This window comes from Halogeometricum sp. S3BR5-2, from assembly GCF_031624635.1.
GTDB lineage: Archaea > Halobacteriota > Halobacteria > Halobacteriales > Haloferacaceae > Halogeometricum > Halogeometricum luteum.
Window position 1 is genome coordinate 1,104,684 of record NZ_JAMQOQ010000001.1, and the last position, 113,796, is coordinate 1,218,479.

At 67.7% G+C, this 113,796-nt stretch carries 101 protein-coding genes, 1 tRNA gene and 3 pseudogenes (2 of these 105 running past the window's edge); 47 read left to right on the plus strand and 58 right to left on the minus strand.

All coding sequences use genetic code 11. From position 1 onward, the window contains the following. The 5 genes from NDI79_RS05765 to NDI79_RS05785 all read right to left on the minus strand — a co-directional run. Positions 1-224, minus strand: the 5' portion of a protein-coding gene (locus NDI79_RS05765; RefSeq protein ID WP_310927484.1) for a DUF7266 family protein. 313 nt of this gene lie to the left of the window's left edge; 224 of the gene's 537 nt are visible here — the first part of the coding sequence; the start codon lies at positions 222-224; the stop codon falls past the left edge of the window. Next, a complete protein-coding gene (locus NDI79_RS05770; RefSeq protein WP_310927485.1) occupies positions 221-967 on the minus strand; it encodes a DUF7289 family protein in 747 nt (248 codons plus the stop codon). The genes NDI79_RS05765 and NDI79_RS05770 overlap by 4 nt, the downstream gene beginning before the upstream one ends. Next, positions 964-2,874, minus strand: a complete 1,911-nt coding sequence (locus tag NDI79_RS05775; protein ID WP_425499571.1) for a type II secretion system F family protein — start codon at positions 2,872-2,874, stop codon at positions 964-966. The genes NDI79_RS05770 and NDI79_RS05775 overlap by 4 nt, the downstream gene beginning before the upstream one ends. Continuing rightward, on the minus strand, positions 2,871-5,189 hold the full coding sequence (locus NDI79_RS05780) for a type II/IV secretion system ATPase subunit (protein WP_310927486.1): 2,319 nt from the start codon (positions 5,187-5,189) through the stop codon (positions 2,871-2,873). Before NDI79_RS05780 ends, NDI79_RS05775 begins: the two co-directional genes overlap by 4 nt. A gap of 336 nt (positions 5,190-5,525) precedes the next feature. Beyond that, a complete protein-coding gene (locus NDI79_RS05785) occupies positions 5,526-6,869 on the minus strand; it encodes an orc1/cdc6 family replication initiation protein (protein ID WP_310927487.1) in 1,344 nt (447 codons plus the stop codon). A gap of 727 nt (positions 6,870-7,596) precedes the next feature. Between NDI79_RS05785 and NDI79_RS05790 the strand changes: the two genes are divergently transcribed. Next, entirely contained in the window at positions 7,597-9,195 is a 1,599-nt protein-coding gene (locus NDI79_RS05790) for an FAD-binding domain-containing protein (RefSeq protein ID WP_310927488.1), read from the plus strand. 43 nt (positions 9,196-9,238) lie between these two features. On the opposite strand, the gene NDI79_RS05795 is transcribed toward NDI79_RS05790, so the two are convergent. The 5 genes and pseudogenes from NDI79_RS05795 to NDI79_RS05815 all read right to left on the minus strand — a co-directional run bounded on the left by NDI79_RS05795 (position 9,239) and on the right by NDI79_RS05815 (position 13,505). Next, positions 9,239-9,559: a hypothetical protein gene (locus NDI79_RS05795; protein WP_310927489.1), complete on the minus strand. Its 321-nt coding sequence runs from the start codon at positions 9,557-9,559 to the stop codon at positions 9,239-9,241. Positions 9,560-9,604: 45 nt separating this feature from the next. After that, a complete protein-coding gene (locus NDI79_RS05800; protein ID WP_310927490.1) occupies positions 9,605-10,444 on the minus strand; it encodes an ion transporter in 840 nt (279 codons plus the stop codon). Between the two features lie 170 nt (positions 10,445-10,614). After that, the gene (locus NDI79_RS05805; RefSeq protein WP_310927491.1) at positions 10,615-11,949 is read right to left on the minus strand and encodes a metallophosphoesterase; all 1,335 of its coding nucleotides are present in this window, start codon (positions 11,947-11,949) and stop codon (positions 10,615-10,617) included. Between the two features lie 26 nt (positions 11,950-11,975). Beyond that, positions 11,976-12,473, minus strand: a pseudogene (locus NDI79_RS05810) (DUF389 domain-containing protein); the annotation flags it as partial. 258 nt (positions 12,474-12,731) lie between these two features. Next, positions 12,732-13,505, minus strand: coding sequence for an IclR family transcriptional regulator (locus NDI79_RS05815; protein WP_310927492.1), 774 nt, complete (start codon positions 13,503-13,505; stop codon positions 12,732-12,734). Between the two features lie 321 nt (positions 13,506-13,826). On the opposite strand from NDI79_RS05815, the gene NDI79_RS05820 reads away from it, so the two are divergent. The 3 genes from NDI79_RS05820 (at position 13,827) to NDI79_RS05830 (ending at position 16,816) form a co-directional block, all read left to right on the plus strand. Continuing rightward, a complete protein-coding gene (locus tag NDI79_RS05820) occupies positions 13,827-14,885 on the plus strand; it encodes an amidohydrolase family protein (protein ID WP_310927493.1) in 1,059 nt (352 codons plus the stop codon). Then, positions 14,885-15,667, plus strand: a complete 783-nt coding sequence (locus tag NDI79_RS05825) for an iron-sulfur cluster assembly protein (protein WP_310927494.1) — start codon at positions 14,885-14,887, stop codon at positions 15,665-15,667. The genes NDI79_RS05820 and NDI79_RS05825 overlap by 1 nt, the downstream gene beginning before the upstream one ends. Before the next feature lie 108 nt (positions 15,668-15,775). Further along, complete coding sequence (locus NDI79_RS05830) at positions 15,776-16,816, plus strand: NAD(P)-dependent alcohol dehydrogenase (protein WP_310927495.1); 1,041 nt, start codon at positions 15,776-15,778, stop codon at positions 16,814-16,816. A 165-nt stretch (positions 16,817-16,981) separates the two neighbouring features. Here NDI79_RS05830 and NDI79_RS05835 read toward each other — a convergent pair whose 3' ends face one another. Continuing rightward, the gene (locus NDI79_RS05835; protein WP_310927496.1) at positions 16,982-18,079 is read right to left on the minus strand and encodes a glycolaldehyde reductase; all 1,098 of its coding nucleotides are present in this window, start codon (positions 18,077-18,079) and stop codon (positions 16,982-16,984) included. Between the two features lie 346 nt (positions 18,080-18,425). Here NDI79_RS05835 and NDI79_RS05840 point away from each other — a divergent pair, with 346 nt between their 5' ends. After that, a complete protein-coding gene (locus tag NDI79_RS05840) occupies positions 18,426-18,953 on the plus strand; it encodes an amino acid-binding protein (RefSeq protein ID WP_425499572.1) in 528 nt (175 codons plus the stop codon). A gap of 136 nt (positions 18,954-19,089) precedes the next feature. Here NDI79_RS05840 and NDI79_RS05845 read toward each other — a convergent pair whose 3' ends face one another. From NDI79_RS05845 to NDI79_RS05855, 3 genes are all read right to left on the minus strand, one after another. Next, a complete protein-coding gene (locus NDI79_RS05845) occupies positions 19,090-19,764 on the minus strand; it encodes a type I 3-dehydroquinate dehydratase (protein ID WP_310927640.1) in 675 nt (224 codons plus the stop codon). Between the two features lie 284 nt (positions 19,765-20,048). Further along, entirely contained in the window at positions 20,049-20,750 is a 702-nt protein-coding gene (locus NDI79_RS05850; RefSeq protein ID WP_310927497.1) for a type I 3-dehydroquinate dehydratase, read from the minus strand. A 398-nt stretch (positions 20,751-21,148) separates the two neighbouring features. Beyond that, positions 21,149-21,838 carry a 4-carboxy-4-hydroxy-2-oxoadipate aldolase/oxaloacetate decarboxylase gene (locus NDI79_RS05855; RefSeq protein WP_310927498.1) on the minus strand — a complete coding sequence of 230 codons (690 nt, stop codon included), beginning with the start codon at positions 21,836-21,838 and terminating at the stop codon, positions 21,149-21,151. 152 nt (positions 21,839-21,990) lie between these two features. Here NDI79_RS05855 and NDI79_RS05860 point away from each other — a divergent pair, with 152 nt between their 5' ends. After that, complete coding sequence (locus tag NDI79_RS05860; protein ID WP_310927499.1) at positions 21,991-23,028, plus strand: zinc-dependent alcohol dehydrogenase; 1,038 nt, start codon at positions 21,991-21,993, stop codon at positions 23,026-23,028. 176 nt (positions 23,029-23,204) lie between these two features. On the opposite strand, the gene NDI79_RS05865 is transcribed toward NDI79_RS05860, so the two are convergent. Together NDI79_RS05865 and NDI79_RS05870 are read right to left on the minus strand one after the other, a co-directional pair. After that, a complete protein-coding gene (locus NDI79_RS05865; RefSeq protein ID WP_310927500.1) occupies positions 23,205-24,113 on the minus strand; it encodes an NAD-dependent epimerase/dehydratase family protein in 909 nt (302 codons plus the stop codon). A gap of 226 nt (positions 24,114-24,339) precedes the next feature. Continuing rightward, positions 24,340-25,113: an IclR family transcriptional regulator gene (locus tag NDI79_RS05870; protein ID WP_310927501.1), complete on the minus strand. Its 774-nt coding sequence runs from the start codon at positions 25,111-25,113 to the stop codon at positions 24,340-24,342. 167 nt (positions 25,114-25,280) lie between these two features. Between NDI79_RS05870 and NDI79_RS05875 the strand changes: the two genes are divergently transcribed. Continuing rightward, a complete protein-coding gene (locus NDI79_RS05875) occupies positions 25,281-25,925 on the plus strand; it encodes an MBL fold metallo-hydrolase (protein WP_310927502.1) in 645 nt (214 codons plus the stop codon). Positions 25,926-25,964: 39 nt separating this feature from the next. On the opposite strand, the gene NDI79_RS05880 is transcribed toward NDI79_RS05875, so the two are convergent. Next, on the minus strand, positions 25,965-26,399 hold the full coding sequence (locus tag NDI79_RS05880) for a universal stress protein (protein ID WP_310927503.1): 435 nt from the start codon (positions 26,397-26,399) through the stop codon (positions 25,965-25,967). A 122-nt stretch (positions 26,400-26,521) separates the two neighbouring features. On the opposite strand from NDI79_RS05880, the gene NDI79_RS05885 reads away from it, so the two are divergent. From NDI79_RS05885 to NDI79_RS05900, 4 genes are all read left to right on the plus strand, one after another. After that, positions 26,522-27,556 carry a Bug family tripartite tricarboxylate transporter substrate binding protein gene (locus tag NDI79_RS05885; protein WP_310927504.1) on the plus strand — a complete coding sequence of 345 codons (1,035 nt, stop codon included), beginning with the start codon at positions 26,522-26,524 and terminating at the stop codon, positions 27,554-27,556. A 288-nt stretch (positions 27,557-27,844) separates the two neighbouring features. After that, positions 27,845-28,330: a tripartite tricarboxylate transporter TctB family protein gene (locus NDI79_RS05890; protein WP_310927505.1), complete on the plus strand. Its 486-nt coding sequence runs from the start codon at positions 27,845-27,847 to the stop codon at positions 28,328-28,330. Continuing rightward, entirely contained in the window at positions 28,327-29,817 is a 1,491-nt protein-coding gene (locus NDI79_RS05895; protein WP_310927506.1) for a tripartite tricarboxylate transporter permease, read from the plus strand. The genes NDI79_RS05890 and NDI79_RS05895 overlap by 4 nt, the downstream gene beginning before the upstream one ends. A gap of 447 nt (positions 29,818-30,264) precedes the next feature. Further along, positions 30,265-32,568: a methyl-accepting chemotaxis protein gene (locus tag NDI79_RS05900; protein WP_310927507.1), complete on the plus strand. Its 2,304-nt coding sequence runs from the start codon at positions 30,265-30,267 to the stop codon at positions 32,566-32,568. Between the two features lie 65 nt (positions 32,569-32,633). Here NDI79_RS05900 and NDI79_RS05905 read toward each other — a convergent pair whose 3' ends face one another. After that, positions 32,634-33,029 carry a response regulator transcription factor gene (locus tag NDI79_RS05905; RefSeq protein ID WP_310927509.1) on the minus strand — a complete coding sequence of 132 codons (396 nt, stop codon included), beginning with the start codon at positions 33,027-33,029 and terminating at the stop codon, positions 32,634-32,636. Positions 33,030-33,263: 234 nt separating this feature from the next. Between NDI79_RS05905 and NDI79_RS05910 the strand changes: the two genes are divergently transcribed. Continuing rightward, positions 33,264-34,328: a phosphotransferase family protein gene (locus NDI79_RS05910; protein ID WP_310927510.1), complete on the plus strand. Its 1,065-nt coding sequence runs from the start codon at positions 33,264-33,266 to the stop codon at positions 34,326-34,328. 40 nt (positions 34,329-34,368) lie between these two features. Here the strand turns inward: NDI79_RS05910 and NDI79_RS05915 are convergent, their stop codons facing one another. The 3 genes from NDI79_RS05915 to NDI79_RS05925 form a co-directional block, all read right to left on the minus strand. Continuing rightward, complete coding sequence (locus tag NDI79_RS05915; protein WP_310927511.1) at positions 34,369-35,031, minus strand: helix-turn-helix domain-containing protein; 663 nt, start codon at positions 35,029-35,031, stop codon at positions 34,369-34,371. Positions 35,032-35,298: 267 nt separating this feature from the next. Continuing rightward, the gene (locus NDI79_RS05920) at positions 35,299-36,987 is read right to left on the minus strand and encodes a histidine kinase N-terminal 7TM domain-containing protein (RefSeq protein WP_310927512.1); all 1,689 of its coding nucleotides are present in this window, start codon (positions 36,985-36,987) and stop codon (positions 35,299-35,301) included. Positions 36,988-37,172: 185 nt separating this feature from the next. Further along, positions 37,173-38,942, minus strand: a complete 1,770-nt coding sequence (locus NDI79_RS05925) for a nitrite/sulfite reductase (RefSeq protein ID WP_310927513.1) — start codon at positions 38,940-38,942, stop codon at positions 37,173-37,175. Between the two features lie 490 nt (positions 38,943-39,432). On the opposite strand from NDI79_RS05925, the gene nasA reads away from it, so the two are divergent. Together nasA and NDI79_RS05935 are read left to right on the plus strand one after the other, a co-directional pair. Next, the gene (gene nasA, locus NDI79_RS05930; RefSeq protein ID WP_310927514.1) at positions 39,433-41,526 is read left to right on the plus strand and encodes an assimilatory nitrate reductase NasA; all 2,094 of its coding nucleotides are present in this window, start codon (positions 39,433-39,435) and stop codon (positions 41,524-41,526) included. A 506-nt stretch (positions 41,527-42,032) separates the two neighbouring features. Beyond that, the gene (locus NDI79_RS05935; RefSeq protein ID WP_310927641.1) at positions 42,033-43,331 is read left to right on the plus strand and encodes an MFS transporter; all 1,299 of its coding nucleotides are present in this window, start codon (positions 42,033-42,035) and stop codon (positions 43,329-43,331) included. A gap of 120 nt (positions 43,332-43,451) precedes the next feature. Here NDI79_RS05935 and NDI79_RS05940 read toward each other — a convergent pair whose 3' ends face one another. From NDI79_RS05940 to NDI79_RS05950, 3 genes are all read right to left on the minus strand, one after another. Further along, on the minus strand, positions 43,452-43,841 hold the full coding sequence (locus NDI79_RS05940) for a DUF8048 family protein (RefSeq protein WP_310927515.1): 390 nt from the start codon (positions 43,839-43,841) through the stop codon (positions 43,452-43,454). 74 nt (positions 43,842-43,915) lie between these two features. Further along, complete coding sequence (locus NDI79_RS05945; protein WP_310927516.1) at positions 43,916-44,902, minus strand: hypothetical protein; 987 nt, start codon at positions 44,900-44,902, stop codon at positions 43,916-43,918. A 171-nt stretch (positions 44,903-45,073) separates the two neighbouring features. Further along, positions 45,074-45,547 carry a redoxin domain-containing protein gene (locus NDI79_RS05950; protein ID WP_310927518.1) on the minus strand — a complete coding sequence of 158 codons (474 nt, stop codon included), beginning with the start codon at positions 45,545-45,547 and terminating at the stop codon, positions 45,074-45,076. 206 nt (positions 45,548-45,753) lie between these two features. Between NDI79_RS05950 and NDI79_RS05955 the strand changes: the two genes are divergently transcribed. Further along, the gene (locus NDI79_RS05955) at positions 45,754-46,500 is read left to right on the plus strand and encodes a CPBP family intramembrane glutamic endopeptidase (protein WP_310927519.1); all 747 of its coding nucleotides are present in this window, start codon (positions 45,754-45,756) and stop codon (positions 46,498-46,500) included. A 268-nt stretch (positions 46,501-46,768) separates the two neighbouring features. Continuing rightward, complete coding sequence (locus tag NDI79_RS05960) at positions 46,769-46,948, plus strand: hypothetical protein (protein WP_310927520.1); 180 nt, start codon at positions 46,769-46,771, stop codon at positions 46,946-46,948. Positions 46,949-46,958: 10 nt separating this feature from the next. Here the strand turns inward: NDI79_RS05960 and NDI79_RS05965 are convergent, their stop codons facing one another. Then, complete coding sequence (locus NDI79_RS05965) at positions 46,959-47,168, minus strand: helix-turn-helix domain-containing protein (protein ID WP_310927522.1); 210 nt, start codon at positions 47,166-47,168, stop codon at positions 46,959-46,961. Positions 47,169-47,340: 172 nt separating this feature from the next. Continuing rightward, positions 47,341-49,152, minus strand: coding sequence for a Na+/H+ antiporter (locus NDI79_RS05970; protein ID WP_310927524.1), 1,812 nt, complete (start codon positions 49,150-49,152; stop codon positions 47,341-47,343). 222 nt (positions 49,153-49,374) lie between these two features. Here NDI79_RS05970 and NDI79_RS05975 point away from each other — a divergent pair, with 222 nt between their 5' ends. From NDI79_RS05975 to NDI79_RS05990, 4 genes are read left to right on the plus strand one after another with little or no spacing between them, the layout of a single operon-like run. Beyond that, positions 49,375-50,319 carry a DUF4129 domain-containing protein gene (locus NDI79_RS05975; protein ID WP_310927525.1) on the plus strand — a complete coding sequence of 315 codons (945 nt, stop codon included), beginning with the start codon at positions 49,375-49,377 and terminating at the stop codon, positions 50,317-50,319. Beyond that, positions 50,316-50,927, plus strand: a complete 612-nt coding sequence (locus NDI79_RS05980) for a DUF7269 family protein (protein ID WP_310927526.1) — start codon at positions 50,316-50,318, stop codon at positions 50,925-50,927. Before NDI79_RS05975 ends, NDI79_RS05980 begins: the two co-directional genes overlap by 4 nt. Next, positions 50,924-52,192 carry a DUF58 domain-containing protein gene (locus NDI79_RS05985; RefSeq protein WP_310927527.1) on the plus strand — a complete coding sequence of 423 codons (1,269 nt, stop codon included), beginning with the start codon at positions 50,924-50,926 and terminating at the stop codon, positions 52,190-52,192. Before NDI79_RS05980 ends, NDI79_RS05985 begins: the two co-directional genes overlap by 4 nt. Beyond that, positions 52,189-52,728 carry a DUF7519 family protein gene (locus NDI79_RS05990; RefSeq protein ID WP_425499573.1) on the plus strand — a complete coding sequence of 180 codons (540 nt, stop codon included), beginning with the start codon at positions 52,189-52,191 and terminating at the stop codon, positions 52,726-52,728. Before NDI79_RS05985 ends, NDI79_RS05990 begins: the two co-directional genes overlap by 4 nt. Positions 52,729-52,771: 43 nt before the next feature. Here NDI79_RS05990 and NDI79_RS05995 read toward each other — a convergent pair whose 3' ends face one another. From NDI79_RS05995 to NDI79_RS06005, 3 genes are all read right to left on the minus strand, one after another. Further along, positions 52,772-53,659: a halocarboxylic acid dehydrogenase DehI family protein gene (locus tag NDI79_RS05995; RefSeq protein ID WP_310927530.1), complete on the minus strand. Its 888-nt coding sequence runs from the start codon at positions 53,657-53,659 to the stop codon at positions 52,772-52,774. Between the two features lie 85 nt (positions 53,660-53,744). Next, the gene (locus NDI79_RS06000; protein WP_310927531.1) at positions 53,745-54,797 is read right to left on the minus strand and encodes a S66 family peptidase; all 1,053 of its coding nucleotides are present in this window, start codon (positions 54,795-54,797) and stop codon (positions 53,745-53,747) included. A gap of 40 nt (positions 54,798-54,837) precedes the next feature. Continuing rightward, a complete protein-coding gene (locus NDI79_RS06005) occupies positions 54,838-55,803 on the minus strand; it encodes an AAA family ATPase (RefSeq protein ID WP_310927532.1) in 966 nt (321 codons plus the stop codon). A 103-nt stretch (positions 55,804-55,906) separates the two neighbouring features. Here NDI79_RS06005 and NDI79_RS06010 point away from each other — a divergent pair. Both NDI79_RS06010 and NDI79_RS06015 read left to right on the plus strand, forming a co-directional pair. Continuing rightward, a tRNA-Ser gene (locus NDI79_RS06010) sits at positions 55,907-55,991 on the plus strand. A 384-nt stretch (positions 55,992-56,375) separates the two neighbouring features. Next, complete coding sequence (locus NDI79_RS06015) at positions 56,376-57,275, plus strand: bile acid:sodium symporter family protein (protein ID WP_310927533.1); 900 nt, start codon at positions 56,376-56,378, stop codon at positions 57,273-57,275. A gap of 35 nt (positions 57,276-57,310) precedes the next feature. On the opposite strand, the gene NDI79_RS06020 is transcribed toward NDI79_RS06015, so the two are convergent. Then, entirely contained in the window at positions 57,311-57,991 is a 681-nt protein-coding gene (locus NDI79_RS06020) for an excalibur calcium-binding domain-containing protein (RefSeq protein WP_310927534.1), read from the minus strand. A 146-nt stretch (positions 57,992-58,137) separates the two neighbouring features. On the opposite strand from NDI79_RS06020, the gene NDI79_RS06025 reads away from it, so the two are divergent. Further along, positions 58,138-59,790, plus strand: coding sequence for a molybdopterin-dependent oxidoreductase (locus NDI79_RS06025; RefSeq protein WP_310927535.1), 1,653 nt, complete (start codon positions 58,138-58,140; stop codon positions 59,788-59,790). A gap of 141 nt (positions 59,791-59,931) precedes the next feature. Then, the gene (locus NDI79_RS06030) at positions 59,932-60,114 is read left to right on the plus strand and encodes a hypothetical protein (RefSeq protein WP_310927536.1); all 183 of its coding nucleotides are present in this window, start codon (positions 59,932-59,934) and stop codon (positions 60,112-60,114) included. A 25-nt stretch (positions 60,115-60,139) separates the two neighbouring features. Here the strand turns inward: NDI79_RS06030 and NDI79_RS06035 are convergent, their stop codons facing one another. The 4 genes from NDI79_RS06035 to NDI79_RS06050 form a co-directional block, all read right to left on the minus strand. Continuing rightward, entirely contained in the window at positions 60,140-61,711 is a 1,572-nt protein-coding gene (locus NDI79_RS06035) for a (R)-citramalate synthase (protein WP_310927537.1), read from the minus strand. 95 nt (positions 61,712-61,806) lie between these two features. Beyond that, positions 61,807-62,181 carry a DUF192 domain-containing protein gene (locus tag NDI79_RS06040; RefSeq protein ID WP_425499574.1) on the minus strand — a complete coding sequence of 125 codons (375 nt, stop codon included), beginning with the start codon at positions 62,179-62,181 and terminating at the stop codon, positions 61,807-61,809. Between the two features lie 95 nt (positions 62,182-62,276). Further along, positions 62,277-62,639 carry a HalOD1 output domain-containing protein gene (locus NDI79_RS06045; RefSeq protein ID WP_310927539.1) on the minus strand — a complete coding sequence of 121 codons (363 nt, stop codon included), beginning with the start codon at positions 62,637-62,639 and terminating at the stop codon, positions 62,277-62,279. Positions 62,640-62,759: 120 nt separating this feature from the next. Further along, positions 62,760-63,458, minus strand: coding sequence for a helix-turn-helix domain-containing protein (locus tag NDI79_RS06050; protein WP_310927540.1), 699 nt, complete (start codon positions 63,456-63,458; stop codon positions 62,760-62,762). An 82-nt stretch (positions 63,459-63,540) separates the two neighbouring features. Between NDI79_RS06050 and NDI79_RS06055 the strand changes: the two genes are divergently transcribed. Further along, positions 63,541-64,089, plus strand: coding sequence for a DUF7097 family protein (locus tag NDI79_RS06055; protein ID WP_310927541.1), 549 nt, complete (start codon positions 63,541-63,543; stop codon positions 64,087-64,089). A 14-nt stretch (positions 64,090-64,103) separates the two neighbouring features. Here NDI79_RS06055 and NDI79_RS06060 read toward each other — a convergent pair whose 3' ends face one another. Continuing rightward, the gene (locus NDI79_RS06060; RefSeq protein ID WP_310927542.1) at positions 64,104-65,144 is read right to left on the minus strand and encodes a lysylphosphatidylglycerol synthase transmembrane domain-containing protein; all 1,041 of its coding nucleotides are present in this window, start codon (positions 65,142-65,144) and stop codon (positions 64,104-64,106) included. A 155-nt stretch (positions 65,145-65,299) separates the two neighbouring features. Here NDI79_RS06060 and NDI79_RS06065 point away from each other — a divergent pair, with 155 nt between their 5' ends. Together NDI79_RS06065 and NDI79_RS06070 are read left to right on the plus strand one after the other, a co-directional pair. Beyond that, entirely contained in the window at positions 65,300-65,851 is a 552-nt protein-coding gene (locus tag NDI79_RS06065; protein ID WP_310927543.1) for a GMP synthase subunit A, read from the plus strand. Between the two features lie 36 nt (positions 65,852-65,887). Continuing rightward, positions 65,888-67,825 carry a DUF2070 family protein gene (locus tag NDI79_RS06070; protein ID WP_310927544.1) on the plus strand — a complete coding sequence of 646 codons (1,938 nt, stop codon included), beginning with the start codon at positions 65,888-65,890 and terminating at the stop codon, positions 67,823-67,825. 65 nt (positions 67,826-67,890) lie between these two features. On the opposite strand, the gene NDI79_RS06075 is transcribed toward NDI79_RS06070, so the two are convergent. Beyond that, positions 67,891-68,091, minus strand: coding sequence for a hypothetical protein (locus tag NDI79_RS06075; protein WP_310927545.1), 201 nt, complete (start codon positions 68,089-68,091; stop codon positions 67,891-67,893). 242 nt (positions 68,092-68,333) lie between these two features. Between NDI79_RS06075 and NDI79_RS06080 the strand changes: the two genes are divergently transcribed. Together NDI79_RS06080 and NDI79_RS06085 are read left to right on the plus strand one after the other, a co-directional pair. Then, the gene (locus tag NDI79_RS06080; RefSeq protein WP_310927546.1) at positions 68,334-68,951 is read left to right on the plus strand and encodes a methyltransferase domain-containing protein; all 618 of its coding nucleotides are present in this window, start codon (positions 68,334-68,336) and stop codon (positions 68,949-68,951) included. 264 nt (positions 68,952-69,215) lie between these two features. Beyond that, positions 69,216-69,653, plus strand: coding sequence for a DUF1810 domain-containing protein (locus NDI79_RS06085; RefSeq protein WP_310927547.1), 438 nt, complete (start codon positions 69,216-69,218; stop codon positions 69,651-69,653). 81 nt (positions 69,654-69,734) lie between these two features. Here NDI79_RS06085 and NDI79_RS06090 read toward each other — a convergent pair whose 3' ends face one another. Further along, a complete protein-coding gene (locus tag NDI79_RS06090; RefSeq protein WP_310927548.1) occupies positions 69,735-70,739 on the minus strand; it encodes a HEAT repeat domain-containing protein in 1,005 nt (334 codons plus the stop codon). A 136-nt stretch (positions 70,740-70,875) separates the two neighbouring features. Between NDI79_RS06090 and NDI79_RS06095 the strand changes: the two genes are divergently transcribed. The 11 genes and pseudogenes from NDI79_RS06095 (at position 70,876) to NDI79_RS06150 (ending at position 83,721) form a co-directional block, all read left to right on the plus strand. Further along, complete coding sequence (locus NDI79_RS06095; protein WP_310927549.1) at positions 70,876-71,073, plus strand: hypothetical protein; 198 nt, start codon at positions 70,876-70,878, stop codon at positions 71,071-71,073. A gap of 1 nt (position 71,074) precedes the next feature. Then, a complete protein-coding gene (locus tag NDI79_RS06100; RefSeq protein ID WP_310927550.1) occupies positions 71,075-72,010 on the plus strand; it encodes an NAD(P)/FAD-dependent oxidoreductase in 936 nt (311 codons plus the stop codon). Positions 72,011-72,183: 173 nt separating this feature from the next. After that, a complete protein-coding gene (locus NDI79_RS06105; RefSeq protein ID WP_310927551.1) occupies positions 72,184-73,437 on the plus strand; it encodes an ABC transporter substrate-binding protein in 1,254 nt (417 codons plus the stop codon). A gap of 139 nt (positions 73,438-73,576) precedes the next feature. After that, a pseudogene (locus NDI79_RS06115) lies at positions 73,577-74,267 on the plus strand (ABC transporter substrate-binding protein); the annotation flags it as partial. 487 nt (positions 74,268-74,754) lie between these two features. Beyond that, on the plus strand, positions 74,755-75,930 hold the full coding sequence (locus NDI79_RS06120; protein ID WP_310927554.1) for a COG1361 S-layer family protein: 1,176 nt from the start codon (positions 74,755-74,757) through the stop codon (positions 75,928-75,930). Positions 75,931-75,936: 6 nt separating this feature from the next. Next, complete coding sequence (locus NDI79_RS06125; protein ID WP_310927555.1) at positions 75,937-76,743, plus strand: ABC transporter ATP-binding protein; 807 nt, start codon at positions 75,937-75,939, stop codon at positions 76,741-76,743. Between the two features lie 85 nt (positions 76,744-76,828). After that, complete coding sequence (locus NDI79_RS06130) at positions 76,829-78,010, plus strand: ABC transporter permease (protein ID WP_310927556.1); 1,182 nt, start codon at positions 76,829-76,831, stop codon at positions 78,008-78,010. Positions 78,011-78,053: 43 nt separating this feature from the next. Continuing rightward, a complete protein-coding gene (locus NDI79_RS06135; protein ID WP_310927557.1) occupies positions 78,054-79,232 on the plus strand; it encodes an ABC transporter permease in 1,179 nt (392 codons plus the stop codon). 627 nt (positions 79,233-79,859) lie between these two features. Next, on the plus strand, positions 79,860-81,188 hold the full coding sequence (locus tag NDI79_RS06140) for a hypothetical protein (protein ID WP_310927558.1): 1,329 nt from the start codon (positions 79,860-79,862) through the stop codon (positions 81,186-81,188). Between the two features lie 72 nt (positions 81,189-81,260). Next, positions 81,261-81,866, plus strand: coding sequence for an anthrone oxygenase family protein (locus tag NDI79_RS06145; protein ID WP_310927559.1), 606 nt, complete (start codon positions 81,261-81,263; stop codon positions 81,864-81,866). Positions 81,867-81,978: 112 nt separating this feature from the next. Further along, positions 81,979-83,721 carry a glycoside hydrolase family 13 protein gene (locus NDI79_RS06150; RefSeq protein ID WP_310927560.1) on the plus strand — a complete coding sequence of 581 codons (1,743 nt, stop codon included), beginning with the start codon at positions 81,979-81,981 and terminating at the stop codon, positions 83,719-83,721. A gap of 14 nt (positions 83,722-83,735) precedes the next feature. Here the strand turns inward: NDI79_RS06150 and NDI79_RS06155 are convergent, their stop codons facing one another. The 4 genes and pseudogenes from NDI79_RS06155 to fdhF form a co-directional block, all read right to left on the minus strand. Beyond that, a complete protein-coding gene (locus NDI79_RS06155) occupies positions 83,736-83,912 on the minus strand; it encodes a hypothetical protein (RefSeq protein WP_310927561.1) in 177 nt (58 codons plus the stop codon). Between the two features lie 110 nt (positions 83,913-84,022). After that, a pseudogene (locus NDI79_RS06160) lies at positions 84,023-85,093 on the minus strand (RNA-guided endonuclease InsQ/TnpB family protein); the annotation flags it as partial. Positions 85,094-85,096: 3 nt separating this feature from the next. Beyond that, positions 85,097-85,528, minus strand: coding sequence for an NAD-dependent epimerase/dehydratase family protein (locus tag NDI79_RS06165; protein WP_310927562.1), 432 nt, complete (start codon positions 85,526-85,528; stop codon positions 85,097-85,099). Positions 85,529-85,656: 128 nt separating this feature from the next. Further along, positions 85,657-88,041, minus strand: coding sequence for a formate dehydrogenase subunit alpha (gene fdhF, locus NDI79_RS06170; protein WP_310927563.1), 2,385 nt, complete (start codon positions 88,039-88,041; stop codon positions 85,657-85,659). 459 nt (positions 88,042-88,500) lie between these two features. Here fdhF and NDI79_RS06175 point away from each other — a divergent pair, with 459 nt between their 5' ends. Continuing rightward, on the plus strand, positions 88,501-89,775 hold the full coding sequence (locus NDI79_RS06175; protein WP_310927564.1) for an RNA-guided endonuclease InsQ/TnpB family protein: 1,275 nt from the start codon (positions 88,501-88,503) through the stop codon (positions 89,773-89,775). Positions 89,776-89,918: 143 nt separating this feature from the next. Here NDI79_RS06175 and NDI79_RS06180 read toward each other — a convergent pair whose 3' ends face one another. After that, positions 89,919-90,242 carry a DUF7344 domain-containing protein gene (locus NDI79_RS06180; RefSeq protein ID WP_310927565.1) on the minus strand — a complete coding sequence of 108 codons (324 nt, stop codon included), beginning with the start codon at positions 90,240-90,242 and terminating at the stop codon, positions 89,919-89,921. A 335-nt stretch (positions 90,243-90,577) separates the two neighbouring features. On the opposite strand from NDI79_RS06180, the gene NDI79_RS06185 reads away from it, so the two are divergent. After that, positions 90,578-91,894, plus strand: coding sequence for an RNA-guided endonuclease InsQ/TnpB family protein (locus tag NDI79_RS06185; protein ID WP_310927566.1), 1,317 nt, complete (start codon positions 90,578-90,580; stop codon positions 91,892-91,894). A 347-nt stretch (positions 91,895-92,241) separates the two neighbouring features. Then, positions 92,242-93,204, plus strand: coding sequence for a diacylglycerol/lipid kinase family protein (locus NDI79_RS06190; RefSeq protein ID WP_310927567.1), 963 nt, complete (start codon positions 92,242-92,244; stop codon positions 93,202-93,204). A gap of 35 nt (positions 93,205-93,239) precedes the next feature. Here NDI79_RS06190 and NDI79_RS06195 read toward each other — a convergent pair whose 3' ends face one another. From NDI79_RS06195 to NDI79_RS06205, 3 genes are read right to left on the minus strand one after another with little or no spacing between them, the layout of a single operon-like run. Further along, positions 93,240-93,980 carry a DUF8116 family protein gene (locus NDI79_RS06195; RefSeq protein WP_310927568.1) on the minus strand — a complete coding sequence of 247 codons (741 nt, stop codon included), beginning with the start codon at positions 93,978-93,980 and terminating at the stop codon, positions 93,240-93,242. A 45-nt stretch (positions 93,981-94,025) separates the two neighbouring features. Beyond that, a complete protein-coding gene (locus tag NDI79_RS06200) occupies positions 94,026-94,595 on the minus strand; it encodes a DUF8054 family protein (RefSeq protein ID WP_310927569.1) in 570 nt (189 codons plus the stop codon). Further along, positions 94,592-95,365, minus strand: a complete 774-nt coding sequence (locus tag NDI79_RS06205; RefSeq protein WP_310927570.1) for a nucleotide-binding protein — start codon at positions 95,363-95,365, stop codon at positions 94,592-94,594. The genes NDI79_RS06200 and NDI79_RS06205 overlap by 4 nt, the downstream gene beginning before the upstream one ends. Before the next feature lie 159 nt (positions 95,366-95,524). Here NDI79_RS06205 and NDI79_RS06210 point away from each other — a divergent pair, with 159 nt between their 5' ends. Next, positions 95,525-95,752 (plus strand): hypothetical protein, encoded by a 228-nt coding sequence (locus NDI79_RS06210; protein ID WP_310927571.1) that lies wholly within the window; start codon positions 95,525-95,527, stop codon positions 95,750-95,752. Between the two features lie 227 nt (positions 95,753-95,979). After that, a complete protein-coding gene (locus NDI79_RS06215; protein ID WP_310927572.1) occupies positions 95,980-97,530 on the plus strand; it encodes an NADH-ubiquinone oxidoreductase-F iron-sulfur binding region domain-containing protein in 1,551 nt (516 codons plus the stop codon). Between the two features lie 34 nt (positions 97,531-97,564). Here NDI79_RS06215 and NDI79_RS06220 read toward each other — a convergent pair whose 3' ends face one another. From NDI79_RS06220 to NDI79_RS06255, 8 genes are all read right to left on the minus strand, one after another. Continuing rightward, a complete protein-coding gene (locus NDI79_RS06220; protein ID WP_310927573.1) occupies positions 97,565-97,765 on the minus strand; it encodes a hypothetical protein in 201 nt (66 codons plus the stop codon). Between the two features lie 59 nt (positions 97,766-97,824). Beyond that, a complete protein-coding gene (locus NDI79_RS06225) occupies positions 97,825-99,408 on the minus strand; it encodes a cobyric acid synthase (protein WP_310927574.1) in 1,584 nt (527 codons plus the stop codon). 141 nt (positions 99,409-99,549) lie between these two features. After that, complete coding sequence (locus NDI79_RS06230) at positions 99,550-100,188, minus strand: helix-turn-helix domain-containing protein (protein WP_310927575.1); 639 nt, start codon at positions 100,186-100,188, stop codon at positions 99,550-99,552. Between the two features lie 190 nt (positions 100,189-100,378). Continuing rightward, a complete protein-coding gene (locus tag NDI79_RS06235; RefSeq protein WP_310927576.1) occupies positions 100,379-101,041 on the minus strand; it encodes a helix-turn-helix domain-containing protein in 663 nt (220 codons plus the stop codon). Between the two features lie 55 nt (positions 101,042-101,096). After that, positions 101,097-101,849 (minus strand): cob(I)yrinic acid a,c-diamide adenosyltransferase, encoded by a 753-nt coding sequence (locus NDI79_RS06240; protein WP_310927577.1) that lies wholly within the window; start codon positions 101,847-101,849, stop codon positions 101,097-101,099. Then, the gene (locus tag NDI79_RS06245; RefSeq protein ID WP_310927578.1) at positions 101,846-103,123 is read right to left on the minus strand and encodes an MGH1-like glycoside hydrolase domain-containing protein; all 1,278 of its coding nucleotides are present in this window, start codon (positions 103,121-103,123) and stop codon (positions 101,846-101,848) included. Before NDI79_RS06245 ends, NDI79_RS06240 begins: the two co-directional genes overlap by 4 nt. 101 nt (positions 103,124-103,224) lie before the next feature. Next, positions 103,225-104,376, minus strand: coding sequence for a sugar-transfer associated ATP-grasp domain-containing protein (locus tag NDI79_RS06250; RefSeq protein WP_310927579.1), 1,152 nt, complete (start codon positions 104,374-104,376; stop codon positions 103,225-103,227). A 68-nt stretch (positions 104,377-104,444) separates the two neighbouring features. Next, complete coding sequence (locus NDI79_RS06255; protein ID WP_310927580.1) at positions 104,445-105,632, minus strand: sugar-transfer associated ATP-grasp domain-containing protein; 1,188 nt, start codon at positions 105,630-105,632, stop codon at positions 104,445-104,447. Between the two features lie 320 nt (positions 105,633-105,952). Between NDI79_RS06255 and NDI79_RS06260 the strand changes: the two genes are divergently transcribed. Beyond that, on the plus strand, positions 105,953-107,404 hold the full coding sequence (locus NDI79_RS06260; protein ID WP_310927581.1) for a lipopolysaccharide biosynthesis protein: 1,452 nt from the start codon (positions 105,953-105,955) through the stop codon (positions 107,402-107,404). Between the two features lie 78 nt (positions 107,405-107,482). Then, a complete protein-coding gene (locus NDI79_RS06265; RefSeq protein WP_310927582.1) occupies positions 107,483-109,429 on the plus strand; it encodes an asparagine synthase-related protein in 1,947 nt (648 codons plus the stop codon). Between the two features lie 94 nt (positions 109,430-109,523). Here the strand turns inward: NDI79_RS06265 and NDI79_RS06270 are convergent, their stop codons facing one another. From NDI79_RS06270 to NDI79_RS06290, 5 genes are all read right to left on the minus strand, one after another. After that, the gene (locus NDI79_RS06270) at positions 109,524-110,843 is read right to left on the minus strand and encodes a cobyrinic acid a,c-diamide synthase CobB (protein ID WP_310927642.1); all 1,320 of its coding nucleotides are present in this window, start codon (positions 110,841-110,843) and stop codon (positions 109,524-109,526) included. A gap of 62 nt (positions 110,844-110,905) precedes the next feature. Beyond that, entirely contained in the window at positions 110,906-111,655 is a 750-nt protein-coding gene (locus NDI79_RS06275; protein ID WP_310927583.1) for an adenosylcobinamide amidohydrolase, read from the minus strand. Next, on the minus strand, positions 111,652-112,662 hold the full coding sequence (locus tag NDI79_RS06280) for an aminotransferase class I/II-fold pyridoxal phosphate-dependent enzyme (RefSeq protein WP_310927584.1): 1,011 nt from the start codon (positions 112,660-112,662) through the stop codon (positions 111,652-111,654). The genes NDI79_RS06275 and NDI79_RS06280 overlap by 4 nt, the downstream gene beginning before the upstream one ends. Next, positions 112,652-113,662: a nicotinate-nucleotide--dimethylbenzimidazole phosphoribosyltransferase gene (locus tag NDI79_RS06285; protein WP_310927585.1), complete on the minus strand. Its 1,011-nt coding sequence runs from the start codon at positions 113,660-113,662 to the stop codon at positions 112,652-112,654. Before NDI79_RS06285 ends, NDI79_RS06280 begins: the two co-directional genes overlap by 11 nt. Continuing rightward, on the minus strand, positions 113,653-113,796 hold the end of the coding sequence (locus tag NDI79_RS06290; protein ID WP_310927643.1) for an NTP transferase domain-containing protein. Its footprint extends 417 nt past the window's final position; 144 of the gene's 561 nt are visible here — the last part of the coding sequence; its start codon lies off the right edge, out of view; it ends in the stop codon at positions 113,653-113,655. The genes NDI79_RS06285 and NDI79_RS06290 overlap by 10 nt, the downstream gene beginning before the upstream one ends.

Sequence of the window (113,796 nt, forward strand, 5' to 3'; positions counted from 1 at the left end):
CGCTCGATTCGCTCCGCGGCCCCGACGAGGGCGCGGTCACCGACTTCGGCGGCCGCCGCCGTCCGGTAACCGGGGACGACGCCGCCGTAGAACGACGCGCTCAGGAGCGCGACGAACAGCACGACGATACCGAGTTCGAGCGACTTCCCGACGACCGGCGAGAGGCCGCGGTCGGTCCGGACGCCTCGGTCGAGTCGGCGGAGAGCCCCGCCGCGGCGTCTCACGCTCCCACCTCCATCCTGAGACGCAGGTCGTGGACGACGAGGTGGACGGTTCGCTCGCCGGGGAAGGCGGCGACGACGCTCGGAACGCCGTCACCGTCGAAATCGCGGCGCGACGTCGTCGCGCCCCGCTGTCGGAACCCACGCTCCCACGCGTCGGGTGCGGTCGTCTCGACGGCCACGCGGTACCGGTCCGCCGGCAGGACTCGCCGCTCGTGCGTCGGCGCGGTCCGGAGCGTCACCGGGAGCGCCGCGCCCCGCGCCGATACGGCGTCCGTTCCGGAGGCGTTCAGCGCGGGGACGCCGACGTACAGCGTCCCGTTCGCGGCCGCGACGCTCGGCGGCGCCGACATCGAACTCCCGCCGCTTCGACCGATGGGATCGGTCGTCACAGCCCCAGCGACGGCGCTGACGCGCCTGCCGCCGGACTCGTACACCACCGCGCCGGCGCTCACCGACCGGACGACGCCGGACCCGTTCAGGACGCGGACGGTTCTGTCGGCCGTCCGGAGCGTGCCGTCGGAGAGTCTCACCGTGGTCTCAGTCTCCCCGACGGTGCCGGCGTCGAGGGCGTCGTCGACGCCGTCGGCGACCCGGGCGGTCGCGGCCGCCGCCGCCCCCTCTTCGACGACCGCACCCGCCGCGGCGGTGAGGGCGCCGATACCGACGACGGTGATGGCGAGGAGGACGGCGACGCCGACGACGGCCGACTGCGCCCGGTCCGTGCTCTCCCGATCCGGCGTCATATCGACCCCACTCCCGCGAAGACGAGATAGCAGACGGCGACCAGCAGTCCGGAGTGCAGCAGCGCCTCGTACCGGCCCCTGCTGGCCGTGCCGGCGAACCACCCCGAGGCGAGCATCGTCGCCTGCGTCGTCACGTACAGTCGGTGGCGGTCCCGCGCGAGGTCGATGGCGTTCGGGTCGATAGCGACGCTGTCGAGGTTCGCCATCGACGACAACTGCGCGAACCCGTCGAACACGTGCGACCCCGTCGCCACCGTGATGCCGACGACCAGCAGGGCGGTCGTCCACCCGACGGCGACGTAGACGACCATTCCCGAGCGAAGGGCCTTCCGTGCGTGGTAGAGTCTCCCAATCTCGGACTGTAGCATCTCGAACACCGTTCCCGTGTCGCTGCCGGCGTCGAGGGCGCCGATGACGAGTCCGATTGTCTGTTCGGCCATCGGCGTCCCGACGCGTTCGACGAAGCGGTCGAGGGCGGCCGTGCGGAGGTCCTCGTCGGTCCCCGCGTTCGGGGAGGTGAGACTGAGGTTGAGCGCGAGGTCGGCCACGTCGGCCGAGAGCGGTCCCAGGTCGACGTTTCCGGCGACGTGTTCGACCGCCTCCGGGAACGGGCGTCCGAGGCTGACGTGCCCGGAGATGGCGTGGACGAAGTCCTTTAATTCTCTATCTTTCGCGTCGTCGACGCGCGCCCGGCGGACGGCGACGGCGCCGACCGAGACGGCGTAGACGACGTACCCCGCGAGGACGACGCCGACGGCGTCCGCGCCGACGACGGCCGCGAGGAGGCCGGCGGCGACGCCGAACGGGACGAAGGCGAGCGTCGCACTCGCCGGGTTGGTCGTCGCCGTCGAGAGCATCCCGAGCGTCGTCGCCGGGCGGGCGTAGCCGACTCGCTGGTCGGGCGGCCGAATCGTGGCGACGAGCACGGATGCCCCCAGACCGACGACAAGGATGAACGCGCCGTTGCCGTAGACGACGAGGCCGCGGAGCGTCGTCGTCCCCGCCGGCGTCGTCACCGTCGCGGACAGGCCGGGCGTGATGACGCTCATGACGGTCAGCGTGATGACGAACAGGGCGGGGAGGACGAGGAGGACGATGAATATCTCCGCGAGGAGTTCGAGAAAGCCCTCCGCCTGCCGCCGCGCGCGGTCCTCCCGGTGGCCGAGCATCCGACTCTCCATGCGGAGGTAGTTCCGGAGGGCGTCCGAACCCTGGTCGGCGTGCTCGCCGAACTTCAGCAGGAAGGGGGCGAGCGTGTTCTGCGCCGGGGTGTCGCGGGCGACGCGCCGGAGGCCGGCGTTGACGTTGCCGGTCATCGCGGCGGTGTTCAGCGCCTTTCGACAGGAGACGGCCGTCTCGCCGTACGCCCGCGTGTCGGCGACGCGGCGGAGCATCGCTCGCCGGCCGTCGCTCCCGGAGGCGAGGACGTGCAGGTAGCGGACGGCGCCGGGGAGCGTCCGGTCGATGTTCGACCGGCGCGCCGCGGCGGCCCACCGGAGGTACCGGCCGCCGAGAGCGACGACGGCGCGCTTAGCGACGAGACCGACCGCACAGGCGGCGATAACGCCGATTACGACCGGCGGCAGTCGGGGGACCGGGGTCCGTCCGACCAGCGGAACGACCGCTTCCGCGAACGCGACCCACCCGTCGAGCGTCCGCCGCGGGAGGGCGAGGACGACGAGGGGGAACGGGACGGCGACGGCGAGCATCGCCAGCCACGACGCGCCGTACACCCGCGCGAGGAACAGGTCGAACCCGACGCGCAGGTCGGTCCCGCGGTAGTCGCGGCGGTGACGCTCGTGCCGAGGAGCGTCGGCGTGGCGGGCGAACAGGGCGTACAGAGTGCGGTCGAGAACCGACAGCGAGTCGTCGCGCGCGGCGGTCGACGGGGCGGCCGTCTCGGTCACCGGTGCGCTCCCGACGCTCCGGCCTCAGCCGCCTCGTTGGCCTCGCTCGACCCGGTCCCCTCGTCCTTTCTCTCCTCTCCGCCCTCGGCCATCCTTCGGCGGACGCGTTCGACCGTCGCCGCCTCGTCGGTCCGGAGGTCGGAGAGGAAGCCGAACACCCGGTCGAAGTCGGAGACGTTCTCGCGGACGAGGTACTCGACGTACCCCCGCTTCCGCAGGAACTCGGCCTCGACCGCTTCGACCTCCCGGTCGGTCGCGGCGGCGACGCGGTGGAACACGCGGTGCGAGAGGCGGCGGTGCTCGTCGCCGAGTCGCGGGTGGTCGTGCGCGACGGCGAACGACCCGTCGGTCTCCCGCCACAGGACGGCGTTCCAGTAGAGCGTCTGGCCGCCCTTCTCGATGGACCCCTTTCGCGCCGTCGGCGGGAGCGCGTCGTACCCCGCCTCGTCGACGAGTTCGACGACTTCGGCGACGTAGCGCTTCCCGTCGACGCGGTGCGGGAACACCACGAGGTCCAATTCGCGCAGGAGGTAGACCGGGAGGCCCTGTTCGACGACGCGGTTGACAAGCGTCTCCACGTCCTCGGCGTGGGTCGTCCCGACGACGCCGTGACCGGTGTTCAGTACCTCGGCGAACGTCTCGAACGACGCGGGCGTGTTCACCTCGGCGATGACCTCCACGTCGGGGTTGAGGTAGTTGGCCTCGGTCATCAGGTCGGCCATCGAGACGCGCTTGAACTCCGACTCGTGTTCGCGCGTCGTCAGCGAGATGCCCGTCTCGTGCGGGAGGCGGACCTCCCGCGCCCCCTCGTCGATGCTCACCGGGCGATGGTCGTAGGGGATAAAGGGCATGTGCGCGTTCATGAGCGTCGTCTTCCCGACGCCCGTCGGCCCGGAGAACAGGACGACGCGGCGGTGTTCGTACAGCATCCACAGCAGGGCGACCAACTCGACGGGCAGGGCGTCGAGGCGGACCAGGTCCACCGGCGTCATCGGGTCGGCGGCCTGCTTGCGGATGGAGACGTGCGGGCCGTCCGCGGAGATGACCGGCAGGGCGACGGCGCAGCGAATCGTCTCTTCGACCCCCTCGGGTCGGAGGTTCACCTTCGCCGAGGGGCGAGACGCGTTCAACTCCACGCCGTCGGCGGCCGCCAATTGGGTGACGACGTTGACGAAACTCGTCTCGTCCTCGAAGGCGAGGTTCGTCGGGACGCGACCGCCGCCGATAGGGGTGCCGTCGACGACGCCGGCGCGCGGGATGACCTTCACGCGTTCGCCGACGCGGTTCGCCTCGACGTCTTCGAGGTCAGGGTCGCGGATGGGAATCGACAGGACGCCCTCTCCGACGTAGTCGCGGAGGACGTAGTAGACGAGGTCCTCCAACCGGTCCTCGGCGAACCGCCGGTCGACGGGCGGGAGGGCGAGTCCGTACTCCGAGAGCGCCGACCGGACCCGGTACTCGGTCGCCTCGACCCACGCGCGGGTGTTTCGCGCCGTCAGGCGCCGCGAGAGAAACTGACGGGCGCGTTCGCGGACGAACCCGCGTCGGTCCTCGACCACCTCGCCGGCGTTGGCCTCCCAGATCCGCTCCTTGCACTCGGCGATGAGTTCCTCGTCGCCGGGGAGGAGGTCGGGTTCGAGGACGGCGTACTTCGTCGTGAAGCGGTCGTCGCCGAGAAGGTGGTCGCGGTGCAGCACCACGTCGACGTCGAACCCGCAGAACGGGACGGTGTAGTGACGGAGTCGCTCGCCCGCTACCCGGTCCGCGAATTCGGCGTCCGTCCGGTAACTGGTCGTCGCGGGGGCGTAGTTCTCGGTGTGGACGACGAGCGTTCCGTCCGCGCCGTCCTGACTCACGTCGACAACCTCGATGCGGTCGTCCAGCGCCAACGGGGTCATCTCACCCAGGAGGCGCAACTCGCAGAGCGCGTAGTACTCGATGCGGCGCCGGGCGGCGGGCGACACGTCGAGCAGGCGGTCGAACACGCGCCGATACTTCGGAGGCACGCCGGCCTCGGCGCGTTCGGCGGTGCCCTCGCGGGTCAGCGGTCGGCGGCGGTTGACGACCGAGAAGTGGTCGTCGACGGTCCGCAAGGCGGACTCCTCGCGCGGACCCAAACCGGGTTCGGACACCTCGTATCGAAAGCCGACGCCGTCGCCGTCGCGCACGGTGACGACGACTTCCGGGACTACCTCGTACTGCGTTCGGACGTCCGGGGCGTACCACGCGTCCCCGTCGTTCGGGGGAAGGGGCGGCGGCACGTCTCCAGCCGCCACCTCGTTCGGACTCGCGTCGTTCTCCGCTGAACCGTTCATCGAACCTCCCCGACTCGGGCGGTACGCGTCATCGAAGTATCGTTGTCAGATTTCAGTATATATAATTTGATAATCGACTCCGAGAGATGGATCACCTCAGAAGTGCTCTTTAGAGGCCCTCTAAATGCCCGAAGAAGCAGAGAGGTGTGTTTTCTCACCCAGCAGAAAGCAGAGCGGCCCTCCGAACTGTAGATATCAATATCAATACTGATATCTACTGCGCCGTCGAAATCTCTCCGATGGACCCCATGTGCGAAGTGAATTTCGGGTCGCGATGCTCGGTGGGGACACCCCGTGTGCGAGATGATTTTCCGCGGGAGGACGCCCCGCTCTCGGCTACTCCTCTTCGAAGAAATCCGCGACCTGCGCGTCGACGACGGACCTGATGAGGTCCTCCTCGTGTTCGGCCGCTTCGAGCCGGATGTCGTCTTCGAGCGTCTCGGCGACGACGCTGGGGTCGTCGACGAACGTGTACTCCTTGTGGACGCCGCTGCCGTAGCCGCGGCCGCGCTTCTCCGAGACGACGAAGTTGTAGGTCTCCGCCTCGTTCATGTATCGGAGGTAGGAGTCGCGCGACTTCTCGTCGGTGTCCAGGAGGTCGGTGAGATACTGGTAGACGCGGTAGGCGACCGTGCTGGGGACGGCGTCCAGCGTGCGCTGTGCGTGAACGGGAACGACAGCGGTCGCGTACAGCGAGAGCTTCTTCTGGGCCGACAGTCCCTGCATCTGCGTCAGCGTCCGGTCGCGCTCGGCCTCCTTCTGCGCGTCGCGCACGTCCGCCTCGCAGATGGTCCCCGTCCCCTGCCGATCCGCGATTTCGCCGGCCTTCCGGAACAGGTCGATAGCCTTGCGGGCGTCGCCGTGGTCCTGCGCGGCGAACGCCGCGCTGAGCGGGATGATGCCGTCTTCGAGCACGCCCTCCTGATAGGCGTCGCGGCGCCGTTCGAGGATGGCCTGTAGCTGGTTCGCGTCGTAATCGGAGAAGACGACGTCCTGCGGGTTGAACGAACTCTCCGCCCGTCCGTCGAGGTCCTCCATGAACCGGGGGTCGTTCGTCAGCGCGGCGACCGAGACGTGCCCCTCGATGCGGCCCAACTGCGAGGCGCGCGATAGTTGGTACAGCAGTTTCGAGTGGGCCGGCTCGTCGTTCGGGTCGCGCTGGCGGCCCACCAGCAGGTCCACCTCGTCGAGGATGATGATGACCGAGTCGAAGTTGTTCGTGAGAATCTCGTAGAAGCGGGTGAGCTTCTGGTCCGTCGAGATGCCGCTCTCGGGGACCCCCACCTCGACGCCGGCCTCGGCGGCCGCGCTCTCGACGAGTCGGTACACCGCCCGGTCGTGCGACTTTATCGTCTGGCAGTTGACCTCGATGAACCCGAGACGGTCGCCCTGCGCGGTGGCGAGTTCGAGCACCTGCTGGCACACCGCGTTGATGATGAGCGACTTTCCGGTTCCCGAGGGTCCGTAGAGCAGCATGTTGGGCGGTCGGTTCCCCTGCAGGGCGGGTCGCAGATAGGTGATGATGTCGTCCAACTGTTCGTCGCGCCCGACGATTCGGTCCTCGTCGATGACGGTGTCGGGGTCGAGAAGGGCCTTCTCCCGGAAGACGGAGTTCTGAACGCCCTCTTGGAGGCGCCCCTTGATAGACTGGGAGAGAGACTGGTCGTCGCCGTCGGCCATGTTCCGAACTGCCGCGCCGCGCGTAAATATCCACGGAAACCGTGTGCGAGATTAAATACCGATGTATCGAGTTGCAGAGAACCTGTGTGGCCGAACTAGGAAAGGACCGATGCACCGCGGACGAAATCAATCGCCGCCTCCCTCCCCCCGTTTGCGAGATGATTTTCGGTACTCGACCGGGCCCGTCCGGTCCGAACGGTGAGACGATAGCACACACCGTGTGCGAGATGAAATCGCTCCCGATACTCGCTCGGCCGCAGCAACTCGGCGCCGGTCGTCACCCCCTCACCCCGTGTGCGAAGTGAATTGCCGAGAGTCAAGCGGGGGGCCGGTCCGCTTCGTCGTGCTTCGAGCGGCAAAGCGCGTAGTATCAGAAGAGATAGTACCAAACCGCTCGATTACAGCTACATTACGGGTTCTGTTATCAAAGCATATAGATAAAAGTGCCTATCTTCAACAACTCCCGTCGCGCGGTTTTGGCCCGTCCGACGTCGTCCTGTCGACTCGATTCTGACGATCAGGGCCGCCTGTACCCGCGGCTGTCTCCCCCGGCCCCTCCGTCCCCGATTTCATCTCGCACACGGGGTGGGGGAGGTGGGGGTTCAGTTCTCGACTGGGGTGGGCTCCAGACGTCGGACTCGAACTCGACCCGAGGACCGTACTCCGGTACGCCTCCCGAAACGCCCCCACCGAGCGCCTTATTCCAATCCGTCCCTTGACACTGGTGATGGCTCCATCCCCCCGCGAAGAGCCGACGCTGTCGCCCCCCGTTCCGCCGGAGTCCGACGACGCGTGCGTCCTCTGGCACCGGCGCAACCTCCGCCTCACGGACGACCGAGCGGTCGAGTACGCGACGGCGAACTACGACACCGTCTGTCCGTTATTCATTTTCGACCCGCGGTTCTACGGGGCGGACGGCCTCGCCTGCGACGCCCGGTTACGATTCCTCCACGAGTGTCTGGCCGACCTCGAAGACCAGTACACGAAGGAAGGAACGACCCTCGTCTACGCGCACGGGTCGCCGGTCGACGTCCTCGATTCGTTCCTCGACGCGGGGTGGGACGCCGTCGTCAATCGGGAGGCGACGGGGCGGTACGGGAAGGAGCGAGACGACGCGCTGGCCGCCCGCGACGGCGTGCGGTTCGTCGCCGACGACGGTATCCGGTACGGGCAGTCCGACCGGGAGGGGTGGGCCGAGCACGCGGAGTCGTACTTCGAGAGCGACCCCAATCGCCCACACGAGTCGGGGTTCGGGAGGCACGACCTCCCGTCGACAGTCGATATCGACGCCATCGAAGGCGAGTACGACGTTTCGCCGTCGAAGACGGACGTGCCGACGGGCGGCCGCACGGCGGCGCTCGCCCGTCTCGACAGATTCCTCGACGTCGTCCACGAGTACCAAGCGAACGTCAGCAGTCCGCTGGGAGCGGCGACGCGCGCCAGTCGGCTGTCGGCGCACCTCCGCTTCGGTGCCCTCTCGGTGCGCGAGGTGTACCAGGCGCTCGACGACGCCATCGACTCCAACGGCAAGGAGGCGTTCGTCTCCAGACTGTTCTGGAACCGCCACTACACGCAGAAGCTGGCCGACTGGTCGGGATGGATGGACACGGCGGTCAACCCGGTGCTCGAAGGCATCTACGCCGACAATGGTGACGAGGAGCTGATCCGCGCGTGGAAACGCGGGCGGACCGGCTTCCCGATGGTCGACGCGTCGATGCGCTGTCTCCGGGAAACCGGCTGGCTCAACTTCCGGATGCGGGCGATGTGCGCGTCGGTGTTCAGCTTCGTCCTCAAACAACCCTGGCAAGTCGGCGCCGATTACATGTACTATCACCTCATCGACGCCGACCCCGCCATCAACTACACGCAGTGGCAGAGCCAGAGCGGACTGAAGGGAATCGGTGCGATTCGCGTGTACAACCCCCGAAAGCAGGTCCGGGACAACGACCCCGAGGGCGACTTCGTCAAGCGCTGGGTGCCCGAACTCGACCCCGTCCCCGCGAAGTACCTGGACCGCCCGGAGCGGATGCCGCTGTCGCTGCAGGACGAACTCGGCGTCGACGTCGGCGAGGACTATCCGTATCCGGTGGTCGACTACGACCGCGAGCGACGGGCGGCGCTGGACACCTTCGCCGGCCTCCGTGCGGAGTCCGAGGCGGCGATGCGAGAACCCGACGTATTCCGTCGGGCGTCGTTGTCGCCGAAGAGTCGGAACATCGTCGAGCAGGCGACGACCCGATCGGACGGGGCGGGGACACAGTCCGCCGAGTCAGCGGGCTCCGACTCCGAGTCCGCGAACGAACAGGCGGGACTCGACCAGTTCTAACCGCGCGGCGGCCCTCCCGGACGCGCGATATACGGGAACGCACTCACGAATCCGCGTCGCTCCCGTCGTTCGGAAGGAGCGTCGAGACCAACAGCACGACGAGCACGAAGAGCGTAAGGAGCAACAGCGTCTCTCGCTGCGCCTGCACGACGGCGACGTCGAACACGCTCGTCAACAGCTCTCGCTGCGCGGGGGAGAGGGCGGCGAGGAACTCCCGCTGCGCCCCTCTCGTCGCCGTCTCCGCGGCTTCTTCGAGAGCCAGCGCGAGCGCTGCTCGGTCACCGGCCGGCACCGCCGCGTCCGTGGCGGTCAGTACGCCGTCGACGACGCCGCCGTAGAATCGCCGCAGCAAGTACGTGCCCACGATAGCGGTCCCGAACGGCGAGCATCAAGCCCCTACTCGGCGGGTTCAGCGACGCGGAGAACCGGTGTCCTCGCCGCCGAACGATTCGCCGCAGTGGGGGCACCGCCCGACCCTCGGTGCCTCTTCGGCCCGGGTCTCCTTCCGCGCCTGCTCCGCGAAGAATCCCGCCGCCAAGATACTCGACGGGAGCGCGAAGAAAGCGACACCGCCCAGCATCGTCGCGGCGCCGAGAAGCCGTCCGAGCGGCGTGACGGGGACGACGTCACCGTAGCCCACGGTGGTGAGCGTCACGATTCCCCACCACAGCGTCTTCGGAATCGACGAGAACGCCTCCGGCTGGACGCTCCCTTCGACGGAGTACATGAGCGTCGAGGAGACGAGGACCAGCATCCCGGCCCCGCTGAACGCGACGGCGAGGTCCGAACGCTGCGCGTCGAGTACCCGCTTGAACCGGCGTCGGGAGCGTCTGAACCACGAGAGGTTGAGCACGCGGACCAACCAGAGGACGCGAAACAGCCCCGACTCGAGCAGCGGTATCCCGAAGAGAAGGCCGGTCCAGAACGTCGCGAGAACGAAGAAGTCGACGACGGCGATCGGGTTGCGGACGAACGCGAACCGACCGCGCCGGTCGAGGCCGCCGGAAGCGGCGCCCGCGGCCCAGAGCCGAACGACGTACAGAGCGGTGAACAGCACCATCGACGCGACGAGCAAGGCCGTGAAGTAGACCGAATACCGTTCGTAGAGCGGCTCGACCGTCGAGAGAACGACGGCGACCACGTTCATCGACGCGACGGCGAACACGACCCAGCCGAATCGCTCCCCCCGCCGGTCCTCCGGATTCGGTTCCACCACCGCCCACACCTGCTCTCGGGACGTCTGCGCCATGTCGCAGTATCTCGGTCGAACTATATCTCGTTGCCTCTCGGCGGGACGGACTCTTCTCCGGTCCACCTCGATTCCGATTCGCTGGAAAACATACAATAATTTATATCCGTTCGTGGGTGCCGTCCACCTTCCGAATCGGTCGACCTCCGAATCGCATCGAGGCCGGTCCGTCACTCGTTCGTCGAGTCGGTGTCCATCGAGACGTCCGCTTCCGGTTCGCGTGCGGGCCGAACGACAGTGCGCGGCGGGATACCGTCTTCTCGCCTCGGCGTCCGGGTGAGGAGGCGCTGGAACCACGTCTCGTCGTTCGGCGGCGCCTTCTCGACGAGTTCGTAGTCGACGACGACACCCCCGTTCTCCGCCGCCGACAGGCGGAAATAGTTGAGTTGGTACCAGGAGTAAAACACGGGCGGGAGGACGCCGAACGCCGGGTCGATACGCCGTAGTCGCTTCAGCCATGTCCCGGTGTTGATGACGACTCTGTCCTCCACTTCCGTGACCGAGGGCCGGTGCGTGTGACCGTAGACGAACACGGCGACCGACGGGTCGGCCGCGAACACCTCTCTCGCTCCCGCGAGGTAGACGTCCACCGGCGGGTCTCGCTCGTCCGGTCGGTCGATACCGAACCGTCTGAGCGTCTTTCGAGCGTCCCTGACGAAGGCGTACAGCGGAATCGCGACGAGCAGCAACAACAGCGTGATAACGAGGTTCGCGGTCAACAGCAGGTCGACCAGCGCGCCGACCGGACCGAACAGTCCGAGCACCCGCTCGACGAACGCCATCGGGAGCGACCAGAGACCGGCCGCGTCGAGCGCGAACGCGAGGACGTAGAGGAAGCCGACGTTGAACAGCAGGAGAAACGGCGCGGAGACGTACCTGAGCCAGGGGCTCATTTCCCTGTAGAAGTAGTTGGACAGAATCCACGCGGGAATCTGCGTCATCGGCGTCACCGCTTGGATGTCTTTGAGCCAGTTGAACTTCCCGCGCGCGGAGAGGCGACCGGCGCGGCTCGTAATCTGTCTGTTGACGTAGTAGCCGGGTGGGTTCGCGTACGGGTTTCCGAAGTCCGGAATCCGGTTGTTCGGGTCCCGTTGCATCCCGTGTTCGATGTAGACGACGTGGTCCCCGACGGGTCGCGTGATCGATATCTCCTGTCGCAGCGTGACGTTGAACTCGGCCAAGCGGTCGACGTACTCGGGGTAGGCGGCGAGTTCGTAGTCGTGGTTTCCGGGAATGAGCGTGATGGGAATCCGACTGCCCGTGGCTCTGAACTGCTCGAACAGCTCCGGATACCGGTCGACGAGGGCGTCGAACTTGTCCAGTCCGTCGACCGCGGTGAACTCCCACAGGCCGAACGCGTCGCCGTTGATTATCAGTTCGGCGTCCTCGTCTGTCGTCTCGAGCGTCCGGAGGAACGACAGCAGTTCGTCCAAGAAATCGACGTGCTCCAGTTGCTCGTCGCCGCCGACGTGGAGGTCGCTGATCAGGTAGTACGCGTCGGTCATGCGCTCACTCCCCGCCCGGCGGGCGCAGCGACGCCGACGAGGGTCGACCCCGACCCTCGCATGATGCTGATCGCACCCGCGAGTCCCGAACCCAACGCGAGAAAGAGCGACAGGACGTTCGGACTGGTTCGCTCCGCGACCTGCGGAATCTCCTGGATGTCGAGCCCCGGCGGGATGAGAGTCGTCTGCTGAAGCACCGCTCCGAGCATCGCGGCCGTCGCGAGGGCGTGGTGTTCGCGGGAGATTCCGAGCCCGAGGGACCGCTCTTTCAGCGCGGAGAGATGCTGTGAGGCGACCGTTTCCGTCGGAAGAACGACGGTGTACGTGTCGTCTCGAATCCCCGCGTCGGTCAACGCTTCCATCACCGTCTCGACGCCGCTGGACGGGACCGGGAACTGCACCATCGCCTCGAAATCTCCGCGACCGACCTCCTCGAAGACGGCGTAGTCGACGCCCTGTCCGTCGAGCGAGTCGAGAACCTCCGCTCGCCTCCCCACGGGTATCAGCACCTCAACGAGTCGCATACGCGCTACGACGCGTCGAGAGAACAAAAGCTATGAGTGCTCTGAAAGGCGCACCTCGGCCGACGAGACCCGGATTCGGAGTGCGCGCGTTCGCGCCGCGCCGACCCTTGCGTCCCGGAGAAAGACGGGGGTATGCGCTCGTATCTTTATCAGAGAACCGAATCCACCACCCAACTGCCGTTCTCATCCTTGTGTTCACAACAGAAGAGCGACAGTACCGTACCGGTCCAAAACGCGTTCGCGTTCGTCGAACGGCGCTCAGTAGTCCTGTATCTCCAGTTCGATGATGTTCGCGGCGTCCGACACCGCCCGCGGGAGTTCCTCCTCGAAGTACTCGTCCTGTGCCCGACTCGCGGGGACGGCGACGCTGATGGCCCCCCGGACCGACACGTCGTCCGACTGGGCCTCCCGGATGGGGGCGGCGACGCAGCAGAGGCCGTTCAGTTGCTCCTCGTAGTCGAAGGCGACGCCCTCGGTGCGCGCCGTCTCCAGTTCGGCATCCAGTCGCTCCCGGTCGGTGACGGTCTGTCCCGTCGTGGCCGGCAGTCCGTGTCGCGCGACGATTTCGTCGACGCGTTCGGCGGACACCTGCGAGAGGAACGCCTTCCCCAGGGCGTTGTCGTGCAGTCGTTTCCGGTTCCCCGCGGTGTCGAAGTTGACGGCGTCCTCGCCTCGGTTGTCGTAGATGTAGTAGCCGTAGCCGTGCTCTTCGACCATCAGGATGCAGAGTTCGCCCGTCTCGCGGGCGAGTTCGTCCACCTTCGCTTTCCCGGCCTGATACGTGCTCATCTGTGCGACGACGTCGTGACCCATGGTCAACAAGTTCAGACTCACCCTGTAACCGTCGCGTTCGCGGACGACGAACTCGGCGTCTTCCAGCGTCTTCAGATGGTAGTGCGTGGTACTCTTGGCGATGCCCAGTCGCTCGGCCACCGCCGTCGCCGTCGTTCGCTCCCGCCCGGCGAGAAAGTCGAGAATCTCCAGCGTCCGTTCGGAGGCTTCGATGCGCTTCGTCCCCGTTTCGCTTGTCATGGTCGGGGTTTCGGACCGAACGATAATCAATTTTCACCACAGTCGAATCGCGTTCCGCGTGCCCATCCGGCCGTCTCTCCGAGGAACCCTCATGCGTTACATACCTACGCGTGTAATTCATACTCGGCTTCGCGTTCAACCTTGTCGAACTCGCTCGCCGGTGTACGACCGGTGGCAGGTGCAGAGGTACTCCGAGCGGCGGCCGAGGAGGTTCGCGCACAGGCGTTCGACACGATTGAACCGCCCGTAGACTCGCGTTTCGCCCTCTGAGAGAATCTCACCAAAACAATTATGATAGTGTGTTCGTGAGTCCCATACGGGATGTACCAGCAAGACGGAGAGGAGATATTCGTCATCGACGGGCACGTCCACCTCTGGGACGCCCGCGAGGAGAACATCGTACACCAAGGCGGCGAGGAGTTCATCCAGTGCTTCTACGACTACCACACCGGGTTCACCCCCGACGAACGGGAGTGGGACCTCGACGAGTACCGCTATTACGGACCGGAGCGGATGACCGAGGACCTGTTCGGAAACGCGGCGGCCGACATGGCTGTCTTCCAACCCACGTACCTCACCGACTTCTACGACGAGGGGTTCAACACGATAGAGCAGAACGCCGAACTGGCCGAGGAGTACCCCGAACGGTTCGTCCTCAACGGGACGTTCGACCCCCGCGATGGCGAGGAGGGGTTGGAGTACCTCGAACAGCAGAAAGAGCAGTACGACATCGAGGGGGTCAAAGTGTATACCGCCGAGTGGCGCGGCGACTCGAAGGGATGGCGGCTCGACAGCGACGAGGCCTTCGAGTTCTTAGAGAAGTGCGCGGACCTCGGTATCGACAAGATTCACGCGCACAAGGGGCCGACCATCCGGCCGCTGAACCGCGACGCGTTCGACGTCGCGGACATCGACGACGCGGCGAGTTCGTTCCCCGACCTGGAGTTCGTCGTCGAACACGTCGGACTCCCCCGGTTGGACGACTTCTGTTGGATCGCCGCGCAGGAACCGAACGTCTACGGCGGCCTCGCCGTCGCGGCGCCGATGGCGCAGAACCGGCCCCGCAAGTTCGGCGAGATAATGGGCGAACTGCTGTACTGGTTGGGCGAGGACCGCATCATCTTCGGCTCGGACTACGCCCTCTGGAACCCGGATTGGTTGGTCGAGACGGTGATGAACGCCGAACTCACCGACGAGCAGAAAGACGAGTACGGCATCGAACTCTCGACCGACGTGATGAAGAAGATCATGGGCGAGAACGTCGCCGACCTGTACGACATCGACATCGAGGCGAAGAAAGAACAGTTCCGCGCCGACGACGTGACCGAGGAGTTCGGCCTCGGAGACCACTACGGCGCCCCCGACGCCACCGCAGACTGATGTCGAGCAGCACCCACAGCGACGACGGCCCGTCCGTCTCGGACGTGCGCGACCGACTGGACCGCGTCACCGACCCGGAACTCGACGAGTCCATCGTCGAACTCGGCTACCTCGACGACATCACCCTCCGGGGGTCGACCGTCGACGTGACGTTCTCGCTCCCGACGGCGTGGTGTTCGCCCGCGTTCGCGTGGATGATGGCGTCGGACGCCCGCGACGAGGTGGAGTCGCTCCCGTCGGTGGAGACGGCGACGGTGACGCTCCGAGACCACATGCACGAATCGGAGATAACCGAGGGCGTCAACGCGCGCGCCTCGTTCGGGTCGACGTTCCCGGACGCCGACGGCGACGTCGCCGGCATCCGCGCCTCTCTCGACGACAAGGCGCGCGTCGGCCGGCAGTTCGAGGCGATGAACGCCCTCCTCGACGCCGGCCTCGACGAGCGACAGATCGTCGCGCTCCGACGCGAGGACCTCTCGCTCGACGACGGCGCGGTGTTCGTCCGCGACGGCTCGGTCGGCGTCTCCGTCGAACGGGAACCGCTCGCGGAGTACGTCGAGAAGGTCGAAGCCACGGGACTGGTCGAGACGGGCGAAGACGTGCTGTTCCGGACGCCCGACGGGGACCCCATCTCCCCCGACCGATTCGACCTCGTCCACAAGCGGAGCCGACTCGCGAACGTCAACATGACCGGACAGGGAAACATCTGCGACGCGCTCAACGAAGCGCGGTTCGACCCCGACCGGCCCGAGACGTACGGCCCGCACGCCGAGGAGTCGTGAGCGGCGAGCACGCTCCGTCTCACTCGCTGTTCCTTCCGTCGGCGTCGACGTCGAGCGGTGTCCGACCCGCGGATTTATCACGAACGATGTAGAATTACCCTTTGCACCATGTTAGCAGCACGTTTGCACGAGTACACCGAGGACATGAGCGAACCACTCTCCATCGACGAGGTGGACCGGCCGTCCGTCGACGTCTCCGACGGCGTCGTCGTCGAAGTGGAGGGGGCGGGGTGGTGTCAGACGGACAACCACATCATCGAGGGGATGTGGACCGACTACGTCGAGCAGACGCTCCCGATGACGCTCGGCCACGAGAACGCCGGCACCGTCGTCGACGTCGGCGAGGAGGTACACACGGTCGAGGAGGGCGACCGGGTCATCTGCCACCCCGTCGCGACGTGCGGGACCTGCCGGGCGTGCCGCCTCGGCAACGACATGTACTGCGAGAACCTCTCGTTCCCCGGTCTCACGACGGACGGCGGCTTCGCGGAGTACCTCCGCACGAACGAACGCGCCGTCATCCCCCTGCCGGGCGACGTCGACCCGGCGGACATCGCGCCGCACGCCGACGCCGGCATCACGGCCTACCACGCGGTGAAGAAGGCGGTCGACGAACTGAACCCGGGCGACACGGCCGTCGTCATCGGCGTCGGCGGCCTCGGACACATCGGGCTGCAGTGTCTGAACGCGATGAGCGCGGCCGACATCGTCGCCCTCGACGTGAAGGAGGCGGCGCGCGACCTCGCCTCGGAACTGGGGGCGAGACACACCGTCGACCCGACGTCGGAGGACGTCCCCGAGGCCGTCGGCGAGTTCACCGACGGCAGCGGCGCCCAGCAGATCATCGACTTCGTCGGCGCCGACGAGACCACGTCGCTCGGCCCCGACATCGCCGCGGCGGGCGCGGACCACCACATCGTCGGCTACGGCGGCCACGTCCACGAACCCTCGCAGACGCTCGTCGACGGCGAACTCGCCTACCGGGGGACGCTCGTCGGGCGCTACACCGAACTGCAGGAACTCGTCGCCCTCGTCGACCGCGGAGACGTCGAACTCCGGACGAGCCGGTACGACCTCTCGGAGATAAACAGCGTCGCGGAGCGCCTCGAACACGGCGAGATAGAGGGCCGCGCGGTCATCGTCCCGTAGTCCGCCGACCGTCGCGCCCCACTTTCGACCGATTTCGATTTCTTTCGGTTCCGACGCGCCGACTTGAGAGGACGGCGCGGTCCGGGGGAACGGGTCCGTTTCGGAACGTGCGGTCGGTCCGTCGAGCGGCGACGAGATGTGGAGTGTGGAGTGAGAGCGGGAGTACTACCGCTCGCCCACCCGCCGACCGATGCCGTCGGCGGTCCGAAGCGCGTCCCGGACCATCGCCGGCGTCACCTCGAACGGCTCGTTGTGGATGGTCTCCTCGGGGTCGCACGCCGCCTCGGCGACCGTCTCCAACTGCGCCGTCGTCGGGTCGTCGAGGCCGATATCCGCGAGCGTCACCGGGAGGCCGAGCGCCAGCGAGAACCCGACGTAGTCCTCGACGAAGTCGTCCGGGCGACCTTCGAGCACGAGTTGCGTGACGGTTCCGACGTTCACCTTCTCGCCGTGGGTCGCGTCGTGCGTCGCCTCGAGTTGCGTCAGTCCGTTGTGCACCGAGTGCGCCGCGGCCAAGCCGCCGCTCTCGAAGCCGAGGCCGCTGAGCAGCGTGTTCGCCTCCGCGACGGCCGCGACGCTCTCCGTGACGGCGCCCGCTTCGACGGCGTCCACGGCGGAGCGACCGTGGTCGCGGAGCGTCTCGTAGCAGAGTTTCGCGAGTCGGTGCCCGGCCCGCGTCGGCGTCCCGCCCACGACGTTCTGCCCGCCCGACCGGTACGTCGCGTCGGCCTCGAACCACGTGGCGAGTCCGTCCGCGATGCCGGAGCGGAAGAACCGGGTCGGGGCCTCGGCGACGACGGCGGTGTCCAAGAGGACGAGGTCGGGGTGGCGGTCGAAGAACCGGTACTCCTCGAACTCCCCGTGCTCGCTGTAGATGACCGACAGCGCGCTGGTCGGCGAGTCGGTCGAGGCGACGGTCGGCATGGAGACCATCGCCCCGCCCGCCTCCTCACGGACCGCCTTCGCCGTGTCGAGCACCTTGCCACCGCCGGCGCCGACGACGACGTCGGTCCCGCGTTCCTCGACGACGTCCGCGACGCGCCGTATCTCCGCGTCGGAGCTCTCCCCGTTGAACTCGAGCGTGTCGGCCTCGACGCCCGCGGCTTCGAGACTCTCGACGACCCGCTCTCCGACGAGGTCGAGTACGACCTCGTCGGCCAAGAGGAGACACGCCGTCCCGAGCGACTTCACGTGCGCTCCGATGTCGTCGGCTACGCCTCGTCCCTGTACGTACGCTTCCGGTGACTCGAACACCTGGGGCATGCGAGAGACAACCACGCCGATTCTGTTAAGAGTTACCATACATCTACCGTGTTCTGTCAGTATGTCGTCCGAGAAGTTCTCCGGCTCGGAATGTAGAAACGTACAGTGTAGATATGGAACTAAAAGTTCAAAAGTTAAATCTATATTTCGATAACCGACCAACAAACCACACACTTCGACGGAAACGCGAGTCGGTAACCGCGGACCGCTTTCTTCAGCGCGGTACGCCGCTGGCGGCGGTTCGAGGTGCTTCGACGGGCGGTGAACCCTGCGGAGAGCGACACCTCTATTACGGCCCACGCGCGAAATCCGCCGATGAACGACGGTAGCACGCGGTGGTGTACGGATGAGTGAGGCGGAGAGTGCCGTCAAGTCGTACACGCTCCGCCTCGAACTCGTCGACGAACCCGGGGAACTGCTCCGCTCGCTCCGGCCCATCGCGGAGAAGGGCGGGAATCTCCTCTCTATCTTCCACGAGCGCGGGAACGTCACCCCTCGGGGTTACATCCCCGTCGTCGTCGACATCGAGGCCACCCCGGACCGATTCGAGAAGATAGTCGAGGCGCTCAGTCAGACGAAGGTCAACGTCATCCAGGCCGGCACCGAGCGGTACAGCAAGGAACTGACCATTCTCCTCTCGGGGCACCTCATCGACACCGACTTCTCGAACACGCTGTCTCGCATTCAGGAGACCCGGAGCGCGACGGTGACCGACATCTCCATCTCCGCGCCCCAAGGCTCCACCGAGACGTCCAGCGCCCGCGTCCGGATGGCGACGCAGGCGGGGTCGAAAGAGGAGGTCCTAGCGGCCGTCAGAGCGGTCGCCGACGAGAAGGACCTCCACCTCATCGAACCGCTCGCCGTCGGCGGCTGACCGGCGCTCGGAGGCGTTTCAGTGCTGAGAGGGAACGACGAGAGAGGAGATGACAGGCGAGTGAACGTGAGCTGTCGTCGCGGACGACGACCGAGCGGAGAGAAGATCTAATATCGGAATCGGCCCTTCGAGAGCGCTAATCTGACAGCGGAATCTCTTTCGGCACGGACACTTCGCTCCGGAGCGCGTCCATCACCTCGTCGTCGACGCTGTTGTTCTTCGTGAGTTCGATGAGCGACGCGAGCTTTTCGAGCGGAATCTGGCCCGGCGCGTAGTCGACGTCGTCCGCCAAGAGCGGCGCGTACCCGAGTTTGGAGCCGTAGAGGTGACCGATGACACGGGTGTGGCTCCCGATTTCGCCCATCGAGATGCCCGCGACGTCGATTCCCTTCTGGGTGGCGGCGTGGACGGCTTCGAGGAGCGTGAGCGTGTCCGACTGGTCCTGCGGGAACGTCGCTACCTTGGCGATGTCGCCGTACGCCGCACACTCTTCGATGATGGCGTCGAGCACCGCCCGTTCGGGCGTCTCGTCGAAGTCGTGGTGGGAGACGATGAGACTGACGTCGTTCTCGCGGAACTCGGAGGCCAGCCACTTCTTCGAGCGAATCGTCTCGAACTCGATGTCGACGAACACGACCGAGTCGAACCGCGACGCGGAGAAGAGGTCGTCGAGTCGTCCCGTGTCGTTCGCCTTTCCGCCGAACCACCGCGCCCGGTTCGTCGCGATGATCGGCAGTTCGCCGTCGTACGCCTCCAGTTGTTCGATCGGGTCCTCCGCTTTGTCCATCCGAAACTCGATGAGGTCGGCGATACCCCGCGCCTCCGCCTCTCGTGTCAGATCGTTTGTTGTTGCAGCGAGAGCCGATTCCTCGATTTTCATGTGAGGTCTTATCATTCTGCCGCGTATAAACGTTGGCTCTTTCCGCAATATCGCACCGGGAGTCCTCGGACCTCCCCCGCGCGCCTCCGACCGCCGTCAGCGACGCTCTCGTGGATGCTTCGTAAACGCGCCGAGAGCTATGGGTCCAATAAATTGTCTTCAGAAGCAGAGGTGCAGATTCCGTGCCACAATTAGTAGAGTGAGCGGTGCAGTGGCTATAAACTATCCGCTAGTTCGCTCTCGCATTCGATTCCATTCGTATTCGTAATCGTATCCAGCACGTTTCCGAGCTGTTTCAAACTGATCTCTCCGGAGCATTCGTCGGGTCGAATCGGGGCGTAAACTAGCCTTGACCCGTAGAACGCGCTGATGACGCGAGTGTGTCTCCCGGCCGCTCCGCTCCCGTAACCCGCGACGCTCACTCCGTCCTTCGAGGCGTCGTTCAGACACTCCAGAAGCGTCAGCGCGTCGCCCTCGTCCTCGACGCGAACGACGATTTTGACGAGGTCACCGTACTTCCGGCACTCGGCGATGGTCCGTTTGAGTTCGCCCCGCGGCGGGGTCTTCTCCTCGTCGTAGCTCGATATTAGTAGTTGGACCCCGAGTTCGCGGAGTCGTTCGAGCACGTCGGGTCGGTCGGCCGCGTGGGCGGCCTCGATTTCCACCGTCTCGACGGTACCGGGCGGCGCCGCGGCGGCGATGCTTGCCACCTCGTCGGGGTCGAGCGCGTCCCCCTCTCTGGTGGCCGCGCGCGGGGAGAGCACGAGCGGAACGGCTTCGGTGTAGTTCGACAGTTGGGCGCGGGGGTTCTCCGCGCTCCCCAGTCGGAACTCGACGTAGTCGGCCAGCGCATCGGCGTCCGCCGCCGCGCCCAAGTCGTCGGTCACGCCCACGAGTCGACACTCATCAACGTCCATGCTATTCGTAGCTCTCTCGGAGTTCAAAAGTGTTTCTCGGGACTCGATTTCCCCCTCGTCCTCCGGACCGCCGCAGGCGACGGACCCCGTTCCGCGGCGGCACCCCTCGGCCCGTTTGAGGATGTTGAAACGCCGCTATCCGGTTCCGCTTCGAACTCTCGCCGGCGTATCGCGCTCTTAATTACAATCCTATTTTTGTAACACGCTCGCCGCCTCGCTCGGTTCACTGCTTCAACGATATCGAACCGGCTGCCCACGCGGTAGCCGCACCCGTGACCTCTAGTCGACGTCCTCGCGAGAACGTCGGCCGGGAGAGGTCCTGTCGGCGTCTCCGCGCGAAGTCATCGGCCGCTCGTTACCGAACCGTCACTCGTCGCTTGCGGGTCGTCTTCGCGGCGTCACTGAACCGAGTCTTCCGGTCCGACGATGGTGAGGTCGTCGAACAGTTCGTCGTAGCCGTTGCGCTCGTAGAGATACTCCCCGCTCAGCACCTCTTCGCGGACGGAGTCCTCCGAATCGAGCTTCTCGCGGGAGCGCTCCAGCACGTCCTCGGCCCCCTCGCTCGGAATCACGGCCACGCCGTCGTCGTCGCCGACGACGATGTCGCCGGGGTCGACGCTCACCCCGCCGCAGGAGACGGTGACGTTTATCGACCCGGGGTCCTGTTTGAGCGGTCCCTGCGGGTTGACCCCCCGGCCGTACATCGGGAACTCCATCTCCGCTATCTCCCGGCTGTCCCGGTACGCGCCGTCGATGATGATGCCAGCGAGGTCGTTCGCCTGACACGACGTGCACATCAGTTCGCCGATGTGGCCCGTCTCGGTGTAGCCGTTGCAGTCGATGACAAGGACGTCGCCGGGTTCGGCCATCGTGATGGCCTTGTGGATGATCAGGTTGTCTCCGGGCGACGCGTTGACGGTGACCGCTGTCCCGGCCATCTCGACGCCGTCGTACGCCGGTCGGAGCCCCGAGTCCATCGTCAGCCCGACGTTTCCGGTGACGTCCGAAACGATAGTGCTCGGCACATCCTTGAACGCCGCGACGACGTCGCTGTCCGGTCGGTCTACGTCATGCTCTACCGTGTGCATGCGGCGAACGAAGAGCACGACTCACGTTAAACTATCGGTGTCCCGGAAGCGCGGTCGCCTCCCCCCTCTTTCCGTCGTCGCCGGCGGTCCGGCCCGCGAGCGCCGTCGTCCCAATCCATAGAATTATACCCGCAGCGCTGCCACCGTGCTGTATGCGTGGACTAGCGAAGACAGAGCGTACTGAAGGGTACGTCGAACTCATCGAGCGAGGGCGCCCGACACCGGCGGCGGACGAGGTTCTCGTCGAGGTGGAGTACGCGGGCCTGTGCGGCAGCGACGCGGGTATCTACAAGTTCAAAGCGCCGTTCGAGCGGATGAACCTCCCGACGGTCATCGGCCACGAGTACACCGGCCGCGTCGTCGACGTCGGCGACGCCGTCACGAAGTTCGCGCACGGCGACCGCGTGGTCGAGCGACCGATCCGGCCGTGCGGCGACTGCTATCAGTGCGAAATCGGTGAGGAGAACGTCTGTCAGCACACCGAGCTTACCGGTATCGACCACGACGGCGCCTACGAGGAACTCATCGCCGTCCCGGAGGACGTCCTCCACTCCGTCCCCGACGGCGTGCCGGCGCGGCACGCCGCGATAGTCGAACCGACGGCCATCGCGACGCGCGCCGTCATCGAGAACTCGCGTGTCAGTCCCGGCGACCGCGTGCTGGTCGAGGGGCCGGGACCGATCGGACTGCTGTGCGCGCAGGTCGCCGAGGCGCAGGGCGGCGACGTGGTCGTCTCCGGCGTCGGACGGGACGCGAAGTATCGGCTTCCGCTCGCCCGCGAACTCGGGTTCGAGGCGCTCGACGTCGCCGAGACAGACATCGCCGCCCACCGCGAGCGACTCACGGACGGCGTCGGGTACGACGTGGTGTTCGACACGACGGGCCACCCATCCGGTCTGACCACCGCCGCGGACGAGGTGCGCAAGGGCGGACAGATCGTGCTCGTGGGTCAGACCGGCGAGACGACGATGCCGTACTCGCCGCTCGTCCGCTCGGAGATCGATCTCCAGTGCAGCTACGGGGCGACTTACGAGGACTTCGAGCGCGGACTGCGGCTCATTCGGGCCGGAGACGTCGACTGCGAGACGTTCATCGACGACCGGTTCTCGCTGCTCGACGCCGACGGGGCGTTCGAGGCGTTCCTGGCCGGCGAAACCTGCAAACCCGTCTTCGACGTCTCGGAGCTGTAGTTCCGGTTCTTCTGCCGTCGTTGCGTGAGCCGTTCCGGTTCTCGCGGGTTCCCGCGAGTTCTCCTAATACCCGAACTCCGACGTGTCGAATCCTCGGTAAAACGAACATTCGTCCCGTCACTCTCGCATCGGTCGCCGCTCTCCGGAGACGCACGGACCGTCCGATACCGCTCCGTTTACGACTCCGAGGAGGCGCCCTCGACCTCGGGCGGACCGTCCCACCGACAGCCGTCATCCTTCGGTTCGTATCCGAGCACCTCCTTCGCGTGTTCGGTGTCGAACCACCGGGACGCGTTGTCGCTGACCGCGTAGAACGTATCGTACGTCACCGTCTCATTTTGCAGACAGCAGTCGACGAGGTGGGCGAAGTCGCGCTGGGACGTCCACGTCGCCTTCAGTCGCTTCACCATGCGCTCGTACTGCTCGCTCCCGCGCTCCCAGGACCCGGTCTGCGACTGGTCCCACACCTCGTCGTCGTCGCCAAGTTCGTGTTCGTCGCCCCTGTCGACGCCGCGTTCGGCGTCGCCGTACGGGTGGTCGTACCGTTCCGTGCGGACGCTGGAGATGCGGAGCGAGAACATCTGCTCGGGGGAGGCGTCGCGCCGCGCGTGCGACCGAAGGATGTTCTCGCCGAAGAGTTTCGAGGCGCCGTAGTAGCCGTCGGGCTTCGGGAGCGACTCGTGGTCGAGCAAGAGCGGATACTCCTCCTCGTACAGTTCCGGCGCGTGGTCCTCCTCGTACAGACCCATGACGCGCTGTGAGGACGCGAACACGAGTTTCTCGACTCCGGCGTCCTGCGCCGCCTTGAGGACGTTATACGTTCCGACGATGTTCGGTTCGACGACGTCTCCGAAGTCCGCCCCGGCGTCTGACTGGGCGGCGAGGTGAACGACCGCGTCCTGCCCGTCGAAGGCGGGTCGGATCGCTTCGTAGTCGCTGACGTCGGCCACGTGCGTCTCGTACTCGGGATGCTCGTTCCGGTCGAGGAAGGTGAACTCGTACCGATCCTCGCCCACCAGGTGGTTACGCAGGGCTTCTCCCGCCTCGCCGAACGGACCCGTAATGAGGACTCTTTGCGTACTCATCGATAATGGAGGTTGAGACCGGAGATATTTATAGCTTCTGCGAGCCCCCGAATCGGACGCTCGCGCCACGTCTCGGGCGTTGGCCGGTGTTTTCGGAGACCGGAACGGTGCACGCGATTCAACAATATCGAACCAACGGTGTGCAGTGGAATTACAAAGTTAGGGTCGTAATGGAAATCGAGACACCGGACCGGACGGCGCGGGTGGAGAACCGCGAGACGAACGCTTACCGCTGGGAGAGTTTGAGTTCGATGATGTTCTTCTTGTTCAGTATCGCCGGGGCGAGCGTTTCCTCGATGCGGTCGTCCCCCATTCGGCTGAGCGGCCCGCTGATGCTGATGGCACCGACGACGCTACCGGAGTTCGATAATATCGGAGCGGCGACGGCGCTGACGCCGACGAAGTGTTCCCCCCGGTTCACGGCGTATCCGCGCTCTCGCGTTTCCTCCAGTTCCTCGAACAGCGCCTCCCTGTCGACGATGCTCTCCTCGGTGAGCGCCGGAAGTCCCCGCAGGTTGAGGATGGTCTCCACTCGGTCGTCCGAGAACTGCGACAGCATCGCCTTCCCGAGCGCCGTGTTGTGCAAGTAGAGGTGCGCCCCCAGGGCCGCGTTGTCGTCGATCGATTCGGGACCCTCCGACTTGTACAGTTGGACCATGTACCCGTTCTGCTCGGTCCCGACGTTCGCAATCTCCCCCGACTGTGCCCGGAGGTCGTCTATCTCCGTCTTCGCGGCCTGATACAGCGGCAACTGGTCGCGCAGTTGACCGCCGGTGCGCAGGAAGAGGAAACTGCACTCGTACCGCTCGTCGCGCTTTATCACGTAGTCGTTCTCGACGAGCGTGACGAGGTGGATGTGGGCGGTGCTCATCGGCATGTCGAACTCCTCGGCAACCGCGGACAGCGTGGCCGGTCCCTCGGTCCGCAGGTACTCCACGATGTCGAACGCCCGCGAGACGCTCTTCAACTGCCGCGTGCCCGACCCGTCGTTCTCGCTCATACCTTCGCATTCGGTCGTCGTCTATTAAGTGCTAGGAATCGTTTCAACAGTATTGAAGCGACCGTTCGCCTCGACGGCGGCCTTCGACGCGGAGTCGGATGGGAGAGCGGCTGTACTGCCGCATATCGGTAGTTTTATTTTCGCGGCGGGGTGATTCGGGCACGAACATGAGCGCGGAGAGCGTCGTCGACGACATCTCGCTGATACAGTTCGAGCACGTGCGCGTCTACGTGCTCGAGGACGTACCGAGCGGAGAGACCACCCTCATCGACACGGCGTTCGAAGAGAACGGCGAGGAACTGGTGGAGGTGCTTCGAGAGGAGTTCGACGGCGTCGACCGGGTCATCCTGACACACGGCGACCACGGTCACCACGGGGGGCTCACCCACGTGATGGAGGCGTTCTCCCCGACGCTGGCGGCACCGGACAACGAGACGAAACTGTACGAGGCCATCGAGCACGAACCGGACGTCCGCTACGAGGACGGCGACGTCCTCGACGGCAACATCGAAGTGGTGCAGGTTCCCGGCCATACGGAGGGGACCTCCGCGCTGCTCCTCCGGGACCGGGACATCCTCATCTCCGGAGACGCGCTCGACGGCGCGGACCGCGCGGGGCTTCCGGCCGGCTACCTCCTTCCGCCGCCGGCACTGTTCAACGACGACCACGAGGCGGCCGAGATAAACCTCTACGACCTGCTTCAGTACGACTTCGATACCGTACTGGTGTTCCACGGCTCGAACGTCTTCGAGAACCCGAAAGAGAAGCTCGACGACTTCCTCGCCGAACGCGAGTGGGACCCGCGTCCCTGACCGACCGGACCGCCCTGAGGCGACAGGGTCTCGCTCGCGTCAGTCCTCGTCGTCGACGAACGAGGTGACGACGGGACAGGTCGCATCCAGCAGGATGGACTGGGCGACGCTCCCGAACAGCACCTTTCCGGTGGGAGAGCGCCGTCGCGGGCGGACCACGATGTAGCGGGCGTCCCGTTCCTCGGCGTAGCCGATAATCTCGTCGGCGGGGTCGCCCACCAGACCGACCGTCTCGTAGTCGACGGACACGTCGGTCACCGCCTCTTCTGCCATCTCGGCCGCCGCGTCACGGACCTGCTCCATGTCCAACGGGTCGTCCGCCTGCGCGCTGGTTCGCCCGAGATTTACGAACTCCGAGCGAGTCAGCGCGTGGACGAAGTGAACCGTGTCATCGAACGCCTCGGCCAGTCGCTCCGCCTCTCTAACCACCGTCGTCGTTCTGTTCGAACGATCTACCGCTCCGACGATTACCATGCCTCCTACTGATTCGTAGCCCTACATCATTGTTTCGCCGCCGAACGTCGAGTTTCCGTTCCGTTTCTTGTCATCGGATGATAGAAAAACCTAAATGATAGTCCCCATACGATAGGGTAGAGATGACAGACGACAGTATCTCTGCCAGCGCTGGGGACAGCCAGGCGGGTACGGGCGGCGGCGTCGTGAACCGGCGAAACGTCCTGAAGGCTCTCGGTGGGGCGGGTCTCGTGGCGACTGCGGGATGCGTCAGCCAACTGTCCGGCGGGTCGAACCAGGAGTGGCCCTCTCGGCAGGTCGAAGTGGTCTCGCCGTGGTCGGCCGGCGGCGGCGCCGACCGGACGAGCCGAGCGGTCGCCGACGCGGCGGAGAGCAACACCGACGTCTCGTGGAACGTCAGCAACCAGACGGGCGGGTCGGGGTCGGTCGGGATGAGCGCGGTGGCGAACGCGGAGCCGACGGGCCACACGCTCGGCTGCACCGCCCCCGAAATCTGTCTGTTCCAACACCTCGGCATCGCGGACCTCGGTCCGGACGACATCACGCCGATCATGCAGTACACCCAGATGCCCGCGGCCATCGTGGTGAGACAGAATTCCGATTACACGACGGTCGACGAGTTCCTTTCGTACGCGGAGAACAACAAGGTGCAGATGGCCAACTCGGGGATCGGATCCTCGTGGCACATGGCGGGCGCCGCCTGGGCCTCCGAGGCGGGAATCGACGTGCAGCACGTCGCGTACGAGGGTGCCGCGCCAGCCATCACCGCGACGGTGAACGGCGAGGCGGACTGTGCGACGGTCGGAGCCGTCGAGGTGGCCTCGCAGGTCCGCGACGGCCCCCTCACCGCACTCGGCGTCATGTACGACGAACAGCTCGAATCGCTCCCGAACACGCCGACGATGCAGTCACAGGGGGTCGACATCGTCATCGGATCGTGGCTCGCGCACTTCGCCCCGCCGGACCTCCCGGAGGAGGTCCAGCAGTCCATCGTCGAGACGTACAACACCGTCTACGAGTCCGAATCGTTCCGCACGTTCATGGAGAACAACAACTTCATGCGCGTCAAGCGGGGCCCGGAAGAACTCCAGCAGTTCCTCGACGACCGCTACGAGTTCTACGGCAACCTGGTCGAGGAACTGAACATACAGGCCTGATCGGTCTCGACGACCGAGAGGCGGCGAGCGTCTCTCCGGTCGACACCAGTACCTTTTTATAAATCATGCGTGAATGTTTCACACAATCCCTCAATACATGAGCACCAGTACTGTACGTTCAGGGACCCGGCTGGCCACGCCCCCAGAGAGACGCGTCCGGAGCGAACGGCGGAGGGACCCGGTGCCGACCGTCGCGCCGTCTCCTGCAGCGGGAGACACGCAAACGGGCGACGCACGGGCCGCGTCGACTCGCGAACACCACCGCGAATCGGAGCCAGAGCACCTCGTATGAAACTCAGCACCAACGCACTACGGTCGAGTCCGCTCGCAATCGCCTTCATCGTCGGCGCGGCGGTCGTGATATTCTTCGCCTCTCGCTTCCCGAGCGGCGGCGAGGTGGGGCCGGGCTTCTTCCCCATCGGCATCTCGGCCGGTATCATCCTCTTCGCGCTCGCCGAGTTGGTCACCGAGAGCGACGGCGGCCTCGACGTGAGTGACCACGATCTGCGGGCCGCGGGCACCGTGTTCGCCCTCGTCTTGGGCTATCTCGTCGTGATGCCGCTCGCGGGATTCCTCGTGGGGACGATGCTGTTCCTACCGGTCATTCTCTACTACTCGGGGGTCCGCTCGCCGACGACGATACTCCTGATGTCGATACTGCTTCCCATCGCGCTGTTCTACATCTTCAGCCAGTTCTTCTTGGTCCCGCTTCCGGAGGGCGTGATACCGTTCTCCAGACTGCTTCCGCGGCTTCCCGTGTGGGTGATGCTATGATAGAGTCCATCCTCGGCGGGTTGGCGAACGTCCTCAACCCGTTCACGCTGTTCCTGATGGTCGCCGGCGTGCTCGTCGGCATCCTGATGGGGTCGATTCCGGGGATGACGGCGACGATGACCGTCGCCGTCCTGCTCTCGTTTACGTTCACCATGGACCCCAGCAACGGGATGATGCTGCTGCTCGGCATCTACGGCGGTGCGGTGTACTCGGGGTCGATTCCGGCGATTCTCATCCGCACGCCGGGGACGCCGTCGGCGGCCGCGACCATCTTCGACGGCTACCCGCTCTCGCAGAAGGGGGAGGCGGGCAGAGCCATCCGCATCAGCACCGTCGCCTCGTTCGTCGGCGGCGTCATCAGCGTCATCGGGCTGATGTTCTTCTCCCCGCTCATCGCCGACGCGGCCCTGCAGTTCCGCTCGCCGGAGTTCTTCGCCCTCGCGCTGTTCGGGCTGACGATAATCGCCAGCGTCAGCGGCGACTCGCTCCCGAAGGGGATGATATCCGGCCTCCTCGGGATGCTCGTCGCCACCGTCGGCATCGACCCGCTCACCGGCTTCCAGCGGTTCACGTTCGGCGTCCCGGAACTGCTCACCGGAGTCCAGTTCATCGCGGTCATGATCGGACTGTTCGGCATCGCGGAGGGGATGAAGGCGTACTCCTCGGGCATCGACAACGAGGGACAGAAGGTCGACCAGGACATCGAGGGCATCGTCCCCTCGCTCTCGGATCTGAAGGACATCGCCCCCGTTTCGACGCTGTCCGGAATCGCCGGCGTCCTCATCGGCTCGATCCCCGGCGCGGGCGGCGACATCGCGGCGTTCATCACCTACAACGAGGCGACGCGGTGGATATCGGACGCCGTCCCCTCGTTCGGCGAGGGTAACATCCGCGGCATCGCGGCCGCCGAGTCCGGGAACAACGCCAGCACCGGCGGCGCGCTGATTCCGACGTTGACGCTCGGCATCCCGGGCGACTCGGTGTCGGCCATCCTCATCGGCGCGCTGATGGTCCACGACGTTCAGCCCGGTCCGGCGCTCTATCAGGAGGAGACGACGCTGCTGTACACCATCTTCGTCGGGTTCCTCCTCATCTACGTCCTCATCCTGCTGTTCGGACTGCTCGGGGCGCACTACTGGGTCCGACTCATCAACATCCGGGAGTCGCTCCTGTGGCCCGCCATCCTCGTCCTCTGCGTCATCGGCGCGGTGGCCCTGCGGGGCAACCTCTTCGACGCGTGGGTGATGCTCGGTGCGGGCGCACTCGGGTACGTGCTCCGACTCCGTGGGTATCCGTTGGCACCGATGGTGCTCGGACTCATCCTCGCGCCCATCGCCGAGACAAATCTGCGGCGCTCCCTCTCGCTGTCCGGAGGGTCGTTCGACATCTTCTACACGAGTCCGATCGCCCTCGTCATCATCCTCCTCAGCGTCGCGACCATCGCCGTTCCCGCCGTCCGCTCCCTCTCCTCGCGCTCCGCCACCTGAACGACGGTTCTCTTTTCTCCAGCTCTCTTCGTCACGCCACGCGTAACGCGGCTCGAAAAACACATTCACACACATCTCGTATGAGTTTAATTCTTTAGTAGCTCAATACACGAATGAACAAAAAGAGAACGGTGTGAGAAACCTAAAGTAAGAGATGAATCGACGAATAGATTTCCCGGTGAGATGATATGGAGGCAGAATCGCAAAAAGACCGTTCTACCACTTTCGAAGTGTGCCAGATTGGTACTCTCTTGCGCTCTTCATCGTCCTGTACGCCGCCCGGCGCGACGATAACGGACGTCCATCCATTCCCCGTACTCCGCGACCGTCCGGCCCGAAACGACCCGTCCTCACCTTGTGCACACAACGTACCGACCGCTCTGATATCTAATTTGATAATCTAACGGGCACTGTTATGAACGACCTCTGATTTCTCTCCTACACAGCATGCACGAGGTTTCACAACGGGTCGAATCGCTTCTTCCGACGCAGATTCGGCAGAACTACCTGTGGCGACTGGTGGCCATCTTTGCGGTTATCGTCGTCGTCGTTAGCGCCATCGGCGCCTACCAATATCAGCAGGCGGAATCGACCGTCGAGGCGGAGGCCGAAGAGCAACTCCTCCAGACCGCCAAGGAGAACGTGGAGGTGCTGTCGACGTGGCGCGCCGACCACTCGAAGACGGTCGGACTAGTGTCGAACGCCGAGGTGTTGGCGACAGACGACGAAACGGAGATGAGCGCCTATCTCGGCTCCCAGCACGAGCAACTCCCGGCCGACATCGTCGACCTCTCGGTCGTCGACCTGCGGTCCGGCGAGGTACTGGCGAGCACGACCGAGGGGCAGGTCGGGACCACGATGGACCGCGTCGCCGCGGCCGCGCCGGTCTCCTACGCCGACCCCAACGCGATCGGGTCGACCACGAAGCACCAGTGGCAGGGCGACGGCGTGAGCGTCATCTCCTTTTTCAGCCCCGTCCCGGACGCTACGAACCGCGTACTGGTCTACTCGGCCGAAACGGCGACCGTCGACGCACGTCTCAAGGGCGCCGACGGGTCGGTCACGCAACTGGTCAGCACGACCGGCAGCATCGACTTCGACAGCAGCGGCGAGAGCGCCGGCGAGCAGTACCCGGTCGAGGACTCCGAAGCGGTCGAACGCGCGTGGGCGGGCGAGTCGGGCGTCGTCGTTCAGGACGCCGCTGCCGGCGTGATGGAAGAGCGCCACCTCGTCGCGTACGTGCCGTACCACGCGGGTCTCATCCTCCTCGTGCACGAGCCGACCTCCTCGGCGTTCGCGCTGGGCGACCAAATCGGCAGCACCGTCGCGTTGCTCATCGGGGCGACGCTCGTCGGCTTCGTCGTGCTCGGTCTGCTCATCTCGCGCAGCACGGTCAAGCCCCTCCGAGACCTCTCGGAGAAGGTCCGGGCGCTCCGCGAGGGCGACCTCGACGTCGACCTTCGAACCTCCCGGGAGGACGAGTTCGGCGAAGTGTTCCGCGGCGTCGCGGACCTCCGCGACGACCTGCGCGACCAGCGCCACGACGCCGAACGGTACGGCGACGTGATGAGCGTCGCCGCGGACGGCGACCTCTCCGCCCGAATGGACGCGAACAGCGACAGCCGCGATATGCGGACCATCGCCACCTCGTACAACGGGATGATGGACGAAATCGAGGGAACGGTCCTCGCGGTCCGACAGTTCAGCGACGACGTGGCCTCGCTCAGCGAAGAAGTCGCCGCGAGCGCCGACGAGGTCAGTCGCGCGAGCAGCGAGGTCAGCACGTCCATCCAGCACATCGCGGACGGCGCGACGGACCAGAACGACAGCCTCCTCGCCGTCTCCGAGGAGATAGACACGATGACCGCCTCCGTCCAACAGATCGCCGCGTCGGCCGACCAACTCGCGGCCTACACGAAGAGCACGGCGGCGAAGGGCGACGAGGGCCGCCAAGCAGCCAACGAGGCGCTGACGGGTATCGAGACCATCCAGCAGGAGACCGAACACACCGTCTCCGAGATGGAGCAACTGGACGAGCAGATGGGCGAGATCGGCGAGATCGTCGAAGTCATCTCCGACATCGCCGAGCAGACGAACATTCTCGCGCTGAACGCGAACATCGAGGCCGCCCGCGCCGGCGAGGCCGGGTCCGGGTTCGCCGTCGTCTCCAACGAGGTGAAGTCACTGGCCGAGGAGACCCAACACTCCGCCCAGCGCATCGAAGCGCGCATCGAATCGCTACAGGACCAACAGCAGAGCGTCCTCGACGGGATGGCGCGGATGCGGACCCGCGTCGAAGAGGGCTCCGAGTCGGTCGGCACGGCCATCGGCTCCTTCGAGGAGATCGTCGAGGAACTGGACGAGACGAGCGCGAGCGTCGAGGAGATCAACGCCGCGACCAGTCGACAGGCCGAGTCCTCCCAAGACATCCTCAACATGACCGAAGAGGCGACGAGCATCAGCGAGGAGACGACCGCGGAGGCCCAGACCGTCTCCGCGGCGGCCGAAGAACAGACGGCGACACTCTCGGAAGTCTCGGCAGGCGTCCACCGCCTCGCGGAGAACGCGAGCGAACTCAGAAATCACCTCGAACAGTTCGAGGTGAGCGACGAGCGAGACGGACCCGAATCCGGACCCGGACGGTCGGGGGCCGACGCCGACGACGCCGCGGACCCGACCGCCGTCGGCACGACGGCCGCCGCGCCGGCCTCCCAACGGACGGCGACCGACGGCGGCGCCGACGCGCGGTAGGACGGCCGCTCGATTTTCCGTTCTCGGTTTTCGATTCTTTGCTTGTGCTGCCTTCGTCGAGGGGGTTAGCGACCCGATTCGAGCCGTTCGATGAATTCCTCGCGCCGGACCGGTTTGGTGACGTACGCGGCGATGCGGTCGCTGTCGTCGTTCAGGTGTTCGTCCGCCTGGTAGGCGCTGAGGACGAACACGTCGCCGTCGAACGCCGTCTCGTCGAGTCGGTCGATCACTTCCGGTCCCGAGAGGTTCGGCATCCGCCGGTCGAGGACGAGGACGTCCACCGACCCGTCGAGTTTCGACAGTACGTCCTCGCCGTCGGCCGCCTCCCGGACCGACCACCCCTCCTCTCCCGTCAGCCAGATGACGAGCGTCTCCCGGAACGCCTCGTCGTCGTCGGCCAACAGGACGGTCTGTTCTCTCGCCTCTCCCCCCCGTTCGGATGTGGGTTGACTCTGCTGCATGCTTCTCACCCTCGCCTCGATGTCACGATACGCGACACCTCTTCGTCTCCGTGGATGAATGCTGATTGGCGACTCTTCTGCTATGAACCTTCACCTTGTATGTACAACCTCGTTCTTATGTGCAGATCTGTTTGTCCGCCCTCGCTGGATGACTGCGGTCTCCGGCCTTCGACCCCGTGCCGGACGGTGGCACACCGGCGCAACCCTTCTCCCGCGCGGCGCGGTAGCCGGGGTATGGACGACGTACCCGAGGCGCGGGAGTTCTCGCGTGCGACCCTCGCGCGGATGCTCCGACGGGTCGAACCGAACGCGGAACTGCGGGGGTACGCCCGCGTCGACCGCGGCTTCGGTTCCATCTACCGCCTCGACGTCCGCGACGACGAGGGGGACGGAGAGCGGTATCTGAAGGCGTCTCCCGACGGCGAGACCCGGTCCGTCCCGACCGAGCCCCGGATTCAATCCGTCCTCCGCGCCCTGACGTCGATGCCCGTCCCGACGGTCCGCGGCGTCGTCGACGACCACGGGACGCTCCCGACGCCGTACTTCGTCATGGACGCCCTGCCCGGCGAACGCGTCGCCTACGAGCGCGTCTGCCGACTCGACGACGGCGCGCTCCGACGACTCGCCCGCGAGACGGGCGAGCAGTTGGGCGAACTCCACTCGGTGCCGGCCGTCGACGCGTTCGGCCTCGTCGGCCACGACGGCCCGCCCCTGACCGGCGGCCGGCCCGACGGCGACCCGGCGACGCTGACTGTCGAGGACGCCTGCGAGGACTGGCCGACCTTCCTCCGCGGGTACGTCGGCCGCGAACTCGACCGGCACGCGGACTCGCGGTTCTCCCGCCTAACGCCGACGCTGGAGCGGTGGTTCGACGCGGGTATCGGCCGCCTCGACGGCCCGTTCGACCCCGTACTGGGGCGGAACGACCACGGACTCCACAACCTCCTCGTCGACCCCGAGACGGGGGAAATCACCGCGGTGCTCGACTGGGGCTACACGCTCGCCGTCCCGGCGGCGTTCGACTTCGAGTTCGCCGTCTACCTCTACGGCGGGGCGTTCCTGGCGGGCCTCCCGGACGTCTCGGACCGGCGCGAACCCGTTCGCGAGGCGATGCTGTCGGGCTATCGCGCGACGGCGCCGGAACGCGTCGGTCGGGTGTCGACTCCCGAACCGCGCTACGAGGCGCTGGCGATGGTCCGAATCATGAACGATTTCCATCACCTCGACGTGCCCGAGGGCGCCGAGGGGGCGGTGACCGACCGCATCGAGGCCGACGTTCGGGCGCTGCTCGACCGGTGAGGTCGGCGGGAGAACCCTCGTCCCCGACCGCTTACCGCTCTCAGCGCTCCTCGTCGTCGTCCACGGTCGAGAGCGTCTCGTCTAAGATGCAGTCGATACCGCGTCGGATGCGGGAGCCGACCGCCTGCTGGGTGATTCCGAGTTCCGACCCCAGTTCGGCCATCGTCACCTCGCGCGGCGTGTCGAAGTACCCGCGCTCGTACGCCAGGACCAGCGCCTCGCGTTGGGCCTCGGTCAGGGCGGCCTCGGTCGAGCGCCGCCGCGGGGTGAGCGAGTGGACTTCGGTCATCGCCAGCGGCACGCCCCACTCCTGACATCGGTCGTAAAACGCGGCAACGTCGTCGCGTCCGTCGCCTCGGATGCGAAACAGCCACCGCTCGCTCGTCCCGACCGCTTCGAGGAGCGGAACGCCCGTCTCGGCAAGCGCGCTCAGAACGCTCCGATGGGAGGGGTCCCACTCGACGCGCAGGAGGTACTGGTCGTCGACGGCGTCCACGAGTCGGATGCCCCGCACGCCCGGATGCGGGGCGAACGCCGCCTCGACGTCGTCGACGCGGGCGCCGTACACCCACGCGTACGGGGCTATCGCGCCGCGGTTCGGGACGACGCGCTCGAGTTCCACGGTCGCCGACGGGAGCGTCTCGAAGACGCTTCCCAAGGGAAATTCCCCGGCGCGGACCGTGAACGTTGCCTCAGTCGCCATTCCTCGTCGAGCGCCGACGGCTGGGAAGCGAGTCGAAGAGAGAAGCGACCGCTCGCGTCTCCCCGCCGCGCGGGGGGCCGGAACGGGTTCCGGTTCGGTCGTCGTCCGGGAAGAAAGTCGAGAGCGAAGAGAGAGTGCTGATCATCGAACGTGTACTCTCCGTACAGCGATGACCCACCTAACGGACACCTTTCCGTATGAAAGGGACTTTTAACTACACTCGCCGTCAACGCGCGGTCCCGAGCGCCGGACGGCGCCCGCCCCGACTCACCGGTCCGCGCCGGCCGGCACTCCGAGCGTCGCCGTCGCGCCGCCCGCGAAGTCGAGTTCGCAGCCGAGCAGTTCGGCGCCCCAGCGAACCACCCAGAGGTCGAGACTGCTGGCGTGGGTCAGCGCCGTCTCGGTGTCCGCCTCGACCGCTTCGACTTCGTGCGCCGGGAGCGGGCCGCCAGCCCGGACTTCGAGGCGGCGGAAGTCCGCGTCCGCCCCGCCCTCGGGCGCCGCTTCGACCCCGTCGACCAGTCGGACCGTCACGTCGCCGCCGACGTACTCCTCGACGGCGCTCAGCAGGCGGGCGACGGTCGTCGTCAGCAGGCGGGCGTCCGTCTCGACGACGGCGTCGGCGTCCTCCTCGACGGTGACGGAACCCGCCGCGTCGACGGCCGCGACGGCGTCCGCGACCACGTCGTGGAGGCTGACCGGCGCGCGTTCGACGTCGGTGCGGTCCACCACGCGGTCGACGGCGCGCGCGTCCTCCGCGAGTCCGAGGAGCTTCTCGGCGGAGCGCGAGGCGGCCGCGAGCCGTCGGTCGCGGCCGCCGTCGGTCGGCAGGTCGGTCTCCTCGCGGGCGAGTTCGAGGTTCCCCAAGACCACGTTGAGGTCGTTTCGGATGTTGTGTCTGAGCACGCGGTTGAACACGTCGAGTCGCTGCTCGCGGCGGCGCTGGACGGTGACGTCCTGAAAGAGGACGCTGTACCCGACGGGCGTCCCGCCGGGGTCGACGTGTTCGGAGGGGCTGACGGCGAAGTGTCGGGGGACGCCGTCGACGCGCACCGTGACGGTTTCGTCGGCCGCGGCGAGGTCGACGGCGGACCCCACCACGCCGTCGAGGTCCGCCTTCAGCGCCGCCCGCTTCGAGGTCCCGAACGCGTCGGCGGCGGCGGGGTTGAGGTCGACGACGCGTCCCTTCGGGTCGACGACGACCACGGGCGATTCGAGGTAGTCGATGGCCGTCTCGTCGACGACGCGCCGCGTTGTGGGGTTGTACTCGAAGATGTCCGTGGCGAAGACGGCGTAGCCGTCGGCCAGCACGTGCGGGATGAACGCCAGCGGCATCAGGTTCAGGTACGGGTACGGTCCCACCTCCGCGAGCCACATCGCCTGCGCCAGTCCGGGCGGGATGGTGCTGAGGGCGATGGCGAGCGACTCCGCACGGTACAGCGAGTAACTCGCCGCCGTGTCGAGGAGCACGACGGCGGCGACGCCGACGAGGAACAGCCCGAACACCACCGACGCGACGCCGCCCGGAGACGCGGTGTAGGTCGCGGTCGACAGCCCCAACACCGACTCGACGCGGAAATCGGTCAGGAACAGCCCGTGTCCCTCGTTGGTCGCCAACATCACGCAGACGACGAACGGGAAGGCGAACAGCGCCCGGAACCACGGGGTGCGGACGAGGTGGCCGCGCCCGCTGTACGAGAGCGCGAACGCGAGGAAGACGATTACCTGTAGCGCCAGTGCCGTCCACGTGACCGTCTCCAACGGCCGTCGGAGCGCCGGGTCGAAGACGAGATAGGAGACGCCGACGGCGGCGCAGAACAGCGCCTGACTCCCCAGCGTCGCGGCGAACCACTTCGCGCCGGGACTGCCGCGGTAGGTGAGGAGTTTCCACCCGAGCGCAGCCGACCCGACGGCCGCGATGCCGGCGCCCGCGATGGGCCAGAGCGCGACGCTCATTCGGTTTCGGCTCCGTCCGGTCCGCTCTCGACTTCGCCGTTCGGTCCGACGCCTCTCCGACCCCTCGTCTCCCCCCGACTCATTCTTACACCCCTGTTCGACTCGGCAGTAATAACTCTCCCCCTGATATATCACGAGTTCTTATGTGATGTGGGACGGACGGCGTCCCGAGACGGGAGCGACGCTCAGTCGTCCGCCGAGATGGGGTCGCCGCTCGCGTCGGTCGGCGCGGGGCTCTCGCCGTCGTCGAAGGGGTACCACGACTGCTTGCCGTCGGTGAGACAGGGGTCGACGTAGTCGGTCTCCTCGGGTTCGGCGAACTCGACGAGCGCCTCCTGTCCGGTGGCCTCGACCCACTGTCTGAACGTCTGGCCGTCCTCGCGGTGGGCGGCGAACGCTTCGAGGAGGTTCCGGAGCAGGCCGGGCACCTCGTCGGCGGGGACGCGCTGGCGCACCCACTCGACGAACGTCGGCTCCGGACCGATGCCGCCGCCGACGCCGACGTCGAGCGCTTCGACCATCTCGCCGTTCTTCCGCGCGCGCATGCCCTGAAAGCCGATGTCGGCGGTCAGCGCCTGCCCGCAGTCGGCCGTACAGCCGGAGTAGTGCATCTTGATCTGCGAGACGTCGTCGGGGAGGTCGACGTTCGCGCGAAGCCAGCGCAGCATCACCGCCATCCGCGCCTTCGTCTCCGTCAGCGCGAGCGAGCAGAACTCCGTGCCCGTGCAGGCCATCGCGCCGCGGGTGAAGACGCTCGGTTCGGGGCTGTGCGTCTCCAGCAGGTCCGAGGCCAACAGCGCGTCCAGTTCGGACTCGGGCACGTCCATAATGAGCGGATTCTGCCGGCGGGTGAGCCGAACGGCGCCGGAGCCGTGTCGGTCCGCGAGGTCCGCCAGTTCGACGGTCTCGGCGGCGGTCAGGCGACCCACCGGCACCGAGAGGCCGACGTAGTAGTCGCCGTCCGTCTGCTCGTGGACGCCGACGTGGTCGTGCTTGCCCGCCTCGTCGGGTCGACCGGCGTTGTAGGTGTACTCCTCGCGGAGGTTCGTCCCCGCCCCTTCGAGTTCGAAGTCGACGTACTCCGCCTGGAGCAGGTCGCGTATCTTCTCGGTCCCCCAGTCGTCGACGAAGAAGCGGCTCCGGTTCTTCTGGCGGTTCTCTCGGTTGCCGTGGTCGAAGTAGAGTTCGACGAACCCCCGCACGACGTCGTACGCGTCGTCCGGTTCGACGAAGACGTCGAGGCTCCGTGCGCGACGCGGTTGGCGTCCGCCCAGACCGCCGCCGACGCGGACGTTGAACCCGCGGACCGGTTCGCCGTCGACAGTCCTCTCCGCGGGTTCGAGCCCGATGCCGTTGATTGAGTCCTGCGCGCAGCCCTCCCGACAGCCCGTGACGCTGATGTTGAACTTCCGGGGCATGTTGGCGAGGTCGTCGTCGTCGCGCAGTTTCTCCGAAATCTCGTCGAGGACGGGTTGGGCGTCGACGAACTCCCGGTCGTCGCGGCCGGCGACCGGACAGCCCGAGATGTTGCGCATCGTGTCGCCGCCGGCCGACCGCGAACTGACCCCGACCGACTCCAGTTTCTCCCATATCTCGGGGATGTCCTCCAGTTTGAGCCAGTGGAGTTGCACGGACTGACGGGTGGTGAGGTCGATCCACGCGTTCCCGAACTCCGGGTTCTCGACCGGGCCGGCGGCGTAGTCCCGCGCCACCTCGCCGATGGCGCGCAACTGGTCGGGTTCGAGCACGCCGTTCGTGTTCGCCAGCCGCATCATGAAGTAGCTCTCCTGACCGGAGCGGTGGTGGAACACGCCCCAGAACTTGAACCGGGAGAACCACATCTCCCGTTCGTCCTCGGGTATCGACTCCCACCCCTCCTCGGCGAACTCGAGTATCTTCTCGCGGACCTCGTCGCCGTACATCCCCGCCTTCCACTCTTCTTTCTTATTCGCCATCGCCGGCCACCTCCGAGCTGGTTGTTCGGAATGCTATCGTACAGAAGATGGGCGTTTGCTTCATTAACACGAGTAGACACCAACATAGAGGCATAAAATGCTGTCCGTTTAACAAATACACCAATCAGGGGGACGAACTCGACGGACTCGAAACGCGGGCCGAGGGATAGGGTATATTTCTGACTTCTGAGGCTGAATTTTTATTTCGGTGTTCGGCTCGTTCGAGAACTGCCGATACGAAACCGATCGGTCGGAGGAGCGGTCAAGCACCGAATCCGTTTCGGAGACGCGCGGCGCGGAACGCCGCCGCGCGAGTATCAATTTAGTTTCTCAATACAATATAATCACCTTCAGGCCGTTCTATTGTCTACACAGCAACGGTTATTGGGCGCGCGTCGCGACGGATGCACAACCAGCGAGTGTGACGGTGGACGACCGTTTTATTCGGTAAAATCGTGACACTCGTCGACGGAATCCTCGCCAACCGACTATGACTGATCCGAAACCGACGACCTGTATGCGGTGTGCGGTCGGGTGCGGCTACCTCCAAGAAGGTGCGGCCCCCGGCCGGGGCGTCGCCGCCGTGTCCGGTCACACCGAACACCCGACGAGCGGCGGCCGCAAGTGCCGCCGCGGCGTCCGCGAGACGGTCGATCCCAGAGGGGAGCGACTGACCACGCCGCTGATACGACGGGGGGACAGCCTGCATCCGACGGACTGGGACACCGCCCTCGGCGTCGTCGCCACCCGCCTCATTGAGGCGATTCGCAAGCGTCCGAGCAACGTCGCCGTGCTGGGAAGCGGCCAGCAGACCAACGAGGCGGCGTACGCCTTGGGGAAGGTCGCCCGGGGCGTCTTCGGGACGCCCCACTACGACGCGAACACGACGCTGTGCATGGCGTCGGCCGTCACGGCGTACTATCAGGCGTTCGGGAGCGACGCGCCCCCGCCGACCTACGACGACATCCCCGAGGCGGAGTCGCACGTTATCTGGGGGGCGAACCCGGCCGTCGCCCACCCGGTCCTCTACCGTTGGATTGCCGAGAGCGCCCGCGCCGACGGCGGTCGGTTGATAGTCGTCGACCCGGTGGCGACGAAGACCGCCGCGGACGCCGACGTGCACGTCCAACCCGACCCCGGCACCGACCTCGCCCTGGCGCGCGCCGTCCTCGCGCACGCCGTCGAGTCCGGCGGGGTAGACGAGGCGTTCGTGGACGCCCACACGGAGGGATTCGAGCGCACGGCCGAGTCGCTCCCGGACGCCGAGACGGCGGCGGCCACCGCGGGCGTCCCCCTCGACCGGGTCGCCGCGGTCGCAGAGGCCCTCGACGCCGCCACGATACTCTACTGGGGGATGGGCGTCAACCAGAGCATCCAGGGCACCGCGACGGCGCGGGCGCTCATCGACCTCTGCTTGGCGACGGGGAACCTCGGTCCCGGGTCCGGTCCGTTCTCTCTCACCGGGCAGGCGAACTCGATGGGCAACCGCGTCTGCGCCTCGAAGGGGACCTGGCCCGGACACCGCGAGTTCACCGACGCGAGCAACCGCGAGCGCATGGCGAAGGTCTGGGACGTGCCGCTGACCCGCTTGCCGGACTCGTCGGGGCCAGGATTCGTCAGCATCGTCGACGGCCTCGCGCGCGGCGATATCGACGTCTGCTGGACCGTGGCGACGAACCCCGTGGCCGGCATGCCCGACGCCGGGTACGTGAAGAAGGCGCTCGACGACGCCTTCCTCGTCGTGCAGGACGCGTTCCGCTCGGACACCCTGGAGTGCGCCGACGTGGTCCTGCCGGCGGCGACGTGGGGGGAGTCGACGGGGACCGTGATGAACATGGAACGGCGCGTCTCGCCGGTGACCGCGGTGAACGCCCCGCCGGGGTCGGCCCGACAGGACCTCGACATCGTCGCGGCCGTCGGCAACCGCATCCACGACGGCGCGTTCGAGGGCCCGCCGGTGGACCCCGAGTCGGTGTTCGACGAACTCCGGGAACTGACCGCCGGCACGACGGCCGACATCTCGGGCATCACGTACGACCGTCTGGAACGCGACCTCGCCGTCCGGTGGCCCGCACCCGACGAGGACACGGAAGGCGGCTACCGCTACTACGACGACGGGGCGTGGTCGTTCCCCACCGACTCAGGCCGCGCCCGGTTCTCCACCGCGGTGCACAGCGCCGTCCCCGAACCCATCGACGAGGAGTACCCGCTCACCCTCACGACCGGTCGGGAGTCGGACACCTACAACACCGGCGTCCGGACGCGCGATACGGGGGAGACGGACACGCCCACCGCGCGGATGCACCCGCGGACCATCGCGGACTGCCTGCTGTCGCTCGACCGCGGCGAGACGGTCATCGAGTCGCGCCGCGCCAGCGTCGCCGTCGAGGTGGCGCCGAGCGACGACGTCCCACCGGGCGTCGTCTGGCTTCCCATCCACAACGCGGCCGCCAACGAACTGACGCTGTCGGCGGTCGACCCCGAGTCGGCCGAACCGAACCTGAAGCAGTGCGCCGTCACGCTCCATCCCCCGGAGAACGTTCGCCGGAAACGCGAACGGGACGCCCCGCCCCTGTCGACGTAGGCGACGCCGCGCCGTCGCCTCGGACGGACGGCGCCGACCGTTCCTCGATTCGCCCCACGGACGTGGGCATTTCGTGGCTCGACCCCCCGAGCGGAGCGGCCGTCTCGACGCCCATTTCATCACGTTCGTTAATCAAATTAATCTGCCGGTGTGGATTCTAAACCCAGCCGAGCGCAGATTTGCCGACAGTTCATTTCATAGATTATCAAGAGAATAATAATCCGTTCGGAGGAGTCGATTGAGAGATTCGGCTCTTCGCGCCTCAAATTGCGCATTTGTCAATCGAATACCTTATCAAGCATCCATGTATGGCACAGAACTGTGATGAAGTGTAAGAACAGAAGGTTTGGAACGAAAGTCGTGAAGGGACAGCACCCGGACCCGGCCGGTCGGTGGACGAACTGGTACGTCTCGACCGATTCGCGTTCGGTTCGGTCGGCCTCGACTGGACGGACGGGCACCGACGGGCGGCACGGGGGGTGTCGGGAATGAACAGTCCGATCAAGATGACGAAGTACCGGACGCTGCTGCTCGCGACCGTCGGGTTCAACTTCTCGTTTCTCATCTGGTTCTCCTTCGCGCCGTTCACCGGCCCGATGGCCGACGAGTTCGGCCTGTCGCTCGCGGAGATCGGCATCCTCGCCAGCGCGGCCATCTGGCTCGCGCCGTTCGGCCGCATCCTGACCGGGTGGCTCTCCGATAAGTTTGGCGCGCCGACGGTGTTCGCCATCGTGTTGGGCTACGTCGGCGTCTTCTCGATGGCCTCGGCGTTCGCCCAATCGTACGCGGTGTTCTTCGTCGAACGCCTCATCGTCGCCACGGCGGGCATCACGTTCGTCATCGGCATCCAGCACGTCTCCGAGTGGTTCGAGGAGGAGCAACTCGGCACCGCCGAGGGAATCTACGCCGGCATCGGCAACGCCGGCGCCGCGGGCGGCGCGCTCATCCTCCCGCGCGTGTTCGGGTCGGGATGGAACGGGCCGCTGTTCTCGACGAACTGGCGCGCCGCGTTCTTCTACACCGGCGTCGTCTCCATCGTCCTCGCCGTCGTCTACTACGTCTTCGGCGAGGCGGCCAAGAGCGACGCCAAGCGGCAGGCGACGAAGGACAGCGCGAGCTTCAAGGGCTGGTTCTTCACGGCCACGCGGTACGGTACCGTCGTGCTCGCGCTGGCGTACGTGATGACGTTCGGCCTCGAACTGTCGATGAACGGCTGGCTCGCCACCTACTACCGCGAGGGGTTCAACACGGACAACCTCGTCCTCGCGAGCACGTTCGCGGCGACGTTCTCCGTCGCCGCCGGACTGCTCCGCCCCATCGGCGGCTACGTCAGCGACGTGCTGGCGCGCAAGCAAAAGGACATCCTGCCCGTCTTCCAGGGGCGCTACCGCGAGCAGTGGACGTTCGTGACCCTGTGTTTCGTCGTCCTGTCGATGTTCGGGATGACCGCCGCGGGTCTCTCCGGGCAGGTTCTCCTCGCCGTCGGCGCCGGCTTCCTCGTCGGCACGGCCTGCGCGCTGGCCGAGGGCTCCATCTTCGCGCAGGTGCCGGCGATGTTCCCCAACAGTTCCGGCGCCGTCGCGGGCGTCGTCGGCGGCATCGGCACCGTCGGCGGCATCGTCTACCCGCTCGTCTACTCCGCGCCGTACCTGCCGAACCTCCACACCGGCTACTCCGTCGTCGCGGTGTCGATGGTTCCCATCGTGCTCCTGACGGCGTGGGTGTTCCAGCCGAAAATAGCCAGCGTGGCCAACGAGGCGGGGTTCGTCAGCCAACAGGAGTCGACGGTGACCTCCGACGACTGACGGGGCCGACGTTTCCTTCGACCCGCCTCTCCGACCGCACCGCGGACGTTCGACTTTCCTCTCCGTTCTCTCCGCGCTCTCCGTTCTTTCGCCCGCCGCGAGCGCCCGCCGACGGCCGGCTCAGAACTGCTCTGCGGTGTCGACGCCGACGACGACGCCGGCCTCGTCGCCGGCGAACCCTTCGTCGGCGTCGGCCGTCGAGGCGAACGCCAGTCGCGCCTGTTCGGCGTGGGCGCGGTGGACGGCCTCTCGGATATCCTCCTCGAACGAGAAGTCCGCGATCACGTCGTTCCACGACGACATGGGGATGCGGTAGGCCCGCACGTCGTCGACGGTGACGTGGTCGCCCTCTCGCTCGAACTTCGAGTGCTGACCGAGGAGGGCCGCGTTGAACTCGACCAGCGCGTCCGCCAGGTCGTCGGGGTCGACGCCCGTCTCGTCGGCGGCGCGGTGTACCACCGCGTCGTCTATCGGGGCCTCTCGCGTCTCCGAGGGACTGTCGTCTGACATCGGATGACGATGGTGGGCGGCGGCCTGTCGGTCTTTCGGCCCGGCGCGCGCCGGCGACGGGCCGACGACGCCGGTTACTCCTCGCCCGCCTCCGTCAAATCGAGCCGATACTCGTAGTATGCGTCCCCGTACCGGAGCAGGTCCCTCGGCGGGTAGTCGTTCGCGCCGGCGTCTTTCGTTACGTTTCCGTCGACGTACGCCCGTTCGTTCATCCGCTTCAGCGCGGAGACGAACGCATCAGGGAACGGATGCTCGGCGGTGTACCCCTCCCCCTGCGCCCGTCGGAACACCTCCCGTTCGGCCGCCGAGAGCGCCTCGGGGTCGATTCGCGCCCCGACGAGGCGTCCGCGGATGGCCTCTTCTATCCCTTTCTCGGAGTCGGCGACGGGGTCGGCGTCCGGGCGGTAGACCGGTTCGTAGAACGTCTCGCGGGCGACTTCGACCCGCCAGACCCGGTCCCGGTGGGCGACGTGCGCGGGGCCGTCGTCGCCGAGGAGTTCGCTCTGACCCGCAGCACTGCCGGCCCGATACACGTAGCCGCCGCGTCGGACGAGTCCCCACGGGACGCCCCCGGCGTTGCCGCGTGCGCGCGCCGCCATGTACGCGATTTGGACCGCCCGCCGGTCGACCTCCGGCAGGTCGTCTCTCTCGACGTACGTCGACTCGTCGGCGTCGTCGACCCGCCCCGCCTCGTACAGTCGCAGGACGGGACGGGTCACCTCCTCCTCGCCGACGACCACCTCGTCGAGGCGGTAGTACGTCCCGTCTCTCTCCGCCCACGCGGGACCGCTCGTCGGGAACGGCTCCCGGTACTGCGTCGTGTAGTCCGTCCCGTTCACGGCCGCCGCGAGGGCCTCCTCGTCCCACGGCGCGCGCGTCTCGTTCAGGTCCTCGACGTACCTCTCGCGGAGCGTCGACGTGCGGCCGTACAGGTGGAACGTGAGCGTCGCGGGGTCGTCGCCGGCCGCCTCGGAGAGTCGGTTCGCACACCCGCTCGCGGCCGAGAGGCCGACCGCGCCGACGAGTGCGAGGAGCCGTCGCCTGGACGTGGTGGGGGACATTCGGTTCCGGATTCGTCCAACACGTCAAGTATCTTTGGTATGTCGGGACTCCAACTCCCGCGGGAGGCCGGGTCGGTCGGCCGAGAATGCGTCGCCACTGCCGAGATTTCGCGTCGGAAAAGGGTGTGATTCGAGGCTCCGGATCGACCGGCGTCCGCGTTCTCACCCGAGTTACGCTGACTGGACGGCGTCCAGCAGTTCCTCGTAGTCGGGTTCGTTCTCGGGGGAGTCGGCCTCCCACGCGTACGAGACGGTGCCGTCGTCGTCGAGGACGTACACCGCGCGGTTGGCGACGCCGTGCAGACCGAGGTCCTCGATGTCGATTTCGAGGTCGTACGACCGAATCGTCTCCCGGCTCATGTCGCTGACGAGGGGGAACGACAGGTCGTACTCCTCGCGGAACGCGTTGAGCGAGAACGGCGAGTCGGCGCTCAGGCCGTACACCGACGCGCCGGCGTCCTCGAAGTCGTCGGCGTGCTCCTCCAGCGCCGACATCTCGTTGGAGCACGGCGGCGTGAACGCGCCCGGGAAGAACGCGAGCAGGACGGGGCCGTCGCCGACGGCCTCGGACAGCGAGAACTCCTCGACCTCTCCGTTCGCGACCTTGTTCGTGAACTCGGGTGCGTCGTCGCCTTCTGAGACCATACCTCCGTTTCGGGCTCTCGAGCGGATAAACCGTCGACAGGACGCCGCTCTCGCCGCCAGCGGGAGAGCTATATACCGCTCGACGACCCGTATTCAACGTTGTTGCCGTCCGACCGGACGGGCGGGTCCGCCCTGTCGACGCAGTTTCAATAGCTGAGCCGACGTACGTTTCGATACCTACGGATTCACTCCGCGGGAGGCAGCTCATGAGTACCCACTACCCCACCCCCGAGACGGACGCTCCGCGCGACGGGCGCGCGGCCCGCGCCGTCCTCGTCGCCGTCGGCCTGTTCGCCCTCGGCGTCCTCGCCAACCTCGTCTTCAGCGTCGCCGTCGCGGTGCCCCTGTTCCTCGCGGGCGTCGGAATCACCTCGGCCGCGGCGCTCGTTCTGCTCACTCTCGCCGGCCAACTCGGCTTCGCTGCCGTCGCCGTCGGCTACCTGCGGCGCTGGCTCTCCGGCGTGCCAGTCCGTCGGCTCACCCGCTCGGACGCGCGCGTCGTCGGCGTCTCCACCGTCGCCGTCCTCCTCGTCGCGTTCGGGTTCACGGCGCTGAGCGCCGTCCTCCCCATCGAACCGACGACGAGCGTCGTCGGCGACGTGGCCGCATCGGAGCCGTGGGTACTGCTCGCGTTCGCCGCGCTCTCGATACTCGTCGTCGCGCCCGCCGAGGAACTGCTGTTCCGCGGCGCCGTCCAGGGGCGACTCCGCCGCGCGTTCGGTCCCGCCGCGGCCGTCGTCGGCGCGGGAGCGCTGTTCGCCGTCCTACACGTCCTCAACTTCGGCGTCCTGAACGCCGGCGCGGCCGTCGCCCTCGGCGTCATCTTCCTCGTCGGCGCTCTCCTCGGGTGGGCGTACGAACGGACCGGCAACCTCCTCGTCCCCGTGGCGGTCCACGGCGTGTACAACGCCGTGCTGTTCGGGGCGTCGTACCTGACGTACGCGCTCGCCTGATTGCTCCCCGACTCTGCGTCCGGGACCGGAGCCGAAACGGTCGCTCAGCCCGCACATCCGAACAGGAATGTCCGAGTAACAACACTGTTCCACATAAGTACGGTTCTCAAAGCAATTTCTAGTTGACAGCAACCAATTCTCTTTTTATTCCTCCGCCCTATTCCCGAAGTGAGGTCGAGCCCACTGTCGTGGATTCCGCAACTCATTCCTGGTTTAAGCGGGGCGGTGAGAGCCGTAGGGACGAATGTGGACTCATCGAGGAAACCAAATGACACGAACACAGCAGTCACTGACGAAAGCGGAGTTTACCGAGCAGTTAGAGAGCCTCGTCCGGACGGCCGAAGCGAACGATATCGACATCGCCGGAGGCTACACCTTCAGAACCGACGGCGACGGCGCGGACTGGAGTCTCGAACTGTTCGAGGTCGTCAAACCCAGCGACAAGTGACAACTTCTGATTAGGAGTCGTCCCGTCGGCAGACTGTCTCTCGAAGATGGGTATCGAGCGCCTGCCGAATCTCCTCGGACGTTCGAACGTCCGCGACGCCGACGACGTCGCTGAGTTCCTCCAGCGTGATTCGACGCGGCGTCTCGAAGTACCCCTCCCTGACGGCCAGTCTCAGTATCTCCCGTTGGTATTCGGAGAGCGTGTCACTCGACCCCATCATACTCGTTCGAATTATTGATTGTTCCCGTCAAAAAGGCCTCTGTAGCCCGCGACTGAACTAATCGGGGATCCGACAGTCACACGGTAGAGTACGGTTCGCCGTCGAGGGCGGACCCGTCGGCGGGCCGTGGTGACGTTCGGAACGGACGGGAACCGAGACGGGACGCCGCCACTCACTCCCCACCGGTGCCGCTCTCGGCGCCGGAGTCGTCCCGTTCGTCGGCGGTTCTCGGCACCCGCTCGTCGCCCTCTATCGACGGGAGGTCCATCTGGGGTTCGTGGGTTATCTCCTCTCTGTCCTCCTCGTCGAGCACCTCGTCGCCGACGGTCAGCCCGAACTCCTCGGCGCGTTCGCGCCAGAACTCCCGGTAGCCCTCGTGTTCGATGTCGCTGGTCACCGTGGTCTCGCCGCGTTCGACGCGGGCCTCCTTCTCGCGCACCTCGGTGATGAGGTCCTCGGCGAGGTCCGTCGAGAGTTGGCCGCTCAGTTCCGCCTCGGTGATAGCGCTCTCCTCGGCTTGGAGGATGCGCGCCTCGCTCTGCAGGAGTTCTTGTTTCAGCAGCGAGGGCTCGCTCTCCAGCAGCGACCGAATGACGTTGTTGAGCTCCTTCTTCTCGCGGCCGTACTCGCGCTTGAACCGCTCGTAGACGTCGGTCCGAATCAGGTTGCGCTCGTGGAGTCGCTCGGCCTCGTCGAGCGCCTCGTCGACGGCCTTCGCGCGGGTGAGAAGCAGGCTGTAGAGCTGCTGTTCCTCCCCGGAGGTGCGGATGCCGACGGCGCGGAGGAAGCGCTTCATCGACAGCCCCTGCACGACGAGGCTGAACGCCGCGATACCGAAGACGAGCACGCGCAGTTGCTGTCGCGGCCCGACCGACTCGGGGAGGCCGAGGACGAGGGCGATGGGGATGGAGCCGTGGAGGCCGCCCCAGACGAGGACGTGCTGGTACTTCCGCGAGACGTTCGCGTCGGTCAGGCGGTTGACGATTTCGGTGAGGGGGTAGACGGCGATAGCGCGCGCGACGAGGACGAGGACGATGGCCGGAATCAGCACGTCGATTTCGGCGAGTATCTGTCGGATGGGCGTCTTCACGCCGAGGAGGACGAAGATGAACGTGTTGACGACGTAGGCGGCCGTCTCCCAGGTGTTGAACACGGCAGTTTTGGTCTGCGGCGACATGGCGTACTCGCGGCCGCGGTTGCCGATGAGGAGGCCGGCCGCGACGGTGGCGATGACGCCGCTGACGTGGAGGTAGTGCTCGGCGACGAGGAACGCGCCGTAGGCGAGCACGACCGTGAGGACGATTTCGGTCATGTGCTCGTCGAGGTTCGCCATCACGCGGTAGACGAGGTACCCGCACGCGAGGCCGACGACGGCGCCGCCGCCCGCGGAGACGACGATGCCGCTCAGGAGTTCCGTGACGCCGTCCAGCGTCGCGAGGTCCGCGGCGCTGTCGCCCGCTTCGACGAGGGCGAGCAGCGCCGAGAAGATGACGACGGCGATACCGTCGTTCATGAGGCTCTCCCCCTCCACGAGGACCGAGAGCCGTTCGGGGGCGCCCACCTGCTTGAACAGCGAGAGCACGGAGACGGGGTCCGTGGGGAGGATGATAGTACCGAACAGCAGCCCCATCAGGAGCGTATAGCCGAGCAAGCGCGTCGAGACGACGCCGACGACGATGATGGAGAGTGCCAACCCTACCGTCGCCATCACCGCCATCACGGGGAAGTTCGCCCGGAACTCGTCGATGTCCGTCGTCGCCGCCCCCTCGAACAGGAGCGGCGGGAGGACGACGAGCAGGATGATGTCGTGCGTCAGGGTGATGTCTATTCCGAGGCCGACGATGGACGCGGCGAACCCGGCGATGAGGAGCGCGATGGTGTAGGGAATGCGCCCGATCTTCGCCAGCAGTGCGCCGACGCCGCCGGCGATGAGGAAGACGGTCAGGAGGTCGATGAGTTGTTGTTCGATTGCGCTCGTCGGCATTGGGGGAACGTTTTCGACGGCGACGGATAGGTGCGGTGGCCCCCGCGCGCCTCGTCGGCGGCGACTGCGGGACGCCGAACCGCGGGTTTCGCTTTCCCCTCCGTCCCCTCCTTCCGACGACGGTCGAACGGAGAGACGGCCGACTCGGCCGGCGTCGAGCGACGAGAGCGAGAACCGGACGACCTCGAAACGCCTTTACTACGTGTCTTGGTATGTCGTGGCGTGGATAGAGACGCCGCCCGAACCGTCGGTCTCGCCCTCCTCGCAGTCCTCGCTCTCGGCGTCGCGGCCGCCACCATCGACACCGCCGTCACCGGCGGGAGCGGCGGCTTCGGCGGGGAGGCCGGCGGTTCGGGCCTCGGTCCGTCGGACCAGGGCGACGTCGGCCTCTCGGAGACACAAAGCGGCGGCGGCGCCCCCGTCGGGCCGTTCTGCCTGCCGGTACTGTCGTCTCCGCCGGTGGTGGCCGGGTTGCTCCTCGTGTTCGCGGGCCTCTTGACGTTGGTGTACTACGACACCCGGTCGCTGCTCCCCGTCGCCGCGGTGGGCCTCACGTTCGGCGTGCCGGGGTACGTGTTCTGGATGCTGTTGACCACCTGTGGTCCCCTGGAGTTCGGCGGCGCCGGGATGAGCGCCGGGAACGGGTCGTTCCCGCTCCCGGAGGGCGGCGGGCAACTCGGCGGGTCCGGCGAGGGGGCCGTCTCCGCGCCGACGGCCGTCTTCGGCATCCTCCTCGCTCTCGCCCTCGTCGGCGCCGTCGCCCTCCTCGTCCTCTCGACCGGCGACGACGAGGCGGCCGGCCGCGAGACGGTCGCGGCGGAGGAGGACCCGGACGTCGACGTGGGCGAAATCGGCCGGGCGGCCGGCGCCGCCGCGGACCGCATCGAGGAGGACGCCGACGTGGGCAACGAGGTGTACCGCGCGTGGACGGAGATGACGGCCCTGCTCGACATCCCGAATCCGCGGACGAGCACCCCCGGCGAGTTCGCCTCGGCGGCCGTCGAGGCCGGGATGGCGCGCGGGGACGTGGACGAACTCACGCGCCTGTTCGAGGAGGTCCGGTACGGCGGCGAGTCGGCGACCGAAGCGCGGGAGGAACGGGCCGTCACGGCGCTCAGACGCATCGAGTCGGCGTACGCCGACGCGGAAGCGGAGGGCGACTCGTGAACACCGGGTCGCTCGCCGCGGGCGTCGGCGTCGTCGCCGTCCTCGGCGGACTCGCGGCCCTCGCGGGGTTCGTCGTTCCCGGTCTGAGCGCGACGTTCGCGTTCGTCACCGTCGTCGGCGTCGTGGCCGGCGTGCAGGGCCTCCGCTACGCGCTCGGCCGCCGGAACGTCGACTACCGCGCGACCGACACCGGCGACCCCGAACTCCGCTACCGGGTGCCGACGCCCGGCGACGACGCGGACCGGCGAGTGGGGAGCGCCGGCGGGTGGAGGCGGTCGGGAGCGTCGAACCTCCGGAAGCGACTCCGGGGGGCGGCCGTCGAATCGCTCGTCCTGCACGACAACTGCTCGTCCGAGGCCGCCGAGGGGCACATCGATGCGGGGACGTGGACGGACGACCCCGTCGCGGCCCGCTACCTCGGCGCGGACGTGCCGCTCCCGTGGACGACGCGCATCGGCCTCCTCGTCCGCCGCGAGTCGTCGGCGCCGGCGCGCGTCGCGCGGACCGTCGCGGCCGTCGAGGCGATACACGACGGGGACGGCTCGGTCGCGGGACGGGACGACCCCTCGACGGCGGCCCCGGACTCGGCCGCGGAGGGACAAACGTGAGGGATATCGACACGAACCGCTGGACCGGCGTCGAGGGGGCGGCCCTCCTCGCCGGCGCCGCGGGCGTCGTCCTCCAGCAGCCGTCGCTGCTCCTCGTCGCGGGCGTCGGCGTGGCCTACACCGCCTACGCGTGGCTCTCCGACGCGCCGACGCCGAATCTGGACGTCGAACGCGAGCTCTCGGAGACCACGCCGGACGTCGACGAGGAGGTTCGCGTCACCGTCACGGTCACGAACGCCGGCGCCGCGCTCACCGACCTCAGGCTGATAGACGGCGTCCCGCCGGCCCTCGAAGTGACCGACGGCTCCGCGCGCCACGGCACGGCGCTCCGGCCGGGCAAGTCCGCGACGTTCTCCTACGCCGTCGAGGCCGTCCGCGGCGAACACGTCTGGGAACCGCTGCGGGCCGTGGTGCGCAGTCCGAGCGCCGAACGGGAGCACAGCGAGAAGTTCGACTCGGCCGAGGAGACGACGCTCCGGTGTGCCCCGTCGCTGGAGGCCACCTCGGACCTGCCGCTGCGGGGACTGACGACGCAGTACACCGGCCGGGTGGCGACGGACGTCGCCGGCGACGGACTGGAGTTTTACTCCACCCGCGAGTACCGCCGCGGCGACCCGCTCAACCGCATCGACTGGAACCGCCGCGCCCGCACGGGCGAGATGGCGACGCTGGAGTTCCGCGAGGAGCGCGCGGCCACCGTCGTCCTCGTCGTCGACGCCCGGAAGGAGTCGTACGTCGCCGGCGAGGCGGGCGGGCAGAACGCCGTCGAGCGCGGCGTCGACGCCGCGACGCGGGCGTTCTCCTCCCTTCTGGACAGCGGCGACCGCGTGGGCGTGGCGGCGCTGTCGCCGCTGGAGTGCTGGCTCGCGCCCGCCACCGGCGCGGACCATCGGGCGCGCGCGCGAGAACTGTTCGCGGCGAACCCCGCGCTCGCGCCGACGCCGCCGGAGGAGCCCTACTACCCCATCGTCGCCCTGCGCCGCCTGCGCCGTCGGCTGCCGTCGGACGCGCAGGTGCTGTTCTTCTCGCCGCTGGCGGACGACCTCGCGGTCACCGCCGCGCGGCGGCTGGACGCCTACGGCCACCTCGTCACCGTCGTCAGTCCCGACCCGACGACGGGCGACACGCCCGGCCACCGCCTCGCGCGGGTCGAGCGGCGTAACCGCCTCGCCCGCCTCCGACGGGCCGGCCTCCGCGTCGTCGACTGGGGGGAGCGACCGCTGGCGATAGAACTCGCCCGCGCCGGCCGGCGGTGGTCGCGGTGACCGAGATAACCCGGCGGCCGCCCGTGGCGGGCGTCTCCGTCGCCCTCGCGGCCGCCGCGCTCGGGTTCGCGGGCGTCGGCGTCGCGGCCGCCGGAGCGCTCGCCCCCGCCGGCGTCGGCGTCCTCGTCCTCGCCGTCGGCCTGTTCCGCGCCTCCCGCCGCGTCGTGACGGTCGGCGCGGCGGCGCTGTTCCTCGGCGTCCTCTACGCCGGCGCGCGGGGCGGGGCGCCCGAACCCCTCCTCCTCGGCGCCCTCGGAACGGTCGTCTCGTGGGACGCCGCCGAGTACGCCGTCGGCGTCGGCGAGCAACTCGGCCGCGACGCCGACACGACGCGCCTGACGCTCGTCCACACCGCGACGACGCTGGCCGTCGGCGTCGTCGGCGCCGCCGTCGCCTACGCGGTGTTCCTCTCGGTCGGCGGCGGCCAACCCGTCGCGGCGCTCGTGTTGCTGCTCTTCGGCGTCGTTGCACTGGTGGCAGCGCTCCGGGGCGGCGGGGACGACGGCGGTTCGAACCGGAGCCGACGGCGTCGGTAGTCGCTCTCGGAGGCGCTTCCGCGCTCCGGCCGGCGCTCGCGTGTCAACGCAGGTCGCGCTCCCCCGTCGCGTCCACCGTCGCGGCGTACGCCGGGAGCGCCGGCAGGACGGTCGAGACAGGACCGGACGCGAACTGGCCGAAGAGCTCCTGCGCACCGGTCACGGTGCCCTCGTCGAACCCCGCGCGTTCGAGGTCGTCGGGGCCGAGTCGCGGGCGGTACGGCGCGGCGTCGACGAACGACCCGACGAGGTCGTCGGTCCGCCCGCAGGCGCGCTCGAAGGCGTCGCTCTCCAGTCGCGGTTCGAGGTCCGCCCACATCGGTTCGAAGAACGCGGGCCACTGCGCGAGCGTCCGGTAGATGCTCGGCAGTTGGCCCTCGTCGAACCCGTGGAACGCCTGGACCGACTCGACCGTCTCCGAGAGCGCCTCCGGCACGTTCTCGACGTCTCGCAGCGTCGGCGCGTGCCCGCGGTCGCGGTCCAACCACTCGGGGAACGGTTCGGTCGCCGCCCGTCCGGCGGCCGGGTCCGCGCCGACCGACTCGTCGTGCAGCGCCCGGTCCATCGTCTCGAACAGCACGGCCAACCGCGGCGCCACCACGTCGTAGGTGGCGAGTTGCCCCCGGAGTTCGCGGTAGGCGGCGGGCGAGACGCCCGCCTCGGCCGCCCGGTACGTCGAAATCGGCGTCTCCGATTCGAGTTCCCCGAGGACGGCGTCGCGGTACTCGACGGTCAGCCGCGCGAACGCGCGGGTCTCGAAGAGCGGCTTGACCTGCCCCCACGCGTACCGCGTGAACTCCGGTTCGTTCGCCATCGCCGTCCGGAAGATCCAGTTGACGATGGGGGCGCGGAAGGTCCGCTTGATGTCGTCGTAGACGCCGCGTCGCCACCCGCGGGCGTCCGTCTCGTGCAGTTGCTGGTCGGTGTCCACGGCGGCGTCTCGGGCGGGGGATACGTAGGTGTTCCCGCCCGGTTCGAAGCGGCGTGGGTCCCTTCGGCCCCGAGTGCGGCCCCGCTCAGCCGAACCGTATCGTCTCCGTCGACGGGTCGAGCCGAACTTCGCCGCCGACCGGTATCGGACACGTCGGGTAGGTGTGGCCGAACTCGCAGTCGAAGACGAGCGGCGCCTCCGGGTTGTACGTCTCGAAGACGCTCTCGATGGCCTCCCGCTGTCGCTGCCGGTACGTCGTCCGCCACTCCGGCGGGTGGTCCTCGACGTGCGAACGCGCGGCGGCCCGACCGACGAGGACGCCGTCGAACCGTTCGAGGAGGCCCCGTTCGCCGAGGGCGCGGAGGTTCGCACGGACGACGTCCGGGTCGGGTATCAGTTCGCTCGTCTCCATCGCGAGGACGGTCCCGTCGAGAACGTCGTCGTCCGGGAGGTAGCGGTCCGCGAGGAACTGCTCGACGAGCACCTCGTAACACCCGCCCCAGATTCGTCCCGACGCCGTCCGCTCGCCCCCGCGCCACCGGCGGCCGTCGGACGGTTCGGTCTCCCGCGGCGTCTCGACCGATTCGGAGTCCTCCCAGTCGCCGGGTTGGTCGGTGAATCGGTCGGCCTCGGTCCACTCGCCGAGACGCTCCGCGAACAGCGCGCGGCCGAGGTACTCCTCGGTGTACTCGAACAGCCCTCCGTCCATCGCGTACTCGGTGAGCGTCGACCCGCCGTAGTAGGAGACGATGCCGAGGCCCCAGAGGAACAGCGAGAGGTGCGTGTTGTCCGACCACCCGTAGAACCGCGTGGGGTTCTCGCGGAGCACCTCCCTCTCGAGGTGCGGCAGCACCGTGATCTGGTCGTGGCCGCCGATGTTGGCGACGACGGCCGACACCTCAGGGTCGCGGAAGGCGTCCATCACGTCTTCGGCGCGCGCCCCGGGGTTCTCGGCCAGCCACTCCGGGTCGGCGGTCGCCGTCGGGTACTCGACCGGCACGAGGTCGAACGCCTCGCGCATCCGTTCGAGACCGAGTTCGTAGACGAAGCGGGCGGACTCGGGGGCGTTCGACGCGGGAGCGAGCACCGCGACCCGGTCGCCGCGTTCGACCGGCGGCGGGGTGACGAAATCCGGCATACGCGGACCGCGTCGCGCGACCGCAAAACTCCTCGGAGAGCTACTCCGACGCCTCCGACTCCACCGTCGGCACCTCCACCCGGCCGAGCACGTCGTCGACCACGTCGCCCTTGTTCACGTCGTTGACGTGCGCGTCCGGCGTGAGGACGAGGCGGTGCGCGAGGACGGCGGGGGAGACGCGCTTCACGTCGTCGGGCGTGACGAACGCGCGCGCCGAGAGGACGGCGCGGGCGCGGGACGCCTCCAGGAGTCGCTGCGTCCCGCGCGGGGAGACGCCCACCTCGACGCGGCGGTCGACGCGCGTCGCCCGCGCCACCTCCGCCATATATCTGAGGAGGTCCTCCTCGACGCGGACGTCCTCCGGGACGAGTCGCACGTCCAGCACCTCGTCTCTGCTCAGCACGGGCCCGACGCTCGGACTGCGGGCCTCGCGGCCGACGCGCCGGCGGAGCAGTTCCACCTCGCCGTCGGCGTCGGGGTAGCCGATTTCGGTCTTGACGACGAAGCGGTCTATCTGCGCCTCGGGGAGCGGGAAGGTGCCCTCGCTCTCGACGGGGTTCTGCGTGGCGATGACGAGGAACGGCTTCGGGAGGTCGTGCGTCTCGCCGTCCACCGTCACCTGCCCCTCCTCCATCGCCTCCAACAGGGCCGCCTGCGTCTTCGGCGGCGCGCGGTTTATCTCGTCGGCCAAGACGACGTTGGCGAAGATGGGTCCCTCGGAGAACTCGAAGGACTTCTCGCGCTCGTTGAAGACGTTCGTGCCCGTCACGTCGGAGGGGAGGAGGTCGGGCGTGAACTGTACGCGGGAAAAGGAGAGGCCGAGAGCGGTGGCGACGCTGCGGGCGCTCAGGGTCTTCCCGGTTCCGGGGACGTCTTCGAGGAGGACGTGCCCGCGCGAGAGGACGCCGAGCATGACCCGTTCGAGGAACTCTCGGTCGGCGATGACCGCCTTCGACACCTCGGCGAGGACGTCGCCGCACGCCTCGCTCGCTTCGGGGATATCCATACGGTCCTCGCGCGGTCGTGGGACTTAGTACTCCGGGTCGCACCCTCGTGGTCCGCCGAAATCGAAACCGATTAAACTCGGGCCGTTCCACGTGTAGATGCGAGCCGAGGTAGCCTAGCCTGGCCAAGGCGGTAGATTCGAAATCTACTGTCCATTCGGACACGTGAGTTCAAATCTCACCCTCGGCGCTTTCTCAGCGAACTCAGCCCGCGAGAGACCTTCGTGTCTCTCGCCACGCCTGATTCGCTGTGTCACGTTTACGTGAGATTTGAATCAGGGAGCGACCGGCAGGGAGCGACCGTGGTTCAAATCTCACCCTCGGCGTCTTCTCACAGACTCACCCACAAAGCGGCGCGTCTCGTCGCGCCGCGGTACGCGTGAGTCGTCGCGTAGCGCTACGTGAGATTTGAATCAGGGAGCGAACGGAGGTGAGCGACCGCGGTTCAAATCTCACCCTCGGCGCTTTTCCAACACGTCACCCCAGCGAGAGACCTCCGAAACCGTCCGGCGCCGTCCCGACCAGTCCGACACGATGATACCGCGACGGTGCCGACAGCGGAACGATTCGCTCGATGACCCTGACCGACGCAGTCGAGGACTATCTTCTCCTGTGGATTCTGCTCTCGGTCGGCGTCGGCATCGCGTTCCCCCGCGTGTCGGTCGTCACGCGGGCCTCGACGCTCGTTCTCGCGGTGATGATCGGGAGTATCTCGCTGACGCTCTCGATCGAACAGTTCCGACAGGTCGACGCCCGAGCGCTCGGTCTCGTCCTCGCGGGGCACGTCGCGATGCCGTTCGTCGCCTTCGGAATCGCCACCGGCCTCGGCCTCTCGGCGGAACTGACGGTCGGGTTCGTGATTTTGGGGGCGGTGACGCCGGAACTCGTGACGCCGGTGATGACCGAACTCGCGGGCGGCGACACGGCGCTGTCGACGACCGCGTTGGTCGCAATCGGCGTCGGAAGCGTGGGATTCATCCCGGCCGTCGTCGCGCTCCTCCTCGGCGGAATCGACGTCCCGACGGCACCGGTCGTCGAACAGTTACTCGTGGCCGTCGTCGCACCGATGCTGATCGCCATCGGCGCGCGGACCCATTTCCCCGACCGAATCGGCCGCTACGATGACTACTATCCGGCGATGTCGGCGTTGATGGTGATTCTCATCATCGGCGCGGTGACGGCCGCGAACGCGGAAGTCGTTCGCTCGAACGCGTCGCTTCTGGCCGGCGTCGGATTCGGTGCCGTCGCGCTGAACGGTGTGGGATACGGCCTCGGATACCTCCTCGGCTATTCGGTCCCGCGGCCGACGCGAATCGCGTCGACGCTGTCCGTGGGGATGCGCGATTTCGCCGTCGCGGCAGCGCTGGTCGTCGCGGCCGGTCTCCCGCCCATCGCGTCGGTGCCCGCCGTCGCGTTCGGCGTCGTCGAGATGGTCACGAGCGCCGGACTCGCGAGGCGGCTGAAACGGCGGTAGGGAGGCTCGGGGTCGGTCCCTCGCGAACCGCCCCGTTACAGCGACTCGCAGGCCTCGCCGTCGTCGTCGCCGTCGAGTCGGTGCGGGTCGCTGGTGTCGCGTTCGTACACTTCCTGCGCCTGCCGTCCCGTGTCGAAGTGGCTACAGTCGTAGTCGCCGTCCGCCGGAAGCGGCGGGATGTCCACTTCGTCGTTCATCACCGCGGGCATCGGCGTCGGAGTGGGGGTAGGGGTGGGCGTCGGAGCGGGAATTGGAGTCGGTGTCGACGTCGGAGTGGGGGTAGGAGTCGGCGTCGGTGTTGGATTCGGCGTAGGAGTGGCCGTTGAAGTGAATGTCGCCGTCGAAGTCGGGGTATCTGTCGCCACCGACTCGGACGTGGGCGTCGCCGTCGACGCCGATGCCGCGGCCGTCGTCCCGACGCCGCCGATGCGCTGTTGCGTCTGCTCCGGGGGGTCGCCGGTCGGGAGGACGGCGTCGAGGACGCCGAACAGCGCGACCGAGTACGCGCCCGCCGCGACGCCGGTGACCACCCCGCCCCCCGGTAGCGACGAGAGTCTGTCCGCAGCCCCGCCGACGTTCGCTCCGACGACGAGGCCGACCACCACCGGGAAGAACGCGAGCAGCACGGGCACCGAGACCAGATAGACGAGTCCGACGACGACGTTCCTGCTCGTCAACCCCGGACGCATTCCGGGAACCGTATCCGCGAGTGACACGACCTCGCATCGGAGGTCCCGGGTGTAAGTGTTGTTCAAGGGATACGACCGGTCGGAGTAACGGTCTCCGAAACAGTCACTAAGCCGACTGGAATTTGGGAGAGAATCTGAACAAGCTACATCCCGTTCGCGTTCCTCCTTCCGTTATGGCACGGAACCGTTTCGAGTGGCGTCGCGGGCCGAGGCTCCTCGTCGCCCTGTTCGCGGGAATCGCCGCCGTCGCCGGGTCGTACGCCGCCGCCGGGTTCACCCCGTCGTTCGTCGTCGCGCCGGTGGAGGCGTTTCTCACGCGGACGGTGCCCGACGCGGTGCTCCGGTTCGCTATCACCACGCTCGGCACGTTCGCCGGCATCGACCACTTCGGCCAACTGCTCAACTTGGCGATGGCGTTCGGGCTCGCGACGGCGCTTCTGTCGGCCGCCGCGCTGGCGGGCCTGGCCGTCGGACGCCGCCTCGACTCCGCGCTCGCGTCGGTCGGACTGACGGGCCTGCTCGCGTGGGGGGTCACCGCGTTGCTCACGGGCGCGCCGACGCTTTCGCTCGGCGCGGGCGTCGGCGCTGCGCTCGTCGTCGCGGGCGCCGAACTCGCCGCTGCGTCGACTGGTGCCCCGTCGGGCGGCGCCGACGCGGTGCGACGGAGGCAACTGCTCGGCGGCGTCGGTACCGCCGTCGGCGTCGGTGCCGTCGGCGTCCTCCTCGGTCGGTCGCCCGCCCCCGCGGACGCCGACGGAGCGAGCGGTTCGAGCGCCAGCGTCGAGGCGGGCGACGCGAGCGACGGCGGCAGCGGCGGAGCGGACGCCGCGGACGCGGATCCGGGAGCGAACGAGGGCGACGGCGAACAGGAGGCCGACGCGCGCTTCGGCGACCCGGAGGTCACGGCGCGCTACTTGGAGGAAGCAGAGACCCGCGCGCTCAACGTCGAGGGATTGGAGAGCCTCGTCAGCGGCGACGACTTCTACACCGTCGACATCGGGAACGTCGACCCGAAGGTGAGCGCCGAGGAGTGGTCGCTCTCGGTCACCGGTGCGGTCGGAGAGGAACTGACGCTCGGCTACGAGGACCTGCGCGGGATGGGGGCCGAACAGCGGTTCATCACGCTGCGCTGCGTCAGCGACAAGATAAACGCGAAGCTGATGGACACCGACCTCTGGACGGGCGTCCCCGTCTCTCAAATATTAGAACGAGCGAACCCGCAGGGCGACTACGTGATGCTCCGCGCGGCGGACGACTACTTCGTGGGCTTTCCGCTCGACGCCCTGGAGACGGGCTTTCTCGCCTACGGGAAGGGCGGCGAGGCGCTCCCGCGGGCGCACGGCCACCCCGTGCGGGCGCTCATCCCCGGCCACTGGGGCGAGGTCAACACCAAGTGGATAACCGAGATAGAGGTCCTCGAAAACGCCGAGAAGGGCTTCTGGGAGAAGCGCGGGTGGCACGGCACCGGCCCGGTGAACACCGTCGCGAAACTCCACGCCACGAACCGGCGCGACGGCGAGATTCAGGTCGCGGGGCACGCCTACGCCGGCGTGCGCGGCATCGACCGCGTGGAAGTCTCCACCGACGGCGGCGAGACGTGGACCGACGCGACGCTGTCGGACCCGCTCCCCGCCGGCACGGACGAGGAGGGCGACGCGGCCGAGGACGCGTGGCGGCAGTGGGAGTACACCTACGAGAATCCGGGTGCGGAGCACACCGTCGTCGTCCGCGCTACCGACGGAACGGGGACGCTCCAACCGCGCGAGAACGGGGGGCCGTACCCGAGCGGTGCGACCGGGTGGGTGTCGAAGACGATCTCGGGTTGAGCGGTCTCTCCGACACGCGCGGCCGTTCGATGCCGCTTCGACCCCGTTCGACCCGTCCACGTCCCGCCCCGACGCCGTCTTCCGACTTCACTTCCGCCCCGCTAGGCTCGCTTACTTATCCGTTCTCGTGAACGTTAGAGTATGAACGCGCTCGCCGCGGAGCGACCGGCGGACGGCACGGAACGGACGCACCGAATCGAGGTCACCGACTACCGGACGGCGCGGGTCGTCGACTACGCCGCGAGGCGCTTCGACGGCGACGCGGACGTGCGCTTCCAGCGCCGTCCGGGGTCAACGTATCTCCTCGCGGACGAGCGTCGATAAGAAGGGAAGAACGGAGGACGCGGGTTCAGTCGTCCGCGCGCGGCGGCGACTCGGCGGTCCCGTCGAAGCCGTCGTCGGCGGCGACGAGCAGTCGGTCGAGCGCTTCGACCATCGCCTCGACGCTGCACCGCGTGATGTCGGAGTCGCTGGTCGCCACGGTGACCGAGCGGTCGCCGTAGGACATCTCCACTTCGACGGTGACGACGGCGTCCGTGCCGCCGGTGATGGCGTCGACGTGGTACGAGTCCAACTGCGCGTCGGCGTCCGGGCCGAGCGCCGAGCGGACCGCCTCGACGGCGGCGTCGACCGGTCCGCTTCCGGTGCCCGACGCGACGCGTTCGTCGTCGTCGACGCGGAGGCGAACCGACGCCGTCGGCGTGCCGCCGCCGGAGGCCGCGGTGAGGTCGAGCAGTTCGACCCGGCGGTTCCGGTCTCTGCCCTGCACGTCCTCGGCGATGGCGAGGAGGTCGGCGTCCGTGACGCGCTTGCCCCGGTCGCCCAGCGTCTTCACGCGCTGAACGACGGCCGCGAGGTCCTCGTCGCTCACGTCCACGTCGTGTTCGTCGAGGGCGGCGGCGACGCCGGCGCGCCCGGCGTGCTTGCCGAGGACGAGGCGGCGCTCCCGACCCACCGTTTCCGGCGCGTAGGGCTCGTACATCGCGTCGTCCTTCAGCGTCCCGTCGGTGTGGATGCCGCTCTCGTGCGTGAAGGCGTTCTCGCCGACGACCGCCTTGTTGGGCGGGAGCGGGACGCCCGTCGAGCGGGCGACCTTCTGCGCGAGCGGGTAGAGTTCGTCGAGTTTGGCCGTCTCGACGCCGTAGCAGTGCGACAGCGCGATGGCCACCTCTTCGAGGGCGACGTTGCCGGCGCGTTCGCCGATGCCGTTGACGGTGCCGTGGACCATGTCGGCCCCGGCGGCGAGGCTGGCGTAGACGTTCGTCATCGCCAGTCCGAGGTCGTCGTGCGTGTGCGTCGACACCGGGCCGAGTTCCGCGAGCGCCGAGACGTACTCGAACGTCGTCTCGGGGCTGGCGTGCCCGACGGTGTCGGCGTAACACGTCCGGTCGGCGCCGGCGTCCAGCGCCGACTCCGCGATGTCGACGAGGAATTCGAGGTCCGCGCGGGACCCGTCCTCCCCGATGACCTCGACCCAGAGGCCGTGGTCCTTCGCGTAGGCGACGAGTTCGCCGGTCGTCTCGACGACGCCGTCGCGCGTCGTGCCGACCTTGTCCTCGACGTGGCGGTCGCTGGCGGGGACGACGATGGTGACGCCGTCGACGTCGCAGTCGAGGGCGAGGTCGACGTCCTTCTGCACGCCGCGGGCGAAACTGGTTATCGTCGCGTCGAGACCGAGGTCCGTGACCCGCCTGATGGTCTCGCGCTCGCCTTCGCCCGTGCAGGCGCTGCCCGCCTCGACGAACGGGACGTTCGCCCGGTCGAGCGCGCGGGCGATGTCCGCCTTCTCCTCGGGGGATAGCGAGATGCCCGGCGCCTGCTCGCCGTCGCGCAGCGTCGTATCTAGTAGCTGTACCGTGTCGTCAGAATCCAGAACGGATGCGAGGGGTGTTGTGGGGTTACCCCCGAATAAATCGACCACGAGTCATGTGCTCACACGCTCCGTTACCGGCGACGTACTTAAACCAGCCCCTCCCGACAGTTTTCGCCGTTCGATTCGCGCCCGTCCGAGGGGCGTCACTCGACGAGTCGGACGGTGTCGCCGCGTTCGACGCCGTCGGCGGCCCCGACCGGCAGTTCGACGATGCGGTCGGCGAGTCCGAAGCCGATGCCGACCCACCCGCGCAGGCGCTTCTTCTTCGTCACTTCCTCACCGACCAACCACAGGGCGTCGATGGGAAAGGGGACGAACACCATGTGGAGGCTCCGTCTGTCCGGGCTGCCGAACTCGAAGACGAGGGCGTAGTCGTCGGGAATCTTCCGACGGAACATCAGGCCGCGCGACTTCGAGAGGAAACTGTCCGCGACTTCCACGTCGCTGGCGAGGGTGCGGGGCGTTCCGTCCCGGCGGTGTTCGACGTGCACGACCGGGGTGTCATCCAGCGGATACATAAATCTCTCGCGCCGAATCTCGACGACGAGAACCGCCCGTCCCCCCGACGGGCGGCGTGGCGTGATGCGTGACGGCGTGACGGCCGTCGGAACGTTCAGTCGTCGGTGGCGGCCGCGGCACCCGCGCTCGCCGACCCGACGCCCCCCATTCCCACCGGGTCGTAGACGCAGATACGTCCGGCCTCGACGACGACGAGGCAGTCGTAGAGGTCGAGTTCGACCCGCAGTCCGGAGGCCCTCGGTCCCTCGAGCAGCGCCGAGAGCGCCTCGACGTCGACGCCCGCCTCGTAGAGCGACGGCAGTTCCATCGGGTCGACGTCGCGGACAGCGGCGACGGCTTCGACGATGCTCGCCGCGAGCGACCCCCCGCCGTCGAGAGCGTCGACGTACTCCGGCATCCCCATCTTCGATTTCGGACCTCTGCTCCCCTCCGCCGCGTCCGCGTCTTTTCGATACATTGGATCTTGTCCCGTCGTCCCGCGGGTGGTCGGGCCGCGCCGCCACTCTCGGTCACGGGCGCCCGATAGTAACGAATAGAACGGGATGAGCGCTGGTGTTCTCAATCGAAGAGGTTCAAGTCAGGGGCCCGTTCGCCCGTCGGCGTCCGCCGCGTCGGCGTTGCGGTCACCGGGACCGGGTTTCTCGACTACGGTACTGCCGACGAGTTGCTGCGTGCCGCGGCGGAGTCGTCCCGAGAACGCCCGTCCGGAGACGTCGAACCGCCCCGCGAGTTCGTCGGCCGTCGTCTCCCGGGGTTCCGCGAAGTAGCCCGACTCGTAGGCCACTCTCAGGGCGTCGCGCTGCGCCTCGGTCAGCCCGTACGTCTCCGCTTCGAGTTCGCGCAGGCTTTGCACCCTGGTGACGGTGGCGCGGATGTCGCGCTCCCGACAGTACGTCTGGAAGTCGGCGAGGTTCTCCCGGGTCTCGAAGCGCAACTCGAACCGCCATCCCTCGGCGGTGCCGGACGCCTCCAATACGGTCGCGTCCGCGTCGAGGATGGCCGCGGTGAATCGGTCCAGGGCGGGGTCCCACCGGAGTCGATACAGCGTCACGTCCTCGAACGACTCCACGCGCCGCACCTCCGCGATGCCCTCCGTCTCGGCGGCGACGGCGCCGAACTCGTCGGCCCCGCTCCCCCAGACCCAGACGTACGGCAGTACTCCGCCGTCGACCGGAACGACCCGTTCGAGGTCGATACGGACCGACGGGACGGCGGCGAGGGCGCGTCCCAGCGCGAACGCCTCGCCGTCGAGTTCGAAAGTTGCGATAGCTCCCATCTATTTCGAGGTCGCTCGATTGTGATATAAACGGTCGGTTCCGACCCCCCGAGTTGAAGGCGGTCGGCGCCCACCGACGCCCATGGAGAAGACGCCCACGGGGACGCCCGTCGGCGTGGACGACCCGTACGACCACGCGGGCGTCTGCGACCACCTCACGGGCGACGGCCGGTGCCGGTTCGCCCTCGACCGGGCCGGCGACGACCCCTCGTTCGCGGCCGCCCGGCGCGCCGACGACTACGCCTGCGTCGCCGCCGACGAACGTGAGTTCCGCGACTGCCCGCACTATCGCTCGACCACCGACGGCCGCGAGTGCGTCCGGTGCGGCCTCGAAGAGGTCCGCATGGCCCACGAGGCGGGCGCGCGCGCCCTCCTCGAAGAACACCACCTCTCGTACGGGGGGTCGGGAGGCGACGGGGACGCGGAGGGTGACCCCTCCCACGAGATAACGGTCGCGCTCTGTCGGTGGTGCCACACGAAGGTGCACAAGTCGTTCGCCCGCGTCGACGACGACGCCTCGCCGGACCCCGAGGCGTTCGCCGCGCGCGAGGAGCGTCGGTCGCGGGAGACGGAGGAGTTCGGGTTCAGTTCGGCGGCCGAGCGGTACGGTGCGGACGCGGAGGACGATTGACCGTCGAGTTCGCCTCACTCCGCGTACAGCGTGGCGAGTAGGCCCGTCGCGACGGCGTCGACGCAGACGACCGACCAGTAGCTACACACCCGATAGAGGAGGGCGACGGCGGCGGCGGCGTCGACGGGGACGCCCGTCGTGGCGACGAGTCCGGTGGTGACGGCGATTTCGACGCCGCCGGACCCGCCCGGCAGCGGCGACCACCCGACGAGGCCCGAGGCCGGCGCGACGAACAGGGCGGCGGAGACGGGGACGGAAACGCCGAGCGCAACCCCCGCACCCGCGAGCGAGGCCGCGAACGACATCCACCCGAGCGCGGCGAAGCACGCGACCGACGCGACGCGCCGCCGGTCGGCCGCCACCGCGTCCAGCGTGCGGAAGTAGCTCTCGACGCGACGCTCGACCGCGTGAGGGTGGAGGTGGCGTTCGAGCGTCGTCGCGCCCACCCGCGCGGCGAGTCGGTGACCGACGGCGACGACGGCGACGACGACGCGTTCGAGCAGGTCGCGCCGCCGCGCCACGAGGTAGACGACGGCGCCGACGACGACGAGGGCGCCCGCGAGACCGGCGACGAACGTCGCCACGTCGCCCGTCGCGGACTCGAAGAGCAACGACAGCCCCACCGCCGACACCGTCACCGCCGACAGGAGGTTCAGGAGGTCGGTGACCGTGACGGCCGCCAGCGCCTCCTCGTACTGGAGGTCGAACGGCCTGGAGACGGCGTAGCCGATGATGGCCGACCCGCTCAGCCGACCCATCGGCAGCACCTGCCGGGCGAAGTCCCCCGAGAGGTACGCCAGTCGGTAGCGGAGGCCGCCGACGGGGTGCGTCCGTCGGAGGGCGCGCCGGAGCGACTCGCCCCACAGCGAGATGGCGAGAACGCCGGCGAGAGCGGCGGCGGCGGCCACGCCGGGGTCCGCTCGCGCGAGAGCCCGGAGAACGGCTCGGCCGCCCGTCAGGGAGACGAAGACGGCGAGGACGACGAGGGCGAGAGCGAGACCGACGACGGCGCGGACGGCCGGGCGGGCGCGGGGGCGGGTGCGCGGGAAGTCCACGTCTCCTCGGAAGGGACCGACCGACTTGAGTTCCCGTGCCGTCGCCGGGTTCGGCGCTCGCGGCTGTCCTCGTGACTCCCCACCGACGCCCGCGCGGGACCGCCGCCTCGTTCCGGACGCTTTTTGCCCGCCTACCGAATACCTCCCTCCAACTGATGACTCGCATCGTCGTCATCGACAACCACGGTCAGTTCACCCACCTCGAACACCGGGCGCTCCGCGACCTGGGGGTCGACACCGACCTCGTGGACAACGACACCCCGGCCGAGGAGTTGGACGCCGACGGCATCGTGCTCTCGGGCGGCCCGGACATGGACCGCATCGGCAACTGCCCAGACTACCTCGACCTCGACGTGCCGGTGCTCGGCATCTGTCTGGGGATGCAGATTCTCGCCGCCGAACTCGACGGCCGCGTCGGCGGCGGCGACTACGGCGGCTACGCCGACGTGACCGTCGACATCTTGGACGAGGACGACCCGCTCGTCGGGTCGCTCGCCCCCGAGACGCGCGTCTGGGCGAGTCACGCCGACGAAGTCAAGGAGGTGCCGACGGGGTTCACCCACACCGCCAGCTCCGACGTCTGCGACATCGAGGCGATGAGCGACGCCGACCGCGACCTCTACGGCGTCCAGTGGCATCCGGAGGTCGCACACACCGAAGAGGGCGAGGCCGTCTTCGAGAACTTCCTCACCGTCTGCGAGTCCTGACACCGGCGCTCACGAGCGTCTCCGGATTCTCTCTCCATGACTGCCACTCAAAGCGACTTGGCGGGGCTGTCGCGGTACATCTTCCGCGCGCCCAGTTGGTACACCAGCCTCGCGTTCGCCCTCCTCATCGCCGCCATGGCCGGCGTCGCCGCGTTCGACTCCGGCGAGTCGATGCGGACGTGGCGCGGCCTGCTCTTCCTCGGCAAGGACGCCTGGCAGGGCATCTTCTTCATCGGCATCCCCACCGTCATTGCGGCGTTCGGCACCTCCGGCGTCGACCGCTTCGTCGGCGGCACGCTCACTCCGAACCGGTCGTCGCTGCTCGCGTTGGTCTGTGAGATACTCATCGTCACCATCGTCACGGCGGCGGCCATCGTCTCGGTGTTCACGGGCCTCGGCCAGCGGTTCGTCTTCGACGCCCTCGTCGTCGCCCTCGCCTCCACGTTCGCCTTCCGCCTCCTCGTCGTCATGGCCGTCTCCCGGTCGTCGCTGCTCGTCGCGGCGGTGCCGGCGAGTCTCCAGACTGCGGCGGCGGCGGTGCTCCTGTTCATCTACAGCGGTACGCTCACCTTCCTCTCGGTGGGCGGACCCATCTTCGACGCATACCTGTTACCGTACCTCTCGCGGGCCGACCACGCGCCGGCGGCGCTGTCGTACATCGGGCCGAACCACTTCCTCCTCCTCGGCCTCACCTGCGCCGTCTACGCCTTCGGCGTCTACGTCTTCGTCGCCGTCGTCGACCGGCCGTGGCGCCGGAGCCTCGGCGTCTCGATGCTGGATTTCCTCCGCGGGTTCATCGGCCACATCGCCGAGGGCTCCCGCGAACTGGAGGAGTTCTTCGAGCAACTCGGCGAAGAGGCCATCGTCCCCGTCACCGTGCTCTCGTTCCGGACGGGCTACGGGGAGAAGGCGCGGTTCATCCTGCCGATGATCCACCCCGGCCCGATGGGCGAAATCGGCGGCGGCAACTTCCCCGAACGCGTCGCCGCCCGCTCCGAGGGGCTGGCGTTCCCGCCGCACGCCACCGCGGGCCACGACTTCAATCTCGTCACCGAACGCGAAGTGGACACCATCCTCGAAGCCGCCGACGCCGCCCACGACCGAATCGAGTACGGGTCGGAGGCGACGCGGAGCGCGACCGTCAGTTCCGGCGAGGCGAAGATGCTCGGGCAGGCGTTCGGCGACGACGCCGTGCTCGTCTCCACGTACGCGCCCGCGTTCGCCGACGACGTGGAGTACGCCGTCGGCCTCTCGGCGGCGGCGGAGGCGCGGACGACCGGACTGGACGACGTGCTCCTCGTGGACGCCCACAACAGCAACGACGGCCTCAGCGGCCCCGACTTGGGTCACGTCACGCCGGGGTCGAAGCGCTCGTTCGACATGATAACCGCCGCCGGCCGCGCGGGCGAAGCGCTGTCGGAGGCGCCGCGCGGCGCCCTCTCGATGGGCGTCGCGTGGGAGGAGACGCCGTGGACGCCCGCGGAGGGAATCGGCCCCCTCGGCATCCGCGTCGCCGTCACCGAGGTGGACGGGCAGGCGACGGCGTACGTGCTGGTCGACGGCAACAACATGGAGCCGGGTCTGCGAGACGCCATCGTCTCGGACCTCACCGAAGCGGGTGGCGAGAGTGAGAAGGGAGACGGGGGCGACTCGCTGGTCGACGTGGCGGAGGCGATGACGACGGACACCCACATCGTCAACACGGTGAAGGCGGACAATCAGGTCGGCGCGGGCCTCGACCAGACGGAACTCCGGGAGCGAATCGTCGCGCTCACCCGCGAGGCGCTCTCGGACGTCGAACCCGTCGAGGCGGGGATGGCCGTCGAACGCGTCGAGGTGACCGTCTTCGGCAACGACCGGACGGAGACGCTCGCCAGTCACGCCAACGCCGTCGTCGCCATGGGCGGCGCGTTCGCCGCCTCGATGATTCTCGCGGCGATGGCCGTCAGCGTGCTCATCTTCCTGTTCGCGTAGAACGAGTCGGCGCCGTCGGGACCATCTGCGGGTGAGAGCGACACGCGGACCGGAGAGGATGTTTCTCAGTTCCGGTTCGCTAGGAATGCGGGAACGATGACTAACAGCGCTAGCAACAGACCAGCCCCGGTGATAGCGAGGACTGCCTCTGTTGACCCCGTTGCTGCTACGTGATTGTACGATGTGACGACCGCTGCCGCTGTGAACACCCCAACAAGGGCGAGTCGGAAAACGTCCGAACGCCAGTTCGCTAGGAGGGCCGCCATGGTCCAGAGAATACAGCTCGTAACAAACACGTTCGGACTACGTATCTGAAACACGGATGCTGCCTCTCCGGCACGACCACAGCGACTACACCGAACGCGGTCAATAGCGACGTGCCGAATGGAGAGGACGTATCCGACGCGACGAATTCATCGGTCTCGGACACGCAGCCCCGAACTACTCGTCAGGTAGTTCGCGCTGGTTGACCACTAAACTAAACAGTTCAGCTGAGAGCTTTCGAGTGATGAACTCCGAGGACCGAGAACAAGTCTATGGAAGAGAAGAGTATTACTGGGGAACAGAGCCGAACCAGATGGCCGAACGAACGGTAGCGATAGCGTCTAGCGTAGCGAACGAGCCCACGGCTATCGACATCGGGGCCGGCGAAGGAAGGGACTCCGTTCTCTTTGCCGAGCACGGATGGAAAGTGTACGCCGTCGATACGTCTCAGAACGGGTTGGAGAAAGCAGAACGACTCGCCGAGCGTCGAGCCGTCGATATCGAAACGATTCGGGGAGATGCGAACGAACTGACGCTCCCGACGAGCGTCGACGTTGTCTACTCGGCGGGGGCAGTCCAGTATATTCGTCCCGAGAACCGGGCCCGACAGTTCGACCACTTCAAGTCTCAGACGAACGCCAGCGGGGTCCACGCTATCTTCGCGTTCGTCGACCACCCCGAAATCCCGACGCCGCCGGACTGGACGGAAAACGAGTACTTCTACGAACCGGGCGAACTGGCGGACCACTACGAGGACTGGGAGACGATTCGGCACGATGAAATCGTGTTCGATGATAGCTCTGGGAGCGAACCGCACCAGCACGCGGCGGAAATTCTGTTTGCGCAGAACACGACAAGATGAACCCCAGTTAGTAAAAGCGGTCATCCTCACGCTCTACGTCTATCGCTCAGGTGACCGCCGGCGGGCGACTGGCTCGTGACCGATTCGCGCGTGTTCAACACCACCACACGGAACGAGCGACTGCGGTTTCCACGGAGTCGGCGAACTCTTTCTCACCGCACCGAAGCCGCCGACTACGAGGTCCGAAGTACCGCCGGTCCCCGCGCGGATTCCGTCTTCGGACAAAGTTGAAACGCTCCCTCGGCAAACGTGAACTGAGAGACAGTGACAGACGAAGACGACCCGTGGAACTTACAGCGATTCGTCGAGGCCCAAGACCCCGTGATAGACGACGTCAAAGCGGAACTGCGGGCGGGCCGCAAGCGCACCCACTGGATGTGGTACGTCTTTCCGCAGATGGAGGGGCTCGGTCGGAGTCGAATGTCGCGGCGCTACGCCATCGCCTCGCGCGACGAGGCCGAGGCCTACTTGGCGCATTCGACGCTGGGCCCGCGACTGCGCGAGTGCTCGGCGCTCGTGAACGACGTCGAGGGACGCTCCGCGAACGAGATATTCGGGTCGCCGGACGACCTGAAGTTCCGGTCGTCGATGACGCTGTTCGACGCCGTCGCGGACGACCCGGCGCCGTTCAGGACGGCGCTGGAGCGCTACTACGGCGGCGAACCCGACCCGAAGACGCTGGAGTTACTGGGAGATTCCTGAACGCCGAGCGCTCGGATACGTGTCCCCGTCTCCTAGCTCACCGAGAGCCACTCGCGACTGGCGGACCCCGACACCCGCTGGTCAGTACGGCACGCCGCAACGCGGACACATCGGCGGCCCGTTCTCGGGGAGTGTGAGCCCGCAGTGCGAACACTCACCGTCGGTCTCGGGGGACAGTATCTCCGTGGCGGCGTCGTCTGTCGTCCGTCGAATCCCCTCGACAGTGCCGATATCGCCGGCTATCTCGACCGAATCCGACGGGCTGTTCGCGGCTTGGAGAGCGAACCGGGCCCGTTCCGCGGCGAACGACTCCTCGTCGTCCGCGAGTTCCGCGTCGGGAAGCGGCGTCCCCTCGGTATCGTCTCGGACCGACACCCCGAGGGCCTCGGCGGCGCGGCCGCGAACGAACGGACTGTCGTCGTCGAGTCGGGCGCGCAGTTCGGCGCGGGCGTCCACGAGCGCCGCCGGGTACTCACACCCCACCACCGCGGCCGCCGTGCAGAGGTGATACCGCACGAGTTCGTTCTCGTCGTCGGCGTGCTCGACGAGGTGTGAGACCTGACGTCTGAGTCGCCGGGGGTCGCCCAGCGCCACGAATTCGAGCGCTTTCGCCAGTTTCTCTTTCACCTCAGGTTCGTCGAACGACAGTCCGACTCGGAGGTCGGCGAGGACTTCGGGCGAGTTGACCTCCTCCGGGCGTTCGAGGGCGACGTAGCCCAGCGCCTCCGCCGACCGAGCCCGAACGTAGTAGAACTCGTCTTCGTCGGCGAGTCGGTCGGCGAGCGCCGGGACGACGGGAACGACCGCGTCCGGGTCGGCCTCGGCGACGGCGACGAGGAGTTTCGCGGTCGTCAGTCGGATCGGCCGCTCGTCGTCGGTGAGAAACGGCGCGACCGAGGCGCAGAGCGAGGAGAACGCTGTCGGGTCGTCGTCCGCCAGGTGTCGCAGCGTCTGGAGGGTCAGCTTCCGGGTTTCGGCGTTCTCTTCGCGGAGTGCGTCGAGACCTCTGGTCGCGGTCTCCCGTGCGTCGTTCCGGATCAGTTCAGGGATGCGTTCGACCAACGCGGATTGATTCGGTTCCTCCATGCGGGGCCTCCTCTCGGGAGCAGTATGGACGTGCGTGACGAATAAGTAGCGGTGGTCGGTCGCCGGACCGTGACATTTCTTTTTCGGCCCGCCAAAAAATAGAAACGACTTTGTGTATTTAGGTTGGCCTAAAATCATGGCACACGATTCATCAGGGGTCGGAACACCGACCGGACGCGAGTACGTGAAGTACGGCGCGGTCGTCGGCACCGGACTGCTGGCCGGGTGTTCCGCTGACACCGACGCCGATCGGACGACGGGCGCGGGTAAGTCGACCCCCGAGACGACGAGAGGAACCGACGCGGAGACGGCGTCGGACGCGGGGGAAATCTGAGATGAGCCCGACGGAGACATCAGAACGACCCGAGTTCGACCGCGACGTGGTCATCGTCGGCGGCGGACCCGCCGGCTGTTCGGCCGGGGTGTTCACCGCCCGGTACGGCCTCGATACGGTCGTGTTCGACCGGGGACGCTCCTCGATCCAGCGGTGCGCGTTCTTGGAGAACTACCTCGGGTTCCCCGCCGGCATCGACGTGGAGACGCTGTACGACCTGATGCACGACCACGCCGAGGAGGCGGGTTGCGACGTGGTCGCGGACCTCGTCGAGTCGGTCGAACCGCTCGACGACGGCGGCGAACCCCGCGGCTTCGTCGTCCGGACGCAGGAGGGTCGAACGGTGACCGCGCGCCGGGTCGTGGCCGCCGCGCGCTACGACGGCGAGTACATGCGCGGACTGAACGACGAGGACGCGATGTTCGAGACGCACGAGCACGACGGCGAGACCCACGAACACTTCGACAAGAGCTACGCCGACGAGGACGGGACGACGCCCGTCGAGGGCCTCTACGTCGCCGCGCCGTACGAGACAGGCTATCAGGCGAGCATGGCCGCCGGCCGCGGCGCACGGGTCGGAATCACCGTCGTCGAGGACGCGCGGCGCGACCGGGGCGTCCCGGAGGCATTGGCGAACCACTACGACTGGATGCGCCGGGAACGGGAGCTCACCGAGGAGTGGGCTGACCGCGACCGGTGGCGGGAGTACATCCACGACCGGGTGCCCGACGACCACGGACTGGACGAAGAGCAGTTGGTCGAGATGCGCGAGCGGGAGATAGACCGCCGGTTCGAGACGTACCTCGACGACGACGAGGTGGACCGGCGAACCCGACGAGGACAGAGGCGGCTCCTCGAACACGTCGACGACGACGCCGTCCTCGCGGCGGCGCGGCGCATCGAGGCCGAGCGGAGTGCATCGGAGGCGGACGACTGACGGTGGCCGACGAATCGGCTTCGAGCCGGAGGCGGTGGCTCGGCGGGTTCGACCGGGAACGAACGCGTATCGTCCCCTCGACGGGCTAATCTGACGAACGAGAACCGAATCGTCCGCTTTTTGCTGGCCTAAAAATCGAAGCAGTTATGGATATTTAGGCTAGCCTAAAACCGATGGCGAAAGATGAGACTCACTGGGTGCCGACGCGGCGCGAGTACGTGAGATACGGCGGCGCGGTGGTCGGTGGCGGCCTCCTCGCGGGATGTACTGGCGGGAACGAATCGAACGAATCGAGCGGAGCGTCGACGTCGGTAGACGCGTCGGCCGCGACAGAAGCGGGAACGGAGACGGGGTCGGCGACGACCGGAGACGACTCTTACTCGGTGGCGATGGAACCGGCCGGGACCGTCGAGTTCGATGCCGTCCCCGAACGGTGGGTCGCGTACAAGTCGGGGTACGGCGACATGGGAATCTCGCTCGGCGTCGGCGACGGACTCGTCGGCACCGACCGTCCGAGCGAGTCGTTCGCCCTGCTGGCGAAGCGGTTCTACTCGCAACTGCCCGGCGTCGAACTCGACTTCGGCGACGTCGCCAACATCCGCGCGGACGGCGAGGCCGTAGACAAGGAGATATTCTACGAGGTCGACGCCGACCTCCACCTGATGGACCCGAACCTCCCGGTCGTCTACTTCGACTGGTCGGACGGGGACGTGGCGGAGGTATCTCGGAACGTCGCTCCGTTCTTCGGGAACTTCATCCGCCGTGCCCGCGACGACGCGTGGGGCGAGTCCTACCGGTCGTACACGCTGTACGAGGCGTTCGAGAAGGTCTCGCGGGTGTTCCGGCGGCGGGAGCGGTACGACGCGTTCGAGCGACTTCACGAGGAGGTGCAGTCCCGAATCGACGACGCCCTGCCCCCGGTCGCGGAACGTCCCTCCATCGCGCTGATGAACGGGGGGTCGGACCCGGCCAACGGGACGTTCTACGCCATGGACCCGACCGCACCGGGGTACGAGATGAAGCAGTACCGCGACCTGGGCATCAAGAACGCGTTCGAGGGCGTCGAAACCGGGCAGTACGGCGAGACCGACTACGAGACGCTGCTCGAGGTCGACCCGGAGATCATCGTCTTCCACTGGGGCGTCACGTACGAACGAGACGCGTTCCGCGAGCAGTTCGTCGCCCCCATGCTGGAGGACGACGTGGCGCGGGAACTGACCGCGGTTCGAGAGGAGAACCTCTACCCGGGCGGGACGGCCGAACAGGGACCGACGATCAACCTCTTCCAGACCGAGATGCTCGCCCAACAGCAGTATCCCGAGGAGTTCGGCGAGTTCCCCGGACTGGGTGAAACGCCCGAGGAGGAGGAGCAACTGTTCGACCGCGAGCGAGTTGCGGGCATCATCAACGGAGAGATACAGGCGTGACTGACGACACCGGCGGCGCAAACACAACCGAAACGCCGACGCGCAGTGACTTCGGCGAGAGTACCGAGGGGGAGAGCGGGAGAAGCGGACGAACCCGACGGGATTCCCGCGAGCGAAGCGAGCGGGAAGTCGTCAGGCGCAGAGCGACGTCGACGAAGTCACCGAGAACGTCGCCCCGTTTCTGGGTAACCTCGTCTTCCGGCGGACGGACGACTGGCACGACTACCGGTACTACACGCTGTACGATGCGTTCGAGAAGGTCGCCGAGGTAGTCCGGGAACGCGAGCGTTTCGAGGCGATTCGGTCGCTCCACGACGAACTGGTCGGGGGAAGTGGAGTCGAGGCTGCCGGCACCCGGCGACCGACCGACCGCCGCCCTGCTGTTCGCGGGCGACGAACCGGAGGATTTCGCGCCGTATCGAGTCTCCGGAGAGGGCGCGAACAAGGAGCACTTCCGCACGCTCGGGATTTCGGACGCCTTCGAGGGAACCGGCGTAGAGGGCTACTCGGGGTCGGAAGCGGTCGACTACGAGACGCTGTTGGAGGTCGACCCGGATTCGCTCCTGCTCCGATACCACGGCAACAAGACGCGCGCGGAGTTCGAGACGACGACCGTCTCGTACGTGGGGGAACACGAGTTGGGGAGTCGGCTGTCGGCCGTCCGGAACGGGATGATGTTCCGCGGGAGCCCCATCTACTGCGGCCCCCTGCACAACCTCTTCATGATCGAGCGGTACGCGACGGGACTGTTCCCGGAGACGTTCACGGAAGACCGCCTGTTCGACCGACAGCGACTCGCGGACATCGTCACCGGAGGTGACCAGTCGTGAGCGAATGAGACCAGCGGACCCGAACGGAGTCGGCGGTGGTCCCCGGGGCGACTCCGAGAGAGACGGAGCGGCGGACCGGGAGGACCGAGGATGACACGACGCGGGCGGACGCGACCGACGAGGCGCGGGTGCGTCAAGTACGGCGGTGGACCGTCTGGATTGTCGGATTCGCCCCGCGGCGATAGCTGCAGAACTCCTGCTCGAATCTGCACGAGGGCATCGATGAGTCTCTCGGTCGGAAGCCGTCGAAAACGGATACGACAGTTCGGTGGCGTCGTCGACGAAAGCGGTGCTCTCACAGCAACTCGAAGGTCTCGGCGAGACCGATAGTCGCCCCCCAGAGCGTACGACCCGCCTGCGTCGTCCGATTCGACGCACGCTCGTGCGCCTCGCGGACGAAGAATGCGGACAGTTTATCTGTCTACGAACAGACACCACAAGCGTCGTAATGACAACTTTACAATATGATTGAGCGTACCCTCCACCGATGTCCTCGAAGCTGAATCGCAGTCGGTCGTCGCTGGTCCCGTGGGCCGTCGTCGCGGCTGTCGTCCTGTCGTCCGTCCTCTTCCCGGTCGTCGCGGCGCCGGCCGACGCCGCGGGTGCCCATCTCGGAGTCACGGGCGTCGAGGTGCGGCCGACGTCGCCCGCACCGGGTCAACAGACGGAGTTCGAGGTGTCGATTCGTAACGGGCCGAACAGCGCGAGCGCCGTCGAGCTATCCGACGTCTACGTCAGGGCGGTGGGAAGCACGGACGACGTCGCTCGGATCGAAGACGCGGGGACGCTGCCCGTCGGCGGGAACGTCACCGTTCCGCTGTCCGCGTCCTTCGCCGAACCGGGAGCGAAGAACCTCCGCGTCACCGTCGTCGGCAGACAGAGCGACGGGTCGGTCGTCCGAGCCAGATACCCGGTGACCGTCGAGGTCGAGGAACCGAATCGGCCCCAGTTGGAGCTCTCGGCCGAGGAAGCGGTTTCGGGGTCGAGGCGGCCGGTCAACGTCACCGTCGCGAACGGACTGGAGCGCGACATCCGTCAGCTCCGGGTCGAGACGGCCTCCGATCGGGTCAACTTCAGCGTAAACGAGCGCGTGCGGGCTCGGCTCCGCGCCGGGAACACGACAACGTTCACGTTCCCCGCCCGCATCTCCGAGCCCGGGGCGTACCCGGTCGACCTCACGCTGCACTACGTCGATAACGGCGTCGAGCGGAGCGTCTCGCGCACGTACGAGGCGAACTTCGACGCGCCGACGAACCCCGGTGAACTCGTGTTGACCGACGTGCAGGCGACCCAGCGCGGCGGGACGCTGGAGCTCTCCGCGACGGCGGGGAACGTCGGTTCGAGCACCGTCGAGGGCGTCGTCGTCTCGGTTCCGGAGGCGTCGGGCGTCGAAGGGAGCCGGTACTTCGTCGGGAGCGTCGAGCAGAGCGACTTCTCGTCGTTCACGCTCACCTCGAACGTCGAGGGGAACGTCTCGTCGGTCCCGGTCGAGGTGACCTACTCGGTCGGCGGCGTCGAGCGGTCGTTCACCGACAGCGTCGAGGTCGACCGCCGAGTCGTGAGACGACAGTCCCCGCAGCAGGGCGGACTGCCGTTGGTGCCCATCGGCGGAGCGGTCCTCGTACTGGTGCTCGCTGCGGGCGCCTTCGTCTGGTGGAGATGACGTCAGATGGGCTCGGACACTACCGCCGATGACGAGGCGGACCGAACGGGAGCGAACGAGGGCCGCGACGGCGACGGTGATTCGCGGACCCCGGAGGGCGCCGGACGAGACCCGGTCGTCCACGGCGAAGGCGTGCTCAAGGAGTACGAGACGGGGAGCGAGACCGTTCGGGCGCTGAAGGGCATCGACTTCGACGTCCGTCCGTCGGATTCGGTGGCCATCGTCGGCCCCTCCGGGAGCGGGAAGTCGACGCTCTTGAACCTCCTCGGACTCCTCGACGTTCCGACCGAGGGGACGGTTCGGCTTCGCGGCGACGACGTCTCGACGTTCTCGGACGGCGAGCGGACCGGCAGACGGAAACGGACCATCGGGTTCATCTTCCAGAGCTTCCACCTGATTCCGACGCTGACCGCGCTGGAGAACGTGGAGATGCCGCGGATGCTCGACCGGACGCCGACGACGACGCGGGAGCGCGCGACCGCGCTGCTGCGGAGAGTCGGTCTCGGCGACCGGTTGGACCACTACCCGGACGAGCTATCGGGCGGGCAGAAACAGCGCGTCGCCATCGCGCGGGCGCTTATCAACGACCCGGCGATTCTGCTGGCGGACGAACCGACCGGGAACCTCGACCGGGACACCGGCGACCGGATTCTCGCGCTGTTCGACGACCTCCGCGCGGAGGAGGACGTGGCGGTCGTCACGGTCACGCACGACGAGTACGTCGCCGAGGCGGCCGACCGAGTGGTCAATCTCGTCGACGGCGAGATTCAGCGCGAGACGGCGTCCGGGGAGACAGCGGGGACCGACCCGTGAGGGGAGCGAAGCGACGCGCGACGCACAGCCCTCCGGAGGCCGCGAGGGTTCGAACGGAGAACGTCGCGGTCCGGGAGGGGCGGCCGTGAGTCGTCGACAGCGGATGCTCGCGCGGGTTCCGACGCTCGTGCTGGCGCGGCGAAACCTCTCCCGGGCGACCGCCCGGTCCGTCCTCGCCGTCCTCGCCGTCGTCATCGGCGTCGTCGCCATCGGAACCATCGGCGTCGGCGGCGAGGCGTTCAAGCAGGACCAGTCGGCGGCGTACGAGGGGTTCGGCGGGACTGCGACCGTCACCCCGGTCTACTATCCGGACAGCGAGGGACCGGTAGACCAGAGCCTCTCGGCCCAAGAGATCGACAGGATGCGTCAGGCGACGGCCGGTGCGACGGTCCTGCCGGTCGTCCAGCGGTGGGACGCGCTCGTTCGGACCGAATCGGGCGACACCGTTCCGACGGCGCAGCTCAAAGGCCTCGGGACGCCCGGAGCGTTCTACGACGTGCGAGCGGGGACGATTCCGGAGAACTGGCGGCGGAGCGCGGTCGTCGGCTCGCGGGTCGCCGACACCAACGATATCGAGCCGGGCGACCAGGTGACCGTCGCGGTGAACGGAAGCTTCGACCGCTCGTTCCGGGTCGCGGCGGTGCTCGAAGCGCAGGGGTTCGCCGACCCGCTACAGGCGGACCGGTCGATATTCCTGCCGCTCGGGCAGTTCGATCAGTCCGCGTACGACAGCGCCATCGTCAGCGTCGACGCGCGGACGGCCTCGATAGACCGGGCCGCGGCGAGCATCGAATCGGAGTTCAACACGCGGCGACGAACCGTGAACGTCCAGAAGGCCCGAGAGCAACGCGAGCAGTTCGAGCAGTTGTTCGAGACGATCAACCAGTTCCTCATCGGCGTCGGGGGCATCTCGCTCGTCGTCGCCGCGGTCACCATCGCGAACACGATGCTCATGTCCGCCATCGAGCGCGAGACGGAGATCGGCGTGATGCGGGCGGTCGGATACCCGAAACGGGCGGTCGTGAGTCTCCTCGTCGCGGAGGCGGGCATCCTCGGGGTGATCGGCGCTGCGATAGGCGTTCCGCTCGCGTTCGCGATCGGCGCGGGGCTGAACCAGTTCCTGCTCGGCGACCCCTGGGCGTTCACCGCGACCGGGGTACGCTACATCGCGCTCGGCGCCGTCTTCGGCGTCGTCACCTCGGTCCTCGCCGGACTGTATCCGGGGTGGAAAGCCGCGAGCAAGCGGCCGTTGGAGGCGCTCGAATGACCTCCGACGACGACCCGCCGACTCGCGACGGAGGTGACGGTCGGTGAGTTGGCTCTACCGGATCGCGGGACGGTTCCCGCGACTCGTAATCGCGCGGCGGAACATCTCGCGTGCGAAGGCGCGTTCGGCGCTCGCGGTGCTCGCGATACTCATCGGCGTCGTCGCCATCGGGTCCATCGGCGCCGGCGGCGCGGCGTTCAAACAGAGCCAACTGCAGACGCTTCAGGGACAGGGAGCGACGAACGTCTACGTCTCGCCCGGTCCCGACATGGACCGCTCGTACTTCGACCGCGAGGACCTGAAGGCGATAAACGAGACCGTCGGGCCCGCGGGGGTCGTCGCGACGAGGGGCGGCGACCTGGCGGTGCTCGACCGCAACGGAACCCGCGAGTCAGTTTCGGTCACCTACTTGGACGACCCGAAGCGGGTGTACGAGGTCGGCCGCGGAACCGTTCCGGACGACTGGCGGCGGAGCCTCGTCGTGTCCTCGGCGTTCGCCGCGGACCGCGACGTCGAACCCGGCGAACGGGTGACGGTCGTCTCGGAGACGGAGGCGGGAACCGAGACGGCCGCCGACGAGACCGAACGCACGTACCGCGTCGCGGCCGTCCTCGAAGACGCGCAAGCCGTCGGGGCGAGCGACGTCTACCTGCCCATCGAACGGGCCGAGGCCCGGGAGTACGGTCAGGTTCGGGTGACGACCCGGTCGACCGACCGCGCCGAGGCGGTCGCGACGGCGCTCCGAGAGGAGTTCAACGACCGGAAACAGCGACTGCTGGTCTTGGAACTCACCTCGCTGGTCCGGTTGCTCACGACCATCGTGAACGGCATCAACACGTTCCTCGCGGGGTTGGCCTCCATCTCGCTGCTCGTCGCCGGCGTCTCGATCACGAACACGATGCTGATGGCGGTCATCAAGCGACGCGAAGAGATCGGCGTCCTTCGGGCGGTGGGGTACGGAAAGCGCGACATCGTCCGGATACTGCTGCTCGAAGCGTCGCTGCTGGGCGTCCTCGGTGCGGTGATCGGCGTGTCGATCTCCGTCGCCGTCGCACTCGTCGCCAACGCCGTGTTCCTGGGAGACCCGTTCGCATTCACGCGAACCGCGCTCCTGTATCTCGCCGGAGCGGCGGCGTTCGGCGTTGCAACGAGTCTGCTCGCGGGCGCGTATCCGGCGTGGCGAGCGGCGAACGAGCGACCCGTCGAGGCCCTCCGAGGATGAGACTCCCCGTCGTACGCGCGCAGCGAGCGGCCGGGTCGAGAACGGGGACAGTAACCCGACGCTCATCAGGACGCGACACAGTCCAGTTCAGCAGATGTATCTGGTAAGTTGAATTTATATCAAACTGGACTAATTTCAGGATGTCGTTCGGGAGCACCGATGACTCGTCGTGCGACAGGCAGAGCTTGACATTGTGCTGCCCGCACCCTCGCCAGGTGCATTCCCTTTCGTGTCATCCGAGAGATCCGAGAGCGTCGCGAGCGGAGTCGCGTCGAGACCGAGTTCGACAGGAGACAGCGACCGAGCCGCCGCTCGCGGACGAGAACGCGGCAAAAACGGTGAGTGGGGGAGTGAGAGAGCAAACCACGGATGGGTGGGGGGTGGGGGATTCGGGTAGGCTTCCTCTCTCGTCCCCCGTTCGGAGACCGTCCTATAAAAATAGGGAGGTTCGGGTCGGGCGATTAGAGAACCGCTCTATACTATCCCGACGCTCCGCGCTGAGCGACCGACGGCGGCGGTGCCCGGTCCTCGCACGCTCCGCGGGCCCTTCGGTCGGTCGCTTCGGAAATCCCGCGAACGACGGACGCCTGAACCGCTTATTGCCGCCGCCGCGAACGTTCGAACGTCATGGATTCACAGGACGACCGCTTCCTCTATCCGAACCGGAGTCGGGACCGCTCGAAGGCGACGAGGGGCGTCTCCCGGCGGCGGATGCTGGCCGGCAGTGCGGCCGCGGGCGCGGCGGCGACGGCCGGGTGCGCCGGCGGTGGTGAGGGTGGAAGCGGGAGCGGGGACGACAACCCCGCCGCGACCGGGACGGGGACCGGCGACGCGCCGACCGTCTCGAACCCGCCGACGGTGTTCGTGTTCAACACGGGCGATGGAACCGTGAGCGTCGTCGACGTGGAATCGGACGAAGTCGTCGAGACGCGGGCGCTGGGCCTCTCCTCGTCGTTCCCGTCGAACCAGTACGCCCCTCGGCTGACGACCGCACCCGAGGACTCGCTGTGGCTGAACGTCGACCGCGGCGTCCGCGCGCTCTCGGTGGGGTCGCTGGCCGAAACCGCTTCGGTGGAAACGGAGTCCGGGGCGAACTGGCTCGAACGGACACCGAACGGGAGACACGTCGTCGTCAGCGCGCGCGAACCCGCCCACCGGCAGTTGAGAATCCACGCGGACCCGTCCTCCGACCGGTTCGGCGAGGTATCGGGCGACATCGACCGGACGGGCGAGGCGACGACGGGCGACCAGGCGGGGCCGGGACCGTGCGACGTGACGGTGCACCCCGACGGCGAGTTCGCCTACGTGCCGGACCTCTTCGCCGACACGCTGACCGTCCTGCGAATCGACCCCTTCGAAATCGAGACGCAGGTGGAGGTAGACCCGGTCGGCGACGGCCCGGCCCGCCCGTGGATGGGCACCGTCTCGCCGGACGGGCGGACGCTGCTCGTCGAACACGACGAGGGGGAGACGGGCACCGAGAGTATCTGGGACCTCTCGGACCCCGCGAACCCCGAAGAGCGGGTCAGGCTGACGGGCGACGACGGCCTCGGCCGGCGACCGCTGACGAGCGAAATCGGTCCGGACTCGGAGACGGGGTACGTGTTCACGCCGGGGTCCGACGACGTGACCGTCGTGGACCTCCGTGCCGGGGACGTCACGGGCCGCCTCGACCTCGGCGGGTCGGCGTTCGTCGGGACGTGGGACCCCGCGCACGCGAAACTGTACGTCCCCGTGCAGACGAGAGACGAGGTGGCCGTCGTCGACCACGCTCGGGGCGAAATCGTCGAACGCATCGCGGTGGGTGCGAACCCCTACGGCGCGACGGCGGCGCGGGCGCGGCCGCGACCGGACTCGACGGCGGCGCTGGGCACCGCGCTGGCGCGGTTGGGTATCCGAGAACCGGTCGAGACGACCTACTGCATCGGCAACTGCGCGTGCGGGCATCGACTGTAGACGGTGCTCGAAGAGCGTCCGTCACGACGACCGGCTACGTTGACGCTCGTGCGGCGCGATAAGGGGGTTGCCATGCTAGCCGCGTTCGATTTCGACTTCGACCGAGCGATGCCGTCCGACGTCCGCATCGAGACGCTCGTCTCCGGCGGCGCTGTCGACCAGTTGCTCCCGGCGACCGTTCCCTTCGCCCTCCTTCTGACCGTCGCCGCCGCCGTCGTGCTGTCCGGTCTCGCGGCGGGGTTCTTCTTCGCCTACGCGGCGAACGTGACGCTGGCGCTGAACGGACTCACGGGGGAGGCGTACACGACGGTGATGCAACCCATCAACGAGAGCGTGCGGAACCCCGCGTTCGCCGCGGTGTTCTTCGGCGCGCCGGCTGTCGCCGCGCTCGGAGCCGTACTGGTACTTCTCGGCGGCGACCTCCTGACGCCGTACGGTCTCCTCTTCCTCCTCGGCGCGGGCGTCTACCTCGTCGGGACGCTCGCCGTGACGGTCGTCGTCCACCTCCCGATGAACGACGCTATCGCCGCGTGGTCACCGTCCGCACCGCCGGAGGAGTGGGCCGCGGTCCGGGCGCGGTGGGCGCGGTGGAACCTGCTCCGGACCGCCGCGGCGCTCGTCTCGTTCGTCGCGTTCCTCGCCGCGACGGTCGCACTCCTCGCCCGGCCACCCGGGTGAATCGGTCGGGCGTCGGACTCGGACGCCGCGCTGTGTTCGTTCGCGTCGACGACTTCGGGCCGCGGCGCGTCGGGTTCGAGAGTTATGGTCGTGGAGTGCGACTGCCCGAGGGATGGAGGAGACGACGGACCCCGAGGCGCGCGCGGCGTGGTGGAAGGAGGCGGTCGTATACGAGATTTACCCCCGGAGTTTCAACGACAGCGACGGCGACGGAGTGGGCGATATTCCGGGTATCGTCGAGAAGGCGGACTACCTCGACGACTTGGGAGTGGACGTCGTGTGGCTCTGCCCGGTGTACGCCTCGCCGGACTACGACAACGGCTACGACATCTCGGACTACCGCGCCATCCACGAGCAGTTCGGGACGATGGCCGACTGGGAGGAACTGCTCGCGGAACTGCACGCGCGCGACATCCGCCTCGTCATGGACCTCGTGGTCAACCACACCTCCTCGCAGCACGAGTGGTTCCGGAAGTCGCGGCGGCGCGCCGAGGGCTACGACGACTACTACATCTGGCGCGACGGCGACGGTGAGGACCCGCCGAACAACTGGGAGTCGGTGTTCGGCGGGCCGGCGTGGTCGTACGACGACGCGCGCGAACAGTGGTACCTCCACCTGTTCCACGAGGAGCAACCCGACCTGAACTGGCGGACCCCGGCCGTCCGCGCGGACGTCGCCGAGATGATGCGGTGGTGGCTGGAGAAGGGCATCGACGGCTTCCGGATGGACGCGGTCAACCTCATCTCGAAGGCCGAGGGGCTCCCGGACGGCGACCCCTCGAACGGACTCGTCGGGGAAGAGCACGTGTTCAACGGACCGAGCCTCGAATCGTACCTCCGAGAACTGTACGACGAGGTGCTCTCGGAGTACGACGCGATGACCGTCGCCGAGATGCCGAACACCGACCCCGACACGGCCGCGGAGTACCTCGGCGAGGACGGCGCGGGCCTGAACATGATCTTCCAGTTCGAGCACATGGACGTCGACGCCGGCCCGGACGGCGTCTGGGACCTGGAGGGATGGGGAGAGTTCCACCTCCCCGAGTTCAAGCGGGTCGTGAGCCGCTGGCAGACCGAACTGTGGGGGCGGGGGTGGAACTCGACGTACCTCGGGAACCACGACCAGGCCCGCATCGTCTCGCGGTACGGCGACGTCGACGAACGGGGCTCGTCGGCCCACCAGACGCAGTCTGGTGACGACGAGGCGTACCGCCGCGAGAGCGCCACCCTCCTCGCGACGTTCCTCCTGACGATGGGCGGGACGCCCTACCTCTATCAGGGCGACGAAATCGGGATGACGAACGTCGAGTTGAACTCGTTAGAAGAGATAGACGACGTGGAGACGGTCGGCGCCGTCGAGGACATGCTCGATAGCGGCGAAATCGACTCCTTCGAGGAGGCGCGCGGACTCGTCAACTACACGAGCCGCGACCACGCGCGGACGCCGATGCAGTGGTCCGACGACGAACACGCCGGCTTCACCGACGGCGAACCGTGGTACCCGGTGAACGAGAACTACCCCGAAATCAACGTCGCGGCCCAACGCGCCGACGAGGGGTCCATCTGGCACTACTACCGACGACTCGTCGACCTGAGACACGAGAAAGACGTGTTCGTCTACGGCGCGTACGACCTGTTGCTTCCGGATGACGAGTCGTTCTACGCCTACACCCGGACGCTCGACGAGGAGGTGGTGCTGGTGGTGCTCAACTGGTCCGGCACGGAGTCAGTGTTCGACTGCGCGGCGCTCGACACGACGGAGGCGACTGTCGTCGTCGGCAACGGCGACGACCCGCCGACCGACCCGCAAGGCGCGCGGTTCGGGCCGTATGAGGCCGTCGTCTATCGGCTCTGAAGGGGGCCCGACCGTCACCTCGACCGCACGTACGAGCCGAGCGTCCTGAGGTCCGCGGCCTCCCGTCCGAATGCACCGATATCGTTTCCCTCGACCGCGAGATTCATTTTCATCTGTCGCGCTTGGTCGCGGCCGAAGGGGACGACCGAGAGCGGGTCGACGAGGGTCAATCCGAGCGTCGCGAGCGTCATCGGTACGGGGAGGACGCGCAGGGATTGCCCGCGTCCGCGGTAGATTTCAGTCGCCACGTCCGCGAGGGTGAGCGTTTCGGGCCCGCCGAGTTCGTACGTCGAGCGGACGTGCGCGTCGTCCGGTCGGTCGAACCACACTGCGGACACTCTTGGCTGGTCCACGCTTCCGAGCGGACCTCCACCGAGATACCGTACTCCTCGGCAGTACACGCGAGTCGGTCGATGAACTGCCGGAACGCCCAGAAGTTGTGTGTCTTGGCGTTCGCTTCGACCGACCAGTGCGTGTCGAGTACGTCCGTCAACGCGCCGACGTACACCGTGGAGATGCCCTCGCCGTGCAACCGTTCGATGAGGTCGCGGGCAAGCGCGCCTTGGGCGTGGTCGCGGCGGCGCGTCCGTCGTCGGTACAGCGAGCGTATCCGGTGACTGCTGTACCGGCAGTCGTCCAAGAGCGATTGAAGCCGGGCGATTTCTCGCGTCGTCTTGCGGAACCGCTCGAACAGGTCGCGCCCCTCGTACAGTAGTTGCGTGCCGGTCGAAGTCGAACAGGCGACGAGGTTGTTTGCACCAATATCCAGAGCGGCGGTTTCGTCCGCCAGTGGTTGTGCCAGCCGAGAATTGTCGATAGTGACTGGCTGAAAGGCCCTGAATGTCTGTGCGTTCTCGTCCCAGAACAACTCCAACCGACCCTGCTTGTCGTACTCGTCCCAGTTGGGTTCGCCCCGGACTTCGAGCCGAAGGCGTTCGCGGTGTCTCAACCCGAACTCCTCTTTCAGGTCTTGACCGACGAGAATTTCGAGGCGAGAGTATTCGCCCCACTCGACGGTGTACGAGGTGTTTCGGATGTACGTTCGGAGTTCGCGGCCGTCCTCGGCGTTGCCCCAGTATCCGGGCTTGCCGTTGGCTTCGTCCTTCTTCTTGAGCGCGAAGAACGACCGCCACGCTTCGCGGTTCTTCCGTTCGATTTGCTGAACCGTGGACGCGCCGAGCGTCCCGCCGTAGCGTCCGCGATACTCACTGATTTCCCACACGTCCGCGTCGGGGTCGGCGTAGTGTTCGCGGCGCTCGTAGTTGATTTCGTTCCAGAGAGCGGCAGAAGCGTCCAACAGGCGTCGAAGCAACTCCTCGTCCTCGTCCTCGTCGGACTGAGGAACCACGTCGAATGTGTTGGTCCGCTTCATCAACTACTGGTTCGTGCGGCACATTGATAATTCACGCCCGCCGTGAACGGCGGGACTCTCTCCTTGATTCAGGTAGGAGGTCCGACCGTCCGGGTGGGTCCCGATGGAACTCATCTGCACGAACCGCTTGACGCCGTGGGCGTCCGCGGCCTCGACGGCGTTCTCCGTCCCGTCCGCGTGGACGGTTTCCTGGCTCACCGGGTGCTGGTAGAGCGGCGAGAGCGCGACGAGGTGGACGACGGCGTCCCTCCCCTCGAACGCGCCTTCGATGGACGAAAACTCCCGCACGTCCCCGCTCGTCGTCGTGACTTCCGCCGGGAGCACCGACGGGTCGGGCGTCCGCGAGAGCGACACCACGTCGTGGCCGCGGTCGACGAGTTCCGCGCACAGATGCCGACCGACGAATCCGTCGCCCCCGGTGACGAGTACGTCCATACCCGAACGACGGCGACGGTTCCGCTAAAAGTGGCGGCGGGCGCGAGCACTCGCCGCCCCGCACGTCGACTCCGGCGTCGGTCCGACTGCGACCGAACTGCGGTCGAACCGGCGCGGCGGCCGCCGCGTCAGTCGTCGGCGCTTTCGGGAACCGACTTGTTCGGGTCGTCGTCGACGGCCGCGGGACGGTCCCGCGGGACCACCTTCACGTCGGTCACCTTGAACTCCGGCACGTGCGCCTGTTCGTCGAGGTGCTCCTCGTCGGTCAGTTTGTTCACCACGTCCGTCTCGTCGCCGAGGACGTGCATCGGCACGAATATGGTATCGGGGCCGATGCGGTCGGTCACCTGCGCCATCGCCTCTATCTCGCCCTTGCGCGAGGTGATGCGGACCGGGTCCTCGTCCGCGATGCCGAGCGACTCGGCCGTCTCCGGGTTTATCTCGACGAACAACTCGTCCGTGTACGAACGGATGCCCTCCTCGCGGTTCGTCATCGTCCCCGTGTGGTACTGGTAGAGGACGCGCCCCGTCGTCAGTTTGAGCGGGTAATCGCCGTCGTCCATCTCCCGCTCGGCGGGACCCGAGATGTCCGTCGGGAACATGTGCGCCTTCCCGTCGGCCGTGTTGAACTGCTCCTCGTAGAGGTGCGGCGTTCCGGGGTGGTCCTCGTCCCAGACGGGCCACGAGAGCGCCTCGCCGTTCTCGAGACGCTCGTGGGTGACGCCGCCGTAGATGGGCGTGAGGTCGTTTATCTCGTCCATGATGTCGCTGGGCGAGTCGTAGTCCCACTCGAAGCCGAAGCGGTTCGCCAGTTCCTGCGTGATGACCCAGTCCGGCTTCGCCTCGCCCGGCGGGTCGACGGCCCGCTTGACGAGTTGCACGTGGCGGGTCGTACTCGTGTACGTCCCGTTCGTCTCGACGTGGCCCGTCGCCGGCAGCACCACGTCGGCGTACTCCGCCGTCTTCGTCAGGAAGATGTCTTGGACGGCGAGGAAGTCTAGTTCTTCGAGAATCTCCTCGGCGTGGTCGACGTTCGGTTCCGAGTAGACCGGGTTCTCCCCCTCGACGAACATCGACTTGATGTTGTCGCGGTCGGCGGCGAGGAACTGCTCGGTGATTGTGAGACCCACTTCGGCCGGCAGGTCGTCGACGCCGTAGTAGTCCTCGAACTTCTCGCGGGCGTCGTCGTCGGTCACCTTCTGGTAGCCGGGGAAGTTGCCCGGAACTGGGCCCATGTCGCCGCCGCCGCCCTGCACGTTGTTCTGGCCGCGGAACGGCGCCAGCCCCGACTTCTCGGTGCCGACGTGGCCCGTCACCAGCGCGAGGTTCGCCATCGAGATGACGTTCTCGGTGCCGTGGCTGTGCTCGGTCAGCCCGAGCGTCCAACAGAACGTACAACTGTCGGCCGTGGCGATGGCCTCGGCCGCGTTCTTCAGTTGCTCCGGGGGGACGCCCGCGTGCTCTTCGACGTACTCGGGCGTGAACTTCTCGACGCCCTCTTTGACCTCCTCGAAACCGACCGTGCGGTTCTCGATGAACTCGTCGTCCTGCAGGTCCTCTTCGAGGATGTGGTGGATCATTCCGTTGATCCACACCGTGTCGTAGCCGGGGGTGACGCGGGAGTACTGCGTCGCGTACTCGGCTATCTGTACCTTCCGCGGGTCGAAGACGTACGCCTCCGCCCCGTCCTTGAGGTTCTGCTTGATGTCGGTGGCGAGGACGGGGTGGGACTCGGTCGTGTTCGAACCGGTGATGAGGTAGCAGTCCGTGTCGTTGAAGGCTTCGGTGCCGACGGAACCGGCGCCGTAGCCGACCGTCTGCGAGAGGCCCGCGACGGTCGGCGAGTGACAGAGCCGGTTGCAGTTGTCGATGTTGTTTGTCTTGAGGACCTGTCGAGACAGCTTCTGCATCAGGTAGTTCGCCTCGTTCGACGTCCGCGAGGAGGAGACGAGCCCCAACGCGTCGGGGCCGTACTCGTCTCTCGTCTCCTGGAGTTCCTCGGCGACGCGGTCCAGCGCCTCCTCCCACGACGCCTCGCGGAACTCGCCGTCCTCCTTGATGAGCGGCGTCGTGAGGCGGTCTTCGTCGTCGGCGTAACCGTAGCCGAACTTCCCTTTCACGCACGTCGAGATACCGTTGACGGGGGCTTTCTCGGCGTTCGGCCGGATTCCCAGCACCTCGTCGTCCTTCGAGAGGACGTCGAACCGACAGCCCACCGCGCAGTAGCCGCAGGTGGTGTCGGTGACGTCGACGTCGTCGAGTCGGTAGTCGCTGATGGCGCCGGCCACGTCGAAGAGGCGACCCTCCGACATGGAGTTGGCCGCGAACGACTCCGCGAGGTGCTCGGCCGGGGCGAACGGGCCGCTGTGACCCTCGTCGGACCCATGGTCCGGCGTCGTCTCGCCTCGCTCCTGGGCGGACTCTGCCATCTCCTTCGCCTGGGCCATGTAGCCCGCGACGCCGGATTTCTCCTCGTCGGTGGCATCCGTCTCGTTCGGTTGCTGGTCGCTCATGCGTCCCCTCTCGTACTCGGTCGGTCGCGGTTGTGTTGCTGTATCATGGAAAATCGGGGGCGGCGTCTCCGTCGCGTCGGCGAGTGAGTCGCTTCGACGCTGTGTCCTCGCACGCGTCGTCGGAAGAGCGAAACTGCAGGGATGCGACAGGAGACCGCATATCGACGGTAGGAGGCGCGTCCTCGGGGTCGAACCGCCGCACCCACCAGCGGAACCCCGTTATGAGGAGACGAACTGGCGCCCGGTGGTGGGCACGTGTTGGAGGGACGAGACGGATACCAATCCGTGGGGTGTATTTGAATGGTGTTTATACAGAATCGAGGAGAATACCTGACCCTTTAGGGTCAGGATGAATCCGACAATTCCTACACAGTCCACCGTCGATGGCAAGGCTGGATATCCCACGCCAACCAACACTAATAACAGAACAGCATCCATAACCAGTTATGAAGCCAGAAAATGGGTCGAACCATCCGAACCTTTGAGGCCACGATTACGAACCAGCAACAGGTTCGTGGCGACCTCGACCAACTCGGATGGGCCGCCTCAAAACTCTGGAACGTCGGTCGCTACTACGCACAACAACAGTGGGACGAAACGGGCGAGATTCCCGATGACGGGAAACTCAAAGCCGAACTCAAAAGCCACAAACGCTACACGGACTTACATTCTCAATCCAGTCAGCGCGTTCTCGAAGAACTCGCTGAAGCGTTCAACGGCTGGTTCGGTAAGCGTCGGAACGGCGACAACCGCGCCCGACCGCCCGGCTACCGCAAAAACAGAGACTCCCACCCGCGTTCAACCGTGTCGTTCAAAGCGGCTGGCTTCAAGCACGACGCACAGTTCACCCGCGTTCGCCTCTCAAAAGGACGAAACCTCAAAGACCACCGTTCAGACTTCATCCTGTGCGAGTACGAGACTCGCCCGGATGTTGACCTGACTGAGTGGGACATTCAACAGGTTCGCACCGTCTACAAACGCGACGAGTGGCGACTCCAGTTCGTCTGTCGCATCACCATCAGCCCGGAACCACCGGGCGATGGGGTCGCTGGTGTTGACCTCGGGATTTGCAACTTCGCCACTGTCTCGTTCGGCGGGGAATCGGTGTTGTATCCCGGCGGCGCACTCAAAGAGGACGAATACTACTTCACGAAAAAGAAAGCCAAGTGCGACGATTCTTCGTCCCGTGAGGCGACTCGTCTTGACCGGACGCGAACTGGTCGCCGGACGTACTTCTTGCACGCACTCTCGAAAGCAATCGTAGAGGAGTGCGTCGAACGAGGAGTCGGAACGCTTGTCGTTGGCGACCTCGGTGGCATCCGAGAAGACGACGGGAACAGCGAACCTCGGAATTGGGGCGACCACGGCAATCTCGACTTGCACGGGTGGCCGTTCGACCGATTCACGACGCTACTCGACTACAAGGCGGAAGCCGAAGGCATCGACGTTGAGTTGGTGTCCGAACGCGATACGTCGAAGTCGTGTTCGGCGTGCGGCCACACAGATGACAACCAGCGAGTTGAACGTGGCCTGTACGTGTGTGAGACGTGCGATACGGTTGCGAACGCGGACGTGAACGGTGCGGAGAATATTCGGCAAAAGGTACTCCCGAGTCTCGCCACGGATGGCGGTGATAGGGATAACGGCTGGTTGGCACAGCCAGCGGTTCACCTGTTCGACAGTAGTGAGGGTGTTTTCGCCCCACGAGAACAGGTTGTTATCCGCGAACCTTAATATCCCAACTCAGCGGTGCGGTACCGTGGGATTGCCGCGTCTTCAGGTGCGGGAGGATGTCAACATCCGTCGTTGGTCGAGCGGGGGCCACTGAGAGGCAGATACCGCGTTCGGTTCCGGCCGAGTCCGAGTTAGAATCAGAGTTAGACCCACCCGTCGGGGAGGCCGTCCCGGTTGTCGTGGAGGAGTCGGAGCACCGGCCGAATCTCCTCGAAGTCGTCCCCGATGCCGACCCGACCCGCGTCCGGGTCCCACCGAACGTAGCCGGCCTGCTCCAACAGCGGGAGGTGGTTGTGGTACAGGGCCGTTTCCAACGTCGCCTCGTCCCGGTCACCCTCGTGAACGTCCTCGGGAACGCTCAGCGTATCGTCCGCGTTCGGGAGTTCCGAGAGCGCGACCAGCACGCGCCGACGGGTTCGGTCGCCGAGGGCTCTGAAGACGGACTGCCAGATATCGTCGTCCTCCATGTCAATCAACTGAATGCACGATGGGGAGAGAGCGGTATGAGTATTGTCTCATATAAGAGAGTTTAACGGCCCCTTACGTGAACGCCGCGGCGTCTAGCGACGGCCTGTGTCGGGCGGCGGCGGGCGCCGCTGGTCCGTCTCGCGGCCGCACGCGGCCGGGTTACATGTAAACCACCCGTTATAGAGAGCAAGGAGAATACCTGGCCCTTTAGGGTCAGGATGAATCCGACAACCCCTCCGCCATCCACCGCACAAACGCCCGACAGGATATTCCTTGCCTATATCCCAATCTTCACAACACAATATCCCATAACCAGTTATGGAAGCGTTCCACGATGCACATCCACCGTACATACCGAGCGAAAATTCTCAACCACTCACAGGTAGAGGAGATGCTCGACCACCACGGATGGAGTGCCTCGAAGCTGTGGAACGTAGCGAACTACCACTCTCGACAAGAGTGGGACGACACGGGCGAGATTCCCGACGACTCGGACTTGAAAAGCGAGTTGAAGACTCATCCAAAATACAAGGGACTACACAGTCAGTCCAGTCAGCGCGTTCTGGAGGAACTCGCTGAAGCCTTCAACTCGTGGTACGGCAAACGCAAGTCTGACGACAGAGCGAACCCGCCCGGTTACCGCAAGAAAAACTACTACGACGACCAAGGCCGTCGCGTCCACGAAGAACACCCGCGTAGCACGGTGACGTGGAAACAGAAAGGCATCCGTCACGACACCGAAAACGGTCGAGTGCGACTCTCGAAGGGTGCGAACCACAAGGAACACCCACGAGCGTGGGAGTACATCCTCGTCGAATACGAGACGCGTCCCGGCGTCACCGTCGAAAACCTACAACAAGTTCGCGCCGTCTACGACAACGCGAAGGGGCGATGGAAACTGCACTTAGTGTGTAAGCACGACGTGGAGACTCCCACCGCACCCGGCAACGCGTCAGCGGGTGTTGACCTCGGTATTTGTAATTTCGCGGCAGTGGCGTACAGCACCGAACAATCCGACCTGTACCCCGGCAACCGCCTGAAACAGGACGGGTACTACTTCCCGAAAGAAATCGCTAAGTGCGACGATTCGGGTGGTGAACGGGCCACTCGTCTTCACAAGAAGTGGTCGGAGCGCCGAACCCACTTCTTCCACTCCTTAGCGAAGCACATCGTAGAACGGTGTGTCGAGCAGGAAGTTGGCCAAATCAACATCGGGAAACTCGCTGGTGTCCGCGAGGACGAGAACAGGTCGTCGAAGAACTGGGGTAAGCACGGCAACCTCGACTTGCATGGATGGGCGTTCGACAGGTTCTCGAACATCCTCGAATACAAGGCGAAGGTTGAGGGCATCGAAGTCGTAGAAGTGTCAGAGCGCGACACGAGCAAGACGTGTTGCGTCTGCGGTAGGAAAGACGAGAGTCAGCGTGTTGAGCGTGGCTTGTACGTGTGCGAGGAGCACGACGACGCGTTCAACGCTGACGTGAACGGGGCGGAGAACATCCGTCTCGACATCAATCAAAGTAACTCCGAGTCTTCGGCCAATTTGGACGAAGATAGGAGTACCGGCTGGTTGGCACAGCCCGCAGTCTACCTTCATGACCTCTCCCGAGGATTCCAACCTCGGGCAGAGGTGGTAGACTGCAAACCCTAATATCCCAATCCAGCGGTGCGGTGCCGTGGGATTCCCGCGTCTTCAGGCGCGGGAGGATGTCAATCGCGGATGCGCACCGATAGAGCGGGTACGAGCGACTCCGGGACAGACCCCGGTGGGGGGCCGAATCCGCCCTGCGACACATGAACCTCGCCGAGGAGTTCCCGATGAAGCGGTACGAGCGGACGGGCGCCGCGCGGGCGGCGCCGGGACCACGTCGGAACGACGAGCGGACGCGAATCGGCGGGTGACGGCCCGTCGGGGGGCGCACAGCCACCAGAGCCTTCACCGTCGACCGCCTTCGTACACCGAGCGAACGCGTTGAGTCGGCCGATACCCTCCGAACCATGACAGCCCACGAGACGACCGACGGCGACCGAGAAGCGACCGCCCCGAGCGACGGCGAGTGGCGAATCATCCTCAACCCGGTCAGCGGGTCCGGCGACCACGCCGAGCGGGTGGAGTCGCTGGCGGCCGAGCGGGGGTACGCCGTCGAGCGGACGGAGGAACCCGGCGACGCCGTCGAGTTCGCCGAACGGGCCGGCCGAGAGGGCGCCGAGCGGGTGGCCGCCTGCGGGGGCGACGGGACGATACACAACGTCGTCGAGGGACTCGGCCGGGCGGACGCCCTCGACGACGTGACGTTCGGCGTCGTCCCCGGCGGCACCGGCAACGACTTCGCCACGAACGTCGGCATCAGGGACGTCGAGCACGCCTTCGAACTCCTCGAAAGCGGCGACCGACGGCGCATCGACCTCGGCGTCGCCGACGGCGAACTGTTCACGAACTCCTGTATCGCCGGGCTGACCGCCCAGACGAGTTCCGAGACGAGTTCCGACATGAAAGAGCGGTTCGGGACGCTCGCCTACGTCGCCAGCGGCTTCAAGACGGTCCGGGAGTTCGACCCGTTGCACGTCGAACTCGAAGTCGAACGCGACGTGGCGGCGCAGTCGACGACGTGGACGGGCGAGGCGCTCTGCATCCTCGTCGGCAACGCGCGCGGGTTCGCCCGCGGCGGCGGGCAGGCGAACGTCGAGGACGGCCTCTTCGAGGTGACTATCGTGAACGACATGCCCACCTCGAAGATGCTGACCGAGGCGGCCGTCCAGCAGTTCATCGGCAGCGACACGGAGAACGTGACCCAACTGACCGGCGACGAACTCCACGTCACCGGTCGGGAGGGCGAGGATATCGAGTTCAGCCTCGACGGCGAGATACGCGAACACCGCGACCTGTCGATGCACGTCCGCCCACGGGCGCTCAGCGTCGTCGTCGGTGACGCGTACGAACCGGAGCCCTCGGACGCCTGAACGGACGGACGCGGTCCGGCGTCACCGACGGGGGGTCACTGCCGCGGGTCGAACCGCTGGCGCTCGCGTCGGAGGATGCGCTCCCAGAGCGTGAACAGGGTGCTGTCGAGGTCGTAGCGGCGGTTCACCTCGCGCACCCACACGTCGTCGGTGAACAGGAGATGCTGGAACCGGCGGACCGTCGGCGTCAGGTCCTCCATCGGCCGCGCGCCGACGTAGTAGGCCACCGTCTCGTCGCGCGTCCGCGAGATGAGTTCGGGCGGCACCGGCAGGCCGCACTCGCTGGCGACGTAGTCGAACCACTCCAAGTGGGTGATGGCGTCGGCGAAGGCGAAGCGGTCGGCGAACCCCGAGACGCGTTCGACCGCGGGCTTACCCTCGTAGAGCACGTCCTGCGGCCGGCTGAACCGCGGCACGGAGACGTGTTCGAGCGTGTCGGCGTACTTGCGGGCGATGTGCTTGAGCCGCCATCCCGCGAAGTACGTCGGCCCGGTCAGCGCGAGTTCGTACCACAGCGGCGTCCACTCCAGGAACGGCGCCCCGAACGCGGCGTCGGCCAACAGGTCGGCCACGATAGTCTGTGACACCTCCGCGGCCACGTCGTAGCCGGTCCGGTTCTCCCGCATCGCCGTCTCCGCCTCGTCGACGAGGGCGGGGAAGTCGCCGGTCGGAAAACCCATGCCCTCGGCGACTCGAACGACGTAGTCTGCGCCGGGTCGGTACCAGTCGGCGAAGTCGGCGGGGGTCCGCAACGGAACGAGTGGGAGCACCGTCACACGATTTCTTGCGGCCGAGACGGTATATACGGTCCGACCGACGCGTCACTCCTCCAACTGTTCGGACAGTCCCCACTCGGCGGCCCGGGACTCCGCCTCCCGCCGCGCCTCCGCGCGAATCTCCTCGATGCGGTCGGCGTCGGCGAGGAACGCCTCGACGGAACTCCGTTCGTCCGCCCGGCGGTCCGCCGGCGCCGCCGCGCGCGTCCGTTCGACCAGTTCCGGGTCGGCCGCGAGTCGGTCCGCGGGCCGCGCGGGCGGGACGCGACACGTCTCGTCGCGGTGGAGACGTTCGACGGCCGCGGCCGGGAGTCCGTACAGTTCGACGCGGAACGGACCCGCCGCGTCGAGGGCGGCGAGGGCGTCCGGCCCGCCGCGGTCGGTCCCCGCGTCGTACGCGAGGACGGGCACCCCGTCCTCGAAGGTGAGCACGGCGGCGTCGCCGCCGCCGCCGAGCAGCGAGTCCTGCGGTTCGAAGACGGCGTAGCCGGTGAGTTCGCGGTCCAAGACGGCCGCGAGCGTCGCCCCCGCGTCGCTGACGACGCGAGAGCGGAGCAGTTCGCCCTCGGGAATCCGCAGCGACGCCCCGGTGAACGCGGTCACGGGGACTGTCACACCCGTTCGGGGAGGACGGCGCTCCGGAATCGGTCGGCCACGTCGCCGGCGTCGCCCTCGCGCACGTCCAGCGTCGCCGCCGCCTCGCGGAAAGCGTCGGCCGCGGGGGCCGTCGGCGCGTGCGCGAGCAGCGGTTCGCCCGCCCGCCGGGCCGCCCGGACGGCGTCGCTCTCGGGCACCGACGCCAGCGCCGACCCGCCGAAGTAGCGCGACGCCTGCTCGGCGATTCGTTCGACGTCCTCGTCGGGGCGGACGCGGTTGAACAGGACGCCCGCCGTCTCCGTTCCGTACGAACGGGCGTACTCCTGCACCTTCAGCCCGTCCGACAGCGAGGGGACGGTCGGTTGCAGGACGACGACGACGCGGTCGGCGAGGACGACGGGGAGGACGGCGCTCTTCGACCCGAGCGCCGCCGGCGAGTCGAGGAGGAGCACGTCGGTGCCGGCGGCCAGTTCGGCGACCACCTCGCGGAGGCGGCCGGGGTCGGCCGCCTCGAACGCGGCGAGACTCGTCCCGCAGGGGACGACGGACATCCCGAAGCGGTCGTAGACGGCGTCGTCGACGCTCGCCTCCCGCCCCTCGACCAACAGGTCGTGGAGGGTCACGTCGGCGTCGTCGAGGCCGGTGTGAAACAGCAGGTTCGCCATCCCCGTGTCGGCGTCGACCACGGTCACGTCGTACCGCTCGGCCAGCGCCATCCCGAGTGCGAGCGTGCTCGTCGTCTTCCCCGTCCCGCCCTTCCCGCTGGCGACGGCGAACGCTTCGACCATATCCGCGTCTCGGGTCCGCCGGACTAAAGTGTTCGCATTTGAAGAATGTTTTTCAGTAAGACATGTAAGTCGTCGGCGCCGTGCGAGTCGCCGCCTCCCCCATCGACGCGCCGTCCGGTCGCCCGAACGCCTTTGGTCCCGAGCGTTCTAGCTCTCGACATGGCAACCGATACCCAGGGCGAGGACGACGAACCCGTTCGCATCCCCATCGAAGACGACCCGGTCGAAGAGGAGCACGAAAGCGAGGGCGAGGACGCAGAGGACGCCGCGGGCGGCGGTCGACGCGTCGCGCTCACCATGCTCCTCCTCGCCGTCGTGGCCGCAGCGGTCATCTACTTCGTCGTCGCCGGCGGGGACGACGACGAGGAGATGGAGCCGCCGTTCTGACCGGCGCGAGGGAGAACGGAGCGCTTTTTTCGCCGACCGGTCGTCCGACGAGGAGCGCGGTTACCGCGGGGACGAGACAGCCGTCGTCGCCGGGAATCGAAGGGAATCGAGCGGCGGCCGAGCGCCTCGGTCGGTGGCTGTCGGGGGACCGAACGCGCGGCCGTCGGCCCCGACACGTCAGCGACGGGCAACAAGCCTTTCCTATCGGCCAGCAGTACTTTCGTTCCATGAGCGACTCGAAGGAAGAAGACGGGAGCCTGCCTGCGGTCCGCGTCGCCGCCGGGTCGGCGCATCGGACCGACGCGAACGCCGTCGCCGACGCCGCGCGGGAGGCCGCGGAGACGTCGACGGTTCGAAGAACGGGTTCGACGGGCGCGGAGGCGCTGGAACCGCTGCTCGTGGTGACGACCGACGACGGAACGGCGTTCTACGCCGCGCCGTCGCACGACCGCGCCGGCGAAGTCGTGCGCGCGGCGGAGTCGGGCGAGTTCGCCGCGGACGCCGACGCCGTCGTCGAGGGCGAGGAGGGAACGCCGGACGAAGACGGCGCGCTTCCGACGCCCGAGGAGGGACCGCTGAGCGTCGGCCGCCGCCGCGCGCTCGGACGCTGCGGCTGGGTCGACCCGACCGAACCGCCGGCCGACTCGCTGGCCGACGCGGTGCGCGAGGACCCCGACGACGTGCTCGCGGGGATGCGCGAACTCGGTCTGCTCGGCCGCGGCCGCGGCGACGCCCGCGCCGACGAGTCTGTCGGCGAGGGCTGGGCGGAGGCCCGCGACGCCGAGGGCGACCCGGTGCTCGTGGTGAACGCCAACGACGCCGACGAGCGCAACCGGACGGACCGGACGCTGCTCGAAGGCGACGCGGGCGGCGTCGTCGACGCCGCGATGGCCGTCGGCCACCTCCTCGGCGCCGAGGACGTAGTCGTCTACGCCGAAGAGGAGTCGCTGGGGACCGAACGCCTCTCGCGGGCCGTCTCGCGCCACCGCGAGGAACACGGCGAGGCGCCGCAGTTGGCCGTCGGCCCCGAGCGGTTCATCGCCGGCGAACCGACGATGGCGCTCGAATCGCTGGAGGGGAACGACCGACTCGAAGCCCGACTCACTCCGCCGGGACCGGAGACGCACGGTCTGTACGGGCGCCCGACGGTCATCCACACGCCGCGGACGCTGCTGCAGGTCCGCGAGGTCATCCGGAACCCCGAGGCGTTCGACGCCGACGACGCAGACCCGGGGACGCGTCTCGTCACCGTCGCCGGCGACGTGGACGCGCCCGCGACGGTCGAACTCTCCACGGGATCGTCGATGCGGACGGCGACCGACGCCGTCGAGCACGACTCGGTGAAGATGGCCGTCGTCGGCGGGCAGTTCGGCGGCTTCACCCGCCGACTGGACCACACCTACTCCGCGCCCGCCCTCGACGGCGCCGACCTCGGTTCCGAGGGCGTCGTCGAACTGTTCGGCGAGGACCGCTGCGCCCTCGCGGCCGTCGGCGACCGCGCGAACTTCGCCTCGCAGGAGAACTGCGGTCGGTCCGGTCCGTGCCGCGAGGGGACCAAGCAGATGACCGACCTGCTCCGGCAGATCTACACCGGGAAGTACAAAGACGACATGCTCCGCGAACTGACGCGGACGATGCAGAACTCCTCGATGTGTCACTTCGAGGAGAGCGCCGCGCGGACGGTCGAGACGGCGATGTCGACGTTCGACCGCGAGTTCGCCGCGCACGCCGAGGGACGCTGTCCCAGCGGCGAGTGCGACGGCCAGTCGCTGCACTGACCTGAGCCGTCGGCGCATCCGACCTCCGGCGCCGCTACCGGGTCGAGTTCCACGCCGATTTTTTCCGCCGCCGCTTCCGGTATTCGAGCCCGAACGACACGCTCGCACAGAGCGCCGCGACCGTTCCGACGGCCGCGACGACCGACGTCGAATCGCCCGCGACGTAGTGGAAGACGAAGACGGCCGCGAGGAGGGCCTGGGAGAGGGCGGCCACGGCCGTCCACCTCGGATGCATACGCGGAGTGGTTACCGAAACGACAAATAGTTCGTGCATAGCAGTCACGACCCGGTCGGCTAACCACCGGACTCGTCGCCCGAGTCTCCGAACCCGAACGCTTCGAGGTCGAGTCGGGAGACGAGGGCGGCCGCGCGGTCGTACGGCGAGTCGGCTGTCTCACCGTCCCTCGCCGTCGGCCGCTCTCGACCCGCGGCGGCGAACAGGCCGTCGACGAAGGCGTCTCTGACTCCTTCGTTCTCGAACAGGCCGTGGAGGTACGTTCCCACCACTGCGCCCCGAGCGACGCCGAGCGTCGCGTCCGACCGACCGTCGGGCGCGGCGAACGGCCGCGCGAGGGTCTCTTCTTCCGCGACCGCTCGGGTCTCGCCGGTGTGAATCTCGTAGCCGGAGACGGGGCCGTCGAACCCCGCGAACGGCCCGGCGCCCGCGAACGCCCACGTGACGGGCGCGACGCGCTTTTCGGTCGAGAAGGTCGTCTCGACGGGGAGCAGGCCGAACCCCGGAAGCTCGGACCCCCCGCGGACGCTCTCGGCGCCGACGTTCAGCAGTCGCTCGCCGAGCAGTTGGTAGCCGCCGCAGAGGCCGATTACGGGACCGTCGAACGCTCGGAGGCGGTCGTGCAGTCCCGCCACGCGGCAGGCCCGCAGGTCGTCGGCGGTGTTCTTCGACCCCGGGAGGACGACGGCGTCGGCCTCGGAGAGATCCGAATCGAGCGGGCAGTAGACGACGCGGACGCCCGGTTCGGCCGCCAGCGGTTCGAGGTCCGTCGCGTTCGAGACGCGGGGCAGGCGGGGGACGGCGACGGTGACGGCCGCCGCGTTCGGGTCGTCCGCGTCGCCCGCGCCCGCCCCGAAGACCGCTCGCTCGCCCTCGGGCGGCAAGGAGACGCTGTCCTCCTCGGGGAGTCCGGGGTCGTCGTACGGGAGGACGCCGAGGACGGGCACGCCCGTCCGCGACTCGAAGGCGTCGAGACCCTCCTCCAAGAGGGACTCGTCGCCCCGAAACTTCGTGATGACCGCGCCGACCACCCGCTCTCGGATGTCGTCGGGCACGAGTTCGAGCGTCCCGACGAGCGAGGCGAAGACGCCGCCGCGTTCGATGTCGGCGACGAGGAGGACGTCGGCGTCGGCGAAGCGGGCCGTCTCGACGTTCGCCAAGTCTCGGTCGTGGAGGTTTATCTCCGCGATGGAGCCGGCGCCCTCGGCGAGTATCACGTCGTGGTCGGCGGCGAGGCGGGCGTGGGCGGCTTTCGCGGCGTCGCGGGCGCGGTGCCAGCCCTCCTCGTAGTAATCGCCGGCGGCGAAGTCACCGGCCGGACGGCCGTCGATTACTAGTTGGGACTCGCCGCCGCCGCGGGGTTTCAGGAGGACGGGGTTGTGGTCCGTCGTCGCCGTCACGCGGGCGGCGCGGGCCTGCACGTACTGGGAGACGCCGATTTCGCCGAAGGCGTCGGCGCTCTCGTCGTCGGACTCCCGCGCGCCGGCCGCGACGGGCACCGCCCGGGCGTTGTTGCTCATGTTCTGCGCCTTGAACGGCGCGACGCTGACGCCGCGGTCGGCGAGCAGGCGGCAGAGACCGGCGACGACGGTGCTCTTGCCGACGTGGCTGGCCGTGCCGGCGACGAGGACGGTTCGGCTCATTGCGCTCGCTCGGGAGCGAGGGCCGCGAGGGTAGTCAGTATTCGTATCCGGTCGCGCCGGCGGGCGGCGGAGTCGGGAGTCCGCCGTCCGGGCCCACGCGTCGACACGGCGGGAGAGCGCCCACCCACAGACGGACTCGGCCTACGCGGCGAGCGTGTTCTCGATGAGAGCGTCCATCCCTCGCTTGAGTCGCGCGCCGAAGGCCTGTTGGCTGATATCGAGGTCTTCGCAGATATCGCCCAACTTTACATTCTGTTCCATATCATAGTATCCGCGCTCGAACGCGTGCAGGAGTGCGACCCGTTGTTTACCCGTCAATCCGTACAGCGCGCTGTCCCGGTCGGTGCTGTCGGACAGGCGCTTTATGTCGAGCGGATACCCGCCCTCGCGACAGGCGAGGTGGAACTCGCTGAACGTATCCCTGCCGTCCGAGATGAGCCTGAACAGCCAGGTTCCGTCGGAGCCGGTTCCCCGTTGGATCACGATGTCGCGGCGCCGGAGGGTATCGAGGAATCCGTCGGCGTCGTCCTCCCACGAGACTCGAAAGAGAGGTCGTCCTATCGAGCCGTCGAGTCGCTCTACCACCGCGACGTGCGGAGACGCGCGCACCTCCGACTGCACCGCTTCGGCGTCGCTCGTCTCCGCCCAGAAGTAGGGGACCAAACGTTCCCCGACCGGAACGAACCGCGCGAGTTCGATTTGGGTCGCCGACTCCACGTCCAGCGCCGCTCCGACCGCGAACGCGTCGCTCGGGATGGTGAAATCCAGGACTGCGGTCACCGCGGGTCACCGAGGGGTTTCACCGTCCCTCTCGGACGGTCGTCGATGCGTCCGCATCGCGAGTGGGCGGGAGGACCAGAGACCGCGTCGATGCCTCTCTGCCCGTCTAGCGGGTCTGCCATCGTACGCGGTAGCCGTCCGACCGGGAAGAGGAGATAGGTTGTATGCACAACGGTACGGGCCGAGATGGTCAGTCGTCGTCGGGGTGGTTGACAGTCAGGGCGTTGGTGATGAGGTTCTTGTGCCCGTTGTGCAACCGCTTGGAGACTGCCTGCTGGGAGACGCCCACCTTCTCGGCCACGTCGGCCATCGTACTCCGTTGCGGAATGTCGTAGTACCCCGTGTCGAGCGCGGTGACGAGCGTCTCGCGCTGCTTCGACGTCAAGCCGTACTGCGCGCTCGCCATCGGCTGCTCTTGGTGGTACAGTCGGTTGAGTCGGAACGAGATGTCGTTCTCCTCGCAGTACGCTTGGAACTGAGAGACCTTGTCGTGATTGTCGAATCGAAACTGCAGTTCCCACTCCTCGTTTCGCCCCGTCGCTTGGAGTATCGTCGCGCCGATTTCGGTGTAGGCGTAGATAATCGACTCCACGTTCTCGGTCCACTCGGCGCGATAGAGGACGCTCCCTTCGATTTCGTCTACGAGTGTCGTGTCGGTCACCGAGGGGTCGTCGCGGAACGCCTCCTCGAAGTCGGATTGGTCCCCGCCGCTGACCCAGAAGAACGGCATGATCTTGTCCTCCATCGTCGCGACGACGCGCTCGATTTCGACGACCATCTCCGAGGCGGCCGTCAGGGCGTGATGGAGGGCGAAATCGTCGGAAGGCACAGTGAATTCCGCGATGACGCTCATACGAGTCGTTGCGTCCCGTCGGAGATAAGCGCGGGGGGAGACGGCGCGGGGCGGATCAGTACTCGGTGCCCTTCCGCGCCCGCGTCCCCGCGTCGAACGGGTGTTTCACCTTCCGCACCTCGGTCACCAAGTCGGCGGCGTCGAGGAGGAAGGTCGGCTCCTCGTGCCCGCCCGTGAGGACGAGTTCGAGGTCCGCGGGCTTCGACTCGACCAGTTCCAGCACGTCGTCTTCGTCCACGAGGCCCATCGCAACGGCGTACAGAATCTCGTCCAAGACGAGCATGTTCACGCCGTCTTCGGGACCTCCCTCAGCAGAGAGCGGTTCCGAGAGGTCCGCCTCGCCCGCCGCCTCGACGAGTTCTTTCGTTCGTTCGAACGCCGCCGCCGCCTTCGCCGCGTGCTCGTCGTCGTCCGACCCGTCCATCATTCTGTTCCAGCCGTAGTGCCCCGTGTTCTCGTAGGAGATGCCGGGGAGGGCCGCGATGGCGTTGTACTCGCCGCGGACGCCCTCAACCGAGTCCGCTCCGCCCTTCAGGAACTGGAGGAGGTGGACGCGGTAGCCGTGGCCCGCGGCGCGGAACGCCATGCCTAACGCGGCGGTAGTCTTGCCCTTTCCGTCGCCCCACCACGCCTGCACGAGGCCGAACTCCTCCGGTGCCGAGGGTTCGATGGCGTTCGCGCCGGGCGAGACACCCCCGCCGGGCGTGTTCCGTCGGGTCTCCGCGGGGGAGTCGGGGCGGTCCGCCGCGGGCGCGTCGGCGGCCTCGTCGTTCGAGCGGTCGTCCGACTCGGGTCGGTCGTCGTTCATCCGCGGACCTCCGGGGCGTCCTCGGCGGCCCACGCCAGCGACAGCGCCGCCGACCACGAGAAGCGGTCGCTCCCCCGACCCGCGCCCGTCTCGGGGTTGAAGTACTCGCGGAACCCCTCGCGGTCGAGCAGTCGCCGGGAGTCGTCTCGAATTCGGTCGGCCTCCGTCTCGGCGCCCATCCGCCGCAGACCGCGTTCGAGCAGCCAGTTCGTGTTCAGCCACACCGGCCCGCGCCAGTAGCGGTCGTAGTCCATCTCCGGGCCGACGTAGGAGGGCGCGGCGTACTCGTAGGCGAGGAACTCGTCGAGCGTCTCGCGCATCCGCGCGAACTGCGCGTCGGTCGGCGCGCCCGCGAGCGTCGGCAGCAGGCCCGCAATCGAGCGGGCGGGAAGCGGTTCGTCGGCGACCAAGTCGTAGGAGACGAACAGGCCGAGGTCGTCGTCGAACCGGCGCTCCGAGAGGGCACGGCGGGTCGTCTCGGCCTGCGCGCGCCAGCGCTCGGCGGACGTCTCGTCGCCGGCGTCCGCCGAGAGGGCGGCGACGGACTCGCAGGCGCGGACGAACAGCGCGTTCGTCAGCACGTCTTCGACGACGAACGGCGACTCCTCGCGCAGTCGGGTCTCGTCCCAGTCGAGGTCCCGGCCCCGCCGGACGAGAGAGACGTAGCGGTCGTAGTCCCAGTCGGTCGGTCGCTGCTCGGCCAACTCCGAATCCTTGCGGTCCTCCCGGGTGTAGGTCATCTCACCGGGGTCGAAGCGTTCGAGGGGGCCGACCCACGCCGGCGAGTCGTCCATCCCCGTCGCCCACGGGTGCCGCACCCAGACGAGTTCGCCGTCGTCCGAACGCTCGCGGAGCCACCACTCGCAGTAGGCTTCGAGGTCCGGGAGCACCGAGTCCCGGAACGCCTCGTCGCCGGTCGCCTCGTAGACGTACGCGGCGGCGGGGACGACCATCGGCGGTTGGGTGATGCCGCTGGTCTCCACGTCGGCGTGGACGGTCCGGTCGGTGCCGACGCGCCACTCATCGGGACCGGGGAAGTAGCCCGCGGCGTCCGACCAGAACGCTATCTGCGGCACCATCCCGTTCTCCCAGCGCGCGTCCAGCAGAGTCCGAATCTCGCGCTTGGCCGCCGCCGGGTCGGCGTGGGCGAGGCCGACGGCGACGAACGCGCTGTCCCAGTTCCACTGGAAGGGGTACAGCGTCGCCGAGGGTATCGTGTAGCCGTCGCGGCGGTTCGCGTCGAGGACCGCGGCGGCCGACTCGCGTCCGTGCATGCGGGAGCGTTCGCGGCGGTCGGAAAAGTCGTTTCGACCGCGACCCCGGTCGCGGTCGTGGTCCGAGGTGTAGGGACCCCGGGCCGCGCGCCTCGATACGCCTACGCGAACCCGTGGTACTCGTAGAAGCGGCGCGAGCGCTCGTCCCGCAGGAGCGGACCGTGGACCTGTAGCGTCTCGACGCCCGCGTGCGAGTTGAGTTCGAGGACGACGAACTCGCCCTCGCCGGTGACGACCACGTCCCAGCCGACGCGCGGGAGGTACGGAACCGCCGACGCGAGTTCGAGCAGGCGGTCGCGTATCGCCGGCCAGCCCGGAACTTCCGCGCCCTCGATTCGCGCGTCGGTGTCCGGGTGGCGCTGGAACCACCGGCGCTCGTGGTCGTCGTCCGACCAGTAGGCGGCGGGGCCGAGCGTTCCGTCCTCCCGAATCTCGGCCGAGAGGCCGCCGCGACTCCAGTTGTCGACGGGCGCGGAGTCGGCCGTTCCGACGCGGTGGACCGCCTTCGAGACGAACGGCTCGTCGGCGTCGGGGTCCCAGAGGGTGAGCACGCGCAGCGTGTGCACCGCGTCGGGGAACAGGTCGGCGGCGTAGTCGGCCTGCTCGACGAACTCCCAGACGAGGTACTCCTCTAACTCCTCGACGAGCGCCGAGAACTCCGCTTCCGTCTTCCGCTCGCCGTTGACGAGATAGCCGTCTTCGTCGTCCTCGTCATCGAGCCGCCGGCACACGTACACGCCGGACCCGCCGTAGCCGTAGACGGGTTTCAGTACGAGCGCTCCCTCGTCGTCGAGGCGGTCGCGGAGCCACGGGACGGCGTCGACGCGACGCGGTCCCGACCCCTCGTAGGACGCGAACGCCGGCCGCCGCTTCAGGTCGCCGCCGTCGAGCACGCCGTAGAGGCCGGGCAGGTGCTCGCGGAACGCGTCGAGCAGCAGGTACTGCGCGAGTTTGTTCTTCACCACCGCGCCCCACGGCCCGCCGAGCGAGTCCAGTCGTTCGAGCTGATAATCCGAGAGATACTCGTCGTACCGGCCCTCCTCGACGTCGAAGAGGACGCCCGAGCGACTGGTGAAGCCGTGCCGCCACAGCGAGAGCCGCCGCTCTCGGGGCAGCGAGACGGAGGAGCCGGAGACCACCTCCCGCTCGAAGAGCGTTTCCAGCACCGACAGCCGTCGGTAGACGGACTGCGTCGCCGTCGTCCCCGTCGGGGACGACTCGGACAACCGCGTCAGCAGGTCGCCGTCGATCATTTGCCGGTAGTCGACGGCGTCCCGACTTAACCGACCCGGCTCGGAGACGACGGGTCGGGGTCGCTCGACTAGAGACAGCCGTGGTGCTCGTAGAACGCGCGGACGCGGGGGTCGTCGAGCAGGGGCTCGTGCACCTGAAACGTCCGGGTCGCGGTGTGGGCGTTCACTTCGAGGACGACGAACTCGCCCTCGCCGGTGAGGACGATGTCCCAGCCGAGGCGCGGGAGCGAGGGGTACTCGGCCGCCATCTCCTCGATTTGCCGGCGGACGGCCGACCACTCGGGCACGCGCGCCCCCTCGATGGGTTCGCCCGTGTCGGGGTGGGTGTCGAACCACCGCACCTCGCCCTGCTCGGGGAGCCACTGCGCGCCGGCGCTCAACTCGTCGTCGTCGGTCACCATCGCGGAGAGACCGCCGCTACTCCAGTTGTCGACGGGCGCCGATTCCGCCGTCCCGACACGGTGGACGGCCCCCGAGACGAACGGTTCGTCGTTCTCGTAGTCCCAGAGGGTGAGCACGCGCAGCGTGTTCGTCGACTCGGGGTACAGGTCGTCGGCGTAGTCGGCCTGCCGGGCGAACTCCCAGGCGAGGTACTCCTCTAAGTCGTCGAGGAACGCCGAGAACTCCGCGTCCGTCTTCGGTTCGCCGTTGACGAGGTAGCCGTCCTCATCGGCGCCGTCCTCGCCCTCTTCGGGCCGCCGGCAGACGAACACGCCGCGGCCGCCGTGCCCGTAGATGGGCTTGAGCACCAGCGCCTCCCGGCGGTCGAGGTAGCGGTCGACCCACCGGACGGCGTCGTGGCGTTCGACGCCGTTCAGTTCGTCCGACGGCGCCTGCCACGGCGCGGTGGGCATCGTCGGGGAACTGCGCCGGAGTTCGCCGCCGCCGACGATACCGTAGCAGTCGGGCAGGTGCTCGGCGTAGGAGCTGAACAGGAGGTAGAACGTCAGCTTGTTGCTCACGACGGTGTCCCACGGCTCGGCGATGTCGTTGGCCCGTTCGTGCTGCAGGTCGGAGACGAACTGTCGGTAGTTGTCCTCGTCGAGGTCGTACAGGGCGCTCGACCGACTGGTGAACCCGCGCCGCCAGAGCCACAGACGCCGCTCGAACGGGATGTCGACGGACAGTCCGGTCGAGAGCTCTCGGTCGAGCAGCGTCGCGAAGATGGAGAGCCGGTCGGACAGCCCTCGGTAGCCCGCACCCGCGCCGTCGCGGAGCGGTTTGAGGAGCGCGTATCGCAGGGAGTCCTCTCGCATTGTAGTGTGGAGTCGAGGCGTCCGCCACATAAAATCGGACTGGTCCGACCCGCTGAGACGCCCCGAGACGGCTGCTCCGAGTGAGAGCGAGAAACAGTTCGTGCGATACGACCGTAGGTATAAGGACGCTGCGCGAGAGAGCAACGAAGAGTGAGAGTACTCGATAGCGTCCTCGCTCCCGATACCGACTGGGAGCCCTCGCCGAACCGGATTCTGCGGACTATCTCGGCGGCCGAGAGGAAGCCGCGACCGACATGCTCGACCGTTTGAAATCGGTCCTTCGGGCCGCCCTCCGAACCCTCCGCCCGGACGGAGACCTGATGTCGCAGACCGTGAAATCCGGCATCTGGGCCGTCGGGACCAACTTCGGGTCGCGGGGACTGCAGGTCGTGATGATGATCATCCTCGCGCGCCTGCTCACCCCGAGAGACATCGGTCTCATGGGCATCGCGCTCGTGACGTACTCGGCGCTGAACCGGTTCTCCCGGCTCGGCATCGACCGGGCGCTCGTCCAGCGGCCGGAGGCGAACGTCGACGAGTACCTCGACAGCATGTGGGGGCTCCAGATGGCCCGCGGCGCGGTCATCGCGGCCGTCCTCGTCGTCGCCTCGCCGCTCGCGGCGTCGTTCTTCGGCGAACCCGTCGTCGAGCCGATACTGAAGGCCATCGCCCTCTCGGCGCTGGTCGCCGGGCTGTTCAACCCGAGCATCGTCTACTTCGAGAAGTCCCTGGACCTGCACAAGAAGTTCGCGTTCAACATGAGCGGGTCGGTGACGGAGTTCGTCGTCGCCGTCTCCCTGGCGTTCGTCCTGGGGGACGTCTGGGCCATCGTGTACGGGTTCATCGCCGCCGACGTGGCGAAACTCGTCGCCTCCTACGCCCTTGACAGCCGCCGGCCGGGGTTCGACTTCCGGCTCGACCACGCCCGGGAGCTGTTCGGCTACGGCAAGTGGATCACCGCCACGAGCGGAATCAGCTTCCTCCTGGTCAGCGGCGACGACTGGGTGGTCGGCTGGCTCCTGTCGACGGCCGCGCTCGGCTTCTACCAGATGGGCTACCGCCTCGGCAAGACGCCGACGATGGAGCTCTCGCGGAGCCTCTCGACGGTCGCGTTCCCCGTCTACTCGAAGCTCCAGGAGGACTCCGACGCGCTGGCCGACGCGGTGAGCAAGACGGTCAGAATCCTCTCGTTCGCGTCGTTCCCCGCCGCGGTCGGCGTCGTCCTGACCGCCGACCCGTTCGTCCGCGGCTTCCTCGGCGAGCAGTGGCTCCCCGTCATCCCGGTGATGCAGATCGTCGCCGTCTACGGGGCGTTCTCGTCGCTCACCTCCGCGTTCAACGACATCTGGAACGCCCTCGGCCACCCCGAGTACAACACGAAGATCAACCTGCTCCGACTGGCGCTGACGGGGGCGCTCATCTACCCGGCGACGACCCGGTACGGCATCGTCGGGACCGTCGGCCTCATCGCCGGCGTGTTCGTCCTCGTCATCGTCCCCATCAAGGTTCACGTCGCCGTCCGCAGCGTGAACGGCAGCCACCGGCGCTTCCTCGTCGAGTTGGCGTACCCGGTCCTCGCGAGCGCCGTCATGGGGGGCGCGCTGTTCGCGCTCCGACCGGCGCTCTCCGGACTCCCGGCCATCGCGGAGTTCGCCTGCCTCGTCGTCGCCGGCGTCGCCGTCTACCTCGCGACGGTGGCCGTCGTCGAATCCCGCTCGACGTGGGAGATACGCAACGACCTGGAAGCGGTCCTCGGTGCCGTCCGAAGCTAACACCATGATACCACAGCACCACTCCCCCGACCCGACTCCCGCCGCGTCGCTCGAAGACCAACACGCACCCATCCGACGATGACAGGAATCTGTGGCGTCCTCGGCTCGCGCGACCACGCTATCGACGAGATGCGAGACGACCTCTCGTGGACGGGCGAGGAGCAGCGCGGACAGTTCGCCGACGAAGGCATCGCCGTCGGCTGGTCGGCCCACCCCGGCGCCGAGAACGAACAGCCCGCGGAGACGGACGACGGGACGTTCGTGTGGGCGTACGGGAACGTCTGGGGGTACGAATCACCCGACGGCGACGGCTACCAGCCGCGCTCGTCGGACGACGCGGCGACCATCGCGGAGTTCTGCGCCCGGCGGTACGAGGCCGACGGCGAGGAGTTCGCCGCGGGGCTGAACGGGTCGTTCGTCGTCGTCGTCTACGACAGCGACGAACGCGAGGCCCTCGTCGTCACCGACCGCCTCGGCACCCGCCCGGTGTACCGCGTCCGCCCGGACGAGGGGACGTTCGTCTTCTCGACGCAGATGCAGTCGCTGCCCGTCCGCCCGGACGTCGACGCGGAGTTCGACGTGGAGTACTTGGCCGAGTACTTCACGCTCGGCGCCGTCGGCGGCGTGCGGACGCCCTTTACGGGCGTCGAGGAACTGCTCCCGTCGTCGGTCACGACCGTCGACCTCGACGCGGGCACCGTCGACACCGAACGCTACTGGCGGCCGCGCTACGACCCTGTCGACGAGCCGTTCTCGTCGTTCGCCGAGCGGTTCGTCGACCGGTTCGAGACGGTGCTCGAAGAGCGACTCGACCCCGACCTGACGTACGGGCTGCTGCTCAGCGGCGGCAGCGACTCGCGGGCCATCCTCGCCGGCGCCGACCCGGACATCGACCTGCGCACCTACCACACCGCCGGGTGGCTGAACCGCGAGGCGCAGGTCGCAGAGCAGGTGGCGTTCGCGGCGGACCGCGAGTTCCACCTGCTGCGGCGCGACCGAGACAACCACCCGCGGATGCTCGAGTCGACGCCCAAGCAGATGAACTTCCACGGCCGGTTCAGCGAGGCGCACATCACGGAGTTCGGCGACCGCATCCGCGACGAGGTGGACGTGCTCATCTCGGGGCTGGGCGCCGATACGCTGTTCAGAGAGCACGCCTTCCCGTCGCCGCGCATCCAGTTGGGTCCGCTCGGAGAGTTCGACCTCCCGATGGCCAAGCGGACGACGAGCGTGCGCAAGCACATCGAACGCCGCGCGAAGCCGCTCCCGGAGTATCTGGAGTGCTCCTCGGACCTCACCGAGATACTCGAACGGAACATCGTCTCGAACGACGGCGTCGACCACCACGGGGTGAACTACCGGTCGGTGCGCGAACTCGTCTTCTTCGACGACTTCTACCCGTTCTCGAACAAGTCCGACTACTTCTTCCACGCGCTGAACGGGATGGTCTCGCACTGGAGCCCCTTCTTCGACAACCGCCTCGTCGAACTGGCGCTGGAACTCCCGATGCGTCACCGGATGCGGCGGAACGTCATCGACGCGACGACGGTGGCGCTGGACGAGGACCTCGCGCGGGTGCCGCACGCGTCGACGGGCGTCCCGCTCACGAAGTCGTTCCCCACCCAGTTCCTCCTGCACCACGCGAACGCGTTCTCCCGCAAACACCTCTCGCCGGACCGCTCGCCCGAACCGTACATGTCGGACAAGCCGTGGACGAACTCCACGGAACTGCTCCGCACGCACGACTTCGCCCAGAAGAAACTCCGCGAGCGGGCCCCCGTGATGGACGCACTGCCGTTCATCGACCGCGAGGCGGCGACGCGGGTCTATCAGGACCACCTGAACGGCGGCGAACACACGTACGTGCTGTACACGCTGCTGTCGTTCCTCCAGATGCCCGCGGTCCAGCGGATGGCGCTGGGGTCCGACGCCGAGACCGAATCCGACGCGTCGGAATCGGAATCGACCCCGGCGTCCGACTCGGAGGAGCGCGCGGAACGAGAGACGCAGACGAAACCGAACTGACAACTGACACCGACGCCGTCGAGTCACCGGTCGTTTCGGCTATCGTCGCTCCCGCTGTCGTCGCTCCCGCTGACTTGCTCCGTTCTCCTCGCAGTCACTCCGCCGCCGCGTCGAGGAACGCGTCGAAGGCGCCCGACTCGGCGTGGAAGTGCGCGTACGTCCCGAGCGTCCGGTACTCCTCGACGCCGTCGTTCGCGCCGTCGACGCCGGCGCCGCGGACCACCTCGAACGCGAAGCGCGCGTCGGAGTCGGCCGTCGCCGCCGAGTAGTGGAACTCGTGACCGCGGAGCGACTCCCCCGCGGGGGCGAGAAGCGAGTCCCGGCGCGCCCGATAGCCCACGTGGTCGAGGGCGACCGGTCCGTCCGTCATCCGCGTCGAGACGGGCAGGACGCCCGCCATCGCGTGCTCCTCGCCGTCCTCGGTCGTGAGCGTCTCGCCGAGGGCCATCAGTCCGCCGCACTCCCCGAAGACGGGCAGACCCTCCGCCGCGCGTTCCGCGAGCGTCGACAGCGCCGGCGATGTGGCGAGGTCCGCGGCGTGGTTCTCGGGGTAGCCGCCGGGGAGGTAGACGGCGTCGCAGTCCGGCAGGTCGTCGCCCGCGGCGGGCGCGAACGTCTCGACCGTCGCCCGTTCGGCGAGTCGCTCCCGAACCGAGGGATAGACGAACCGGAAGGCGTCGTCCGCGGCGACGGCGACGGTCAGGTCGGCGGGGTCGGCCGGGCCGGCGGGTCGCTCCGGCGGCGCGTCCACCCGCGGGCGGCGCGCCAGCGAGAGCAGTTCGCCCGCGTCGACGTGGCGGGCAGCGGCGTCGAGGGCCTCGCTCTCGACGGGCGATTCGCTCCCCGAGTGCAGACCGAGGTGTCTGTCGGGGATATCGAGACCGTCCAGCGGCGGCGTCCGACCGACGTAGTGCATCTCCTCGGGGATGGCGTTCCGGATTCCCTCCTCGTGTCTGCCGCCGTGCGCGCGGGCGGCGAGGAGGCCCACCACGTCCACGTCGTAGTCCATCCGGTCGGCGTAGGCGCGAAAGCCCAACGCCGTCGCCGCGACGCTCTCCATCCCGGCCGTCGCGTCGACGACGAGGACGACCGGCAGGTCGAGGTCCGCGGCGACGGCGGCGGTGCTCACGTCGCCGTCGTACAGCCCCATCATCCCCTCGACGACGCAGACGTCGCCGTGGTCGGCCCCGCGCGCGTACGTTCGCTCGAGGCCGTCCTCGCCCGTCATCCACGGGTCGAGCGTCCGCGAGGGGCGCCCCAGCGACGCGGCGTGGTGGCTCGGGTCGATGAAGTCGGGGCCGGCCTTCGCCGCGACGGGCGTCCGGCCGGCGCGTTCGAGGGCGCGGCAGGCGGCCAGCGTCGCCACGGTCTTGCCGACGCTCGATGCGGTCCCGGCGAGGACGAACCCCGGCAGGTCCGCGGGGACCGGTGTCTCGCTCATGGCGGTCCCCTCGGCGCGTCCGGGATAAAAGCTTCTCAGTCGTTCTCGCTCCCGAGAATCTCGGAGACCGACGCCCGCTCGTCGGTGACGACGCCGTACTCGGCCGCGGCGACGGAAGCGGGTATCCCCCCGTCGCCGTCGTACCGCGAACCGAGCGACGCGCAGAGGGCGTCGCGGACGCAGGCGCGGGCCGCCGACCCGACGAGGGTGGCGCTTCCGGAGTACGCCGCCGCCTCGCCCGCGGGGTCGCAGGCGGCGACGACGGCGTCCGTCGTCGTCCCCGGAAAGCCCGTCCGCGAGAGGAGCGTCGCCGCCTTCGCCTCGGCGGCGACGGCGACGAGGTTGGCGAGGGCGCCCGCGCCGAGGGCGCGCGTCGTACCGACGAGGACGTTCACCGTACCGGTACGGGGTTCCTCGCCGTCCGCCGCGCTCCGGTGGGTCGCGGACTCGTTGCCGTCCACGGGAAGCGCCGCCGGGTTCGACACGCCCGCGGTGACGACGGCCTCGACGGGGCCGAGGCGGGCGCGGCGGGCGTGCCGCATCGAGACGCCCGTGAGGAGCGTCGGCCCCGACTCCTCGAATCCGGCCTCGTCGAGGCGGCGTTCGACGTAGCCGTCGACGTCCGTCTCCGCCCAGCCTTCGGGGACGCTCACGTTGTAGGCGACGGGACCGGTCGAACGGCCGCCGGCGTGTCCGGTCGAGAGCCACCGCGTCTCGGGTCGCCGGAGCCGACAGACATCGTCGCGGACGACCGACTCGAAGACGGCGTCCTCGGCGCCGGTCATGCGAACTCCGAGAGCGCCTCGACGAGGGCGTCGTTCTCCTCGGGGAGGCGGACGGCCACCCGAACGTGCGAGTCGAGCGTCGGGAACGTCCGCGCGTCGCGCAGGGCGAACCCGCGCTCTCTGGCGTGTGCGAGGAGGGCGTCCACGTCCCCGTCCACGCCGAGAAGCAGGAACGGCGCGTCGGAGGGGTACACCTCGAACTCGGGTTCGAGGCGGTCGCGCATCCGCGCTCGCTCCGCGCCGACGCGCGCCTTCGTCTCCTCGACGAACGCCGACTGCCGCATGCAGTAGGCGCCGACGCCGGCCGCGGGCACCGAGAGCCCCCACGTCGGCCGCGCGGCGTCGAGTCTGTCCCCGAGTCCGCCCGTCGCGACGGCGAACCCCGCGCGGAGGCCGGGGAGGCCGAACATCTTCGTCAGCGACCGAGCGACGACGGCGCCGGGTTCGCCCGCGAGGCTCGGGCGGTCGGTGAAATCGAGGAACGCCTCGTCGACGACGAGGGCGGTGTCGGCCGCGCGGCAGTCGGCCAGATACGCGCGCAGGGCCTCCGGGTCGGCCGCCTCGCCGGTCGGGTTGTTCGGCGTGCAGACGACGGCGGCGGCGTACTCGGCCGGGTCCGCTTCCAGAATCTCGTCGTGGGCGACGGCGACGGGCGTCGCTCCCTGCAGGCGAATCTCGCGGTCGTACTCGCCGAAACTCGGTTCGGGGACGAGCACGCTGTCGCCGGGGGCGACGGTGACGCCGAACGCGAGGCGGAGGGCGGCCAACCCGCCGGCCGTCGGGACCACCTCGCCCGGGTCGCAGTCGACGTAGTCGGCGGCCGCGGCGCGGTAGTCGGCGTAGCCGTCGTCGGGGTAGCGCGTCGCCGGGCCGAACGCGGCGTCGTAGGTGGCGGCGGCGCCGGGCGGCCGCCTCGGGTTCGTGTTCGCGCTGAAATCGACGACGCCGTCGTCGCCGTCGCCGCCGTGAGGCACCCGCGAGACGTCCGCCGCCGAGTCAGGGTCCATCGTCCGAGCGCAGGCGGGCCAGCACGTCAAGTGTGGCGGTGGTCACCTCGTCCAAGCGCCCGGCGCGTTCCGCGAGGTGGAGGGCGCCGCCCATCGCCGCCCCCTCCTTGGCGACGCCGTCGGCGTAGGCCGAGAGGGGGCCGGGGTCGGACGCGGCGAACCCGTCGCCGCCGCCGAACCCGGGGTCGGTCACGACGAGGTCCACGTCGTGCGCCGCCGTCGCGTCCGCCAGTTCCGGCACGTCGTCCGCGAGGTACGAGGTGGTCGCCAGCGTCAGCGGTCCGACGACGCCCGCGTGGCGGACGAGGGCGGCGACGGCGAGCATCTGCGTGCCGCCGCCGAGAATCACCTCGGTCTCTCCCTCCAAAGTCCCCGCGACGAGTCCGCTCGCGACCGCCAGCACGGGGTCGCCCACGAACCGCACGGCGAGTTCGGGCGTGTGGGCGGCCTGTCCCGGCGCTATCTCGGAGGACTCGAACGCCTCCCCGACGACGCGCTCTTTCAGTTCGACGGGGTTCTCCGGCAGCGACGAGGAGGTGGGCCACTCCTCGCCGAGGGCGCGGAGGACGGCCAGCGCCGTCGTCGTTCCCCCCGGTATCGTCTCGCCGACGACGAGTTCCTCGTCGGGGAGCGACCGGCCGAACTGCCGGGCGGCGGCGAACGCGCCGGGCGCGGTCTGCACCGGGTCGGCCTCGCCGATGTCGCGGCCGGGGGCGGCGCCCACGGAGACGGTCGGCGCGCCCGTCGGCCGGGCGAGGCCGCCGTCGACGACGGTGGCGTCGAAGCCGAGCAGTTCGCGGACGGCGCGGGTGACCGCTGCCGGCGTCGGACAGCCGTCGGGGCTGACGGGCGTGACGGGCGCGCGGACGGTGTCGCCGTAGGTCAGAATCTCGGCGTCGGCGCTCGGGGTGTGCACCAGCAGGTCCCGCGTCGCGCCCGCGGCGCTCAGCCCCTCCCGTTCGGCCGTGCGGGTCGTCCCCGCGACGAGCATCAATCGCACATCTCCTCCGCACGTTCGAGGTCCGACGGTCGGTTCACGTTCACCGCGAGGCGGTCGTCGCACGTCAACTGCACGGTGTCCTCCCCGCCGGCGACGACGTTCAGCCCCGTCGGCGCGAGTTCCTCGCCCTCCCG

Excerpts from the sequence above, each read along its gene's own strand:
- NDI79_RS05945 (WP_310927516.1), bottom strand. The coding sequence starts at position 44,902 with ATGTCCCCCACCACGTCCAGGCGACGGCTCCTCGCACTCGTCGGCGCG.
- NDI79_RS06025 (WP_310927535.1), top strand. The coding sequence starts at position 58,138 with ATGGCACGGAACCGTTTCGAGTGGCGTCGCGGGCCGAGGCTCCTCGTC.
- NDI79_RS06100 (WP_310927550.1), top strand. The coding sequence starts at position 71,075 with ATGAGCCCGACGGAGACATCAGAACGACCCGAGTTCGACCGCGACGTG.
- NDI79_RS06280 (WP_310927584.1), bottom strand. The coding sequence starts at position 112,662 with ATGGACCCTGACTCGGCGGCGGACGTCTCGCGGGTGCCTCACGGCGGC.
- NDI79_RS06090 (WP_310927548.1), bottom strand. The coding sequence starts at position 70,739 with ATGGAGGAACCGAATCAATCCGCGTTGGTCGAACGCATCCCTGAACTG.
- NDI79_RS06265 (WP_310927582.1), top strand. The coding sequence starts at position 107,483 with ATGACAGGAATCTGTGGCGTCCTCGGCTCGCGCGACCACGCTATCGAC.
- NDI79_RS05785 (WP_310927487.1), bottom strand. The coding sequence starts at position 6,869 with ATGGCCGACGGCGACGACCAGTCTCTCTCCCAGTCTATCAAGGGGCGC.
- NDI79_RS05935 (WP_310927641.1), top strand. The coding sequence starts at position 42,033 with ATGACGAAGTACCGGACGCTGCTGCTCGCGACCGTCGGGTTCAACTTC.
- NDI79_RS06075 (WP_310927545.1), bottom strand. The coding sequence starts at position 68,091 with ATGGCGGCCCTCCTAGCGAACTGGCGTTCGGACGTTTTCCGACTCGCC.
- NDI79_RS05940 (WP_310927515.1), bottom strand. The coding sequence starts at position 43,841 with ATGTCAGACGACAGTCCCTCGGAGACGCGAGAGGCCCCGATAGACGAC.
- NDI79_RS05815 (WP_310927492.1), bottom strand. The coding sequence starts at position 13,505 with ATGACAAGCGAAACGGGGACGAAGCGCATCGAAGCCTCCGAACGGACG.
- NDI79_RS06070 (WP_310927544.1), top strand. The coding sequence starts at position 65,888 with ATGACTGCCACTCAAAGCGACTTGGCGGGGCTGTCGCGGTACATCTTC.
- NDI79_RS05905 (WP_310927509.1), bottom strand. The coding sequence starts at position 33,029 with ATGCAGCAGAGTCAACCCACATCCGAACGGGGGGGAGAGGCGAGAGAA.
- NDI79_RS05925 (WP_310927513.1), bottom strand. The coding sequence starts at position 38,942 with ATGGCGAATAAGAAAGAAGAGTGGAAGGCGGGGATGTACGGCGACGAG.
- NDI79_RS05910 (WP_310927510.1), top strand. The coding sequence starts at position 33,264 with ATGGACGACGTACCCGAGGCGCGGGAGTTCTCGCGTGCGACCCTCGCG.
- NDI79_RS06240 (WP_310927577.1), bottom strand. The coding sequence starts at position 101,849 with ATGAACGACGACCGACCCGAGTCGGACGACCGCTCGAACGACGAGGCC.
- NDI79_RS06225 (WP_310927574.1), bottom strand. The coding sequence starts at position 99,408 with ATGAGCCGAACCGTCCTCGTCGCCGGCACGGCCAGCCACGTCGGCAAG.
- NDI79_RS06145 (WP_310927559.1), top strand. The coding sequence starts at position 81,261 with ATGCTAGCCGCGTTCGATTTCGACTTCGACCGAGCGATGCCGTCCGAC.
- fdhF (WP_310927563.1), bottom strand. The coding sequence starts at position 88,041 with ATGAGCGACCAGCAACCGAACGAGACGGATGCCACCGACGAGGAGAAA.
- NDI79_RS05965 (WP_310927522.1), bottom strand. The coding sequence starts at position 47,168 with ATGATGGGGTCGAGTGACACGCTCTCCGAATACCAACGGGAGATACTG.
- NDI79_RS06040 (WP_425499574.1), bottom strand. The coding sequence starts at position 62,181 with ATGTATCCGCTGGATGACACCCCGGTCGTGCACGTCGAACACCGCCGG.
- NDI79_RS06000 (WP_310927531.1), bottom strand. The coding sequence starts at position 54,797 with ATGCCGGATTTCGTCACCCCGCCGCCGGTCGAACGCGGCGACCGGGTC.
- NDI79_RS06045 (WP_310927539.1), bottom strand. The coding sequence starts at position 62,639 with ATGTATCGAAAAGACGCGGACGCGGCGGAGGGGAGCAGAGGTCCGAAA.
- NDI79_RS06185 (WP_310927566.1), top strand. The coding sequence starts at position 90,578 with ATGCACATCCACCGTACATACCGAGCGAAAATTCTCAACCACTCACAG.
- NDI79_RS06175 (WP_310927564.1), top strand. The coding sequence starts at position 88,501 with ATGGGTCGAACCATCCGAACCTTTGAGGCCACGATTACGAACCAGCAA.
- NDI79_RS05915 (WP_310927511.1), bottom strand. The coding sequence starts at position 35,031 with ATGGCGACTGAGGCAACGTTCACGGTCCGCGCCGGGGAATTTCCCTTG.
- NDI79_RS05885 (WP_310927504.1), top strand. The coding sequence starts at position 26,522 with ATGACAGACGACAGTATCTCTGCCAGCGCTGGGGACAGCCAGGCGGGT.
- NDI79_RS05950 (WP_310927518.1), bottom strand. The coding sequence starts at position 45,547 with ATGGTCTCAGAAGGCGACGACGCACCCGAGTTCACGAACAAGGTCGCG.
- NDI79_RS06150 (WP_310927560.1), top strand. The coding sequence starts at position 81,979 with ATGGAGGAGACGACGGACCCCGAGGCGCGCGCGGCGTGGTGGAAGGAG.
- NDI79_RS06250 (WP_310927579.1), bottom strand. The coding sequence starts at position 104,376 with ATGATCGACGGCGACCTGCTGACGCGGTTGTCCGAGTCGTCCCCGACG.
- NDI79_RS05920 (WP_310927512.1), bottom strand. The coding sequence starts at position 36,987 with ATGAGCGTCGCGCTCTGGCCCATCGCGGGCGCCGGCATCGCGGCCGTC.
- NDI79_RS06210 (WP_310927571.1), top strand. The coding sequence starts at position 95,525 with ATGGCAACCGATACCCAGGGCGAGGACGACGAACCCGTTCGCATCCCC.
- NDI79_RS06275 (WP_310927583.1), bottom strand. The coding sequence starts at position 111,655 with ATGACCGGCGCCGAGGACGCCGTCTTCGAGTCGGTCGTCCGCGACGAT.
- NDI79_RS05960 (WP_310927520.1), top strand. The coding sequence starts at position 46,769 with ATGACACGAACACAGCAGTCACTGACGAAAGCGGAGTTTACCGAGCAG.
- NDI79_RS06235 (WP_310927576.1), bottom strand. The coding sequence starts at position 101,041 with ATGAGCGTCATCGCGGAATTCACTGTGCCTTCCGACGATTTCGCCCTC.
- NDI79_RS06030 (WP_310927536.1), top strand. The coding sequence starts at position 59,932 with ATGAACGCGCTCGCCGCGGAGCGACCGGCGGACGGCACGGAACGGACG.
- NDI79_RS06180 (WP_310927565.1), bottom strand. The coding sequence starts at position 90,242 with ATGGAGGACGACGATATCTGGCAGTCCGTCTTCAGAGCCCTCGGCGAC.
- NDI79_RS06215 (WP_310927572.1), top strand. The coding sequence starts at position 95,980 with ATGAGCGACTCGAAGGAAGAAGACGGGAGCCTGCCTGCGGTCCGCGTC.
- NDI79_RS05825 (WP_310927494.1), top strand. The coding sequence starts at position 14,885 with ATGTCGAGCAGCACCCACAGCGACGACGGCCCGTCCGTCTCGGACGTG.
- NDI79_RS06205 (WP_310927570.1), bottom strand. The coding sequence starts at position 95,365 with ATGGTCGAAGCGTTCGCCGTCGCCAGCGGGAAGGGCGGGACGGGGAAG.
- NDI79_RS05895 (WP_310927506.1), top strand. The coding sequence starts at position 28,327 with ATGATAGAGTCCATCCTCGGCGGGTTGGCGAACGTCCTCAACCCGTTC.
- NDI79_RS06050 (WP_310927540.1), bottom strand. The coding sequence starts at position 63,458 with ATGGGAGCTATCGCAACTTTCGAACTCGACGGCGAGGCGTTCGCGCTG.
- NDI79_RS05790 (WP_310927488.1), top strand. The coding sequence starts at position 7,597 with ATGGCTCCATCCCCCCGCGAAGAGCCGACGCTGTCGCCCCCCGTTCCG.
- NDI79_RS06095 (WP_310927549.1), top strand. The coding sequence starts at position 70,876 with ATGGCACACGATTCATCAGGGGTCGGAACACCGACCGGACGCGAGTAC.
- NDI79_RS06055 (WP_310927541.1), top strand. The coding sequence starts at position 63,541 with ATGGAGAAGACGCCCACGGGGACGCCCGTCGGCGTGGACGACCCGTAC.
- NDI79_RS06105 (WP_310927551.1), top strand. The coding sequence starts at position 72,184 with ATGGCGAAAGATGAGACTCACTGGGTGCCGACGCGGCGCGAGTACGTG.
- NDI79_RS06080 (WP_310927546.1), top strand. The coding sequence starts at position 68,334 with ATGAACTCCGAGGACCGAGAACAAGTCTATGGAAGAGAAGAGTATTAC.
- NDI79_RS06220 (WP_310927573.1), bottom strand. The coding sequence starts at position 97,765 with ATGCATCCGAGGTGGACGGCCGTGGCCGCCCTCTCCCAGGCCCTCCTC.
- NDI79_RS05870 (WP_310927501.1), bottom strand. The coding sequence starts at position 25,113 with ATGAGCGAGAACGACGGGTCGGGCACGCGGCAGTTGAAGAGCGTCTCG.
- NDI79_RS06245 (WP_310927578.1), bottom strand. The coding sequence starts at position 103,123 with ATGCACGGACGCGAGTCGGCCGCCGCGGTCCTCGACGCGAACCGCCGC.
- NDI79_RS05970 (WP_310927524.1), bottom strand. The coding sequence starts at position 49,152 with ATGCCGACGAGCGCAATCGAACAACAACTCATCGACCTCCTGACCGTC.
- NDI79_RS06190 (WP_310927567.1), top strand. The coding sequence starts at position 92,242 with ATGACAGCCCACGAGACGACCGACGGCGACCGAGAAGCGACCGCCCCG.
- NDI79_RS05955 (WP_310927519.1), top strand. The coding sequence starts at position 45,754 with ATGAGTACCCACTACCCCACCCCCGAGACGGACGCTCCGCGCGACGGG.
- NDI79_RS06255 (WP_310927580.1), bottom strand. The coding sequence starts at position 105,632 with ATGCGAGAGGACTCCCTGCGATACGCGCTCCTCAAACCGCTCCGCGAC.
- NDI79_RS05855 (WP_310927498.1), bottom strand. The coding sequence starts at position 21,838 with ATGCACACGGTAGAGCATGACGTAGACCGACCGGACAGCGACGTCGTC.
- NDI79_RS06165 (WP_310927562.1), bottom strand. The coding sequence starts at position 85,528 with ATGGACGTACTCGTCACCGGGGGCGACGGATTCGTCGGTCGGCATCTG.
- NDI79_RS06015 (WP_310927533.1), top strand. The coding sequence starts at position 56,376 with ATGACCCTGACCGACGCAGTCGAGGACTATCTTCTCCTGTGGATTCTG.
- NDI79_RS06155 (WP_310927561.1), bottom strand. The coding sequence starts at position 83,912 with ATGACGCTCGCGACGCTCGGATTGACCCTCGTCGACCCGCTCTCGGTC.
- NDI79_RS05805 (WP_310927491.1), bottom strand. The coding sequence starts at position 11,949 with ATGACCGACGCGTACTACCTGATCAGCGACCTCCACGTCGGCGGCGAC.
- NDI79_RS06260 (WP_310927581.1), top strand. The coding sequence starts at position 105,953 with ATGTCGCAGACCGTGAAATCCGGCATCTGGGCCGTCGGGACCAACTTC.
- NDI79_RS05835 (WP_310927496.1), bottom strand. The coding sequence starts at position 18,079 with ATGCCCCAGGTGTTCGAGTCACCGGAAGCGTACGTACAGGGACGAGGC.
- NDI79_RS05780 (WP_310927486.1), bottom strand. The coding sequence starts at position 5,189 with ATGAACGGTTCAGCGGAGAACGACGCGAGTCCGAACGAGGTGGCGGCT.
- NDI79_RS05875 (WP_310927502.1), top strand. The coding sequence starts at position 25,281 with ATGAGCGCGGAGAGCGTCGTCGACGACATCTCGCTGATACAGTTCGAG.
- nasA (WP_310927514.1), top strand. The coding sequence starts at position 39,433 with ATGACTGATCCGAAACCGACGACCTGTATGCGGTGTGCGGTCGGGTGC.
- NDI79_RS05820 (WP_310927493.1), top strand. The coding sequence starts at position 13,827 with ATGTACCAGCAAGACGGAGAGGAGATATTCGTCATCGACGGGCACGTC.
- NDI79_RS05800 (WP_310927490.1), bottom strand. The coding sequence starts at position 10,444 with ATGGCGCAGACGTCCCGAGAGCAGGTGTGGGCGGTGGTGGAACCGAAT.
- NDI79_RS05840 (WP_425499572.1), top strand. The coding sequence starts at position 18,426 with ATGAGTGAGGCGGAGAGTGCCGTCAAGTCGTACACGCTCCGCCTCGAA.
- NDI79_RS06005 (WP_310927532.1), bottom strand. The coding sequence starts at position 55,803 with ATGGATATCCCCGAAGCGAGCGAGGCGTGCGGCGACGTCCTCGCCGAG.
- NDI79_RS06140 (WP_310927558.1), top strand. The coding sequence starts at position 79,860 with ATGGATTCACAGGACGACCGCTTCCTCTATCCGAACCGGAGTCGGGAC.
- NDI79_RS06120 (WP_310927554.1), top strand. The coding sequence starts at position 74,755 with ATGTCCTCGAAGCTGAATCGCAGTCGGTCGTCGCTGGTCCCGTGGGCC.
- NDI79_RS05890 (WP_310927505.1), top strand. The coding sequence starts at position 27,845 with ATGAAACTCAGCACCAACGCACTACGGTCGAGTCCGCTCGCAATCGCC.
- NDI79_RS05860 (WP_310927499.1), top strand. The coding sequence starts at position 21,991 with ATGCGTGGACTAGCGAAGACAGAGCGTACTGAAGGGTACGTCGAACTC.
- NDI79_RS05830 (WP_310927495.1), top strand. The coding sequence starts at position 15,776 with ATGTTAGCAGCACGTTTGCACGAGTACACCGAGGACATGAGCGAACCA.
- NDI79_RS06065 (WP_310927543.1), top strand. The coding sequence starts at position 65,300 with ATGACTCGCATCGTCGTCATCGACAACCACGGTCAGTTCACCCACCTC.
- NDI79_RS06125 (WP_310927555.1), top strand. The coding sequence starts at position 75,937 with ATGGGCTCGGACACTACCGCCGATGACGAGGCGGACCGAACGGGAGCG.
- NDI79_RS05900 (WP_310927507.1), top strand. The coding sequence starts at position 30,265 with ATGCACGAGGTTTCACAACGGGTCGAATCGCTTCTTCCGACGCAGATT.
- NDI79_RS05880 (WP_310927503.1), bottom strand. The coding sequence starts at position 26,399 with ATGGTAATCGTCGGAGCGGTAGATCGTTCGAACAGAACGACGACGGTG.
- NDI79_RS05865 (WP_310927500.1), bottom strand. The coding sequence starts at position 24,113 with ATGAGTACGCAAAGAGTCCTCATTACGGGTCCGTTCGGCGAGGCGGGA.
- NDI79_RS05850 (WP_310927497.1), bottom strand. The coding sequence starts at position 20,750 with ATGGACGTTGATGAGTGTCGACTCGTGGGCGTGACCGACGACTTGGGC.
- NDI79_RS05770 (WP_310927485.1), bottom strand. The coding sequence starts at position 967 with ATGACGCCGGATCGGGAGAGCACGGACCGGGCGCAGTCGGCCGTCGTC.